General features: G+C 42.6%; 79 protein-coding genes, 2 pseudogenes and 1 riboswitch (1 of these 82 running past the window's edge). Of the genes and pseudogenes, 25 read left to right on the top strand and 56 right to left on the bottom strand.

Translation table 11 applies throughout. The annotated features are described in order from the left end of the window. Positions 1–124: 124 nt before the first annotated feature. From BN3456_RS13530 to pcrA, 4 genes are all read right to left on the bottom strand, one after another. Positions 125–667 carry a hypothetical protein gene (locus BN3456_RS13530; RefSeq protein WP_089984890.1) on the bottom strand — a complete coding sequence of 181 codons (543 nt, stop codon included), beginning with the start codon at positions 665–667 and terminating at the stop codon, positions 125–127. Positions 668–894: 227 nt separating this feature from the next. After that, positions 895–2,265 carry a 23S rRNA (uracil(1939)-C(5))-methyltransferase RlmD gene (gene rlmD, locus BN3456_RS13525; protein WP_089984919.1) on the bottom strand — a complete coding sequence of 457 codons (1,371 nt, stop codon included), beginning with the start codon at positions 2,263–2,265 and terminating at the stop codon, positions 895–897. 128 nt (positions 2,266–2,393) lie between these two features. Continuing rightward, positions 2,394–2,633 (bottom strand): hypothetical protein, encoded by a 240-nt coding sequence (locus BN3456_RS13520; RefSeq protein ID WP_089984889.1) that lies wholly within the window; start codon positions 2,631–2,633, stop codon positions 2,394–2,396. An 83-nt stretch (positions 2,634–2,716) separates the two neighbouring features. After that, on the bottom strand, positions 2,717–4,942 hold the full coding sequence (gene pcrA, locus BN3456_RS13515) for a DNA helicase PcrA (RefSeq protein WP_089984887.1): 2,226 nt from the start codon (positions 4,940–4,942) through the stop codon (positions 2,717–2,719). A 190-nt stretch (positions 4,943–5,132) separates the two neighbouring features. Between pcrA and BN3456_RS13510 the strand changes: the two genes are divergently transcribed. After that, positions 5,133–5,774, top strand: coding sequence for a DUF1836 domain-containing protein (locus BN3456_RS13510; protein ID WP_089984885.1), 642 nt, complete (start codon positions 5,133–5,135; stop codon positions 5,772–5,774). Here BN3456_RS13510 and BN3456_RS13505 read toward each other — a convergent pair. Next, complete coding sequence (locus BN3456_RS13505; RefSeq protein ID WP_089984883.1) at positions 5,771–6,076, bottom strand: YerC/YecD family TrpR-related protein; 306 nt, start codon at positions 6,074–6,076, stop codon at positions 5,771–5,773. The two genes, BN3456_RS13510 and BN3456_RS13505, sit on opposite strands and share 4 nt — an antisense overlap. 56 nt (positions 6,077–6,132) lie before the next feature. Further along, positions 6,133–6,864, bottom strand: a complete 732-nt coding sequence (locus BN3456_RS13500; RefSeq protein WP_089984881.1) for a phosphatase — start codon at positions 6,862–6,864, stop codon at positions 6,133–6,135. A gap of 93 nt (positions 6,865–6,957) precedes the next feature. Between BN3456_RS13500 and BN3456_RS13495 the strand changes: the two genes are divergently transcribed. The 5 genes from BN3456_RS13495 to BN3456_RS13475 all read left to right on the top strand — a co-directional run bounded on the left by BN3456_RS13495 (position 6,958) and on the right by BN3456_RS13475 (position 11,793). After that, positions 6,958–7,158 (top strand): hypothetical protein, encoded by a 201-nt coding sequence (locus BN3456_RS13495; RefSeq protein ID WP_089984880.1) that lies wholly within the window; start codon positions 6,958–6,960, stop codon positions 7,156–7,158. A 182-nt stretch (positions 7,159–7,340) separates the two neighbouring features. Then, complete coding sequence (locus tag BN3456_RS13490; protein ID WP_089984878.1) at positions 7,341–8,306, top strand: hypothetical protein; 966 nt, start codon at positions 7,341–7,343, stop codon at positions 8,304–8,306. Between the two features lie 160 nt (positions 8,307–8,466). Then, positions 8,467–9,819: an APC family permease gene (locus tag BN3456_RS13485; RefSeq protein WP_089984877.1), complete on the top strand. Its 1,353-nt coding sequence runs from the start codon at positions 8,467–8,469 to the stop codon at positions 9,817–9,819. A gap of 126 nt (positions 9,820–9,945) precedes the next feature. Continuing rightward, the gene (locus BN3456_RS13480; RefSeq protein ID WP_089984875.1) at positions 9,946–10,944 is read left to right on the top strand and encodes an ABC transporter substrate-binding protein; all 999 of its coding nucleotides are present in this window, start codon (positions 9,946–9,948) and stop codon (positions 10,942–10,944) included. A gap of 258 nt (positions 10,945–11,202) precedes the next feature. Next, a complete protein-coding gene (locus BN3456_RS13475; RefSeq protein WP_141654525.1) occupies positions 11,203–11,793 on the top strand; it encodes a hypothetical protein in 591 nt (196 codons plus the stop codon). Positions 11,794–11,846: 53 nt separating this feature from the next. Here BN3456_RS13475 and BN3456_RS13470 read toward each other — a convergent pair whose 3' ends face one another. The 5 genes from BN3456_RS13470 to BN3456_RS13450 form a co-directional block, all read right to left on the bottom strand. Continuing rightward, complete coding sequence (locus BN3456_RS13470; protein ID WP_089984871.1) at positions 11,847–12,173, bottom strand: DUF2325 domain-containing protein; 327 nt, start codon at positions 12,171–12,173, stop codon at positions 11,847–11,849. Between the two features lie 10 nt (positions 12,174–12,183). Next, entirely contained in the window at positions 12,184–12,324 is a 141-nt protein-coding gene (locus BN3456_RS13465) for a FeoB-associated Cys-rich membrane protein (RefSeq protein ID WP_089984869.1), read from the bottom strand. A 58-nt stretch (positions 12,325–12,382) separates the two neighbouring features. Beyond that, on the bottom strand, positions 12,383–14,569 hold the full coding sequence (gene feoB / locus BN3456_RS13460) for a ferrous iron transport protein B (protein ID WP_089984867.1): 2,187 nt from the start codon (positions 14,567–14,569) through the stop codon (positions 12,383–12,385). A 142-nt stretch (positions 14,570–14,711) separates the two neighbouring features. Next, on the bottom strand, positions 14,712–14,933 hold the full coding sequence (locus BN3456_RS13455) for a FeoA family protein (protein ID WP_089984865.1): 222 nt from the start codon (positions 14,931–14,933) through the stop codon (positions 14,712–14,714). A 13-nt stretch (positions 14,934–14,946) separates the two neighbouring features. After that, the gene (locus BN3456_RS13450) at positions 14,947–15,162 is read right to left on the bottom strand and encodes a FeoA family protein (protein ID WP_089984863.1); all 216 of its coding nucleotides are present in this window, start codon (positions 15,160–15,162) and stop codon (positions 14,947–14,949) included. A 214-nt stretch (positions 15,163–15,376) separates the two neighbouring features. Here BN3456_RS13450 and BN3456_RS13445 point away from each other — a divergent pair, with 214 nt between their 5' ends. Both BN3456_RS13445 and BN3456_RS13440 read left to right on the top strand, forming a co-directional pair. After that, positions 15,377–15,757, top strand: a complete 381-nt coding sequence (locus BN3456_RS13445) for a metal-dependent transcriptional regulator (RefSeq protein WP_089984861.1) — start codon at positions 15,377–15,379, stop codon at positions 15,755–15,757. Next, on the top strand, positions 15,754–16,059 hold the full coding sequence (locus tag BN3456_RS13440) for a hypothetical protein (protein ID WP_089984859.1): 306 nt from the start codon (positions 15,754–15,756) through the stop codon (positions 16,057–16,059). Before BN3456_RS13445 ends, BN3456_RS13440 begins: the two co-directional genes overlap by 4 nt. Positions 16,060–16,363: 304 nt before the next feature. Here BN3456_RS13440 and BN3456_RS13435 read toward each other — a convergent pair whose 3' ends face one another. The 9 genes from BN3456_RS13435 to ssnA form a co-directional block, all read right to left on the bottom strand. Then, entirely contained in the window at positions 16,364–16,711 is a 348-nt protein-coding gene (locus BN3456_RS13435; protein WP_089984857.1) for a winged helix-turn-helix domain-containing protein, read from the bottom strand. 52 nt (positions 16,712–16,763) lie between these two features. Beyond that, positions 16,764–17,834, bottom strand: coding sequence for a sulfate/molybdate ABC transporter ATP-binding protein (locus BN3456_RS13430; RefSeq protein WP_242862884.1), 1,071 nt, complete (start codon positions 17,832–17,834; stop codon positions 16,764–16,766). Between the two features lie 4 nt (positions 17,835–17,838). Then, a complete protein-coding gene (gene modB, locus BN3456_RS13425) occupies positions 17,839–18,513 on the bottom strand; it encodes a molybdate ABC transporter permease subunit (protein WP_089984855.1) in 675 nt (224 codons plus the stop codon). A 37-nt stretch (positions 18,514–18,550) separates the two neighbouring features. Next, positions 18,551–19,360, bottom strand: coding sequence for a molybdate ABC transporter substrate-binding protein (gene modA, locus BN3456_RS13420; RefSeq protein WP_347458063.1), 810 nt, complete (start codon positions 19,358–19,360; stop codon positions 18,551–18,553). Positions 19,361–19,485: 125 nt separating this feature from the next. Continuing rightward, complete coding sequence (gene xdh, locus BN3456_RS13415; RefSeq protein WP_089984851.1) at positions 19,486–22,041, bottom strand: selenium-dependent xanthine dehydrogenase; 2,556 nt, start codon at positions 22,039–22,041, stop codon at positions 19,486–19,488. Positions 22,042–22,068: 27 nt separating this feature from the next. Beyond that, a complete protein-coding gene (gene yqeB / locus BN3456_RS13410; RefSeq protein WP_089984849.1) occupies positions 22,069–23,445 on the bottom strand; it encodes a selenium-dependent molybdenum cofactor biosynthesis protein YqeB in 1,377 nt (458 codons plus the stop codon). After that, positions 23,442–24,197 (bottom strand): selenium cofactor biosynthesis protein YqeC, encoded by a 756-nt coding sequence (yqeC, locus tag BN3456_RS13405; protein ID WP_089984847.1) that lies wholly within the window; start codon positions 24,195–24,197, stop codon positions 23,442–23,444. Before yqeC ends, yqeB begins: the two co-directional genes overlap by 4 nt. Positions 24,198–24,203: 6 nt before the next feature. Then, positions 24,204–27,197: a putative selenate reductase subunit YgfK gene (gene ygfK, locus BN3456_RS13400; RefSeq protein ID WP_089984846.1), complete on the bottom strand. Its 2,994-nt coding sequence runs from the start codon at positions 27,195–27,197 to the stop codon at positions 24,204–24,206. A 75-nt stretch (positions 27,198–27,272) separates the two neighbouring features. Next, positions 27,273–28,604 carry a putative aminohydrolase SsnA gene (ssnA, locus tag BN3456_RS13395; RefSeq protein WP_089984844.1) on the bottom strand — a complete coding sequence of 444 codons (1,332 nt, stop codon included), beginning with the start codon at positions 28,602–28,604 and terminating at the stop codon, positions 27,273–27,275. A 274-nt stretch (positions 28,605–28,878) separates the two neighbouring features. Between ssnA and BN3456_RS13390 the strand changes: the two genes are divergently transcribed. The 7 genes from BN3456_RS13390 (at position 28,879) to BN3456_RS13360 (ending at position 36,188) form a co-directional block, all read left to right on the top strand. Continuing rightward, a complete protein-coding gene (locus BN3456_RS13390) occupies positions 28,879–29,526 on the top strand; it encodes a helix-turn-helix transcriptional regulator (protein WP_089984842.1) in 648 nt (215 codons plus the stop codon). A 25-nt stretch (positions 29,527–29,551) separates the two neighbouring features. Further along, a complete protein-coding gene (dpaL, locus tag BN3456_RS13385; protein ID WP_089984840.1) occupies positions 29,552–30,757 on the top strand; it encodes a diaminopropionate ammonia-lyase in 1,206 nt (401 codons plus the stop codon). 87 nt (positions 30,758–30,844) lie between these two features. After that, positions 30,845–32,155: a YgeY family selenium metabolism-linked hydrolase gene (locus tag BN3456_RS13380; RefSeq protein ID WP_089984838.1), complete on the top strand. Its 1,311-nt coding sequence runs from the start codon at positions 30,845–30,847 to the stop codon at positions 32,153–32,155. 83 nt (positions 32,156–32,238) lie between these two features. Next, complete coding sequence (gene ygeW / locus BN3456_RS13375) at positions 32,239–33,432, top strand: knotted carbamoyltransferase YgeW (protein ID WP_089984836.1); 1,194 nt, start codon at positions 32,239–32,241, stop codon at positions 33,430–33,432. A 55-nt stretch (positions 33,433–33,487) separates the two neighbouring features. Next, on the top strand, positions 33,488–33,871 hold the full coding sequence (locus BN3456_RS13370; protein WP_089984834.1) for a RidA family protein: 384 nt from the start codon (positions 33,488–33,490) through the stop codon (positions 33,869–33,871). 1 nt (position 33,872) lies between these two features. Further along, positions 33,873–34,820: a carbamate kinase gene (gene arcC, locus BN3456_RS13365; protein ID WP_089984832.1), complete on the top strand. Its 948-nt coding sequence runs from the start codon at positions 33,873–33,875 to the stop codon at positions 34,818–34,820. A 12-nt stretch (positions 34,821–34,832) separates the two neighbouring features. Continuing rightward, a complete protein-coding gene (locus BN3456_RS13360) occupies positions 34,833–36,188 on the top strand; it encodes a uracil-xanthine permease family protein (RefSeq protein WP_089984830.1) in 1,356 nt (451 codons plus the stop codon). A 92-nt stretch (positions 36,189–36,280) separates the two neighbouring features. Here BN3456_RS13360 and xdhC read toward each other — a convergent pair whose 3' ends face one another. The 6 genes from xdhC to BN3456_RS13330 all read right to left on the bottom strand — a co-directional run bounded on the left by xdhC (position 36,281) and on the right by BN3456_RS13330 (position 43,531). After that, positions 36,281–36,784 carry a xanthine dehydrogenase subunit XdhC gene (gene xdhC, locus BN3456_RS13355; RefSeq protein ID WP_089984828.1) on the bottom strand — a complete coding sequence of 168 codons (504 nt, stop codon included), beginning with the start codon at positions 36,782–36,784 and terminating at the stop codon, positions 36,281–36,283. Continuing rightward, complete coding sequence (gene xdhB, locus BN3456_RS13350) at positions 36,777–37,664, bottom strand: xanthine dehydrogenase subunit XdhB (protein ID WP_089984827.1); 888 nt, start codon at positions 37,662–37,664, stop codon at positions 36,777–36,779. The genes xdhC and xdhB overlap by 8 nt, the downstream gene beginning before the upstream one ends. 32 nt (positions 37,665–37,696) lie before the next feature. Further along, positions 37,697–39,994: a xanthine dehydrogenase subunit XdhA gene (gene xdhA / locus BN3456_RS13345; RefSeq protein ID WP_089984825.1), complete on the bottom strand. Its 2,298-nt coding sequence runs from the start codon at positions 39,992–39,994 to the stop codon at positions 37,697–37,699. Positions 39,995–40,016: 22 nt separating this feature from the next. After that, positions 40,017–41,297, bottom strand: a complete 1,281-nt coding sequence (locus tag BN3456_RS13340) for an amidohydrolase family protein (protein ID WP_089984823.1) — start codon at positions 41,295–41,297, stop codon at positions 40,017–40,019. 50 nt (positions 41,298–41,347) lie between these two features. Next, positions 41,348–41,443, bottom strand: a riboswitch (purine riboswitch). A 56-nt stretch (positions 41,444–41,499) separates the two neighbouring features. Further along, a complete protein-coding gene (locus BN3456_RS13335) occupies positions 41,500–42,093 on the bottom strand; it encodes a DUF2318 domain-containing protein (RefSeq protein ID WP_242862883.1) in 594 nt (197 codons plus the stop codon). A gap of 55 nt (positions 42,094–42,148) precedes the next feature. Next, on the bottom strand, positions 42,149–43,531 hold the full coding sequence (locus BN3456_RS13330; protein ID WP_242862882.1) for an urease accessory protein UreH domain-containing protein: 1,383 nt from the start codon (positions 43,529–43,531) through the stop codon (positions 42,149–42,151). A 212-nt stretch (positions 43,532–43,743) separates the two neighbouring features. Between BN3456_RS13330 and pepT the strand changes: the two genes are divergently transcribed. Beyond that, positions 43,744–44,973 (top strand): peptidase T, encoded by a 1,230-nt coding sequence (gene pepT / locus BN3456_RS13325; RefSeq protein ID WP_089984911.1) that lies wholly within the window; start codon positions 43,744–43,746, stop codon positions 44,971–44,973. 44 nt (positions 44,974–45,017) lie between these two features. Here pepT and BN3456_RS13320 read toward each other — a convergent pair whose 3' ends face one another. The 5 genes from BN3456_RS13320 to BN3456_RS13300 form a co-directional block, all read right to left on the bottom strand. Further along, positions 45,018–45,872: a YitT family protein gene (locus BN3456_RS13320; protein WP_089984822.1), complete on the bottom strand. Its 855-nt coding sequence runs from the start codon at positions 45,870–45,872 to the stop codon at positions 45,018–45,020. A gap of 198 nt (positions 45,873–46,070) precedes the next feature. After that, positions 46,071–46,493 (bottom strand): bacteriohemerythrin, encoded by a 423-nt coding sequence (locus BN3456_RS13315; RefSeq protein WP_089984821.1) that lies wholly within the window; start codon positions 46,491–46,493, stop codon positions 46,071–46,073. Positions 46,494–46,504: 11 nt separating this feature from the next. Continuing rightward, on the bottom strand, positions 46,505–47,341 hold the full coding sequence (nudC, locus tag BN3456_RS13310) for an NAD(+) diphosphatase (RefSeq protein WP_089984819.1): 837 nt from the start codon (positions 47,339–47,341) through the stop codon (positions 46,505–46,507). Positions 47,342–47,364: 23 nt separating this feature from the next. Next, positions 47,365–47,844, bottom strand: coding sequence for a signal peptidase II (gene lspA / locus BN3456_RS13305; RefSeq protein ID WP_089984817.1), 480 nt, complete (start codon positions 47,842–47,844; stop codon positions 47,365–47,367). Between the two features lie 9 nt (positions 47,845–47,853). Then, positions 47,854–48,351 carry a zinc ribbon domain-containing protein gene (locus BN3456_RS13300; protein ID WP_089984815.1) on the bottom strand — a complete coding sequence of 166 codons (498 nt, stop codon included), beginning with the start codon at positions 48,349–48,351 and terminating at the stop codon, positions 47,854–47,856. Positions 48,352–48,517: 166 nt separating this feature from the next. Between BN3456_RS13300 and BN3456_RS13295 the strand changes: the two genes are divergently transcribed. Then, positions 48,518–50,227 (top strand): S8 family peptidase, encoded by a 1,710-nt coding sequence (locus tag BN3456_RS13295; RefSeq protein WP_089984813.1) that lies wholly within the window; start codon positions 48,518–48,520, stop codon positions 50,225–50,227. A 90-nt stretch (positions 50,228–50,317) separates the two neighbouring features. On the opposite strand, the gene BN3456_RS13290 is transcribed toward BN3456_RS13295, so the two are convergent. The 3 genes from BN3456_RS13290 to BN3456_RS13275 are packed head-to-tail and all read right to left on the bottom strand — an operon-like array spanning position 50,318 to position 54,161. Then, positions 50,318–51,739, bottom strand: a complete 1,422-nt coding sequence (locus BN3456_RS13290; RefSeq protein WP_089984811.1) for a xylulokinase — start codon at positions 51,737–51,739, stop codon at positions 50,318–50,320. Between the two features lie 13 nt (positions 51,740–51,752). Next, the gene (locus BN3456_RS13285) at positions 51,753–52,613 is read right to left on the bottom strand and encodes a MurR/RpiR family transcriptional regulator (protein ID WP_089984810.1); all 861 of its coding nucleotides are present in this window, start codon (positions 52,611–52,613) and stop codon (positions 51,753–51,755) included. Between the two features lie 18 nt (positions 52,614–52,631). Further along, entirely contained in the window at positions 52,632–54,161 is a 1,530-nt protein-coding gene (locus tag BN3456_RS13275) for a glycine/betaine/sarcosine/D-proline family reductase selenoprotein B (protein ID WP_242862888.1), read from the bottom strand. Positions 54,162–54,601: 440 nt separating this feature from the next. Between BN3456_RS13275 and BN3456_RS13270 the strand changes: the two genes are divergently transcribed. After that, positions 54,602–55,864 carry an MFS transporter gene (locus BN3456_RS13270; RefSeq protein WP_089984803.1) on the top strand — a complete coding sequence of 421 codons (1,263 nt, stop codon included), beginning with the start codon at positions 54,602–54,604 and terminating at the stop codon, positions 55,862–55,864. 152 nt (positions 55,865–56,016) lie between these two features. On the opposite strand, the gene hypB (BN3456_RS13265) is transcribed toward BN3456_RS13270, so the two are convergent. Together hypB (BN3456_RS13265) and hypB (BN3456_RS13260) are read right to left on the bottom strand one after the other, a co-directional pair. Beyond that, entirely contained in the window at positions 56,017–56,694 is a 678-nt protein-coding gene (hypB, locus tag BN3456_RS13265) for a hydrogenase nickel incorporation protein HypB (RefSeq protein WP_089984802.1), read from the bottom strand. Then, positions 56,691–57,353, bottom strand: a complete 663-nt coding sequence (gene hypB, locus BN3456_RS13260) for a hydrogenase nickel incorporation protein HypB (RefSeq protein WP_089984909.1) — start codon at positions 57,351–57,353, stop codon at positions 56,691–56,693. The genes hypB (BN3456_RS13265) and hypB (BN3456_RS13260) overlap by 4 nt, the downstream gene beginning before the upstream one ends. 865 nt (positions 57,354–58,218) lie before the next feature. Between hypB (BN3456_RS13260) and BN3456_RS13255 the strand changes: the two genes are divergently transcribed. After that, entirely contained in the window at positions 58,219–59,598 is a 1,380-nt protein-coding gene (locus BN3456_RS13255) for an amidohydrolase (RefSeq protein ID WP_347458062.1), read from the top strand. A 91-nt stretch (positions 59,599–59,689) separates the two neighbouring features. On the opposite strand, the gene BN3456_RS13250 is transcribed toward BN3456_RS13255, so the two are convergent. The 5 genes from BN3456_RS13250 to BN3456_RS13235 form a co-directional block, all read right to left on the bottom strand. After that, the gene (locus BN3456_RS13250; protein WP_141654524.1) at positions 59,690–60,010 is read right to left on the bottom strand and encodes a hypothetical protein; all 321 of its coding nucleotides are present in this window, start codon (positions 60,008–60,010) and stop codon (positions 59,690–59,692) included. Positions 60,011–60,173: 163 nt separating this feature from the next. Continuing rightward, positions 60,174–60,347, bottom strand: coding sequence for a hypothetical protein (locus BN3456_RS15975; RefSeq protein ID WP_155511675.1), 174 nt, complete (start codon positions 60,345–60,347; stop codon positions 60,174–60,176). A 123-nt stretch (positions 60,348–60,470) separates the two neighbouring features. Further along, positions 60,471–60,818, bottom strand: coding sequence for a helix-turn-helix domain-containing protein (locus BN3456_RS13245; protein WP_176699202.1), 348 nt, complete (start codon positions 60,816–60,818; stop codon positions 60,471–60,473). Positions 60,819–61,760: 942 nt separating this feature from the next. After that, a complete protein-coding gene (locus BN3456_RS13240) occupies positions 61,761–61,964 on the bottom strand; it encodes a hypothetical protein (RefSeq protein ID WP_055052881.1) in 204 nt (67 codons plus the stop codon). A 5-nt stretch (positions 61,965–61,969) separates the two neighbouring features. After that, positions 61,970–62,869 (bottom strand): helix-turn-helix domain-containing protein, encoded by a 900-nt coding sequence (locus BN3456_RS13235; protein ID WP_089984794.1) that lies wholly within the window; start codon positions 62,867–62,869, stop codon positions 61,970–61,972. Positions 62,870–63,226: 357 nt separating this feature from the next. Between BN3456_RS13235 and BN3456_RS13230 the strand changes: the two genes are divergently transcribed. The 6 genes from BN3456_RS13230 (at position 63,227) to BN3456_RS13200 (ending at position 67,039) form a co-directional block, all read left to right on the top strand. Next, a complete protein-coding gene (locus BN3456_RS13230) occupies positions 63,227–63,721 on the top strand; it encodes a helix-turn-helix domain-containing protein (protein WP_089984792.1) in 495 nt (164 codons plus the stop codon). A gap of 27 nt (positions 63,722–63,748) precedes the next feature. Next, a complete protein-coding gene (locus BN3456_RS13225; RefSeq protein ID WP_176699201.1) occupies positions 63,749–64,414 on the top strand; it encodes an ImmA/IrrE family metallo-endopeptidase in 666 nt (221 codons plus the stop codon). A gap of 18 nt (positions 64,415–64,432) precedes the next feature. Beyond that, positions 64,433–64,705: a hypothetical protein gene (locus BN3456_RS13220; RefSeq protein ID WP_089984788.1), complete on the top strand. Its 273-nt coding sequence runs from the start codon at positions 64,433–64,435 to the stop codon at positions 64,703–64,705. Between the two features lie 31 nt (positions 64,706–64,736). Next, positions 64,737–66,209 (top strand): Y-family DNA polymerase, encoded by a 1,473-nt coding sequence (locus BN3456_RS13215; protein ID WP_089984786.1) that lies wholly within the window; start codon positions 64,737–64,739, stop codon positions 66,207–66,209. Positions 66,210–66,220: 11 nt separating this feature from the next. Beyond that, positions 66,221–66,673: a YolD-like family protein gene (locus BN3456_RS13210; RefSeq protein ID WP_089984784.1), complete on the top strand. Its 453-nt coding sequence runs from the start codon at positions 66,221–66,223 to the stop codon at positions 66,671–66,673. Positions 66,674–66,847: 174 nt separating this feature from the next. Then, the gene (locus BN3456_RS13200; protein ID WP_089984781.1) at positions 66,848–67,039 is read left to right on the top strand and encodes a DUF6219 family protein; all 192 of its coding nucleotides are present in this window, start codon (positions 66,848–66,850) and stop codon (positions 67,037–67,039) included. A gap of 65 nt (positions 67,040–67,104) precedes the next feature. Here the strand turns inward: BN3456_RS13200 and BN3456_RS13195 are convergent, their stop codons facing one another. From BN3456_RS13195 to BN3456_RS13125, 15 genes and pseudogenes are all read right to left on the bottom strand, one after another. Next, positions 67,105–67,428 (bottom strand): hypothetical protein, encoded by a 324-nt coding sequence (locus tag BN3456_RS13195; protein ID WP_141654523.1) that lies wholly within the window; start codon positions 67,426–67,428, stop codon positions 67,105–67,107. Positions 67,429–67,539: 111 nt separating this feature from the next. After that, positions 67,540–68,310: a hypothetical protein gene (locus BN3456_RS16370; RefSeq protein WP_242862881.1), complete on the bottom strand. Its 771-nt coding sequence runs from the start codon at positions 68,308–68,310 to the stop codon at positions 67,540–67,542. Between the two features lies 1 nt (position 68,311). Continuing rightward, the gene (locus tag BN3456_RS13185) at positions 68,312–68,695 is read right to left on the bottom strand and encodes an SMU1112c/YaeR family gloxylase I-like metalloprotein (RefSeq protein ID WP_089984777.1); all 384 of its coding nucleotides are present in this window, start codon (positions 68,693–68,695) and stop codon (positions 68,312–68,314) included. An 88-nt stretch (positions 68,696–68,783) separates the two neighbouring features. Beyond that, positions 68,784–68,939, bottom strand: a complete 156-nt coding sequence (locus BN3456_RS13180) for a hypothetical protein (protein ID WP_242862889.1) — start codon at positions 68,937–68,939, stop codon at positions 68,784–68,786. A 306-nt stretch (positions 68,940–69,245) separates the two neighbouring features. After that, positions 69,246–70,700: a lipopolysaccharide biosynthesis protein gene (locus tag BN3456_RS13175; RefSeq protein ID WP_089984775.1), complete on the bottom strand. Its 1,455-nt coding sequence runs from the start codon at positions 70,698–70,700 to the stop codon at positions 69,246–69,248. A gap of 65 nt (positions 70,701–70,765) precedes the next feature. Then, positions 70,766–71,299, bottom strand: coding sequence for an acyltransferase (locus tag BN3456_RS13170; RefSeq protein WP_089984773.1), 534 nt, complete (start codon positions 71,297–71,299; stop codon positions 70,766–70,768). 105 nt (positions 71,300–71,404) lie between these two features. Beyond that, positions 71,405–72,595: a hypothetical protein gene (locus BN3456_RS15970; protein WP_089984771.1), complete on the bottom strand. Its 1,191-nt coding sequence runs from the start codon at positions 72,593–72,595 to the stop codon at positions 71,405–71,407. A gap of 13 nt (positions 72,596–72,608) precedes the next feature. Further along, positions 72,609–73,760: a glycosyltransferase gene (locus tag BN3456_RS13160; RefSeq protein WP_176699200.1), complete on the bottom strand. Its 1,152-nt coding sequence runs from the start codon at positions 73,758–73,760 to the stop codon at positions 72,609–72,611. Between the two features lie 54 nt (positions 73,761–73,814). Next, the gene (locus BN3456_RS13155) at positions 73,815–74,717 is read right to left on the bottom strand and encodes a glycosyltransferase (protein ID WP_089984768.1); all 903 of its coding nucleotides are present in this window, start codon (positions 74,715–74,717) and stop codon (positions 73,815–73,817) included. Between the two features lie 58 nt (positions 74,718–74,775). Continuing rightward, positions 74,776–75,072, bottom strand: a pseudogene (locus BN3456_RS13150) (DapH/DapD/GlmU-related protein); the annotation flags it as partial. 235 nt (positions 75,073–75,307) lie between these two features. Beyond that, positions 75,308–76,861, bottom strand: a complete 1,554-nt coding sequence (pssE, locus tag BN3456_RS13145; RefSeq protein WP_089984763.1) for a PssE/Cps14G family polysaccharide biosynthesis glycosyltransferase — start codon at positions 76,859–76,861, stop codon at positions 75,308–75,310. Next, entirely contained in the window at positions 76,861–77,331 is a 471-nt protein-coding gene (gene pssD, locus BN3456_RS13140) for a PssD/Cps14F family polysaccharide biosynthesis glycosyltransferase (RefSeq protein WP_176699198.1), read from the bottom strand. The genes pssE and pssD overlap by 1 nt, the downstream gene beginning before the upstream one ends. 3 nt (positions 77,332–77,334) lie before the next feature. Next, positions 77,335–78,657, bottom strand: a complete 1,323-nt coding sequence (locus BN3456_RS13135; RefSeq protein ID WP_089984761.1) for a nucleotide sugar dehydrogenase — start codon at positions 78,655–78,657, stop codon at positions 77,335–77,337. A gap of 64 nt (positions 78,658–78,721) precedes the next feature. Further along, entirely contained in the window at positions 78,722–80,590 is a 1,869-nt protein-coding gene (gene glmS / locus BN3456_RS13130) for a glutamine--fructose-6-phosphate transaminase (isomerizing) (protein ID WP_089984759.1), read from the bottom strand. Positions 80,591–80,642: 52 nt separating this feature from the next. Further along, a pseudogene (locus tag BN3456_RS13125) lies at positions 80,643–81,318 on the bottom strand (hypothetical protein); it runs 355 nt beyond the window's last position.

The raw sequence follows: 81,318 nt of genomic DNA, 5'->3' as shown, positions 1-81,318 counted from the left end.
TCCCTCCCAATGAACCATTAGCTTCTTGATCTGATTCACTAATTCTATAACTTTCAAAAAGTTGCCTTTTTAGACAGCTTAAAAAAGTGCGTCCATTTGTGGCTGCCCTCTACTTTCTTTCACACTATTCCTTTCGCTCAATACTTGGCGCATCTCCAAATTCAAACCTTGCTTGCCTTGCAACTGTTGCCGCCATAACAAGTTTTTCTTCAGTCATGTTTGGTATAATCCAAAGGCCTTTTACAAAGCGAGAATAGTACTCTTTTTCAGACAACTCATTAGGTGCACATATTCTATAGTTTACTGGATATTTATCTGATGGCCACTCCCACACATACTCTATAATCCCAATAAATTTATCTATTTTTACAGCTTCAGGTGACCCAACTAAGACAGAAAACTTTATATTTGCATTGTCTTTATTAAAGCAAAATTCTTCACATTTTTTCATTTCGTATTTATTCAATGGTTTAGCTTTTATTTCAAACCACCTATCAAGACTTGGAATATAAAAATCTGGTAAATATCGAATTCCATTCATCTCAAATCCTTCAACTTCATACTCATACTTGAGTCCAATTGCATCAAAGAAAACAGCCCATCTTGCTTCAAGACGACTTCTAAATCTGAATCCATTGTATTTTGTTTCAATAGGCTTTATATCCACTTTTACTTACTCCCTCCCTTTGACACCCAATCCACTGCCTAAACTCCCTCTGACATCTAAATCACTGCTTCAATGCCCGACATCTAAATCAGCACCTAAACTATACACACTTTTCCGGTTATGCTCATATCGCTCTGTTTCCGCAAAGCGATATGTTTAGACTTCGGATTGAATGTTTTCGTACTCCTGATAGCAAAAAAGACCTGAAATCAGGCCTTTTTCACACATTACTTCTGAACCCTTGACATCAACACAACCGTCTCAACATGCACAGTCGAGCAAAATTGATCTACGGCCACGCATTTTACCACTTCATACCCCCGCGCCTGCATCATCTCCAGGTCTCTTGCCAAGCTTGTCACTTTACAGGATATATACACAATCTTATCCACCTGATAATCCAATATCTTGGGCAGCGCCTTGGGATGTATCCCGTCCCTTGGCGGATCCAGCACTATCACATCGGGCTTTTCTTCTATTTCATCCAGCACCTTGAACACGTCCCCAGGGATAAATCTGCAGTTTACCAGCCCATTGAGCTTTGCGTTTTCCCGGGCAGCTTCCACAGCTTCCCCAACAATCTCTACTCCGATCACCTGTTTTGCCACCGGCGCCAGCACCTGTGCTATGGTTCCTGTTCCGCTGAAAAGGTCGAATACCGTCATATTCTTAATGTCCCCTATATATTCTCGAACTGTGTTATATAGCACCTTCGCTGCTCCGGAGTTCGGCTGAAAAAAGGAAAATGGAGTAATTTTAAATTCCATACCTAGCAGTTCTTCATAAAAGTAGTTCTGACCATACAATATCCTTGTCTCATCGCTCTGAACCACATCGGAAAGAGAATCATTTAGGATATGCAGCACCCCTACAATCCGCCCCTCAAGTTTCAGTTGAAGCAGTTTTTCCACCAATGGCTGCAAATCCATCTCCTCCTGGGTCGTGGTGACCAGATTTACCAATATCTCACCGGTCACATCCCCCCTGCGAAGCAGTAGGTGTCTCAGGTAGCCCGTATGCTGCATTTTCTTATAGTAACTTACATTTCGTTCCCTGAAATATTCGAGTATACAAAGCAGTATCTGATCCATGTCCTTATGTACAAGTTTGCAGTCTCCTGCTGTCAGTACATCATAGGTGCTTCCCTTTTTATGAAGACCCAGAGAAAGGGGGCCGTCCTTATATTCATCTCCAAAAGAAAATTCCATCTTATTGCGATAGCCGAATTCTTTTGGACTGCCTTTTATCCCCTCAAAAATGTATTCCTTATCTACAACTTCATCTATGATATTTTTCACCTGTTCTGCTTTCATCTTCAACTGCGCATCATAGAGCATGGTCTGATACATACAGCCGCCGCAGGCGGGAAAAATACTGCAGACAGGGTCACGTGTCTCCAGTGGTGATTTTTCTAATACCTCCAGGAGTCTGCCTTCCCCTTTGCCATGTTTAAACTTATTTATTACAAAGCGGATTTTCTGTCCCGGTATTCCGTTTTTCACCGTTACATATGTCTTCTCCTCGGGCACCCATACCAGGCCCTTATTCGGAAAATCAACTCTTTCTATTTTCCCTTCTAACACTTGTCCTTTTTTCATCCCTGCCTCCAATATATTAATAAATATAGGAAATGAAATTTCCTTTGACATAAAAACAGACAGGATGCATTAAGCCTCCGCATCCTGTCCTTTATTCTTTTCTGTCTTATTGCACCTCAATGTGTTATTTATACTTGATCATCCTCACTGAAATAATCATCAAAATCATCATCAAAGTCATCTTCAAAATCTTCCAGGTAGTCCGGTTTAAAGAAACGGTACACTCCATAGGCAATGGCTGCTACTGCTGCTACTGCCCCCACGATCGCCAGAACCCAGAGTACTGTATTTTTCTGCTTCTCATTTTCTTTACCACGCAGTAATTCATTCAATTTTGTTTCAGCAATTAATTCCTCGACTCTGTTCATACTGTCACGTCCTTTCCCTTTTATGTTCAGGTGTATTTTTAATTATTATATCACTATCATTTTCATATTACTACTTATTTATGCTAAATTTTCCTCAGTTTTGCAAAGGAGGCGAACATCTTTTTTACACCAGCCTTATCAAACTCTACCGTCACCTCGTAGTCCCGGCCTCCTTCGGTAATAGCTTCTACCGTTCCTTGGCCAAACTTTATATGCAGTACTCTGTCTCCGACTGTATAATTCAGTTTTTTTCCTTTGGTTACTGCGAACTGCTGTGCAGCTTTTCCCGTTGAAAACGCTTTGGTTTTAAATGCCTGTTTTGCCTGGAAATAAGGATTTTGAGTTGGAATTTCAAAATCTTCTTTAAAGGTCTTCCCCGTTTCTATCAGTTCTTCGGGAATTTCCTTTAAAAAACGTGAGGTTTTGTTATAATGAGTTTCCCCCCGCACCATTCTTTTTCTGGCACAGCTCACCGTCAATTCATTTTCGGCACGTGTGATACCCACATAGCAGAGCCGCCTCTCCTCTTCTATCTCTTCCGGATCATCAGATGTAACTGTCATATAACTTGGAAACAGACCATCCTCCATTCCTGCCAGATATACATGGGGAAATTCAAGTCCTTTTGCGCTGTGCAATGTCATCAGAACCACATAATCCTGATTTTCATCCAGGCTGTCAATATCGGCAACAAGGGCAACTTCCTCCAGGAATCCACTCAGAGTCGGTTTTTCATCTCTGTCCTGACTATTTTCCTCATAAACTGCAATTTTACTTATGAGTTCATCAATATTTTCAATTCTGGCCTGTGCATCCTCTTTGTCATCCGCTTCCAGCTCTTCCACATAGCCTGTTTTTTCAATAATCTCTTTCATCAGGTCGGAGAGACTTTCCGTTTGAGCCATTCCCTTAAAATATTCAATCAGTGCCACAAAGGAATCTAGCTTTGCAGCACTCCGGGCAATGTTTGGGATCAGATCCAGCCCCCCCAGTGCATCATAAAAGCCGATTTCTCGTTCTGCCGCAGACTCCTGCACCCGATTAATAGTCGTCAGTCCAATTCCTCTCTTGGGTACGTTGATGATACGCCTCACTGCCAGGTCATCCCGTCCGTTGTCGATAGTTTTCAGATATGCCAGCAGATCCTTGATTTCTCTGCGGGCGTAGAAATTAACTCCACCCACAATTTTGTAGGGAATATTGGAGGACACAAAACGTTCTTCAAACAAACGAGACTGAGCATTGGTACGGTACAAAATGGCATTGTCATTGTAGGCCGCTCCTTCCCTCACGTTCTTCTTGATATCCTCTGCAATAAATTCTGCTTCATCATATGCCGTGTCAAACTGTTTGAGCTGAATCTTCTCACCTTCTCCATTTTCTGTCCACAGAGCTTTCTCCTTTCTACCCACATTATTGCTGATAACTGCATTAGCTGCATTCAGAATATTGCCTGTAGAGCGGTAATTCTGCTCTAGTTTAATCACTTTAGCATCCTGAAACTCTTTCTCAAAATTCAAAATATTCTTAATATTAGCTCCCCGGAATTTATAAATAGACTGATCGTCATCCCCCACCACACAGAGGTTCTTATATTTGCCTGCCAAAAGACTTACAAGTTTAAACTGTACGGTATTTGTATCCTGATACTCGTCCACCATTATGTAACGAAACCTTTGCTGATAATATTCCAGCACATCCGGCTGGGTCTGGAGCAGCTGCACTGTTTTCACAAGCAGATCATCAAAATCGAGTGCATTGTTTGCCCGGAGCTGTTTTTCATATTCCTTATAAACCTTGGCAATCTTCTGTTTTCCAAAGTCACCGCCTGCATTAAGCTCAAATTCCTCGGGGGAGATTATTTCATCCTTCGCCGAAGAAATGGATGCCAGAAGGCTGCGCTCCTTATATACCTTTGTATCAATGCCGGTTAGTTTACACACGTCCCGCATCAGCGTTTTCTGGTCATCCCCGTCGTAAATAGTGAAATTATTTTCATATCCAAGCCTGTCAATATATCTTCTCAGTATTCTGACACAGCAAGAGTGAAATGTGCTCACCCAGATGCTCTCGGAACCGAAGCCAACCAGCTGATCCACTCTCTCCCGCATCTCTCCCGCCGCCTTGTTGGTGAAGGTAATTGCCAGAATATTCCAGGGATTTACGCCCCTTTCTTCTATCAGGTAAGCAACTCTGTGAGTCAGCACTCTGGTCTTTCCTGAACCGGCCCCCGCCAAAATTAAGAGAGGTCCTTCCGTGTAGAATACGGCCTCCCGCTGTTCTTTGTTTAATGTATCATAAATGCTCATTCGTATCTCCTGTCTGCTGTAAAACTTGTTGACCCTTGATGCCTGGGATTGCTGTGCACTTTGTGCTCCTGGTATCTGTATATATGAGTATAATATAAAATGCTGTTTATGTCTACCAAGTACAGGCAGGTGAAAAAGGACTTGCCATATAGTTTTAGATACTATATAATGTTGTCATCGAGGTGATACTATGACAATTGACGCACAAGATATGCTCAACAGCATTCTGGAAAGTATCTCACGCATTGATTATGTCCATCCGGGAGATATTCCAAATATAGATTTGTATATGGATCAGATTACAACATTTATGGATTCTCAGCTTGCCTCCACGAAGCGGTACAGGGAGGATAAGATTCTGACAAAGACCATGATTAATAATTATGCCAAGAATAATCTTCTTCCTCCTCCGGTGAAGAAAAAGTATACAAAAGAACATGTTCTTGTTTTGATATTTATCTATTACTTTAAAAATATTCTGTCAATCCGGGATATTGAAGCCTTACTGGAACCTATAACGAACAATGCTTTTTCTGTCGATGGAGATTTAGATCTGACTGCACTTTACGAAGAAATATGTGCCATGGAAAAGGAACAGATTGAACCTCTTCAGGAAGAAATCAAGGAGGCTTACCAACAGGCTGAGACTACTTTTAAAAATGCAGATACCAGGGATCGTGATTATTTACAATTGTTTTCTTTTATATGCAGTCTGAGTTTTGATGTATATGTGAAGAAACTGCTAATTGAAAAGATTATCGATGAGCTGCCCTCTTCCAATAAAGAAAAGCCATCTAAAAAACAAAATGCTGTCAAAAAAAGAGATGCTTAAGCATCTCTTTTTTTGTTTTTACCGACTCTTTCAAATACCATGTCATAACCATCATTTCCATAGTTCAGTGAGCGGTTCACACGGCTGATGGTCGCGGTAGATGCGCCAGTCTTGTCTGCAATCTCCAGATAAGTCTTCTGCTCACGAAGCATCCTTGCAACTTCAAAGCGCTGTGATAGTGATAACAATTCATTGATCGTGCATATGTCTTCAAAAAAAACATAGCACTCCTCTTTGTTCCTCAGACTCAGCACAGCGTTAAAAAGATTGTCCACCTCTTCTGTCCTTATCTTCTTACTCATATTGCCGATCTCCTTTATTAGTCAAATGACCACTATTGAATTTTAGCACACTAAACTTATAAAGTCCACCTTTTATAGAGATTTAAATATGGTTTCAGCTTTTCAAATTCTGTTGTTACAACCAGCCCTTCCGGGAAATTGCAATGTTTCAGAATCTTCTCAATATTAGAGAAATTTCCCGCGTCTACATCCACATGAGCATCACTTCCCGTCGTAACCGGCACTTCATACTGCTTACACAGGTCAAGCAATATCAGCATATTTTCCCGGGTGTTCTGCCGGGAACTTTGAGGACGCAGTGAAGAATTATTCAGCTCCAGCAGTGTATTTGTCTCCTTTGCAGCTTTGACCAACACTTCATAATCTATGGGGAAACGTCCGTCATCCGGATGTCCTATAATATTCACATATGGTTTCTTCATAGTTTCCACATAAGCCTTTGTTACTGCTTCGACTGTGGGTTCTTCCTGAAAACACGGAGTGTGCATACTGGCGACAACGATATCCAGTTCTTTGCATAATTTTTCAGACAAATCAACATTTCCTTCGGAGTCTATAATATTCAATTCAGTGCCAAAAAGCATCTGCAGTCCGTTTATTTCCCTAGGAACCACATCAAGATTCTGAAAATAATATAAATGACATGTGCCGGGCATTTCCGGAGCATGTTCCGTCAATGCAAGTGCCTGCAGCCCTTTTTTAGCTCCCGCAGCTGCCATCTCACGGATTGTACTGTAGGCATGCCCACTGGCCAGTGTATGTGCATGGGTGTCTGCGATAAAGTTCATTCTATCCCTCTTTTCCATTTTCTACTAAGTATACCATATTTTTCGCAGAATACAATTTTTACATAGGTAAATACTATTTCTGAGGTGAGATTCATGATGGATAATAAAAAAAATCAAAAAATAATTGATGATTATGACTATTTATCAAATGCAGCATCGTCCATGGACTGTACAGGTCTGATTCCTTCCGCACCTTTAAGTGATGCAGAACTGGAATCCTATAACGATCTGTACCAATACCAGACTCCTGCAGCCAAAGGGAAAAAATCCAGACAAGACGGTTCTGTAGAATGATTCCCCTCAAGATAATACTTTAATAGTATTATAGTGTTTCCCAGGAAAAGCATCGCCATTCTGAATATGGCGGTGCTTTTCGACATAGTATGTCAAAATATTGCATTTTTTCATTGTCCTTAGACAGACAAGATGCTATAATAAAGCCATTAAAAGCATCAGAGAAAGAGAGGAATGCATAAATGAGATGTCCGAAATGCGGAAAAGATGTAGAATTGCAGAAAAGACAAGTAGGCGTTGATGCGAATGGAAAGCCTGTCTTTAATGAATATGCCGTCTGCAGAGATTGTAAAAAGCAGTGGAATTTAGACAAACAAAGAGCAAAAAAAGCAGCAGAGGCAGCTGCTTCTAATCATAAAGGAACCCTGGTAAATTCAGTGAAGAATGAACCAAAAGCAGAGCCAAAAAAGAAAGTCATTGCTCCCAAAGAAGAAAAGCCCGCTTCCGCGTCAGCTCCCGCTCCGGAACATTCCGGCCGGACCCAGAGTTATGGGAATATCCCACCGGAAAAGGTGAGAAAAAAAAGAGAAAAAGCTATGAAGCAAAATTATGAAGATATGCTTGCATCCGACCCACGGAAGAGAACTGCCAAGAGCAAAAGGCCGGCAGATACCCCAAGCATCACTCCCAAGAAAAAAGCAGCGTCCTCCCAGCCCGCAGCTTCCCGGAAGAAGGCAGTTTCACAGCCCTCTGCCAAGAGTGCTGAAAAAAGGGGAAAGCCGAAGCCCAGATTCAAGATTTTACGTATTATTTTTGGTATTGTTTCCATTATTGCCTTTGGACTTTTTACATATAAAGGGTTACTCGCAGGATTGAATAATATTTCATCCGGAAACAACTCCTCCTCCGGACTTACTTATATCATACTTGCACTGTGTATGCTTGTGTCCGGACTGCTTCTTTTTATTATGAGAACAAAGCGTACAATTTTTGCTTTTATACTGCCCATGCTTTTCTATATCGGAGGTGCTGTGTGTGCATTTCTTAGACGTGGAAATGAACGGTGGCTATTATTCGGTGCACTTGCCGGTCTATTTCTTGCAGTGGTATTCCTCATTTTAACCATTGCTTCAAGATCAGGAAATAACAATTACGAATATGATGATGATTACGATGATCCCTTTGAAGAGGATCATGATAATTATTAACTATATTTTTAAATTGGGAGTCCGAAGAAGTATGTTATTTCGGGCTCCCGTTTTTGCTTTTTTATAGAAACAAAAACTTGATGAAATTTATCTAAATCTATGAAAAAATTAACATTGATTCTGTCAATCTAAATCATGGAGGAATTGGAGGGCTTGATTTATGGAACCGAAATTAGAAAAGAGATACGGTTTTTTCACAGTTGTTGCAATGGTTATCGGGATCGTTGTCGGCAGCGGTGTATTTTTTAAAGCAGAAAAGATTTTGACCGCCACAGGGGGGAATTTAAAACAGGGGATTGCTGCCTGGCTGATTGGCGGTGTCATTATGATTTCCTGTGCATATACTTTTGCCGTTATGGCAACCAAATATCAATATGTAAATGGTCTGGTGGACTATGCCGAGGCCACAGTTGGAAAGAAATATGCATACTATATTGGCTGGTTTATGTCGATTATTTATTATCCTGCAATTACCTCCGTGCTGGCGTGGGCATCTGCACGTTATACCTGTGTACTCCTGGACTTTCCTATTGCCGGAGGAGAATGTATGACGATTGCATGCCTTTACCTGGTGGCAAGTTTTGCATTAAATGCCTTGTCCCCTGTTCTTGCCGGAAAATTTCAGGTGAGTACGACAATCATTAAACTGATCCCACTTTTTTTAATGGCAGTCGTGGGTACAGCTATTGGAATTCACAGTGGAATGACAAATTATAATTTCACCCACTATGTCTCACAAAGTTCCTCCAATGGCCTGTTTACCGCAGTCATTGCAGCAAGTTTTGCATATGAGGGCTGGATCATTGCAACCAGTATCAACGCAGAATTGAAGAATGCAAAAAAGAATCTTCCGCTTGCTTTAATAACGGGTACTTTTATCATTATGGCTGTTTATATACTGTACTATATAGGTATAGCCGGGACAGTTGAAAATGAAGTCATGATGGCAAACGGTGAGACAGGGGCGAAGATGGCATTTCAGACTGTTTTTTCCTCCTTGGGCGGCACAGTGCTGTTTGTGTTTGTTGTTATTTCATGCCTGGGTACTTTGAACGGACTGATGATGGGCTGTACCCGCGGAATTTATTCCATTGCGGCAAGAGGCCTTGGACCAAATCCCAGGGTGCTCAGCCATATAGATTCCACCACCAACATGCCGGTAAACTCCGCGATTGCAGGAGTACTTCTCTGTGCAATCTGGCTGTTCTACTTTTTCGGTGCTAATCTGACTGATACATGGTTCGGATTCTTTACCTTTGATTCTTCCGAATTGCCCATTGTTACAGTTTACGCTTTGTACATTCCTATTTTTCTTATGTTTATGAAAAAAGGAAAAGATGTTAACTTTTTCAATCGTATAATTATGCCATGCATATCTCTGGCAAGCTGCGTATTTATGGTAATTGCAGCCTGCTTTGCACACGGAACCGCTGTAATTGCTTTTCTAATCGTATTTGCGGTTGTTATGGCGGCAGGAGCCATAATAAATCACAAGCCGAACAAGACCTATTAAGTTCTCTTCCACAAGAACCTCGGATGACAAAATCTGAGGTTCTTTTTTATATAGCAGGAAATGCCGAACCAATTTATAAGTTTTTCATATATTATTAGGAGATAAACAGCTTATGGGAGGAATCTTATGAAGAAGCGGCTATTTGCAGCGCTGCTTTCAGTAGTGATGGTTATCGTACTGTCTGCCTGCGCTTCACAGGAAGATAAAAAGGAAATGGTGGATATTACCTTAAACGAGGTAGCTCATTCCATTTTCTATGCGCCTATGTATGTAGCCATTGAAGAGGGTTATTTCGAAGAACAAGATATTAACCTTACTCTAATCTGCGGTTTCGGTGCCGATAAGACTATGACTGCCGTGATCTCAGGCGAAGCAGACATTGGATTTATGGGCTCTGAAGCATCCATTTATACTTATAATGAAGGCGCAAAGGACTATGTCGTTAACTTTGCACAGCTCACACAGCGAGCAGGAAACTTTTTTGTTGCCAGAGAAAAAATGCCGGACTTTTCCTGGGATGACATCAAAGGCAGCACTGTTCTGGGTGGAAGAAAAGGCGGAATGCCTGAGATGGTATTCGAATATATACTAAAACAGAACGATATTGATCCTGCTGCAGATTTGGAAATCAATCAGAGCATTGACTTTGGTTCAACTGCTGCTGCATTTTCAGAAGGAAAAGGCGATTATACAGTCGAATTTGAGCCAGGAGCCACTTCTCTGGAATCTGAAGGCAAGGGTTATGTTGTTGCCTCTCTCGGGGAGGACAGTGGTTACGTACCATACACGGCCTACAGTGCAAAACAAAGTTTTATAGACAAAAACCCTGCTATCATTCAGAATTTTGTCAATGCTCTCCAAAAGGGGATGGATTATGTACAGTCCCATACTCCGGAAGAGATTGCAAAGGCCATTGAACCACAGTTCCCTGAGACGGACCTTGACACTATTACGAAAATTGTAACCAGATACTATGATCAGAAAACCTGGAAAGACAATTTAGTGTTTGAGGAAAGCAGCTTTGACCTTCTTCAGGATATTCTGGAAAGTGCAGGAGAACTGGATTCACGTGCACCCTATAAAGATTTAGTAGTCACAAAATTTGCACAGAAGGCAATAAAATAGAACCACAGCCTGCATCATATAAAGGGCACTGTTCCGTAGATATTCTTCTGCGGAACAGTGCCCTTTTATATAATTGGTTTATTCCCAAAAATAACATAAGCAAACCAGCCAATCACCGAGGCTCTGATTAACTACAGCCAGGGTTTTACAACAATCTAATAATTAATATTATTATTTTAGGTTTTCAGATATAAAGTCAAAGTTCGGTATTTTTTCATATAATAATATAGAAAAGATAAAAGCATGGTATGGTAAGAAATGAATAATGATAATAGAGGCACAACCACTCAGCATGGCAGCATTATGGTTGTAGAGAATGCTCTGGTGGAATCTACCTACAGTGCTGTAGATGAAAACAGTTATGTTCTGATTTCCTATATTAGTCCTGGAATAAGCTTGATGCAGTTTATTGAACTTTTGAGGTTGAATATAAATAGAAACACCGTGATTCTAGATTCCGACGGTTCTCCCACAGATATGAATGCTATTCATAAAGGCATGTACGTGGATGCAATATACTCTCCTGTTAAGACTCGAAGCGATCCACCCCAGTCAAACGCCTTTTTAATATTAATAAAGAAAGACCATCTGTCTTCACTGACATATACTATGGATCAGATTGCCCAGGTGGATATTGAGAATAATTATCTTTGTGTCGGGAATCCTCAGGATATCAAAAAATGCATAAAATTTACAGTAAATGAAACGACTTTTATAAGAGATCAAGCCGGAAACCCCACCGATATCCACTATTCCAAGGCCGGACAGAATGCCAGAGTTATCCATGCTGTCCTGGATAAAGATAGCGATCCCCTGGAAACTGTGGCACTTTATATACAGCTAATATAAAAAGAAGGCCGTCTGCAGATATAAGCTGCAGACGGTCTTCTTATGTTCCTGATCTATGCTCTTAACCTGGCCTTTTCACAGCTTGCACAGCCCTCGCACCCTGAACAAACGCTGCACAATATTTCTTCAAGTGCACTCCGACTGCTTGTGTGGGATCTTAGGACCTCCGCGTTACAACGCCCTGCTTCTTCCACTGCACATCTTACCATTTTATGTGAAACTGTATTGGTAAAAAGTATGATTACATCCGGACTTCCTATCTGTTTGCCTAGACTTGCAGACATCTGGGTAAACACTTTAGCTTTGCATCTATATTGCTTGCAGAGCTTTTTATATTGACATACCATGCGGTCATGTCCTCCGATTATTACTACACTCATATGGGCCTCCTTATCGCTCGCAGTGTCCTCCGCAATTTCCACAATCTCCGCCGCATTGAAGAGATTTTCCGTTCTTCTTGTCATGCACCATTTTGCGGATGATTAATGCGACTATTCCTGCAAGAACTGCTCCCACTATAACTGTTCCCATAAAATCCGCCTCCTTTCACTGCAAACTATTTTCACCTCAGGTATACTCTCAATGCCGATCACTGTTTTAACTGCGCTGCACCTTTCAGTTTGACTTTGAAAGTATTGCCCTCTTTATATGGTCTGATCAGCAGATAAATAAACCCGATAATTAGTATAATTGCTGCAGCCATTCCTATACCAAATTTTCCTGTTGTTATAAATGTGCCAGCCTGATATACACACAATGAGACTACATATGCCAGTATAGTCTGATAGCCTATAGCTGTCCAGAACCATTTTGTACTATTCATTTCTCTCTTGATAGCTCCCATGGCTGCGAAGCAAGGTGCACACAAAAGATTAAATACTAGGAACGAATATGCGGAAATCTGAGTCATGCTGCCTGCAAGAGAACCCCAAATCTCGTTTCCTTCTTCTCCCACTTCTGCAAAACCATACAGGATTCCAAATGTACCGACCACATTTTCCTTTGCTACCAGACCGGTGATAGCCGCAACTGCCGCTTTCCAGTTTCCCCAGCCAAGCGGAGCAAATATCCATGCAAACGTTCTTCCTATCCTTGCCAGTATGCTGTGATCTAGTTCCACCACATCCAACATTCTGAACTTTCCGTCAATCCAGCCAAAGTAGGATGTAAACCAAACAACGATTGTAGAAAGGAGGATGATTGTTCCTGCCTTTTTAATAAAGGACCAGCCCCGCTCCCACATGCTGCGGAGTACATTTCCTACTGTGGGCAGATGATATGCCGGGAGCTCCATAACGAAAGGTGCCGGATCTCCTGCAAAAAGCCTTGTTTTCTTCAAAATAATTCCTGAGCAGATGATTGCTGCGATTCCTACAAAATAAGCACTTGGCGCAACCCAGGGTGCTCCATTAAACAATGCACCTGCAATGAGACCAATGATTGGAAGTTTAGCGCCACAGGGAATAAATGTGGTAGTCATAATTGTCATTTTTCTGTCTCTTTCATTCTCAATGGTACGGGACGCCATAATACCGGGAACGCCGCATCCGGTTCCAATCAGCATGGGAATAAAGGACTTTCCTGAAAGTCCAAATTTTCGGAAGATCCTGTCCATAATAAATGCGACTCTGGCCATGTATCCACAACCCTCAAGGAATCCGAGGAAAATAAACAATACCAGCATCTGCGGCACAAATCCCAACACAGCTCCCACACCGGCTATGATACCATCCAGAATCAGGCCCTCCAGCCACGGTGCAACACCGATTGCTTCCAGCAGATTGCCTGCAAGTACAGGGATTCCGGGGACTGTGCGTCCGAAAAAGCTCCAGCTGTCTCCGAACAGACCGTCATTTGTCCAGTCTGTCACCCAGGTTCCTACGGTTGTTACTGAAATATAATATACAATAAACATAACAAGTGCAAAAATCGGAAGCGCCAGAAAACGGTTCGTAACTATTCGATCAATCTTATCGGAAATCGTCATCTGTTCTTTTCTGTTCCTGGTATAACACTTATCTATAATAGATGTAATGTAAACATATCTTTCATTTGTGATAATACTTTCTGTATCATCATCCATTTTTGTTTCTATTTCATCAATTTCCTTCGTTACATCCGGAACAACTTTCATCTGTTCAGATATCTTGTCATCCTTCTCCAGAAGTTTAATTGCAAAGAACCGTTTCTGGTAATCTGGAACATCACTCCCCAGCTTTCCCTCCACAGCATACAGTACACTCTCTACTTCCGGTGCAAATGTATGTACCGGTAGAGATGTCTTCTTTTCGTTTGCTACAGCAACCGCCTTTTCAGCAGCATTCCGAATTCCAGTACCCTTTAAAGCTGAAATTTCTACAACTTCACAGCCCAGTTTCTTGGAAAGCTTATCAATATATATCTTGTCACCGTTCTTTTCCACTATGTCCATCATGTTAACTGCCATGATAACCGGGATTCCCAGTTCCATCAACTGCGTTGACAGATAAAGATTCCTCTCAAGATTTGTTCCATCTACGATATTCAGTATTGCATCGGGCCTTTCATTGATCAGATAATTTCTTGCGACCACTTCCTCCAGAGTATAAGGTGAAAGCGAATAAATTCCGGGGAGATCTGTTATGACAACACCCTTGTTTCCCTTAAGTTTTCCTTCTTTCTTTTCCACCGTAACACCGGGCCAGTTGCCAACAAACTGATTGGATCCGGTCAGTGCATTGAACAAAGTGGTCTTTCCACTGTTCGGATTTCCTGCAAGCGCAATTTTAATAGCCATCTTTCTTTTCTCCTCCTAAAACAGCTCTCATATATTCGAGCTGCTAATATTCAAACCCAATATTCTGATTAGATCTTTCTAATTCTAATTAGATTCCTCTAACTCCCTTGTAAAAAGTTGATGCAGAAATATTCTCTTTGGTCTATTCGACCTGAATCATTTCTGCATCTGCTTTTCTTACAGATAATTCATATCCTCTCACTGTTATTTCCATGGGATCTCCCAGGGGTGCTACCTTTCTTACAAAAACATCTACTCCCTTTGTAATTCCCATATCCATGATACGTCTCTTTATGGGCCCTGCTCCGGTCAGCCTGGTTACCTTGACCGTCTGCCCGCACGAAATGTCTTTTAATGTCTTCATTATTTCATCCTCCCTAGACAACCATGATTTTATTTGCCATGTCTTTACCAATGGCCACCCTGGATTCTTTTACATTGACTATCATATTTCCACCCGTTATAGAAACGACTGTGACAATCGCCCCTTCAACAAAGCCTAAATTTTTCAGGAATCTTTTGATTTTATCTTTTCCTCCGACCCTGCGGATTTTGTTTGGTTCTCCTTCTTTTACCATTGTCAATGGCATCATGTCTCATCTTCTTTCGATTAGTTGATAATTGTTTTCACTATTTTCTGTCTATAGTTAGTATATGCTAACATGTTGCAATTGTCAAGTAACCCTTTAGAAAAATTTTATAGTTTTTACCGATCATACTGCCACAATATATTTGCCCAAACTCTGCAAATATGGTACCATAGCGTTAGCAAATATTTGTATTTTTTTGAAATTGAGGTGAGTACTTATGAAAACAACTGAATCCGCTGAAAATTATCTGGAGACTATTTTAATACTAAGCAAGCTGCATCCCACTGTGCGCTCTATAGATATAGCCGAAGAGATGGGTTTCAAAAAGTCTAGTGTCAGCGTAGCGATGAAAAATCTCCGTGAGAAGGATCATATCGTCGTATCTAAGGAAGGATTTATTACCCTCTCAGATACAGGAAGAGAAATTGCGGAAATGATTTATGAGCGCCACGAATTAATCAGTAAGTGGCTGGTGGCACTCGGAGTGGATAAAGACACTGCAGTTGCTGATGCCTGCCGGATGGAACACATCCTCAGTAAGGAAAGTTTTGAAGCCATTAAGAAGCATATAGCAGAGTCAGGAGTCGCCATATCATGATAGATAAGAAACTGATTCCCATAGGGGGTCTGAAAAAGGAACCATTCTCCGGCTGCCATGGCGGTATGCGATACTATTTTAAAGTGGATGACAACAAAGAGACATTCACATTGACAGTATATCCTGAACCCTGGTCTTTTGAAAACACCCCCGACTCTGAGAAAGAATCCTCTGCATTCCCAATGTCCGATGAGGGGATGGATTCCGCAGTAGAATGGCTTCGTAAGATGTATGAAGAAAAGAAGGGAAAATGGCAGGACAGTGCAAAAAACAGTATGCATATTGTTAACAAAAAGCAGTAAGACTGCGCTTCATATTCCTTTAAGAATTTTAATAAAGAATTCCAGATATTGACACAATACCTTCACAATTGTCTGGTATGATTTGTTTATAGACAACAGAAGACAATGGCCGCAGATGCGGCGGCGCATCAGTGGTCATTGGACTTCGCCTAACGTATATAACCATTCTGATAAGCCATCGCTTTGTTTACCGAAGTCCACATAATATCGATCTCCTTTGTATTATGATTTTCAGCAGCATTTTCTAATTATACATGAATCGACGTTTAAAATCCACTAAATCCTGAGTATGGAACTCTTCCATTTAGTCGTAAGGCAAATACTCGGGAAAATATTCTTCAAACGCAGTCTCTGCATAAGCATTGACCTGCTTCTCCATCTGCCGGAATCTGGTTACCAGTGACTCTCCTTTTTCTGTCAGTTCACATTTGCCGCCTCTGCTGCCCCCGTGCTGCCTGACAAGCAAGTCATATCCCAGCTCTCTCTCTGCTCTGTTTACAATTTTCCAGCCTTTACTGTATGACATTCCCATCTCAGCACAGGCCCCTTTCATCGAATCCGCCCCTCTAAGGAACTCCAGCAGAGTGATCAAACCGGGACCGCATACCAGTTCTTCATTATATATTTTCAGCTGTATAAACGGATGAAACATAACCCCACCTTCTTTACATGTGTTCTGCAGATCCCGCTTATATTCTTATCTGTCACTTCAAAAGCAGAATCTTGTTTTGATCCACCCACACTTTCTCCGGTATATGTTCTTTTCCCCTCTCCTGCTTCATCCACAGATTCCCTTTTGGATTTTCTTTGTTCTGAAACAGCAGGGTCCATTCAAAGGGTGCCTTTGTCATGCCACAGGGATACACCGGAATAACATTCTCACGGCGATCATCATTCACATCTACGGGGACGAAATCGTGGGCTCTTATTCCTATATAGGATAACTGTTCGGGCAGCTCTCTGTCAATGTAAAATTCGGTCCCCCAGTCGATTGCCCGAATCTTTTGAGGCCCTACACGCTCTGCTTTGGAAATGTTTTTGCACCCTGTCAGTCTTGCCGCCTGCATATAGCGAGGCTGATCAAAGAGCTTTTTTGTCTCCTCAAAAATGATATTTGAACCGTCCCCCATAATCATGGTGTGTGAGCATAATTTATAAATTTCATCTCTGTCGTGACTGACAATGATGCTGCATCCAGAAAAGGCCTTCAGTCTATTGCCCATCTCTATCTGAAGCTCCTCTCTCAGATAGCTGTCCATCGCCGAAAATGGCTCATCCAAAAGCAGAATATCCGGCCGTGATGCCAGTATCCGTGCCAATGCCGTTCTCTGCTGCTGGCCGCCGGAAAGCTTTACCGGATATTGATTCTCCAGACCTTCTAAGTGAAATTGTTCTATAAGGACTTTCACCTGTTCCCGGACACTGTGTCTGAGTGTTCTGTGTTTCTTATTCTTCTCTTGAGTATGACGGATTCCCGCAGAAATATTTTCTGCCACTGTCATGTTGGGGAACAGTGCATAATTCTGAAACAGATAACCCACTTTTCTTTTCTGGGGTGTCAGATTAACCTTTTCACCGCTGTCATAAAATACAGTTCTTTCCGTCTCAATCTTTCCTGAATCCGGAGTGACAATTCCCGCTATTGTTTTCAGCGTCATACTTTTTCCGCATCCGGAGGCTCCCAGTATGCCAAGGCATCCTTCCTCCATATCAAAATTCATCTGTAAATCAAAATTCTTTAGTTTTTTTCTGAAATCTGCCCGTAACTTTTTCACCTGGTTACCTCCGGTTATATCTCTGATATACATAAGTAACATAATTCATGCCTGTCACCACCAAAAAAGAGAATACAACTAAAATCAATACATACTGGTATGCTCCCTGCATGTCCCCGGCTGCTACTTTAGAGTAAACAGCAAGAGGAAGGGTCTGAGTCTTTCCTGCTATATTTCCTGCAATCATGGCTGTAGCGCCAAATTCTCCAAGTCCCCTGGCAAAGGAGAGAATTCCTCCGGAGAGAATTCCAGAGAGAGCATTGGGAAACAATATCTTCCAGAATATACTCCATTCAGACATTCCTAATGTTCTCCCCGCATAAAGCAGATTTGGATCTACCTGCTCAAAAGCTCCTCTTGCAGAACGATACATCATGGGCAAGGACATTACAACAGCTGCCAGTACCGTGGCAGACCATGAAAATGCAATCTTCGCTCCAAAGAAATTTAAAAAAAACTTTCCCAGCGGCCGCTTCACCCCAAATACATAAAGCAGGAAAAATCCCGCAACCGTAGGCGGCAGGACAAGAGGAAGGGTAAGCAATCCATCGCAAATCATTTTCATTTTTTCATGTTTCATGTTTACCACCCAGTACGCAAACGCTATTCCCGCAAAAAAAGTAAAAACAATAGCTGCAGAGGCGGTCTTCATTGATATAAGTATTGGTGAAAAATCCATCTTACCCTCCGTATTTATTGGAAGCCAAACTGTCGCCTTATTTATTTCGGATAAATCCGTAATCTTCAAAAACAGCAATTGCTTCATCGGTTCCCAGAAAATCCACAAATTTCTGTGCAGCTCCTTTATTCTTAGACGCTGTCACTACACCTACCGGATAAACTGCAGGTTCGGCAAGACTGTCCTTAGGTGCCTCTGCTATTACTTTTACCTTTTCTGTAGTTGCCGCGTCTGTGGCATATACGATCCCTGCCTCTGCACTTCCTTCAGCCACCTGGTTCAACACTTCGGTTACGTTTGTTCCCAGACTCGCCTTTGCAGATATTTCATCCCAAAGACCTAAGTTTGTCAAAGCTTCCTGGGAATACTGGCCTACAGGCACGCTGGCGGGATCACCTATTGCAACAGTCTGTACTTTCGTGATATCCGTAAATTCTTTCAAATCTAATGTGGAATCTGCTGCGGTGATCAGTACAATTTTGTTTTCCAGAAGATCTACAACCGTATCCTTGTCCATCAAACTTTCGTCAATCAGTGCATCCATCTGTTTTACTGCCGCTGACATAAATACATCTGCTTCAATACCTTCTTCAATCTGGGTCTGCAGCTTTCCCGAGCTGTCATAGGTTCCTGTCACTGTAATATTTGGATTTTCCTTTTCGAACATCGGGATCAGCTCGTCCTCATAAGAATACTGCAGACTGGCTGCAGCCGCAACCATCAAAGCTGCTGCCTTTGTATCATCTGCTTTACTTGCTCTCTTTTCTGAGCCGCAACCTAAGACTAATGCTCCTGTCAAAGCTGCTGTTAACAATACACTTCCCACTTTTTGAGTTTTTCTCATCATTTTTCTCCTTAAGTTTTATAAATCTATTATACTCCAAGTTGTTTTTAAGCACAACTCGAAAACAATAAATAAAATCTGCCGGGTGAAAATTTATAAGTAATCATATTTTCATCTGGCAGATTTTATTATTTTTTCTTACTATAAGGAGTTCCTTTCAAAGGAAGTATTGTCTGAAATTCTCCGTTCAATTTATAGTATGCCCCTGCAACAGCCGGTGCTGTGGGAATAGATGTAATTTCTCCAATCCCTATTGCCCCATAGCCTACATCAATGCCTGGTTTTTCTATGATAATAGGTTCTAACTCCGGCACCTTATCTGCCCTAAAGAGGCCTAAAGTACCAAATCTGGATACAGGGTACCCGTCCTTTATCTCATATTTTTCTGTAAGAGCAAATCCAAGGCTCATAACAACTCCACCCTCAATCTGACCCTCTACACTGATTGGATTAACCGCCTTTCCCACATCATGTGCCGCAATTATTTTCTTGATGGTACCGTCCTCATTTAGAACACAGAGCTGCGTTGCGTATCCATATGCCACATGTGATACCGGGTTTGGTACATCGGCTCCCATTTTATCTGTCTTCGCAAGGTATTCGCCATAGAATTCTTTTTCTTCCAGCTCTTCCAGTGTATGATTCTTAAGCTCCGCTTTCAGCAATTCTGATGCGCGTTTTGCCGCCTCTCCGGTTATCAGCGTCTGACGTGAACCGGAAGTAGTCCCCGCATCCGGTGCCTGGGCAGTATTCGGAAGGCAGTATTTAATCTTATCGATTGAAACACCCACTGTCTCGGAAACCACCTGGATAAGAACTGTTCCAAGTCCCTGTCCGATACAGGATGCACCTGCATGAATCTCGATTTTTCCGTCACGAATCAGCAGGCGGCAGCGTCCCCAGTCAGGGATTCCAACACCCACACCGGCATTTTTCATGGCGCAGCCAATACCCACATAAGGCTCACTTTCACAGATATCTTTTACAGCTTCCAGAGTCTCCACAAATCCTGTGGAAGCATCGGCAATCTGTCCGTTGGGAAGCACCTGTCCGGGACGAATTGCATTGCGGTAACGAATTTCCCAGGGTGAAATTCCTACCATCTCTGCCAGCAGATCCAGATTGCGCTCGGATCCGAAGCAGGTCTGGGTCACTCCGAAACCTCTAAAAGCTCCTGCCGGCGGATTATTTGTATACACTGCTTTTCCGTCGATATCAATTACCTGGAAATTATAGGGTCCTGCGGCATGTGTGCAGGCTCTCTGCAATACAGGGCCGCCAAGAGACGCATAGGCACCTGTATCTGAAACAACAACAGCTTTCATAGCCGTCAGATACCCGTTTTCATCACAAGCCGATGTAATATCCATCCACATAGGATGACGTTTCGGATGGACTACAATACTCTCCTGCCTAGAGAATTTTACTTTTACAATTCTTTTTGTCAGATATGCGACCAGAGCTGCAAGGTGCTGCACACTGGCATCCTCTTTTCCTCCAAATCCGCCGCCTATCAGTTTATTTTCTACAATGACTTTTTCCGCCGGAAGCCCCAGCATAAGTGAACATTCATGCTGTATGTCGTACGTACTCTGGTCCGTGGAATATAGGAACACACCGTCATCAAAAGGCATTGCCACCGAACACTCGGGCTCCAGAAAAGCATGTTCCGTCCAGGGCGTTTCATAGTGTTTCGTTACTTTATATTTTGATTTTGCTATTACCTCGTCTGCATTGCCCCTGACCAGATGCTCGTGGGCCAGGACATTTCCTGTAGAATGTACTAAAGGCGCATCCTCTTTCATTGCCTCAAATGGATCTAACACTGGTTCAAGCACTTCATAATCCACTTTTATGAGATTCTTTGCCTTCTCCAGAATCTCCGGTGTCTCGGCGGCAACCAGACAGATGGCATCGCCCAGATAGCGGGTTGTCTTTCCCACTGCAATCATGGTATCCCAGTCATGCTTCAGATGACCTACCTTTACACTGCCTGGAATATCCTCCGCTGTAAAAATACCGATTACACCGTCCAGAGCCTTTGCTTCCTCCGAATGGATTGCCAGTACTTTTGCCCTTGGATATTCTGAACGTACCGCACTTGCATATATCATGCCGTCCAGATAAATGTCATCTGGATATTCACCTGTACCCAGCACTTTCTCTTTGGCATCAATCCTCAAAATCGCATCGCCTACCGCAACAACACCTTCAGCTTCTTCTACAGGAAGGTCATCCCGCAAAATTTTTGCACTTAAAAGAATGCCGTCAATAATCTTCTTGTACCCTGTGCAGCGGCAGATGTTATTGCGGATTGCTGCAATTACCTCCAGCCGTGTGGGATCAGGATTCACATCGACCAGACCCTTAGCACACATTACCATACCCGGGATACAAAATCCACACTGTACAGCTCCCGCTTTGCCGAAAGCATAGGCGTATACTTCCTTTTCTCTGTCACTTAAGCCTTCCACTGTTACAATTGATTTTCCCTCCAGCTTGGAAATCATGGGAATGCAGGCCCGGGTTGTCTTTCCATCTATAAGGACTGTACAGGTACCGCAGGCTCCCTGACTGCAGCCGTCTTTTACTGATGTAAGGTGGAGATCATCCCGCAGGAAACGCATGAGCTTTTTATCCTGTTCGACCTGATAGTCCTTTCCATTTACATGAACCTTAAACATTTGTTACCTCTCTTTCTTGAATAAATTCTACTCTCTGTAATCTAAATCAGAAATATCACTTATATAATCAATATCCTGAAGTTCTTTTGCATGGGCTTCTACATATCGGATTTTATCAGGAATTTCGGCCATAATCTGTTTTCCGCCGTTATCACCGGAAAGGGCCATTAATTTGGGGAAAAACGTTTTATCCCAGAGAACGGGATTTCCCGGTCTTCCCTGATGCGCTGTACATATAATCCGCCCTTTGTGCAGACCGGCTGAATTCAACAGCCTTTGTATTGTAGCCGGATGCAGATTGGGCTGATCACTTACAGAAAACAAAACTCCCTGTATATTCGGGTTTTCATCGAGACAGGCTTTCAAGCCCAGCTGAATGGAATGGGAAATTCCAAGTTCCGGCTCCCGGTTTATCACTGGGCACATCCCCATCTCTTCTGCTCTTGTTTGGATTTCATGGTACCCTGTTACAACAAACCTTTTACAACCCCCAAATCCCTTCAGGCATTCTAATGTATGTGTATACAGCTGTTTGCCTGAAACTGCGGCGAGCAGCTTATTCTCTTCGCCAAAACGCATACTTCTTCCCGCTGCCAAAACTACAATTGCATATTTATTTCGGATATTTGCAAAGCCTGTGACTGCCTCCAGAACTCCGCCTCCAATGGACCTTGCCTTATCGGAAATTGTAAAACAGTGAAACTTTTCACAGCGGGCATCAATGTCCCCAATCTTCAGATCCTTCCACACCTGTACACCGGATTGCAGCATCCCCCGGACAATACCACTCATTTGGGCATACACTTCCTGCCCCCCGGTTACAGCCACAACCTGTCCTTTTTCTACCATATCACCAATAGAGGCTTTAGGTTCCATGCGTCCGTTCCCACTGGCGCGGATCAGGCGCTCTGTTGTAAAGCCTCCTATATTTCCCGGAACACCGGTATTTGGAATGGCACTGCCGTCATACGACACCGTGCCTAAAGTATGCCCTCTTTTCGTCTCCACCACGCAATGGCAATCCACGCCGGCGGTAAATCCGGGCCCTACTCCAATAACAAAAGGAGCATCTGTCATTCTTGTCCCAAGATTTTTCTTGGCAAGGATGGCATCTACAACAACATCCGGTTTGTATTCCTGTGCAATCTCTGCCCTTTCATCCACAATAATCGGTATGTCCCCGTCCTGTATAACTGCATTGACTTCCTCCATAGAATGCACAAGGATCCCCGTCATATCCTCCACCTCTGCCTGTCCTTCATAGACAGCTCTGGAAAACGCAACCATTCTGCGCACCGTCAGGGGAACTGCTATCTCTGTCATTATAATCTGGTGTCCGCCGTGATAGAGGCGTGAGGCAATGCCGGTTGCCAGATCCCCGGCACCTCTGATTAATATTCTCATTTTTTTGCCTGTCCTTCTCTCGCTGTCACCGTCAGCTTCATTTTACCTATTTCTTCAGAAAGCCTGCAGATGGTAAGAGCAGCTTCTTCTCTTTTAGGCGTATCTGCCTTATTTAAAACAACCTGGTATGACATAGAAGAGGTGATCCCCTTTTGTCCCGCCAGGTTGTTAAATGCCAATCTAACAATATCCTTTTCTGTAACCAGGTCGGTTTCTTTTTTTTCGAGCAGCTTTAAAGCAATATCTGCCCGAAAACATATTTTTTCAAAAGTTTTCCCTAAAGCATCCAGTCCATATACATTTACTACATGTGTCGTTTCCGAAAGTATTACCGGTTCATGGTCTGCCGGAACTTTCAGTGGAAGTCGTCTGGCGCCGTCCGCCTCTATCAGAACCGGACAGCCCAGACTTATGATTTGATGCAGTAACTCTGGAGAAGGTGCACGCATCTTACCTGCCTCATTCGGACGGCCAAGCCATGCCATACCTTCCCGTTTAAGCGTTTCCTTTACTTCCTCCAGGGAGGAGGTCAGCAGAAAGCAGGGGCGATCCTCCGCCATCATATGTGTCGTTGTTGTAACGATGACAGGGATTCCTTTTTGCCTGTACTCTTCTGCCGCTTTTTTGATCGTTGTTGTTTTTCCTCCTGCCCCCACCACGGAAACAACCGGTCTTTTTAAATTCTCCAGCCCCAGTGCATCAAGCAGAGAGGGCCGGTCTTTCAAAATGCCTTTCTGATATGTTTTTATCATTGTCTCTTACATTAAATAGAATGAATACTCTCGAACTACAGTTTCCATCAGCTGCTGAAGTCCGACGGGAAGTTTTGTCTCCTCGCCTTTTGTCCATGTAAAGATATCTCCCAGGTATCTGACCTGACATGTAAGTTTATCCGCATTCAGCACTGCAAAGCCTTCGTTTGTACTGTCTTGCATGTCTTCTGCTTTTGCAAACAATGTAAACTTATCTTTATACGGAGCATTCAGATATGGACAGAAACTTTCACAATTACCGCATTCGTTGCACATGTAATCTATGTGAATAATCTGATGCTGGAGCATTCCCGGAACTTTAATGGAAACATTTGCACGGTTTGGACATACCTCCACACAGTTTTCACAGATACTGGAGCAGGAAATACAGCGCTCTCCTTCTTCTTTTCCTGTCTGCGTAACTTTCAGGATGCCCTCCTTTGCGTAAACCTGTTCCTCCGGCGCCTGAATGTGCTGGTTTTTGGAGAGAACTTTTCCGATAATTGCCTCTGCCGCTCTTTTTCCGTCACGGATGCCTTCTACAATGGTGGCAGGACCGCCGAGGCCGTCACCTGCAACATAGACATCGTCTACATTAGTCTCATTTGTTTCTTCATTTACAAGAGCTTTTCCCCGCTCATTTACGTTGATTCCATTTGCCTGATAGAATTCTGTTTCCACTTTCTCGCCCACTGCAACAACAACTGTATCTGCCGGTACTTCCCGGGTTTCATCCGTCTCGATTACACCTCTTCTGCCGGAAGCATCGTAGTCCCCAAGCCTCATGACTTTGCATGTGAGAACTCCGTTTGCCAGTTTGACCGGTGAAAGCAGTTCTTTAAACTCTACACCGTCCTCAAGTGCCATGATTAACTCTTCCTCGTCAGCCGGCATAAAGCGTTTTGTTCTTCTGTACACAAGAGAAGAAGTTTCTACGCCCCTGGTCATCTTTGCTGCTCTTGCAGCATCCATTGCCGTGTTTCCGCCGCCGATGACAACCACATGTTTTCCCGCTTCAAAGTTTCCGTCTGTCTCTTTGAATTTTGTAAGGAACTCAATTGCATTTACAGTCTCGCCTTCCTCCAGATTTAATGTGCCGGGTTTGGATGCACCGATTGCAAGGATTATGGAGGTATAGCCTTTATCCTGCAGTTCCTTTACACTTTCTATCCTTGTATGATACTGCACATCCACGCCCACAGCATCTATAATTGCCGCATCTTTGTCGATGGCTTCTTTTGTCATTCTAAATCCGGAGATGACATGGCGAGGTACACCGCCCAGAGAGTCATGCTGCTCAAACAGCGTAACTTCCATTCCTGCTCTTCTCAGGAAATATGCTGCTGCCATGCCGGCCGGGCCGCCGCCCACAACTGCCGCTTTTCCTTTTTTTGTTATAGGAGCCGGGGTAACTTTCTTAATCCACGCATCATAGCCGTTCTCTGCCGCTACTAGTTTCACGTTCCGGATATGTACCGGATCTTCATAAAAATTGCGGGTACATTTTGTCATACAATTGTGTGCACAGATTGTTCCTGTAATAAACGGCAATGGGTTTTTATCCGTGATGACTTCCATGGCCTCTTCGTACTTGCCTTCGCTTGTAAGCCTCAGATATTCCGGAACATCCTGGTTGATCGGACATCCGTCTTTACATGGGGCGATAAAACAGTCTAAAAGAGGCAGTTTTCTTTCTACCTTACGGGTCGGAAGAGGCTTGATTGCTTTTACATGATGAGGATTAACCTTTGCATCATCGGCCAGCTTCTGAGACGCTTTTGCGCTGACACCTTCAAATGCAGCATGCTCTGTCTGTGTTTCTTTTGCAATCTGAAGAAATCTTTCATACCCGCCGGGCTTGAGCACTGTCGTTGCCAGTGTAACAGGCCAGATTCCCGCGTCCACAATTCCTTTGACATTGAAATAATCCGCGCCGCCTGAGTAGGAAATACGAAGCTTTCCGTCAAATTCTTTTGCAAGCTTTGCAGCCAGAGTAATAGACAACGGATACAGTGATTTTCCAGACATATACATCTCTTCACTGGGCAGCTCATTCTGCTTTACGTCTACCGGGAATGTGTTTGTGATTTTAACACCAAATTCCAGGTTCCTCTCTTCACAGACTTTCATGAGGCGTGTAAGCATCGGCACTGCATCTTCATACTGTAAGTCGTCTTTGAAATGGAAATCACCGAACGCGATATAGTCGTATCCCATCTCATCCATTGTCTTTCTGGCAAATTCATAGCCTAATAATGTGGGATTACATTTAATGAAGGTATGAAAACCTTTTTCTGTAATCAGATACATGGCTATTTTCTCGATCTCTTCAGGGGGACATCCGTGCAGAGTCGAAATTGTCACAGAATTACAGATATCAGACTGGATATTCTCAATATCCTCCTTCGTGATCTTCTGAAATTTCTCCACATTATCCAGCAGATACTGCTTGCAGGAGCGGAAAATTTCGGAATCCTTTGCTTCCTTCATTGTATTTAAGAAATTGTCAATCTTCTCAGACTTAATTCCTTCCAGGTCATATCCCACACTGATGTTGAACTGGAATCCATCCATACTACCAAGACCAAATTCCTTTGAAATAACTTTCAGCAAGAACCATGCTTTGATGTACTCTTCCATAGCCTGGGGAACATAAAGTTCCGTAGACCACTCGCAGTTATAGCACTCGTCTACTGCTGCGATACAGGGTTTGTTTACACAGGCTGCCAGTTCGGCACCATCCATAACCTGAACTGTCTTCAGTTCAAAGAAGCGGCTTCCTGTATAGTAGGCTGCCACCACGTTCTGAGCAAGCTGCGTGTGAGGACCTGCTGCAGGTCCCACCGGTGTTTCAAGAGGACGTCCGAAGATGGTCCTGTTATATTTTTCATCTACATGGTATGCATGATGTTCTCCAAATACCGTGCCGTGGTTCTTGTGTTCCTCTAAAATCCAATCTACTAATTGCCCGAAAGAAATCGGGGTCATAATATCACTCATTGTGTATCCTCCTATATTATCTGAATATTCTGAAAGTGGACCGCAAAAGGGTCTGACCCCTTTTATCGCCCCCTTTTATCCATTGATTCTTTTCGCCAGGGCGCCCGCTGCCTGTCTGCAGTCTGCCATTACTTTTGCTTCATCAATGTGCTGCAATTCACGGTCTTTCATGAGAACCTTTCCATTGGCCACTGTTGTTACTACATCTCTTCCGTTCATGCCAAACAGGATGTGCCCGTTGCAGTTGTCTGCTCCAAAGGGAGTCAGGGGATCGTAGTTCATTACGATAACATCTGCTGCGGCGCCTTCTTCCAAAACTCCAAGTTTTTGCTTAAAATAGCGGTTTGCGATCTGCGGATTTCCTTCAAAAAGCATCTGGGGAACTTCTGACCATGCGGCCCCTGCATCACATAAATGATGTTTGTGAAGGAGATTTGCAACTTTCCAGGACTCCAGCATGTCGTGAGTATATCCGTCCGTGCCCAGGCCGGTAACGATTCCTTTGTGTACGATCTCCATTGTCGGAGGGCATCCGCAGGCATTGCCCATGTTGGATTCAGGGTTGTGCACGACCATACTGTTTGTGTCTTTTATCAAGTCCATCTCATGTTGATTGACATAGATACAATGTCCCAGCAAAGTCTTCTCACCTAATATATTCCAGTCATACAGTCTGTCAATGATTCTCTTTCCGTAATGCTTCAGGCAATGATGTAAGTCTTCAATTCCTTCCGCAACATGGATATGGTATCCAACTCCATCTGGTTTATTTGCAGCTGCCAGTTCCATCGTCTCGTCAGAGATTGTGAACTGGGCATGCATTCCCATCATGCCGGCGATCATTCCTGTGTCGTCTTTTAACGCATGCTTAATGAACTGTGCATTCTCCATAACGGAATCTCTTGCTTTTTCCCTGCCGTCCCGGTCAGAAACTTCATAGCACAGGCAGGAACGGACTCCCGCTTCTTTTGCTGCTTTTTCAATGTGGAACAGAGAATCGCGGATGGAACCGAAGCTTGCATGGTGATCAAAAACAGTTGTCACACCGTTTTTAATGCAGTCGATGTAGGTTGCCATGGCACTTAAATATGTGTCCTCCAATGTAAGGTTCCTGTCGATTGTCCACCACTGCCCATCCAGGATTTCTAAAAAGCCATCTGGGGAGTATCCTTTAATGGAAAGTCCCCTGGCAAAAGCGCTGTAAATATGCTCATGGGTGTTAATAAATGCCGGCATAATCAGCTTTCCCTTTACATCCATAAATTCTGCATCAGGAAAAGCTGCCCGGATATCATTCAGGTCCCCCACCTTCTTAATCGTTGCCCCATCAATAGCTACTGCGCCGTTTTCCAGATACGGATTTTTGACATCTCTTGTAATTACTCTGCCATTACCTAAAATCAGCATACTTTCTTCCTCCTTTTCTTTAGGTTGTCCAACTAGATACCCGCGTATGTGCTGCGCATTTTTAGACTCTTTGAACGACTCTTTTATTGTATTCTACATATACAATAACATTAATATAGCGGGATTGCAATATATTTTCTTAAAAAAAATTAGGCTACCTAAAAATTTTTTAGAAAAAGTATTGATTTAATTTTTTTTTAATGCTATCATGCCTTTAGAAGCAAAAAGTTTTCAGGAAATATCCTGGAGTCCACATATGAAGGAGGCGAACATTTTGGGCCGCAGACTAGACTTATTAAAACAACTTGCCCACGGACTTGCCGTACAATTCGGAAGCTCATGTGAGATTGTCATTCATGATTTAACAAGAAAAGAACTGGAGCATTCTGTTGTCTATATTGAGAACGGATACATCTCCAACAGAAAGCTGGGCGATGGGCCTTCCAGTGTAGTTCTGGAGACATTAAACCGGAAGCCCTCGAAGATTCAGGATCGCCTTTCCTATCTCACCAAGACAGAGGATGGACGTATTCTAAAGTCCAGTACAATGTACATCCGGGAGGATGACGATCATATCGCCTACATTTTTTCCCTAAACTACGACATTACGGCACTGCTCGCTGCCCAGACAGCCATGGGGGCATTAACCGACACAGAATCGGACAAAGATTCCGAATCCGGAAACCGGCAGCCCCAGAAAATCACCCACAACGTGAACGAACTACTAGACATGTTGATTGAACAGGCTCTGGCCCTGGTCGGCAAGCCTGTTGCCCTGATGAATAAGAATGACAAAGTAGCCGTCGTGCATTATTTAAATGACGCTGGGGCTTTCCTGATTACCAAGTCCGGAGACAAAGTTGCTTCACTTTTAGGTATTTCTAAATTTACACTTTACAGTTACATGGACGCAGGCAGGTAATACATAAAAAGGAGGTTTTTAACACATGGAAACAATCAAATGGGCAGTAAATCATATGCCCAAAACAGAGGATGCACAGCTTAAGGTTATGGCTCTTGATGAGGTAAAAAAAGCAAGAGCTTTCCACGAGAGTTTTCCTCAGTACAGCATTACTCCTCTTGTTAAGCTTGAGAAAATGGCCGGCAGACTTGGATTAAAAGAAGTATATGTAAAAGATGAGTCTTACAGATTCGGTCTGAACGCTTTTAAGGTACTGGGAGGTTCTTTCGCAATGGCCCGTTACATCGCACAGCAGGTAGGAAAGGATGTCTCTGAGCTTCCTTACAACGTGCTGACTTCTGATGAATTAAGAAAGACTTTCGGACAGGCAACTTTCTTCACAGCTACAGACGGAAACCACGGACGTGGTGTTGCATGGGCTGCCAACAAATTAGGACAGAAATGTGTAGTGCTGATGCCAAAGGGAACAACCCCCACCCGTCTGAACAATATTCTTGCAGAAGGTGCCCAGGCAACAATCGAAGAATACAACTATGACGAATGCGTACGTATGGCCAATGAACTGGCTAATAAGACAGAACATGGAATCATGGTACAGGATACTGCATGGGACGGATATGAAGAGATCCCGGCATGGATTATGCAAGGTTACGGAACAATGGCCAGCGAAGCCAACGAACAGTTGGAAGGCCTTGGCAGTGAGAGACCGACTCACGTATTTATCCAGGCAGGTGTAGGTTCTCTTGCCGGTGCAGTACAGGGTTACTTTGCAAACCGCTACCCTGATAATCCGCCGAAAGTGATTGTTGTGGAAGCAGAAGCTGCTGCATGTCTTTACAAAGGCGCCTCTTTAGGCACCGGAGAACTTCAGATTGTAGACGGGGACATGGTTACCATTATGGCAGGCCTTGCATGCGGCGAACCAAATACTATTTCATGGGATATCTTAAAGAACCATGTAGATACATTTGTTGCTGCACCAGACTGGGTAGCTGCAAGAGGAATGCGTATGCTGGCCGCTCCTGTAAAAGGAGACTCACCTGTTACTTCAGGAGAATCAGGTGCAGCACCATTTGGCGCACTCTCCTGCATTATGTGCATGGACGAGTACAAAGATTTAAGAGAGCATCTGGGACTGGACGAAAATTCCAGAGTATTGCTTTTCTCTACTGAGGGTGACACAGACCCGGAAAGATACGAATCTATTGTCTGGGGCGGAAACACCCTTTAGGCAATCGAGATAAAGGCCACTTTTACCTGTCTATATATAAGGTAGAAGAATACTTGTAAATCTAGTTTCTAAAAGGAGAAATTTATTATGGATTTTAACAAAATCAAAGAAGCTGCCCAGGGTTACCAGGCAGATATGACAAAATTCCTCAGGGATATTGTGAAGAACCCAGGCGAGAGCTGTGATGAAAAGGCTCACATCGACCGCATCGCAGAAGAGATGAGAAAAGTTGGATTTGATAAGGTAGAAATAGATCCTCAGGGAAATGTTCTCGGATATATGGGAACAGGTGAGAAACTTATCGGTTTTGACGCTCATATCGATACGGTAGGTATCGGCAACATCGAGAACTGGTCATTTGATCCGTACGAAGGCTACGAAAACGACGAAGAAATCGGCGGACGTGGTGTTTCTGATCAGTGCGGCGGCATTGTTTCCGCAGTATACGGTGCCAAAATCATGAAAGATCTTGGACTTTTAAGCGACAAATACACAGTTCTCGTAACAGGAACTGTTCAGGAAGAAGACTGTGACGGTCTCTGCTGGCAGTATATTATCAATGAAGATAAGGTACGTCCAGAATTTGTAGTATCCACAGAGCCTACAGACGGCGGAATCTACCGCGGACAGCGCGGACGTATGGAAATCCGTATCGATGTAAAGGGTGTCTCCTGTCACGGATCTGCACCGGAACGCGGTGACAACGCAATCTATAAGATGGCCGACATTCTTCAGGATGTCCGCGCGTTGAATGAAAATGATGCAGCAGATGACAAAGAAGTAAAAGGTCTTGTAAAAATGCTGGATGAGAAATACAATCCGGAATACAAAGAAGCAAACTTCCTTGGAAGAGGAACTATTACTGCTTCCCAAATCTTCTTTACATCACCAAGCCGCTGTGCAGTTGCAGACTCCTGTGCTGTTTCTCTTGACCGCCGTATGACAGCAGGCGAGACATGGGAAAGCTGCCTGGATGAAATCCGTGCGCTTCCAAGTGTAAAGAAGTATGGAGATGATGTAAAAGTTTCCATGTACAACTACGACCGTCCGTCTTACACAGGACTCACATATCCGATTGAGTGCTACTTCCCTACATGGGTCATTCCGGAAGATCACAAAGTAACAAAATCACTGGAAGAGGCCTACAAGAACCTTTACGGTGAGACAAGAATCGGGAATGCAGAAACTGAAGGCATGAGAAAAGCCCGCCCTCTGACTGACAAATGGACATTCTCAACAAACGGTGTGTCCATCATGGGAAGAAATGGAATCCCATGTATCGGATTCGGACCCGGTGCAGAGGCTCAGGCACATGCGCCAAATGAAAAGACATGGAAAGCAGACCTTGTAGTATGCGCTGCTGTATATGCTGCACTGCCCACAATGTATTGTAAATAATGCAAAATGCCCGCAAAGGGGCCTGCCCCCTTTGCAGTTCATTTTCAGAATATTCAAACAACACAATTAGGAGGATTTTTAGTATGAAAACATTACAGGACTATATCGACAAATTGAATGCCCTGAACTTCAAAGAAATGTACAATGGTGACTTTTTCCTGACATGGGAAAAAACAGATGACGAACTGGAAGCTGTCTTCACGGTTGCCGACGCACTTCGTTTTATGAGAGAGAACAATATTTCTACAAAGGTATTTGAGAGTGGTCTGGGAATTTCTCTGTTCCGTGACAATTCTACACGTACACGTTTCTCTTTCGCTTCCGCATGTAACCTGTTAGGACTTGAGGTACAGGATTTGGATGAAGGAAAATCCCAGGTGGCTCACGGTGAGACTGTCCGCGAGACTGCTAACATGATTTCTTTCATGGCCGATGTTATCGGTATCCGTGATGATATGTACATCGGAAAAGGGAATGCTTACATGCACGAAGTTGTTGACTCTGTAACACAGGGAAACAAAGACGGTATTCTGGAACAAAAACCAACCCTTGTAAATCTACAGTGCGATATTGACCATCCAACCCAGGCTATGGCTGATATGCTTCACATCATCCATGAGTTTGGCGGTGTGGAGAACCTGAAAGGCAAGAAGCTGGCTATGACATGGGCTTACTCTCCTTCTTACGGAAAACCTCTTTCAGTTCCACAGGGTGTTATCGGCCTGATGACTCGTTTCGGAATGGACGTAGTACTGGCTCATCCGGAAGGGTACGAAGTGTTCGAGGATGTAGAAAAAGTTGCTGCGGAAAATGCTAAGAAATCCGGCGGTTCATTTACAAAGACAAACGACATGGCAGAAGCTTTCAAAGATGCTGATATCGTATATCCAAAGAGCTGGGCTCCCTTTGCTGCTATGGAAAAACGTACAGAACTCTACGGAAACGGTGACACTGAAGGAATCCATGCCCTGGAAAAAGAACTGCTTGCTCAGAACGCAGAACACAAAGACTGGGCTTGTACGGAAGAACTTATGTCCACAACAAAGGACGGAAAGGCACTTTACCTGCACTGCCTGCCTGCTGACATCACAGGCGTAAGCTGTGAGACAGGCGAGGTTGATGCAAGCGTATTCGACCGTTACAGAGATCCACTGTATAAAGAAGCAAGCTTCAAGCCATACATCATTGCAGCTATGATCTTCCTTGCAAAATTCGCAGATCCTGCTGAAATATTAAAGAAACTGGAAGAAAAGAAGACTCCAAGAATTTTCGAGTAATCTCAAAATTTAAAACCAAAACAGTTAACCATATAAAATTCAGGAGGTAAATACTATGTTGAAATATGTTGATACAAAAAATGCACCCGCAGCTATCGGACCATATTCTCAGGGAATCGTTGTAAATGACATTGCTTTCTTTTCAGGTCAGATTCCACTTTCACCGGAAACTGGTGATGTTGTCGGCACAACGATTGAGGAACAGGCAGAGCAGGTTATGAAAAATGTTGCCGCTCTTTTAGAGAGCCAGGGAGCTGACTTTAAAGATGTTGTAAAGACAACCTGTTTCCTTGCAGATATGGGAGATTTTGCTGCTTTTAATGAAATCTATGCAAAATATTTTATCGGAAAACCGGGCCGTTCCTGCGTTGCTGTAAAAGGACTGCCAAAGGGAGTTCTCTGCGAAGTAGAAGCAATTGCCTATATCGGAGGAAAATAAGATGGCAAAGAAAAAAAGAATCGTCATTGCTCTGGGCGGAAACGCCCTGGGCAATACCCTTCCGGAGCAGATGACCGCAGTAAAAATTACTGCCCGCGCTATTGTAGATTTGATGGAAGAAGGCTGTCAGGTTGTAGTGGCCCACGGCAACGGTCCTCAGGTCGGAATGGTAAATAATGCAATGATTGCGTTGACTCACGAAGAACCGGAGCAGCCAAACACACCGCTCTCCGTCTGTGTTGCAATGAGTCAGGCATACATCGGGTATGACCTGCAGAACGCTCTGCGCGAAGAGCTTCTGAACAGAAATATCACAGATGTTCCTGTTGCTACTATGATTACACAGGTGCGTGTGGATGAAAATGACCCTGCATTTAAGAATCCTTCCAAGCCCATTGGCAAGTTCCTTACGAAAGAACAGGCCGATGAGATGGCTGCAAAATATAACTATATTATGAAAGAAGATGCGGGACGCGGTTACCGCCGTGTAGTATCTTCCCCAAAACCCCAGGAAATCGTAGAGATCGGTACTATCCACAATATGGTAGACTCCGGTGATCTTGTAATCGCCTGCGGCGGCGGCGGAATTCCGGTTGTACGCCAGGGAAATCACTTAAAGGGTGCCAGTGCTGTTATCGACAAAGACTTTGCAAGCAGTCTGCTGGCCAAAGAATTGGATGCAGATTTTCTGATTATCTTGACAGCAGTCGAAAAGGTTGCACTCAATTACGGAAAACCAAATGAAAAGTGGCTGGGAGATATCTCCATTGAAGAGGCAAAACAGTATATGTCCGAAGGACATTTTGCTCCGGGTTCTATGCTGCCTAAAGTGCAGGCTGCAGTAGAATTTGCAGAATCCGCTCCGGGACGTCAGGCCCTGATTACTTTACTGGAAAAAGCAAAAGACGGGATTTTGGGAAAAACAGGAACTAGGATTAGTCAGGCTTAAACGGAGGCACATATGAAAAAAGATGTAAAACACGCGAGTGTATTTCAAATGAGCGGAGTCCCTTCCCTGGGGGAGGCCCTTCCTCTTGCTTTTCAGCACGTTGTTGCTGCGATTATTGGTATTGTAACCCCTGCTATTATTGTAGCAGCAACTGCAGGAATCTCTGAAGCCGACAGTGTCAAATTGATTCAGGCGGCACTGGTAGTATCCGCACTTTCTACACTGCTTCAGCTTTTTCCATTTATCAGAATCAAAGGAGTTGGCATCGGTGCCGGTCTTCCCGTTATCATGGGTATCAGTTTTGCTTACCTGCCAAGTATGCAGGCTATCGCCGAGGGCTTCGATATCCCCACAATATTAGGAGCCCAGATTGTAGGCGGCTGCATGGCAATCATTGTTGGCTTATTTATTAAAAAGATCCGTAAGTTTTTCCCTCCGTTGATTGCGGGGACTGTAGTATTCACCATTGGTCTTTCTCTGTATCCGACCGCTATTAATTATATGGCAGGAGGTGTAGGAAGTCCGGACTATGGTGCATGGAAAAACTGGCTGGTTGCAATTATCACACTTGTCATTGTGACAGCACTTAATCATTTTGGAAAGGGACTCTGGAAACTGGCATCTATTCTGATAGGTATTATCGGCGGATATGTTGTTGCGTTGTTCTTCGGTATGGTGGACTTCACCCCTGTTGCCCAGGCATCTGTTTTCCAGATTACAGCACCTTTACATTTCGGAGTAAAGTTTGAGATTTCCTCCAGTATCGCAATCGGTCTGCTGTTTGTCGTTAACTCTGTACAAGCTATCGGAGATTTCTCCGCTACAACAAGCGGCGGTCTTGACCGCATGCCTACGGACAACGAACTGCAGGGAGGTATCATTGGATGCGGAATTACCAATATTCTGGGAGCTCTCCTGGGAGGACTTCCCACAGCAACTTACAGCCAGAACGTAGGTATTGTTGCCACAACAAAGGTTGTAAACCGCTGTGTCCTTGGCCTGGCAGCTGTTATACTGCTGGTTGCCGGATTGATTCCGAAGTTTTCATCACTGCTGACTACGATTCCATACTGTGTTCTCGGCGGAGCAACCGTATCTGTCTTTGCATCCATTGCCATGACAGGAATGAAGCTGATTAACACAGAAAAGATGACCTATAGAAACACTTCTGTCGTAGGATTAGCCGTTGCATTAGGTATGGGCGTTACACAGGCAAGCGGTTCCATTGCATCTTTTCCGGATTGGTTTACTACAATATTCGGAAAATCACCTGTTGTAATTGCTGCACTGGTTGCTATATTATTGAATCTTATCCTTCCGAAGGATAAAGAACCGGTGCCGGAAACTGCATCTGAGAAACAAGAATAAGCATTATACAAATAAAAAGGATGAATCCATAAATCGGGATTCATCCTTTTTATTTGTGCGGGTTACGGGAGAAACCCGCAGGCGTGTTTCGTTTACTGCTTCTGTAATTTCTTTCCCAGACGGCGGTACATTGTCTTTTCCACAGCATTTAATATATTCTGGTACCCGGTGCACCTGCACAGATGACCTGCCAGAAGCTTTCTCAGCTCTTCTCTGGTATACTCCTTCCCAGATTCCAATATTTCCACTGCGCTCATAATTACACCAGGCGTACAAAAACCACACTGTACCGCTGCTTCATCGATAAATGCCTGCTGAATATCCGCCAGCTCTCCATTCGGCCCCATCAGCCCTTCAAGGGTGCGTATTTCCTTTCCGTCAGCCCACACAGCCAGGTAAATACAGGAATTATAACATTCTCCATCGATCATCACATTACAGGCACCGCACTCTCCCACTTCACAGCCCTTTTTTACGCTGTTCAGCCGATAGTCATTCCTCAGCATATCTGTCAGGGATGCGCGGACATCCACCATAGTTTCTCTTTTTTCACCGTTGATAACACACTTTACCAGCTTATACTGCTTTTCACTCATGGATCACACCTCCTGCCAGTAAAATAGCTTCCTTCAATGCCCGTTTACACAGCACTTTTGCAATATGTTCTCTGAAGGCCTTGCTTGCTCTCCAGCTATCCCGGGGGGTGATGTCCTCCAGGACCTTCTTTCCCACTTCTTCAATGGCAGCCTCGCTTATCTCCACTCCTCTTCCCTCTGCTTCTGCATGTTCTGCGCGCAGGGGAATCGGTCCCGCTACTCCATATGCAATTCTGACATCTTCAAGATACCGTTTATCTTTGGAAAGCTTTACATTTGCAGAACATCCAAGGGTTGCAATATCCATCGCCTCCCGCATGGCGTACTTAATATAATGTCCGAAATAGCCCTCATAGGACTTCTTTGGAAGCAAAATACCGGTCTGCATCTCTGCAGGCTTTAAATCTACTTTTCCGGCCTTAATATAGAACTCCTGAATAGGAGCCCTGCGAATCCCCTCAGGTCCTGTAATCTCAACCACAGCATCCCATGCAAATAATGTGGAGGCTGAATCTGCGGAAGTCACACCATTGCAGGTGTTCCCGCCGATTGTGCCAATATTTCGTATCTGGGGGCCTCCCACCATATCCACAGCTTCGCCCAGCACATTGATATATTTCTGAATAATTGGGTCCTTTGTGATATGTGAAAAGCTGGTCAGAGAACCGATTCGTATAGTCCCGTCCTCCTCCATTGTTACACCGCGCAGTTCATCAAGCCCATAAATACTGACTAGTTCAACCCCTGCACGCTTTCCTTCACGCATCTGAATCAGAACATCACTTCCACCGGCAATAATCTGGGCCTGGGGATGTTCCTGCAGCAGCTGTACCGCATGTGGCACGCTGGCAGCTTCATACAATGCTTTCATGTCATACATGTTTTAAATCCTCCCTTTCATAAAACCCTGGATTATATTAATCCTTCTTCTTTGAACCGACGGAATAATACATGTGGTGTCAGCGGAATTTCATCAATTGCCACCCCTGTAGCCTGCAGCACCGCGTTGCGGATAGCCGGAGCTACAGAACATACCGGCGGCTCTCCTAATGATTTCGTTCCGTATGCACTAGTAGGCTCATAATTTTCTACGAAATCCCCCTGCAATTCCGGGTGGTCCATAAAAGTAGATAATTTATAATCCAAAAGATTATCATTTAAAGGCCTTCCTGTTCTCTCATCGAAGAGCAGCTTTTCAGACATCCCATACCCGATGCCCATGCTCATGCCTCCGTGTACCTGCGCCTCTGCCAGCTGTGGATTGATCAGTTTTCCACAGTCATGTACATTCACAATATTCTTCAGCACAGCCCGGCACGCCGGGATATCCACCTCCACCTCGGCAAAGGTACAACCGAAAGAATATGCATTTGTTTTTGCCTGATATGTACTCTCTGCAGTGAGATGTCCATTGTTTGTCAGGCTGTAAAGCTTTTCCTCGGCCAGATCCGCCAGACTCATCAGAATCCCATTGTCTCCCTCACGTACAATATTTCCATCTATGATATCCAGACTCTCTTTCGTATGTCTTGTCAAATCCTGAGCTGTATCCAATATATGACTCTTTAAAAGGGATGCTGTCTGCCTTATGGAAAACCCTGCCATGTAAGTCTGCCGTGAGGCATAAGCACCTGTGCCAAATGGCGTAACGTCCGTATCCTGTGTACTCACCACATGAACCTTATCAAATGGAATACCAAGGGTTTCTGCCGCCATCTGTGAAAACACGGTGTCCGCTCCCTGGCCGATTTCCGTCTCTGCCACCTGCACCTGGATGGATCCATCCTGATTCAACACCATCCGGCAGGAAGAAGTCTCCAGAGAAATTGGCCATACACCGGTATTGTACCAAAAGGTAGCGACCCCGATTCCTTTTCTCACATCTCCTGTCTGATCTGCATATTCCTTTACCTTCCGGTCATAATCAATATGTGCTTTTCCCTTGTCCAGACACTGATGGAATGTATCAAAATAATTTACATTCTTCGAGAATCCATCCGTAAAGCCTTTTGGCATCAGATATTTCCACCGGAATTCATAAGGTGACATTCCCAATGTCTTTGCTACATCGTCTATGTGTGATTCTCCGGCAAACATAGCCTGGGGAATACCGTAGCCCCGCATAGCCCCTGAAACGCTTTTATTTGTAAATACTGTATAGGCATCTCCTTCCACATTTGGACATGGATACAACTGAGGAAAGGCCCCCATTCCCTTTGCTGCAATGCTATGTCCGTGGGAGGCATATGCCCCCTGGTCGGAGAAGCATTCTATTTTTCGTGCCGCAAAGCTTCCATCTGGCCGTACATAAGATATAATATGGGACCGTATTGCATGGCGCACTCTTGTGGACGCAAAAGTCTCCTCCCGGGAATTATCCAGCTTCACCAGCCTGCCTCCCACTACCGTACTTAAGTACGCACAGAGAGGTTCATAGAGAATATCCTGTTTGTTTCCAAAGCCGCCTCCTATGTAAGGCTTTATCACTCTCACATCGCCCCAGGGGATTCCCAGTGCCTGCCCCACAATTCTCCGGCAGATATGAGGAAGCTGGGTGGAAGAAACGATCACAATTCTCCCCTGTTCCATATAAGCATAACAGATAAAGTTCTCAATGTGACAGTGTTGAACCGTGGGCGTATCATACCAACCCTCGACCTTGATCAGCCCCGGTTCCTTCTTTGCCTCCTCATAATCTCCGTTACGTATGGTGGTATGATTCAGTATATTTCCAGGATAGTTCTCATGAATCAGCGGGGCGTCCTCTTTCATTGCCTCCTGGACGTCCAGTACAAAAGGAAGCTCCTTATACTCCACTTTGATTGCCCGCAATGCCTGAGCCGCCGCCACATCGTTCTCGGCAACTACTGCCGCCACATCATCGCCGTAGAATTTTACCTGATCTGTCAAAAGCAGCCGGTCTGCCACATCCTGATGAGAGGTTTCCGTTGACCAGGGATGCCCTGCCGTGGGAAAATAATATTTGGGAACATCAAAACATGTCACCACTTTTATCACCCCCGGAATATTCTCCGCCTCTTTTGTATCAATGGACTTTACAATCCCATGGGCAATCGTAGAATGCAAAATCTTCGCCACATAAGCACTTTTATCACATAAATCATCTGTATATTTTGCCCGTCCCGTCACCTTTTCAAAAGCATCCACACGCTTTACACTTTTGCCTACCACATGCTCTTTTTCGTTCATGTCTCCGCCTCCATATCTAATTTTAAAACAATCTGTTCCCACTTACATATTTTGCAAAGATTTCCCTGTCATCTGATACGTAAATCATCCGTTCAAGACGTTCCTTCGCCCCAAGAGGCTGAGGATGCTTTAACCTAGAGTCATCAAGAACTACCGCATCCATCTCATAGCCCGGCTCAAAGCTTCCCACTTTTCCGAAGAATGCACCGCCGCCCTTTGTAGCCATATAAAACACCTCTTCCATTGTCAGTGGTTTTAGAGAATTGTCCAGAAGCCGCCACCTAAGCTTGGAAGATTGAATGGCATGAGCCATAGCCGTAAAAATATTCTCCGTAGTGCCTCCCGCCACATCACTTCCTATGCCGACATGAAGTCCCTTTTCAAGAAATGTCCTGACCGGAGCCACACCGGAGGAAAGATTCATATTGGATTCAGGACAATGAGCGATAAATACTCCATTTTCCTTCATCCTGGCAATCTCCTCTTCATTGGAATGAACACAATGTGCCATAATCGTAGGTGTATCCATCCCGAACAATCCAAACTTATCATAGGCATCTCCGTAAAATGCAGACCAGGGACACAAGTCTTTTACCCATGCAACCTCACCGGGATTCTCAGACAAATGAGACTGCAGCGGCAGCTCATAGCGCATCTGAATCATCTTCAGTTTTTCCATCAGCTCATCTGTACAGCTCGGTGTAAACCGGGGCGTCAAAATCGGCCTCGTATGCTCATACTTCTTGTGCAGCACATCCTTAATCCATTCCACCGTCTCCGCCGCTGAATTCTCCGATGAAGCTTCCTTTATGTAATCCGGGCAGTTTCTGTCCATGTTGACCTTGCCCACCATGGTATCAAGTCCGGCCTTCTCCAGCATATCCATCAGCAGGAGGGTCGCCTTTCGGTGCACTGTGGCAAAAATACAGGCCCTCGTTGTGGCACCATTTCGCATATTCTCTACAAAAATCTCATAGGCGCGCTTTGCATATTCCAGATCCTTGAATTTGGCCTCCTCCGGAAATGTATTTGACTCCAGCCAGTCCAGAAGCTCCATGTCCATGCCAAGTCCCCTGTAGGAATACTGAGGTGCATGTACGTGCAAGTCCACAAGTCCTGGTATAATAAGACGATTCTCGAAATCCTCAACGGCCAGCCCTCCATATTCAAAAGGCAGTGTCTGGTACACTCCTTTCACCCTTCCCGCCTCACAGACCAGATACCCGTGTTCACATATCTCCAGCTCATGCAAACTTTTGCTAAATACAATATTGCCCCTTAAAATAGAAATAGATTCATACATCAGATAATCCTCCCTTACCATCCTTGAGAAATATAAGCGCTGCAAAAAAATTACCCTTTGCAGATACTTATAGTCAACTATTCCGGTAGTTGGTAGAGACGTCCATCCGATTATGAACCTATATAAGCACTACTTGATTCTTTTTAATATTTTTATTTATAACATCCTAACACTTTCAAAATTTAATGTCAACTTATCTTTGTTAATAACTTGCTTTCCAGTTTGCAAAAACCTGTGTTACTTCCTTTAGGAAATCATAATTAATCGTAACAGAGTCCGCTGTTTCGGTTTTATCCTCTGAGAAGATAGGAAGCGGGTTGCAGCCGCCGGAAAGTACTTCTATCTGATCTACCGTAAATTGATTTCCACAGTTCTGGCAAACCAATCTATCTCCCACCTGCTTGTAGTAACCTCTTCCAGAACTGTAGCAGACCTGACAGGTGTTAAAGGCTGTGCGGATGTTTCCTTCCGCGTCTTTTACCGCAAGTACTTCCATGTCAACTTCATCCACCGTTACAGGATAAAACCTTACCGTCCCTGACAACTCACTTACAGGGATTGCAAGGCTGCCTCCCGCTGCAATTTCCTGCGTTTCTGCTGTGTTATCTTCCTTCTGTTCCGCATTATCTGCTTTTTCCTCCTCTTCCAGTTTATCCACTGTGTCATCCTTTTCTTCAGCGGTTTCCTGTACAGTTGTCTCTGTTTGCTCTGAATCATCTCCTTTGGCACATCCTGCCAATACAAAAACCAAAGCAAGGCAAAGCATAAAAACTGTTCTTTTGATTTTGTTGTTCATCGTTCATTCTCCTTTTATTAAAAAGTTAGTGTGTAACAAAATAAGCTATACTGTTTTATGTTTCACTGTTGTCTGTGACGACAATGTTTCCGCGAATCATACCCATCCAGCAGCTGTACGGGTATGTCCCCGGTTCTGTAGGAGTAAATTCTATGACATTCTTTCCCTCCTGAAAATCATATTCGATAGAATATTCCGTAATCAGCATTTTATAATTGCAGCCGTTGATACTTCCGTTAGGTGCGTCTATGGTCCACTCAACCGGTGTATTTGCCTGTACCGTAATATTGGGGTAGCTGCCGGGTAAAAGGGTACTATTTACAACCTGTTTTCCATCGACTATCTGGACATCGGTATCATCCGCACCCTGCTCTTTACCTGCAGTGCCCGTTCCTGCATTGCCTGCAGCTGCAGTAAGCCCGGATAAGGTTCCACCCTGGGAAAGCATTGCCAGGCCAAGAACGACGACCAGAACTGCACCTACATTCATTACTTTTCCGGTAAATTTCTTTCCAAGAGCTGATACACCAAAGCCCAGCCCCAACATCAGAGGCACCGTACCTAAACTGAATATTAGCATAGACAATGCTCCGGTAAACGGGTTTCCCGCTGCCAGTGCTACAATCTGCATGGACTGCAGGGGGCCGCAGGGCATGAGTCCATTGAGAAGGCCCACAATCAGGGGACGTTTACTTTTGCCTTTCTGTGTACCTGTCCTTATAGCAAGAAATCTTGGCATCTTGGGATTCAGTCTGCGAAGCCACGGGAAGATACCGAGCATGTTAATTCCCATGATTACCATAAATACTCCTGCAATCAGTTTTAAAACACCCTGCAGAAAAACCGGCAGGCCTCCAGAGGAACCGCCCCCCAGGAGCATACCTATTGTACCCAGAAGAAATCCAATAACTGTGTAAGAGATCACTCTTCCCAAATTATACAAAAGTGCCGGAACAAATGTAGATAATTTACTGTTATTGGTTCCTTCAAGTGCATCCTGTGGGAGGCACTGGGAAAGATTGATGCCCCCGCACATGGCAATACAATGAACTGAGGTAATAAGTCCGATTACAAACAGCATCCCATACCCCATTTTTGTATCCGCCAGCTGACCAGGAACCAGCAGATTGAGGATATTGAATTTTTGAAGCAGCATATACAGGCTGACAATAATTACCAGAACAAGAATTGTCTTTGAAATATCGGCATTTGTCCGCCTGTTGTTCTTTTGAACTGTGTAGCCCAGCTTTTCTATAATTCCACAAATATCTTTCCATGATAGTACCTCGGAATCATAAGTAATATCTGCCGTTTCCTTGCTGTAACTGACAATAACTTTTTTAATGCCCGCTGTGTGTTTCAATTTTCTCTGGATTGTATTCTGACAGTGGACACAGCTCATCCCGCGGATGTGCAGCTCTTTGTTTACTATCGACACAATATACACTTCCTTTTCCTATTTCGTGTGTGCTGCTCGTTGATTCTCAGCAAAATCATGACTAAGCAATCCGTTTATTTATCGCTTCAATAGGAGTAGTTTAACAGGCAATTATGTGGTTTTTATGTAGATTCATCAAAATCTCCGGATTGTATTTCCACACAGGTTCTGCTAAGATAAAGGTAAATATTGTAAAGAAGGGATATGTCATTATGAGAGCTTATGAAAGACTTTTAAAGTATGTTGTTGTACGCACACCCAGCGATGAGAACATTGAAAGTGTCCCATCCTCCTCATGCCAGTTTGATCTGGCACATCTACTGGTGCAGGAGCTGAAAGACCTTGGGGTGTCTGATGCAAGAGTGGATGAGCAATGCTATGTATATGCCCATATTCCCGCCACACCGGGTTATGAAGACAGGACAAAGATAGGATTTATCGCCCATATGGACACGGTATCAGATTTCTGTGACCATGACATTGTTCCTGTTGTGACAGAAAACTATGACGGGAAAGATTTCGTATTGGGGTCAAGCGGGCGCACCATCTGCACAGATACTTTTAAACATCTGCCGGATCTAAAGGGACGCACATTGATCACCAGCGACGGAACCACTATTTTAGGTGCAGATGACAAGGCGGGAATCGCGGAGATTATGACAATGATTCAATATCTGCGTGAGGAGAACATTTCTCACGGACCGCTGTCTGTCGCATTTACCCCTGACGAAGAGATCGGCACCGGTGCCTCTCATTTTAATGTAGAGGAATTTGGGGCAGAGTATGCTTACACATTGGACGGAGACACAGAAGGGGAAATCCAGTTTGAAAACTTCAATGCATGCAAAGCCGACTTTCTAATTGAAGGAGTGAACGTACACCCTGGCTCTAGTAAGGACACCATGGTAAATGCCAGCCTGGTCGCCATGGAGATCAACGCCATGCTGCCCTCCGGCGACACACCGAGAGATACCGAAGGCTATGAAGGTTTCTATCACCTGGTAAGCATGTCCGGAGAAGTAGGCCATGCTGAACTGCACTATATTGTCCGGGATCACGATGCAGCTGCATTTGAAGTCCGCCAGCAGACACTGCGGCATATAGAAAAGCTGTTAAATGAAAAATGGGGCAAAGATACGGTCAAGTTAACCATCACGCAGCAGTACCGCAATATGTCCGAGATTATAGATGGATGTATGCATCTGATTGATAATGCCAGGAAAGCCTGCGAAAATGCCGGCGTAACCCCGCTGGTAGAGGCAATCCGGGGCGGCACAGACGGATCTCAGCTCAGTTTCAAAGGGCTCCCCTGTCCAAACCTTGGTACAGGAGGTCACGGATATCACGGTCCTTACGAGCACATCACTGCCGAAGGAATGGACGCCAGTGTGAAAGTCGCACTTGAACTGGTAAAAATATATGCTGATAAAGTGAACCCATAGAGATGTATTTTGTTGAAGCCGCGGGGGTTTTTCATGTGAGGGATTCAGGCATCCTTAAATCCCTCCCCCACCACTTCATTGGATTCCATAATAACTGTAAAGGCTAAAGGATCCACCTCTTTCACCATTTTTCGGATCACATACATCTGCTTGTTGCTGCAGGCACACATTACGACTTCTTTTTCTATGCCGGAATAGCTTCCCTTTCCTTTCAGCAGTGTAGATCCTCGTCCTGAATATTCATCTATCTTCCGGGCAACCTCCTGACCTTTCGTGGTGACTATCAAGGTCATCTTGCCGGAATCAATACCATACATTATTTTATCCATCACATAGGACATCAGATAAGTAATTACAAAACCATAAATTGTTCCGTCCACATCCTTGAAAATCAGTCCGCCGATTGCTACAACAACTGCATCTGTAATAAAAACGATTTTTCCAAGTGTCAGATGAGGACGTTTTACTTTAATTGCAACAGTAACGAAATCCATCCCTCCCGTGGAAGAGTTATTCATAAAAATCAAGGCATAACCCAGACCCGAAAAAATTCCGGTGCACAGAGCTGCCAGCATTTTACTGCCCGTATACACAGGGAACAGGGGAACTAAATAATCAATAATCATGGAAGTAATAATCACAGTTCTTACGGACCGTATAAAAAACTCTTTTCCCAGTGTCTTGTAGCATCCGATTGCTATGGGTATGTTCAAAAGTATACTCACCCAGCCGATGGGTGCACCAAATAAACGGTAAAATATCAGCGCAATACCGGAAATCCCCGCCAGCGCAAATTCTGCATTTGCTGCAAAATTGTAAATACCCATACCTATCAGTATGCCGCCTACAATATCAATAAAGATGTCGTATGCCAGTTTTTTCAAATTCACCTTTTTCATTCTGCTTCTCCTCTTTCGAAAACTTATATAATCCGACTATGGCTTAATTATAGCTTTCCCCAATTAAGCACAAAAAAAGCACCAACAAATTATAGGTCTTACCTGCCCGAACTTTTCCAAGTTCAATAAGATATAATTCGCGTGTGCTCTTCTCCTTTTTTTAGTTTAATTCAACTTTTTTCTTTTGTCAACATATATTTACAGCCGTTCACTGTTAACCGCCATAAACTTATATTCTGCCACAGAACGATCAAAGCTTTTAATATGACCGTAAAGCCACTCAATCACATTCTTATTCACCTGCTCCACAAAAGCATTGGAAGGGCCTTCATCCTCTTCCAGCATCTCATAAAGTTCCTTTACAACCTTTCTCAGCTTTTCATGTTCCTTTTTATGTTCCTTAATACCTGGATATTCCATGTCTTCCTGAAGCTTTTCTTCTGCCGAAAAATGAAAGTATGTATAATCTGCAAGATAATCCAGTGTCTTGACTGCTGTTAGTTTATCGTTCCCATTCTCGCAGCTGTCCAGCAGTTTATTAATCTTATCAAACAGCTCTTTATGCTGGGAATCGATTGTTTCATTTCCTGTCACCAGTGTTTCATCAAATATAGCTCTCATGTTATACCCTCCTATACTTCGCCATTTTTAAATTTTATAATCATTTCGTTTGTCAGACTGTCTCTCGATGGTACTACAGGTATATCCTCTCTGTCAAACCATTCTGCCAGGGCCAGTTCCTCTTCTTCTAATGTTATAGTGTCTTCTCCGTCCAGGTCGCAATAGAACCCCATTAGTACTGTTTCGCTGAAGGACCAGGGCTGACTCCTGTAATACCTGATATTTTTCACCTTCAGACCCACTTCTTCCATTACCTCCCGTTTCACAGTCTCTTCCAGCATCTCACCTATCTCTACGAAACCTGCTATCAAGGCATAATTTCGGAATACTCTGCCGGCATACTTTGACATCAAAATCCGGCTGCCGTCCAGTACACCGATTATCACTGCAGGGCTGATTTTGGGATACACCATATTCCCGCATTTCCTACAGTGCATCATACGTTCTTTCTCATCTTTATGCATGGAACAACCACAGCGTCCGCAGTATTTATTAACCTTATACCAGCTGTAAAGCTGATATCCGGTAATCCCGGCAAACGCCCGGTACTGAGGATCTGCCCTTCTGAAAATCTCTGTATTTTCCAGTGTATAAGGGGACATATGCTTTACATCCATTTCATCCATGAGATAATAACGCTCCCCATCAATGGAAAATAAATACGTATAGTCTTTGTAAATCCCTTTATTTGAATCCCCCAGATCTTTAAATCTGGGGAACTCTATTCCCTCTGCCGTATTCTTCAGCAGTACAGCATGCTCTTCAAAATACAGCGCGATACTGTTTTTGTCCGGCGGGGTGGGAATATATTCATTTTTGTATAAATGTGGTTCTATTTCCTGAATCATAATTTATTTTTTATTTTCCTTCCTTATCCTCTCTTTTTCTTAGAAGGGAGCAGAGAAGACAACATCATAAGAATGCTTCCTGCCCCAATGAAAAAATCTCCGAGATTATAGGTGATCTCTGTGACTTTCTTCCATTTTGTTTGAAATCCCACATAATCAATAACGTGCCCCCGAATCCATCTGTCGAAGGTATTGCTCCAGGCTCCGGCCACCATAAGGGACAGTCCAGTCTTCTTTAGATATTTTCCCTTCCTCAGCAAGATGATGAGTTGATAAATGGTAAGCAAAACAGTGACAAATACCGATGCTATCTTCACAAACTCAGGATCGTCCTCAAACAGATTCAGACACATGCCTTTATTATATACCTTACGTATCTTCACTTTACCATTGTATGCAGAGCGCTCTTCCCCCTTTTTCACAGTGCTTTCCACATAGGATTTCACTACAATATCTGTTAGCAGCAGAGAAAGAGTAAGGCTCATTAAAACTAAAATTGCCATGGACTCCCCCTAATCTTTCAGATTTTCTTTTATCTTTTCCCCTGTCTCCGAAACCTTTTCGCTGACAGCGTCTGCAGCATCAGATGCCTTTTTCTCTGCCGTATCGGCTGCATCAAATACCTTTTTCTCCGCCGTATCAGCTGCATCAGGAACTTTTTCACCACAATATGGGCAGAAGCTGACCTCTTTTGCCACAGACTTGCCGCAATGGCTGCATTTAACATCGCCTTTGACTTTTGATATCTGCTGTTCATATTTTTCAATGCTCTCTTCTCTATTCTGCATTGCCTCACAAATCCCAATTGCTTCTGAATCTACAACTTCGCCTTCTTTGTAATGCCTATATATGATTTCCCCCAAAGCTATATAAGCACTTTCATTACCTCTTTCCAGAACCCTTATCTGGTTCCTGATTTTCTGTACCTCAACTGCTTCACCGGCTTTGTTCGTTACTGTTTCGGCTGTCTCGCTTATTTTCTTACTTAAATCTTCAAAAAAAGTACCCATATCTGACTCCCTTCGTATTCTTATTTTGAATCTTTAGTTTTTCGATTCATTACTTATATATTATACCCGAATAAATGTTAACTTCAACCATTTATTCTTCCAAAGCATATAATAACTTTCCTCATTCATTCATATACATAGGGTAAAAATAGTATGGACGTTTTATATGGACCCAAATGTATGCAAAGAACGTATTCTGTCTGAGGATTACCGCGACTTTATTATTCCCGGAACTCGACCATTTCCAGTGCCTGATATCATTCCCAATGAGGAGGATCTATGTCAGCAGCTTGCAGATTTTAACTACCACTGTCTCTACCTGGAAGGTTTTCTGATAAGAGACATCAGTATAAGCACGTTTACCTACAATGCAATACCAAAATGCTATGCCCCCATAAGTATGGACGCTATGAATGAGGCCGGTATCCTGCAGATTCAGGCTTATCCCACCCTGCAGCTAAGAGGGGAGAATATCATGATAGGTTTCCTGGACACCGGTATTGATTACACAAATCCGATTTTCTTAAACCTGGATAATACAACCCGTATTGCCGGAATATGGGATCAGACAATTCAGACCGGAACACCACCCCCTAACTTTTTATATGGGTCGGAATACACAAGTGACATGATAAATGAAGCTTTAGCCTCGGAGGATCCCTTGAGCATTGTTCCCAGCACCGATGAAGTGGGACACGGCACCTTTGTAGCCAGCATGGCCGCAGGATCCGGAAACCCCGACCAGGAATTTATCGGTGCTGCTCCTGAAAGTACCATCGCCGTTGTCAAACTCAAGCAGGCAAAACAATACCTTCGAGATTTTTACTTTATCCCCGAATACGTTGACTGCTTTCAGGAAAATGACATTCTGTTAGGACTGAGATATCTAAATGAACTGGCAACTAAAATGAACATGCCCCTTGTCATATGTATTGCAGTGGGAACTAATTGGGGAGGGCATATCAGTCTCCTTCCTCTTACAAGGGTTCTTGAAAATTATGGTTTACAGATCAATCGGGTTCCTGTCATAGGCGTAGGAAATGAAGCTGACAAAAGACATCATTATTCGTATACAATCCCTCAAAACGCCGAATCCAACATCGTTGAAATCCGGGTAGGGGAGAATGTAGAAGGTTTCGTTATGGAATTATGGGCAAAGATCCCCAATGTTTTTTCTATTTCCCTTGTTTCTCCTTCCGGAGAATCCACTGCCTCTGTTCCCATACAAACAGCAACTACCGCTTCCTTCAATTTTATTTTTGAAAGGACAGTGGTATCAGTTGATTATGGTCTGATTGTGGAGCGAAGTGCTTCGGAATTGATTTTTTTCCGGTTCAGAGATCCTGCTCCAGGTATATGGAATCTGGTTGTGCAGTCGGTTCGGACCATCAGCGGACAATTTCATATATGGCTGCCTATAACAGAATTTTTAACCGGAGATGTATATTTTCTGAATTCGAACCCCTACTACACTTTGACAAGTCCTGCCACTGCGAGAAGTGCTCTTGTCGTATCGTACTATGACGGCAGCAACGGCAGTATCGCTCTAAGCTCAGGAAGAGGATTTACCCGGGATGAGTTGATTAATCCCCAGGTGGCAGCACCGGGCATCAATGTAAGAGGCGCACTTCCAGGAGGGGAATATGCAGTCCGTTCCGGCTCAAGTATCTCAACAGGCATTGCGTCAGGAGCAGTTGCACTGCTTATACAATGGTTTATTACTCAGTTGGGATTTACCGGGCTTGATGCTTATCAGGTGAAAAGCATGCTGATACTGGGAGCCGTGCGTCCGCGCTCCATGTTGTTTCCGAGCAGAGAGTGGGGGTATGGGCTGCTTAATTTATATAACACACTGGAGGAAGCAAGAAAACTCTAGAGAATATCTTTGAAGGGATTAGAAACGACCCGGAAAGTCCATAGGAGCCTTCCGGGTCGTTTCTTTCAAAGTACTAAATATACTGCTCTTCTATACAATCTCTGCCAGTTCATTCCAGATTGGTTCTGAAGAAGCTATGATTTTTCTGTATATTTCGAATATCTTCATATATTTTCGATGATTTTCCTCATTGGGGTAATATGTCTTTTTTATTCGGGCACACTTTGCAGCTGCTTCTTGTTCATTGATAAAAGCACCCACGCCAACACCGGCCAGCAGTGCACCGCCAATAATCACAATATCTTCCATGTTATCTGTAAATTTCCTTAGAACTTCCAGACAGTCATAAAGGCTAAACGCCACACCTTCCAGTAAGGCCCTGGCAAAATGTGCTTTTGTGTGCAGCATAGTAATGCCGAAAAAATCTCCCCTTGCATTTGGATTAAAATACGGACAACGCTCCCCCAGTAAAAACGGATGAAAAATAAGCCCTTGCGCCCCCAGCTCCACTGCTGCTGCCTGCTCTCCCATATATTCATAAATGTCTTTTCCTTTAGATTCACAAATCTGTTTTTCTACAGGATAAAGGGCGTCTCGAAGCCAGCGATTTGCTGAAGCACAGCTGTTTGTAGCAGTTACAGTATACCATTTTCCTGACACAGAATACGGATAAGTAAATGATTTAGGATGCGGATTAGCCTGATTCGTCACTAGATTGACGTTTCCGGCTGTTGCAAGTTTAACGATAATCTGTCCTTCTCTTACCGCGCCGGCACCAAGATCTTCAGCGGCGGTATCTGAACACCCGGCAATCACAGGTAATCCTTCCGGTAATCCGGTCAGCTTTGCGACTTTGGCTCTTACATGTCCGACAATTTCTTTTGACTGACGAATCTCCGTCAGTACAGAAAGCGGCAGATCAATCATTGCACAAATTTCAGAAGACCACTCTTTTCTTTGCGCATCATATAGGAGACTGCCCTGAGCATCCACTTCATCTGTACAGAAATCTCCGGTTACCCAGGAACGAACATAATCCTTTGTAAACAGCAGGCGGTCTATTTTTTTATAATTCTCCGGCTCCTGTTCTTTCAGCCACATTAATTGGGGTAAAGTCCAGGTAGGTGTCGGCATCTGCATCGCAATCTTATAAATACGTTCACCATATTGTTTCTTTAACCGATTTGATTGATCACTGCTTCGCTGATCATTCCACATAATACATCTGCGTATGATATTCTGCTTTTTATCCAGCAGCACTGCATTATGAGTGGAAGCTGTTATAGCAAGCCCCAACACGCCGCCAAAGCCATCTTCCATTTGTATTTTACACTGGGTTACTGTTTCTATAAATGCCTCTATCCAAAGGCTTGGATCTTGTTCAGACCATCCAGGCTTTTGATGTTCAGAAGGGTATTCTTTAAAAGAAGTTGCACAAACTCTCCCCTCTAAATCAATCACCGTAGCTTTACATCCGCCGGTGCCAAAGTCGACACCAAATAGCTTGTTCATTGAAACACCTCCGTTAATATTTTTTTACAACAAGTGCTTTTTCCAGCGCTTCAAAATTGGTAATTGCCTGCTCTTCCATCTGCAGCGCCACGCCGGTATACAATGTATCTATAATCGTAAGTTCAGCCATCCGTGATGAAATTGCATACGTGCGGTACTTTGTCTCCTGTGAGCGGGTAAATAAACGAATATCCGATAGCTTTGATGCAGGAGAGTGTCCACTGCTCGTAATCGTAATAACTGCTGCTCCCTTCTCTTTTGCCAGTTTTATAGCATCACTCACATTCCGGGAACTGCCGGAATGGGAGATAGCAAGCAACACATCATTCTCCGTCATTGATACCATAGCAATCATCTGCATATGATCATCTGTATAAACCTGCACATTCAACCCAATACGTAGAAATTTGTGTTGAGCGTCCATAGCAATTGCACTGGAGTTACCGTTACCAATAATGACAAGGCGGCGGCAATTTTTTATCACTTCAATACTATTTCCAATTGCAAAACTATCTAATGATTTCCGGGTCATCATAAGAGTCTGCACTGCACTGGAGAATACCTTGTCTATAATAACATCCGGAGAAGAAGTCGGTGTAAGCTCTTCATGTATCTTTTCCTGCGGTGTTACCAGTTCCATTGCCACACTTACTTTCAATGCCTGGAAACTTGGATACCCTAGTTTTGTACACATGCGGGTCACGGTCGCTTCACTGGTTCCAACTGCCTCAGCCAGTTCGGTAATCGAAGAGTAGATTAATTTTTCTTGATTTGCCTTCATGTATTCAGCCGTCTGCCTTTCTTTCTTAGACAGTGATTCTAACTTTTCGTCAACTCGATTCAAAAAAGTGCCTGTTGCTATTTGTTTTTTCATAAACACTTTCCCCTTTTCCTATAGGATGTCCTCCACCTTTCCACGCTCACCGGGCAAAGTCAGCATTTCAAGTGCCTTTTCCACATAACGTTTGCGGTATATTTTCTCATCTTCTTCACTCAAAGTCGGATTGCCCACCGGACAGGTGATTGCAAATCCCCTGAGAATCCGTGAGGATCCAACTGATTTAGCAATATCCACAACCGCGCAAATTTGCGTTACCGGGATACCAGCCCTCTCTATTTCCTTAGCTATCGTTGCACCGCAACGAGTACTGGTACCTCACGTGGAAGTCAAAATAGCCGCTTCAATTTCCTGGGTAAGAAGTGCCTGTGCAATCTGCTCTCCCTTTGTTTTTGACGCTGCAACCGAAGCGCAATTACCACAGGCCACATAAACATCCGGATGAAGGGTGCCGATTTTGTTATCAGCTTGAAATTCCCGCAGTACATCGACCGGAAACAGGCGATTGGGATTTTCTAAAACCCATGTGCCGTCGTATCCACTGTGAATAACAAAATGTTTATCCGCCAATAGTTCATCCCAATTGTAGCATCCCCATGTGGTGCTTCCGTTAGGTTTCAGTTTATCCGGATTAGCTTCCGGAATAAGCCCCCCATCACTAATCAAAGCCAACTTAACTGTATTCAGACTGGCTACCGGCAAAGCCGGCTCAACTACATCAAAATGTGGTGGCAGAAGTTCACTAGTGAATTGTTCACCTTTGATCTTCTTAAGAACCATTTCAATAGCTCTATCAGCTGTATTTTGAGGTTGTTCTTCATTTAGGATTATATCTCGTTTTATATACCCTTCTTTTTCGGCACTATTAATATGTTCGTTCTTCAACAGACGCAGTCCGATGTTAAGGATAACCGCAACAGCAGATGCCTTACCTGTATTAAAGGACTCAAAAGCCTCCTGATAGAAGTAATATAATATGGTTCTTGTAGCACCTGCAGGCCCCCCCTGTGTTAGTACCTGTATTTGATCATATGCCTGTATTGAATTGATAGTTGTCATTATTATTAAAAAGAATGTTGTGGGTGATATAGAGGGTAAAATAACTTTAAAAAATTTCACCAAATTTCCTGCTCCATCTATAGATGCAGCCTCCAACAAATTCCGCGGCACCTTTTTTATCGCTCCCAAATAGAAAATCATTGCCCATCCTATTTGTTTCCACACCGATACTATAATAACAGACAGCATAGCTGTATCAGAACTTTGCGTCCATTTCAGCCCTGGTAAATTGAATAAGGAAAGAAGAAAATTAAGAATTCCAGCCCTTGGTTCAAAAATCCATGACCATACTATACTCACCGCCACCATGGGCGTAATGTACGGGACGAATAAAAATACCTTATAGAAAACACCTCTTTTTACCCCGCTTAATGCAAAGGCTATCAATAATCCCAGAATTATAGAAGGTATAACATTTCCTATTGCAAAAACCAAAGTATTTTTTAATACTCTATAAAATTCCGGACTGTGAAGCAAGCTATAATAGTTTTCAATTCCTATAAAATGTACCTCTTCCGATATCATATCCCAATTTGTAAAACTTAATCCAACAGAATAGAGAACGGGTCCAACCCAGAACAATAAAAGCGGAATCAAGGCAGGTAAGAGAAATATACATGCGGCTACACATTCTTTTTTCAAATACTTCTTGCTTTTACTCACTTTTTTTTTCACCTTCTCTCATCAAATACTTGGAAGCTTTTTAAGTATACCATTCAAATTTTTCTGATAACATATCTTTGTTTATGGTTTCATATCATTTTTTATTTCCTTTTATTACTGTTTCTATATTCCCAAAAATTGATATGTTTTCATTAATGAAGATATGTTTTTTAATTATTGACAATGCTATACTGATAACGCTTTCACAAGTTATAAAGAAAAGGGGGTGTCATTGTACTAATGCAATGCAGGTAACATAGTATCCAAACATACTTATAAAAACAAAAAGGAGAGAGTATTTTATGATTCATTTTAAATCAAAAAAATTAGAACGTTGGATAGTTCTTATTGTTGTTTCCCTTGTGGGTGGTATGATTACAAAACTCCCCTATTTAAAGGACATTTATTTCTCAACACTACAGGCAGCCACCAGTACGACAAAAACTCAATTGGGATTACTATTAACAATGTACGGTGTAATGAACTTTATTTGCTATTTCCCGGGTGGCATGTTAGCTGACAAAATATCACCCAAAAGGCTTATTATCTTTTCATGCTTTGGAACTGGCGTGGTAGGATTATGGTATGCTACATTACCTGGTTATACATCATTGTTAATCATACATGTTTTATTTGGAATTACGACGGTATTTACCTTCTGGGCATCCATGGTTAAAATAACAAATAATCTTGGAAATGAAGATGAACAGGGAAAACTCTTTGGGTTCCTTGAAGGTGGCCGAGGTTTGGTTGGTACCCTCATTGCACTCACTTCTGTCTTTGTTTTCTCACGATTTACAAATGAGATAACCGGATTGTCTTCTGCGATTATTTTCTATAGTGTTATGATGATGGTTGGAGGAGTTTTTGTTATTTTATTTGTTAAAGATCCTGAAATTAATGAAAAAGATTTTGAGACTTCAAGCGCTGTTTCCTGGAGGGATTTTAAAGAGGTTGCAAAAATCCCCCGCGTATGGATCTGCGGATTTATTGTCGCATGTAATTATCTTGCTGTAATGTTTTTTGGGTACTTAACACCTTATTTCACTGAAGTATACTCCATGAGCAGTTCTGATGCTGCACTTTTAGGTGTATTTCGTGCTTATGTTTTAATGATGGTCGGCTCATTATTTGGTGGGTTAATGGCGGATAAAATGAAAAGCGTCATTCGATTTATGCAATATGGGTTTATAGGTATGTCCATCTTTTCCTTTACATATCTCTTGATACCTGTAAACCGTGGTATGCTAAAAATCGTAGTTGCTAACTTTATATTACAGGGATTATTTCTTCTTGCAATAAAAGCACTTTACTTTGCTTCTATTGATGAAATGCATATCCCTAAAAAATTAGCAGGAACTGCGTCCGGTATTATCTCCGTTGTAGGATATTCACCAGAGATTTTCGGATATACAGCAGCTGGTTCTATTTTGGATAGCAACCCCGGCATCAATGGGTATAATCTACTATTTACTATAACAGGCTGCCTATCAATCCTGGGTTTTATACTTGTTATCATTTTAAAGTTAAACAATCGGAAAAGTACCTCTTTTAATAAACAATAACCTTGGTGGCAGATGGATGACATCACTATGAAAGAAGTTCTTTTTGAAGATTGCTTAAGAACAGGGCTGTTGCAAAATGACTATAAATCATCATTTTGCAACAGCCTCTTATCTCAATAAATATCATAAGTAATTTGTTAATTAACATCTTTTTAATTGTCTTTTTGTTTCCAGTTGTCAATTTCTTGTTCCAGCCATTCAATCCATTCTTCAAACCCTTCTCCTGTTTTTGCAGAAATGAAGAATATCCTGGCCTCAGGGTTTCTTGTCAATATCCTTTCCTTAACCTTTTCATCGTTAAAGCTAAAGTAATCTCTAGTGTCTATTTTATTGATGAGTACACATTGGCAGACTTCAAACATAAGGGGGTACTTCAGCGGTTTGTCATCGCCTTCCGGGATAGACAGGATCTCCACATTGACCGAGGCACCTACATCCTGTTCTGCGGGGCAGACAAGATTTCCCACATTCTCCAAAAAGAGCAGATCATAATTATCTCCGGAAAAGGCATCTATTGCCTGCCTGGTCATAAATGCATCCATGGCACATTCTCCGTTTGTATGAACCTGGATAGTTCCTATGCCTGCGTTCTCCATCTTTTCTGCATCAACCGCAGCATCAATATCTGCTTCCATAACACCTATTCTATGTTTGTCCTTCAGCATATGAATGGTGCGCAGAAGTGTGCTTGTTTTTCCTGCGCCGGGACTTGCCATAACGTTCACCATATAGGTTTCGTGGAGTTTGTTCCGAGTACGCACGGATTCTGCAACTCTATTATTTTCGTCAAAGACTCCCACATTTACATCAATTGTTTTAAATTCGCTCATATCTGCAGCTCCTTCATGTAATTTTCAACCTCCTGTTTTAGCCAGGTACACCACTCATCCATTCCCTCCCCCGTTTTTGCAGAAACCGGAAATGTCCTGACGTCCGAATTGCGCAGCCGTACATTTTCTTCCAGCTTTCTCATATCAAAATCAAATACCGGCATAGCGTCAATCTTATTGACAAGTACAATATCTGCTTTTTGAAACATCAAAGGGTACTTGAGTGGTTTATCGTCTCCCTCTGGAACCGAGAGTATAGCCACATTTTTCACGGACCCTGTATCAAATTCCGCCGGACAGACAAGATTTCCCACATTCTCCAATATAACCAGATCCAGATTTTCTGAACCGATTGCACGCAGACCCTGCCTGCTCATTTCCGCGTCCAGATGACACATCCCTCCTGTGTGGATTTGAATTGCAGGTATCCCCGTATCCGCTATCGTTCTGGCATCTACATCGCTGTCGATATCTGCCTCCATAACTCCAATTTTAAATGCTGTCTTCAAACATTCAATCGTGCCCAGCAGGACACTCGTTTTTCCAGCCCCGGGTGAAGACATGATATTCAAATAATATGTATGCTCATGCCTGTTCTCTTCTCTGAGTTTGTCAGCATCTGCATCATTATTTGTCAACACTGATTTTTTAACATCCATTATTTTTATTTCTTTGTCGTCCAACTATCCCATCTCCTATCCTTCATATCCAAGTTCCTTAATTGTTAGTTTCCGCCCTTCTGTCTAGGCCGCGTCTACTGCCGCAATACCGTTTATAGTACAGCCCTGGTTTGCGCCATCACAAATCATGCCAGTTATACTGCCGACCATGTTATTAATTGTATGAGCTTTTCCGTTTGCTGTTTACTCCTTGTACAAGCATATTTACATACACTTCTACATAAACTATAATAACTTGTCCATTCTACTTGTCAATAGTAAGGAGGCCGCCTGTGATTTTATTCTGCTTTATTTTATTTTGTATTAATAAAGTCTCTACACCCTATGATCAGAAAATCGATGACCTGCAGCAACTGAAATTTCTACAGGATTACAATCGCAGCCGGAATTAAAGCTCCCTAACAACTTATCAGAATAAATCCCTGCCTTCGACCCCTGCATATGATAATCATCTGTCACTTTATCCATATAAGTGTTTTTACCATTTTTGTATGTTAATCATCTCCATATTTCTCGATTTCCAGAAATTTATTGCGTAAATCAGATACGGGTTTAATTTGTATCATAGGATCACCCCTTTTCACGCAAAAAAATACGAATACATTGTCCAGGAAGCATGGGCGCGGGCAAGTTTGCTTATGTCTGCACCGATTGTGAAACTTGCACAAGAATATTCTTTATTTTTATCCAATGTTTCTATTGACCCTATAGTTACTATAGCTTTTATACTTCGCTTAAAGGTGGCAGCAGACCTTCTCATTCAAATGCGCATGAGAGAAACCGCGGCATAGCTGGCTGCAGCTTGCTAAATAAAAATATTAAGAGAAACGAAAGGACAATGAACATGAAAAAGTTAATAAAAAACGCCCAGGCAATTGTAAGTTGTGATGAGAAAGATACAATCTTTAAAGATTCTGATTTGTTAATCGAAGATCAGAAAATCATTGAAATCGGTCAGAACCTATCTTCTGAAGGGGTGGATGAGATCATAGACGGTAAAAATAAGTTTATCTATCCAGGACTTGTTAATACACATCATCATTTTTTTCAGACCTTTATCCGCAACACCATTAAAGTAGATTACCCTAACATGACTGTACCAGAATGGCTGGATAAAATCTATCCTATCTTTAAGATGGTTAATAATGATGTTATTTACTATTCGTCCCTGACCGCTATGGCAGATCTTTTAAAGCATGGCTGCACCACTGCTTTTGATCATCAATACTGTTATACAAAAAGAACAGGGGCTGCACCTGTTGACAGACAGATGGAAGCAGCCCAATTACTTGGAATCCGCTATACTGCCGGCCGTGGAACTAACACACTGCCCAGAAGTGAGGGCAGTACCATGCCAGAAGAAATGCTGGAAACTACCGATGGCTTTATTAATGACTGTCAACGCTTAATTGAAAAATACCATGATCCAAAGCCATTTTCAAAAAGTCAGATTGTAGTCGCTCCCTGTCAGCCGCTAAACTGCTACAAGGATACTTTTGTAGAATCTGTAAAACTAGCAAGAAACTATAAAGTGCATTTACATACCCATCTTGGAGAAGGAGAAAATGAAGTGATCCTGCAGCGCTGGGGTATGAGAAGTCTAAATTGGTGCGAGGAAATAGATTTTGTAGGTGAAGATGTCTGGTTCGCCCACGGATGGGAACTGACTGATGAAGAGCTGAATCGACTGGCAAAATACAAAACAGGTGTTTCTCATTGTCCTGCCCCGGCTGTACTCGGCGGATTTCCAATTCTGGATTTCAATAAATTCAAGGAAAAGGATGTTCTTTTAAGCCTTGGATGTGATGGCTCTGCAACCAATGACAGCTCCAATCTTTTGGATTCTCTGAGAATGGCTTATTTGATGCAGGCATTTCACAGCAAACAGCGTGGAGGATGTATCACACCATATGAATTATTAAAAATTGCAACTATCGGCGGTGCAAAAACCCTTGGGAGAGACGATATTGGATCGGTGGAAGTCGGAAAAGCTGCCGACCTATTCATGATTGATACAACAAACTTAGAACTGACCGGGACCTGGCATGATCCTGCAAATCTACTTGCCAGGGGCGGAGTGACAGGTCCGGTCTGGCTCACCATGGTAGGCGGAAATATAGTCTCTCGAGAAGGCAGGCTTGTAGGAATTGACGAAGAAAAGCTTTCATATGAAGGCGAACAGGTTTGCACCGAGGTGATTCGCAGCCATTGCAATGCGTTTTAAATCAGGAGAATAAATAATGGAAAACACAACAAATATAAAAAACACTGGTATAAAGTCACTATTGGTGAAGACACTGAAAATATGTATTGGTTTATTTATTACAGGAATTGGTACAGCCATGATGTACATAGCCGTTTTCATAGGCCGTCAGCTTTGCACCGTTCACGCTCGTGCGGGCTACTGCCACCGGGTTCATCTCCATAAGCGTCTTGAAAGTCGGGAGCTTCTTCTCCACCACAGTGTCGATCATTCCTTTGAGTTCACGCAGGGTGATGTGTGCGTTCAGTGCCACCTGCTCTGCAGCCTGTACCGCGCTTGCTGCCATCTGGCTGACTGCCACCTGCGGCTGATGGATCTCCATCACACCTACTCCACCGTTGATTGCTACTGCTCCAGTCATCATGTTCATCATTTTTCTGTCCTTTCCCCCGGACGTCTGGGAGGGAAGGATACTGAAAGCTCTGGCTTTGAAGAACATACATGGCAGATTCGCGGCATCCTCATGGAACAGACAGACTCTGCGGTCAAAAGACGCAAAAAGCCCGATTCTAAAGAAGGTTAGAGTGATCCCATGTTCAGTCCTCCAGCTCCAGCAAATAACTCTGCTGTGCTGTCAGATCGCTTATGGTATCCTTCGCCTGCTCTAGAATCGGGCTTCGATATTTTTTTAATTTGTCCGAGGTACTGCCAACAGGTGCTTTCGTTTTGGCTCTGTGGGCTTGTCCCTTGAACTGACTATATGATAACAAAATGACGGTCTCTTGCAGATTTCAGACTTGACACACTTTGGGGTCAAATTTGATACATTTTTGAATTCACGACATTGTAGGCATAAAAAAAGACCGCACAGCCTGATTTGTACTGTACGATCTTCAAATTGCTACTTTCTGCTCTTTAAGCAGATAGCAGTCGATGCTTTCTCTCACCATCTCCTGGTGCATGGGGTTCAGCATATCATATTTTTCCTGGATTGAAGTGTCTGCACAGGGAGGCTCATCTTCTTCATCCATCAGTGTATCCATCGACACACCGAGGGCTCTGGCAAACCGCTTCAGCATCACGCAATTTATCACACCACGCTCACCGTTTTCAATTCCAGAAATATTGGCGCGGTCAATGTCCACAGCATCGCTGAGGTCTTTTTGTGACCAGCCTTTCTGTTTACGATATTTTCTGATATTCTGACCGATAATATACTCATCACTGTGAATATCGACCACGCCTGACACCCCCTTTCCCAAAGCATAAGCAGCAAAAAAGGCCGGGGCATCCCTGTGACTATGTACTCAGATGCTACTCAAAGTACACAGTCTCTGGAATGCTCCGACCCAATCCTTCTGAAAAAAGGTGTCGACAACAAGTCAGGTTAAAATCTACGATTCCTTCCTGCGCAACCCCGTACTTCGGCCTCTTATGAAATTGTCTGCGCTGATTACGCTTCTAATTAAAATCAAACTCTTCATACTATGTATTTTCCTATCTATGTATTTGCTTTCGTTATTGGTAAAGTTTCCTGCCACTTATGGGGGAAATCTTAGTTATGTATACTAAGTGGCTTTCAGGTCAAACAACGGGTATTTTTACCGATTACTGCCATCTCGTTGACCGCTCTTATAGTATACACCCGGCACCAATAATCGACAACCAAAAGTGTCTAAAAATCGACAGGTGGATATGTCGAATTTTAATAACTTTTTTGGTGCAAATGCACTAAAAATCAGACTTCTTTTTTATCACTCCTTAACAAATTTATCGCCTTTACGTTTATATCCAACGCCTTTTTCAAACCGTGCGTTCACAACAGAAGAACCAACACCAATAGTCATTCTTTCTGAAATTCCTGACACGGAAATCCACCATGTAAGCAATCAGTACCACTCCCACTAAGCTGGATTTCCACTACTAAGTAATAACCCAGTATTTCATATTTTTTAGACGTCTGCGTGATGTAAAGATGCTCTCGGCATCGCTTTTGTAAACTCAGATAACAAAAAAGCCGAGGCAGACCCAAGACAACCTAAACTAAGGTCATCTAAAGTCTACCTCGGCTTACCACGCACACTACGCTTTCCAGCATATCCGGGCAGCACCTGCAGGCAGGTGTAAATTCAATCAGGCTGGCTCACACGTCCTGCGGTGAGTCAAGCGGTTACAGGGAGCAGTCACATCCTGAGCTGTTCCTTTTTATCTTCAAAGGTCATGTATGGACCAGAATAACATTGCTCATTAAAATCATCCAGGTACTCATACCCCTGCAATTGCCCGTTCTTCACATAGGCAACAGCCTTGCGGCCATTTACAACTGCACGGGTTGCAAGGAGCACCCGCTTTCCTTGCGACGTATAAATTCCACATTTTGAAATCAATATCCTCATCTCCCATCTTGTACCTTAAACACTGACTTTTCTGTTCCATCAATTCGCGGAATACAAAATTCATCTTTCACACATCGGTTCACTGGATCAATCAGAATAAAAGAGAAATAATCTCTAATCTTGCACCCAGCATAATACTCCCGCGCCTGTTCAATCATAGCTACATGGTTTACTACTACCGAAACCTTAATGCCATGATCACGAGGGCTTTCCATATATGCCATCGCAAACAGCTGATTCATCTTGCCGATCGTACCTCTGCCGATTCCTGCCGTATAAGACTTGCACTCAAACAGCCATGTATCAATGCCTTCTTCCAAAAGAGCATTTGTCCGAATTGCGAAATCAGCTATATAATGTTTGGTCCTTGGCCAGATCATATTTTCGTAGGAAACCAGTTCTACAAAATAGCCGTTCATAAGGAATGCGTTCTGCAGCGTTTCCCTGTAATTTTGCTCTAACATATATCCGGTAAGCGTCTTCGCTGCATTCCGTAAGAACGTATTTGATGAATTGGGATCTGGCTCAATATTCTGCTCTTCGGCGATATCTGCCAAGCCAAAAACAATCTGAGATGGAGAGACAACCGCCCCCTCTGTGCCAGCAGGAACAAGTTTCACCATTCCGTTGGCTGCCAACAGCTTGTCCAGTGTGACCCCACTGTTCGGATCTGCAGCCTTCGATATCGCCACCAGCACCTCGTCAGAACAGGCAGTTGTGTTCTTCATATTGATAATACGGGAGATCGTCGATGTGTTTACCCCACACTCATTCGCAAAGTCATTCATCGACCGTTCTCCCTTTGCACTCAGAACCAACTGACTCAGTACTTCCAGGTCAGCTTTTCCCGTCCGAATGTAATCAGGAAAAAGATTCGTTATCTTCTTTCTTCCCATCGGTGTCACACCTCCTCTGGTTATATAGTAGCACCGTATTGCATACTTGTCAATATTACGCAATGATTTTATTTTATTGCTTTTGTTGCGTTACCCAACTCGTAGTTACGTTTTAGTAAGTTCATGTTACCGCCACAATCGCGCCTACCATAATAAACAGGAACAGAAGTTCATTTCCCTATTGACTTCTACAACTTCTTATTGTATTATAGGAACAGAAGTTCACGAACTGTTGTTCTTAGTATATAGGAACAGTTGTTCCTTGTCAAGTAGGCTTTACAAAAAAAATTGCTGCTTCTCACCGGCAACTTTCCCTTCCGGCAAAAAACAGCAAAATATCCCACATGGAGGCATGACATGAAGAAAGATACGAACTTACTAGACACTCAGGATGTCCGGGCTGAAGCAGCCACTGCACTTACACCGAATGCGACCAACGGCGAAAAGATCAAAGCTCTGCGAACCGCACAAGGTATGAGCATGGCCGAACTCTCCAGACGAGCATCCATGTCTGATCGTGCCATCCGCTATATTGAAGCCGGTGAGCGCGAACCAAGCGTGGACGCAATCCAGAAGATTGCCGCTGCTCTTGGTGTCACGACCGACTACTTTATGGATGATGCCACCTTCCAGAAGGAACTCAGCGATGACCAATTCTACGCTGACGTCCGTAAGAAGTATGGCTCCCGCGGTGTAGCGCAGGCAAAGAAAATAAAAGAACAGACCTCTGCCCTTTTTGCAGGCGGCGAGCTGTCCGAAGAAGATCAGGCTAATTTCATTAAGGAAATGGAAGCCCTCTTCCTTGACGCAAAAGAAGAGGCAAAAAAGTTTACTCCTAAAAAATATCTGTAATCGACTTACAGAGGAAAGGAGTCGCTGTTGGACAACTTTGCTATTACTGCCGCCGACGCTGTAAGCCGCCGATACAAGAGCAATGACCCGGAAGCTATCATTGCCCAGCGCGCCATTAAAATTAAAGACATCCGGTTCTGCGAAGAGCTCCTTGGATTTTATACTGTGCTTCTAAATTGTGAATACATCGGCATCAATCCAAACTGCTCAAAGCAACAACGCAGATCCGCACTGGCTCACGAACTTGGGCACGCCATCTTCGACCGGAAACATGCGGCATCCGGTCAAGCTTTCCAGGATACATATTTTTATAGTCTCAGCAATGCAAAAGCAGAACGCAGGGCGAATACATTTGCTGCTGAACTGCTATTATCAGACGATGATGTGCTGAAACCAATCGGCTTCTATGAATTTAACGCCGACAGACTTCAGATGGAGGCTTCTCTGCCAACCCACTGCTCCAGCACATACCGCGCCTTGAAATACCACGAGCTTCTTCAGGACTTTCAATACACGCATACGGGATTCGCCACCCTTGAGGAAATCGCACAGGTGACTGGAATCGAAAAACACTTTGTAGATTTTAAACTGAACATTCTTATTGCAAAAGGATACCAGCTCCCGGCTGTGCCGGAGCTTCAGAGCGACTTTCTGAAGGATTCCATGAAAAATTGCTCCAAGTACTATGATTAAACATGGAGGTGACTGCTTATGACAAAAGAACGAGTCTATGTAAAGGTATCCTCCGACTTTGATTCTACAGGCTATATGCAGCCGACATCGATCACCTGGTCGGATGGACGTACCTTCCCAATCGAAACCGTGCGGGACTTCCGCCCCGCCGGGACTGCCGATAACAGTTACTCCGGTGACTGTTTTACTGTCCTCATCCAGGGGCAGGAAAAGCACCTGTTCTTTGAGCATCTCGATCCACGCTTCAATGGACGGTTAGGCCGGTGGTTTGTGGAAAGGACTGGAAAATAACACGAGCACATAGAGAGGAGGAAATTACACGATGCAACGCACTTATCTTGCGATAGATCTTAAAAGCTATTACGCGAGTGCGGAATGCGCCGCCCGCCACCTCGACCCACTTACCACAAATCTGGTCGTGGCAGATTCCTCCCGCACCGAGAAAACTATCTGTCTCGCTGTGTCTCCTTCCCTGAAAGCCTATGGCATTCCGGGTCGCGCCAGACTGTTTGAAGTCGTGCAGAAGGTCAAGGAGGTCAATGCAAACCGGTTAAGGGAAGCGGTACGACTAAGAAAGGCTGTGTATAAGGACGGTAAACCATCCTTCTCCTCTGCCTCCTATGATTCCTTATCCCTTGCCGCCGACCCGTCACTCGAACTCTCTTACCTTGTTGCACCGCCCCGGATGGCATACTATGAAAAGGTATCGCGGCAGATTTACGGCATCTATCTGAAATACATTGCACCAGAGGACATCGTGGTATATTCCATCGACGAGGTTTTTATCGATGCCACCTCGTACCTATCCCACTATAATATGACCGCACACGACCTTGCCATGACAATGATCCGGGAAGTGCTTTATACGACCGGCATCACTGCCACCGCCGGGATCGGAACTAATCTCTACTTGGCGAAGCTGGCAATGGACATCACTGCCAAACACGCTGCGCCTGACAAGGACGGAGTCCGCATCGCTGAGCTGGATGAAGAGAGTTTCCGTTATCTCCTCTGGGATCACAAGCCTCTCACAGACTTCTGGATGACCGGTCCCGGCACAGTCAAGCGGCTAGAAAAGCACGGCATCCATACGATGGGTGAGCTGGCCTATTTCAGCACCGTCAATCAGGATATATTATATAAGGAATTCGGTGTTGATGCTGAACTGCTGATCGACCATGCTTGGGGTCTGGAGCCCTGTGGCATGAAAGAAATCAAAGCCTACAAACCCAGCACCAACAGCATCTCCGAAGGTCAGGTACTCTCCTGCCCGTACCCATATGACAAAGCCAGAATCATTGTCATGGAGATGGCTGACAGCCTGGTACTCCAGCTGGCAGATAAAGGTCTGGTAACGGATAGTCTGACACTGGATGTGGGCTATGACCGGGAAAACTGTGACAGCGGCAAGTACAGAGGTCCGGTACACATCGACCACTACGGCCGCACCGTTCCGAAGGGTGCTCACGGCAGCACGAAGCTGGATAATCCGACCAACCTCGGCAGTATCCTGATCTCTGCCACAACTGAGTTGTTCGAGAGAATAGCCAATAAAACACTGACGGTAAGACGGATCACAATAGTCGCCAACCGTGTGGTCAAAGATGAGGGATTCTTCCAAGTTGACCTATTCACGGACACAACCAAGTTGGAAAAAGAGAAAAAGCTGCAGAATGCGATGCTGGGTCTCAAGAAGAAGTTCGGCAAGAACGCCGTACTAAAAGGAACCAACTATCTGAATGGTGCAACGATGAGGGAGAGAAATCAACAGATAGGCGGCCATAAGGCTAAGTAAGGAGGGAGAACATGGACTATAAGAACACACCGGAAGGCAGGACCGTCCAAAGTAAGTATGGCAAAATACTCCATGCTTCCCGCCCGGAACCGCCACATAATCATCCCCGGATGCCGATGTCCAATCGTGCTAAAATCTTCTCTCCGTTTGCCGCCTTGCGAGGCTATGAGGATGAGATTGCTTCTGAAGGCAGAGATCATCTCAAAGGAAATAGAATCGAGCTGTCTGAAGAAGGCAAGCAAGCTCTGAACCAAAAGATCAGCCAGCTTCGGAAAGGACAAGAGCTCACAATAAAATATTTCATGGACGGCTACTATGAAGATATAGTCGGAGTATTGGATGCTGTGGATGCTATAAGCAAAGAACTGCGAATTTACACAGGATTTATAAACGATACCGGCAAAGAGCTGCCGACCATTATTGCATTTGAGGATATATTAGAGATTGGGGTGAATATGACTTGAATTACTACTTTTGCGATGCCTGCCGCTACTGCTTCTCTGCTGAGAAGCTACCTGACCGTTGTCCTGACTGTGGAGCGGTAGCACACGATAATAAAAAGGCAGTACGGCCGGCGAGTAAAACGGAAATCGAGGAATTGCTCAAAATACAGAAAGAAGATAAGGAGGACACACAAAATGAAAGCACATAAATATTGGTCACTCGGCGCACTTGCCTGCATGGCAGGATGCTTCTACACGGGCTGCAAGAAACTGATGCAGGCTCACAAGTATTTCGCTTGTGGCTCTCTGGTCTGCATGGGCATGGCAATCTACTCAGGCCACAAAATTGCACCGAAGAAGAAAAAAGCTGAAAAACCTAAAAAATAAGAACACACGCCCTCGCCGCAACAAGCGAGGGCTTTTTTGAACTCCAGGAGTTCACTTTATTTCCGTCACAAACTATACACTTCCATCATGAGCCGAATTCCGACTTTCAGACCTTCCTCAAAAGCGGTCTTCTCCCATGCACAGCACACCGTTCCCTGCCGGTCCATGATCTTTTCCCAGAGCGGAATCTTATCTCCAACATAGTCATCTACGAGCCTATTCATACCATCTAGCCCACGCAGCCACTCTTCCAGTTCCTTTTCCTTGGCCTTTGCTGCTTTCCCAGCAACTGTGTTTTTCTCTACTGGATTATTCTCTGTGTAATGCTCATAGATCAGATCAAGTAGGTTCTCCACTGGCGGGTAATACTCCGGCTCTGTTTTCTTCAAATACTCCTCCAGCATTTCCTTCAGTTTTTCTATAATGCTACCATCCTTCCCAACTGAGATTCACATCCTCAGTTACGGCACATCTTACCGCACACTTTTGCACATAGCAACCTATTTTTTGCGGTCTTTCGGATGACCCATCTTCTCCTTTACCTCATCCGGCACATCGATCAGCCCGAACCGATAGAACATCCCGTATATATAGGTCACTCCCCGGATATCGCCCAGAGCCTTCGGGCGGTCTACTACTTTTTCTTTAATATTCTTCAGCGCCAGCACCACTGAACTCCATGCCAGGCTTTTACTGTTCTCCCGGCGGTCGATCCACAGCTCTTTTGTGTACTCGCCGCTTCTTCCTTTCCTCACCTCATAAGTAAATGGCAAGCCAGAGTAAGTTTTGAATTTTACTCCAGCATAGGCCAAAACCACGCCCCATAAGTTTTCTTCTGTCGGATTAGCCCTCCATCGCTTCATTGCTCTGTATCTCCGCTGCCGCTCTGCCCCAACACTGATCTTCTCCTTTTCTGTACTTGGGAAGTACACGCCTTTCTGATATGGCAGATACGAGGTAACAGAGGCTTTGGAAAGTTTCAGGGTGTTTGCAGTTGAGAGTATGGAGGTTTTGTAGTCTTGTGTTTCACGGTATTCTTCAAAGGTAGCTTGCACCTTCTCCGCCACTTCCGATTCATACACAACTGCCGTGATGAGCAGCTTCCGTACCTTGATGGGATTTAATCCCAGCTCATCTCCGATGGCCTGCAAGGACATCTCAGAATCATAAAGTGCCACAGCAGCATCCATCTGCTCTTTCAGATTCTTCCCGGCATCGTACTCTGGCTTCAGCTTCTTCCGGCCGCCGCCTGGTTTTCTTGTTTTCTTCATTTTACTCATGCAGCTCCAGCGGCAGTCCATCCGGGTCATGGAAGAATGTCATCTTCTTGCCGGTGTAATCATCCACACGAATTGGCTCACATTCAATTCCTACCTCCGCCAGCTCATTCACCGTCTGCTCCACGCTCTCCACACAAAATGCAAGGTGACGCAAGCCACAGGCTTCCGGGCGGTTCACACGCTTCGGAGGATTTTCCTCTGCAAAAATTTCCAGCTCTGTGTGTTTGTTAACACGAAGATCCAGCTTCCAATCTTTACGCTCTGGACGGTAGTTTTCTCTGATAACAGAGAAGCCCAGTTTGTTCACATAGAAATCCTTTGCAGCTTCGTAATCAGATACAATGATTGCAATGTGGTGTATTTTTGATAAATTCATTTTTCTTACGCTCCATTTTTATTCTCATTTTATTTTCGTTACAAACTATACGGCAACCTTCAAAAAATACGGTGTGAACTCCTGGAGTTCAGTTTGTCCACACCGATTTCAGCTTTTCCAGAATCTCGTCCGCACTCATACCGCTTGCCAGCAGCTTCTTCAGCACAGCCTCCGCTTCGGTCTTATTAGCTTCTTCAGCGGCCTTAGCATCTGCCTTTACCTTCTTCGCTTCCAGAGATGCCACTTCTTTTTCGGCCTTCTTCAGAGCAGTCACTCTGTGTTAAACATTATACCGTGCTTTATTGGAGTCACTATTAAGTTGCTTCAGTATATTGCGGAATCGTTCTTTATAATCCATTCTGACTCTTCCTGACTATTTTCTTTTCTCACATCTTCGCCGATCATAAAATCGTTGTCTGCTGCTTACCACGAAGAGGTGTGTAATTTTTTGATTTGTCCGAGTAGCGTGGGGAGTTCTCGCTCCCATATCCCTTTCGCATCAGAAATATTCAACAGTTTTCGTTCATTTTCAAATGGCGCATACGTTCTGTTAGCGTTGTCTAGTATCACTGTTTTTCTGGCTTATAAAATTAATAATATATTTTATTCCCCAACAAATAGTATCTTTATAAAGAATACCAAGCAAAAGCAAGCAGACCATATAGCCTAGAACTGATCCAATGTTAAATATAACAAAGGTATTATACAATGCATACAAACTAACAACAAATGTTAATAAGTAAAACTTTTTCAATTTGAAATCAACCGGAAAATATTTATTAGATAAATATGTCCTTAATGAAAAGAAAACAATATATGAAATTCCCGTTGATATCGCTGCACCTTGGCATTTTAATACAGGAACCAATATATTATTTCCTATTATGTTTGTTAAACACGCTCCCAATGCAACTATTACCTGTACCTTGCTTTTCTTTTTAAATACTAATCCCGTCACAGTAGTTTCAGAAATTGTATACATAATTGGATTAAAAATCAAAAAGGGTAAAATGTACGCAGCCTCTCGATACTTTTCTCCTAACAATACGGCAAATACATCTTTAACCAAAATAAGGGAAATTCCAAGGAAGAACATAACAACCGTTATAATCTGATTTCCTTTTTGATAAAACTTCTTATCCTCTGGATTTTTTGTATAATGTTCAACTGCCATTGGAGACCAAAGTGTATTGAATGTAGTTTGAATAATCGCAAAAATATGGACCAAGGTCATTGTTGACGAATATATTCCTACTTCGGTATATGTACAATACATATTTAATGCTATTTTGTCTATTGCTTGAAATAAGGTTGTTACTCCCATAGTAATAACATATGGATATGCATATGTCAAAATGGTTTTATACTCTATAGAGCAATCCGACTCTCTATTTTGAAAGATATTCCACATCTTTGCTTGCATAATCATGCTAATGATTACACATAGTGACGTTGCAACTAGTATACTTACCGACAGTATCAGCAAGTCATCACCTTTTACTATAACAAGAAAAAAAAGGGCCACACACACATATGCCACTTTCTTTATTACATTTAAAACAGAATACAGTTTACTTTTATATTCTAAGCGTACAATCAAGAGGCTAAACCTATACACTAATTCAGCAAATGAATATACACAAAGCAGCACCATAATTAGAGCTGGAAATTCAAAATTAATTAAATTACTATATGCACATATGGTTATAATTATAGTAGCAATCACACTTAAAATAAGTGGAATTCTAACACATTTAAACAGCAATGCTCTTTTATAACTCAAATCATCTTTTTCATAATAGAATCTCACCAATGCCTGATCCAATCCCATACATAAAACCATGACTGCAATGCTGGAATACATTGTAAAAATAGAATATTGACCATATTCTACAGGATCGACTAGACGTGTAATTAAAGGTGTTGTAAATAGTCCAACTAGTAAATTAATTGCTGTTCCTGCACCTATGATAGTAAAATGCTTTAAAAATTTATTATTATTCATTATAAGTAACCCATACCGATAACATGGTATAAAAAAAGATATTTATAATTAGAATAACTCCGCATTCAAACATCAAATCCAATACCATCCTTAAGTTCTTTCTTCATTAATTTTTTTTCATCTTCGCTTTTATATTTCCAATATGTATTATAAACCGCCCCCCCATCAAGTAGCTGCTTGTTTCTATTTATAAATTCATCATATGAAGCAATAATTCTTCCAGGGTTTCCAACAATCACTGAATTGTCTGGCACATCCTTAGTAACAACCGTACCTGCTCCAACAACTACATTATTGCCTATTGTTATTGAAGGTAGAATAATTGAATCAGCTCCTATAAAAACATTGTCCCCAATGGTCACTCTGCCGACACGACTATATTTTAACGCCATCTTAGTACTCGCATCATGCAATAGTATTCTGGCATCTGAAATTGTTACGTTATTTCCAATTGTAAGTAAAAAAGCATGACCCAAATCAATTTTATTCGTCCATATAACAACATTATTTCCAATTGATGCTCCATATTCCCTTAGAATATCTGGAGTCATTCCTTTTCTAATCTTCCTTCTCTTAATCCACTCTAATAATCGTTTCATAAAAATCTCCAAATCTCCATTTCTCCATCAAATAACAGTATAAATAATAATATAATATCAACCCAAATATTAATAGGTTCATCATCAATATCTGATGCCACTGTATTATACTTCATCACTAGCATTTGAATTGCTAAAACACAGCTTCAGCATAATAAGAAACACCGGGAATATCAAATCATTCAATGCTTGGTCAAAATACATTGGTAAACAAAATGAAATCAACAGCAAAACACTGTATAATTTAGACGAATTTGATACAATGTATTTTATTGGATAGTACAAAACCAGTACTATAAACATAATCCCAACTGGTACTGAGTAATGAATCATCTCATTAAAAAAAACATTGTGAAAGTTGTTAATATAGCGTCCACCAGCGGCCAGCCAAAAAGAATCTGAAAAAAAACTTTTTCCCATACCATGAGGATATTTTGCTAATGAATCCGCATAAATAGCCCAAATATATGCTCTATCACCCAAACTCGATACATTTCTTTTCGATTCAACAATATAAAAAACGGCTCCTGCAATTATTAAACCAACAAAAAATGCAAAAAAAAGTTTAATCATTGTTTTTTTATCTAATTCTTTTGTTTTTATATAATAGGCGAATAAAACCATTCCCATACATACAATAGATACCATAGAATTAATTCTTATCGCCGCAATAAAATAAATGCAAATCCACAGTCTTCTGAAAAGAAAATTTCTTCTTTTCATCAAAAGTGCTAAAGCCAAAACCAGTAATAGACCATAAGAGCTTTTATGCATAAAAACCCACGTCAATCGTTCATCTAGGAACACACCACTTTTCGCACTTCTTAAATGAAACTGATTCACATCAAGAAAAATAGCATCGACACCAATCATATTAGATATCAAACTAAGAATAACTGTAAATGAAAATATACTTAATATTGTATCGGTCAACTCTGAATATAACGAATCTTTTCTTATACCTTCATACGATTCACACGAATCAAAATCCCATAGCAACAAAAAAGAGCCCACTTTATAGCAAAGTGCCCAATAACATTTTAGGTAAAAAATATCGTAATATAAAAAAGTCAAAAAATAGAGTATTACTAACACTATATATCCTATATTCCTACGTACTCTCATCTTTTTTAAATTCATAAGTAATAGGATAAGCAATGGTATTTCTGCCATAGTAAACAGAAGATTATGCCTATTGGTATCACATATATAAAAAGGTATAATGAAAGAAGTTATTGCCAACACAATAAGTTGAAAATAATTTTTATTTTTTAGATGTCTAATGTCAATTACCACTATATCTACCTTCCTAATTATTTTTTTCTATTAGTGCGTTCCACTCTGCCGCTATATTCTCTATTGAAATTGAATCAGCCATTCTTAACGCATTAGTAGCCATTTCTCTCCGCAGTTCGGTATTATTTGATAGTTCTAACATTGCATCCGCAAACTTCTTAGTATCAAACTTTTCCACAACAATACCTTCTTTATTTCTCGTTAACGGTATAACAGCTGGAATATCATAGCATATAACGGGCAATCCTATTTCAAAAGCCTCTGTTACACACATAGGAAATCCTTCCCACCTAGAAGATAGCAAATATACTGAAGATTCCAATAAAAGTGGCTTTACATCCTTTAAATATCCCGGCAATTCAACTCTACCTTGCAAGCCATATTTAATAACCTTTTCTTTGATTTTTCCATAATCGCATCCATCCCCCGCAATTACTAAATTCCACTCTTTATTACTTTTTGAAAATATATTAAAAGATTCAATGAGCAGATCAAATCCCTTGGCTTGCACAAAGTTACCACATGCAATAAACTGCTTATTGTTCAATTTAGACTTTTCTACACTCACAAAACTTCTCGGATTATATATATATTCACATTGAATTTTTAGATTATTCTTGTATTTTTCCGCAATATCCTCATTCAACACTATGCAGTGCGTCAGTTTTTGCACTGCTTTTACAAATATTTTTTCCCTCTTCCACAAGTATCTATGCGGTGTTTCAAAATATGCTTCATACGAATTATGTTCCCATCCTATGGTTATTTTTTCCGTCAAATTGCATTTTCCAAGTAAAACAGACATATCTCCTGATACTGCAATAATAATGTCAAATTTGTCCGATATATTACGTCTCATTTTTTTTACAGCATCTTTTGAATAATACGCATAGTCTAGTAACCATATATTATTTTCAAAAAAAGATAGTTTTGTTTTTCTGTAGATATAGCGGATTGCAGAAGCTACAGGCTTCCGAGAATATGGATAATAAGATACCACTTCTATATTATCTTTAAGTCCGTATATGCTGTCTAATAATTTTTTTTCCCGTGTAAAAATTGTAACATCATGATCTTTGCACAATTCATTTGCAATTACTGTTACAACCCGTGATTCACCGCCGATTGCATATATAGTCGGCGTAAAAATAGCTATTTTTTTCATTCTACATTGCCTAGCATTACTTCTACATACGGACACCATATACAAAATAGTATCTCAGTGGAATGCTTTTCTCCTCATCAATCTTTTTATATATCCTTTTATCGGTTGTATGATATTTGATGCAGAAAAAGGTTTTATTTTTATAGCCTTTTTCCATAATCTTAGAGCATATTTATACTGTCCAGCATTATTCATATTATTGACCATTCTAATAATCTGGTAATACAAAGCGTCTGGATAGCTATTATACAATTCCTTGTGTTTAGCTTGAAACATTTCAAAAGCTTTTATTTTCTTAGGAATATTCATTGAAATAGATTCTTCTGAAACATCATATACAGCAGTTGGTTTATCTACAAAATTAAAGTCACAAATTTCAGATAATCTTAGCAACAAGTCATGTTCCTGACTAGCCGTAAGTTCAACATCAAATCCACCTAACTTACGAACCAAACTAGTTCTCATAAGTGGGAAAATACACATTGTATTTCTATATAAAAGAGATTCCGTTAACTTACCGCTAATTGCATCTGTTCTAACAATTTCTTGTTTGTCCTTATACTTTAAATAATACGGTGTATAAACAACTCCAATATCATCTGCACAGAATCCTGAGAGCTGAATTTCAATTTTTTCATTTAACCAATAATCATCATCGTCTAAAAACGCAATGTATGCACCATTGGCTATAGATAAGCCCATATTTCTCGCTGCGCAAGCTCCTGAATTATGCTCCGGTTCAATATATTGAATTGTTTTATTCGGAAAGGCTAACAGCATTTCTCTAATTTTCGTCGCATTGAATTTATCTTCCGGATAATCATTTACTACAATTATTTCAGTATTATTGTAGGTTTGATTTACCACACTTTCAACTGCTCTTTTTAGTACTTCAATTGGCCTTTTATATGTTGTTATTACAACAGATACAAGACTATCCTCTCTCATTGTTCTCATCACTCAAATCCTTATATTAACAAAATTTCGATTGTCTTAAATCAAGAAAACTAACTAATCATCGATCATATCCTAGCCGATTGCTCAACTCCTTTTGCATTTTTTTCTTTTCTTCTATACTTTTTTTCGTCCAATAAGTATCATACTTAGGGGATTGTTTCAATAGCATTTCATTTCTTTTTATGAAAGCATCACAACTTCCTATAACTTTAGCAGGAACTCCTATAACAACACTATTATCGGGAATATCTTTTGTTACAACCGTCCCAGCACCAATCACAACATTATTTCCGATTGTGACTCCTGGAAGAATAATAGCATCTGCTCCGATAAAAACATCACTTCCTATTACTACACGACCAACTCTGCTATAGCCTATAAATCTCTTTGTACTTGCGTCATGTAAGAGAATTCTTGCATCGCTAATCGTGACTCTATTTCCTATTTGCAATAAAAAAGCATGTCCTTTATCGATTTTATCTGTCCAGATTTCTACGTCCTCACCTATTGTGGCCCCAAGTTTCCGGAGTTCTTCAACTGTAACCCCCCCCGGAGTATTTTTTTGATTTTAAGTTTAATTTTTCTAATCATTATTTACATAAACCCCGATATATTTTCTCAACAGCTTCAAAAAATACATTTTCAGAGAATTTTGTCTCGCATATATTCCTTGACGCCCTCGATTCCTTTTTCCATAAAATCGAATTATTAGTTAACTGTATCATCGCATGTGCTAAAGAATCAACATCTCCTGGTTCAATTAAAAAACCATTTTCTTTCTCCTTTACAGCTTCCGCAATGCTCCCTACATTTGTACTTATAATTGGCAAGCCATAGGACATAGCTTCTAATATAGCAATTGGCAAACCTTCATTATAAGAAGGCAATACAAGCACATCAGATTTTTTCAGTAGTTCTGGCTTTTGTTCCTTTGTAACCCAGCCCAAAAATTCAACATATTTTTGTAATCCATTAGTTCGAGTATATTCTTTTAAACGCTGCTCCTCAACTCCAGAACCTGCAATTGACAGACGAAAATCCGAAACACCTTGATCTTTCATCTGTTTCACAGCATCTAATAAATCAATAACTCCTTTTCTCTGGATAAGTGCTCCCAGAAATAAAAATGTTCTTACTTTATTAGTTTCCTTATCTTCAAAATTTGGAAGCGAAACCGCATTGTTGATAACAACAACATTGGCCTTCGGTGCGATTTTCAGAATAAATTTTTTCCAATCTTCGCCAAGAACAATACTTGAATCTGCAATAGAAAAAAGTTCTTGAATCTGTGCCTTTCGTTTTGAATTTCCGTTATTGTAAAAATCCTTAAATTCAGACCCATGTAGGTGAATTATCACCATTTTATTATATTTCTTGCATAGTTTTGTTACATAATACTTTCTATAGAAGCTCCCCTTATAAGACATATGAATATGTATAATGTCAAACGCATCTCGTTTTATGAGTTTCTTTAGTTTTCTATATGCATTAGCAAAGAAGAATATTTTCTTTAATGGGTTTCCCGTCACATGCGTAGCCAAATACGAAAACTGAAAATCATCTCCCCAGTCATGATCCATTAACTGATCAATAACACTATTCATGCCACCCTTTTCTTTTCTATCTGAGCTGCACATTAAGATTCTTATCTTTTTCTTGTCTTCAGTCTTCCCACAGATTAGCGCATCAATAGAATCAATAATGGTCTGTATGTTTGATACATAGGGTTTAACTTCTTTGCCTTTTGCCTCTTCAATCGCTATGCCAATCTTATTACTATCATAACATGCCGTGACCATTCCAAGTTTTTCAAATGCCTGCACTAGCTGAATCTGATGATCATCAACAACCTCTTGGTATTTTGCCAGTCGAGGAACTGCTACAACACGTTTTCCCATTTTCACCGCGTTAACGATTACCCCTGTGCCGCCGTGGGTCAACACAATATCACAGTTTCTCATCTTTTCATTGAATTCATCATGATTCAAAAATTCTTTATATTTATAATTTTTTATTGGATAGTTGCTGGAACCAATTTGTGCAAAAACCTCATCAGTAATTGCTCCGTTCTCTATGGCTTTATCTACAGCCTCCAACAATCTGTTAAACTGGAAACTTCTTGATCCCGTTGTGATAAATATCATCAGTAAATTCCCCCCTTACAGATTGCATTTGGATAGAATTTCTTCATACTTTCCCACTGTACATAAAACCTGTCTGCAAACTTATATGCAATTTTCCCAGAAAGGTTAGGCGAGTTAATTTTTGCAAATGATTCAATATATATCACTTTACCGCCAAAAATCTTCGTCCATACCATTAGTGGCACTGCTGCCAAGGATCCTGTAGAAATGATGTAATCTGGTCTATCCGATAAAACAATAAAAAGTGATTTTATAATGTTTACAAAAAATTTCAGAAAAAATGTTTTATCCGTTCGATTAATTGGTAAAACGTACCTCACCGGTATATCTCCGGCTTTGACATCGTAACCAATTTTTTCTGTAACAATATATCCACTATATTTTTCAATTAAGGGCTTAAGCATCATTAACTGCTCAAAATGTCCTCCAGATGATGATGCCAAGCATATCCTTATTTCCTTCTCGCTCATTAATTACAATCTCCAGAAACGCATACCAGATGCCTTAAGGTCAGATACTTTATAAAGACCCTTTACATCAATCAACACCTTTTCATTATCACTACTCGCTTTAAACATTGCCTTGATATCATCCAAGCTCAATGCCTTAAATTCATTATGAGCGACAGCGACAATCACACAATCTGCGTTTTTTGCGTCTTCTAATTTTGTCAGAGTGACACCATATTCGCGCATTGCGTCACGTTCACTAGCCCAAGGATCTACAACAACAGGTTCAATACCATAGGTGTTCAACTCTTTGATAATGTCATCCACCTTGCTATTTCTAGTATCAGGACAGTTCTCCTTAAAGGTCAAACCAAGAATTACAACTTTAGACTTTTTCGGAGCTTGACCGGCAGCAATCATCTGTTTAACAGCTGCATCTGCAACAAAAGCACCCATATGGTCGTTTACAATTCGTCCGTTCAGAATAATCTGGCTATGATACCCCAACTTTTCCGCTTCATATGTAAAGTAGTACGGATCAACACCGATGCAATGACCGCCAACAAGACCCGGACGGAATCCAAGCGCATTCCATTTAGTATTCATGCCATCAACCACTTCGTTGGTATCAATATCCATACGATCAAACACCATTGCCAGTTCATTCATAAATGCAATGTTAATATCTCTCTGACTGTTCTCGACAACTTTAACAGCTTCAGCTGTTCTCATATTAGAGACCGGATGAGTTCCAACCTCAATTACAATGTCATATACATTTTTGATTTCTTTCAAAGACTCATCATCGCAACCAGAAACGATCTTGTGGATATTTTCCAGACGATGAACCTTATCGCCAGGATTGATACGCTCCGGGCTGTAGCCAATCTTAAAGTCCTCACCGCATTTAAGACCAGACTCCTTTTCCAAAATAGGAATACATACATCCTCTGTACAACCCGGATAAACCGTAGATTCGTAAACGACAACCGCACCCTTTGTCAAATTACGGCCAACAATTTCAGAAGCTCCAATTACCGGAGTCAGGTCAGGCGTATGATCAGTATTTACAGGAGTAGGAACCGCAACGATCAGGAATTTCGCTTCCTGAAGTTTATTTTCATCTGCAGTAAATTCAACGGACGTCGTTTTAATAGCTTCATCTCCTACTTCCTTAGTCGGATCAATACCGGACTTGTACAGCTCAATTTTTTCTTTATTTAAATCAAATCCAATTACATCCAGCCCTTTTTTAGCAAAAGCAACTGCAATAGGCATACCTACATAGCCCAAACCAACCAGTGCAAGCTTTTCTTCACGATTAATCAATTTTTCATACAGAGACATTTTTGTATTCCTCCAAAAATAATATAAAATATAGACTTTTCAGCCCTGAAACAACATTATGAAATCATTCTACCGTAACACTCTTTGCAAGATTTCTCGGCTTATCCACATCCAGACCCTTGGCAACGGAGACATAGTAGCCAAGCAGCTGCAGCGGAATCACAGCCAGACTTCCGATGAAGTGCTCATCCACCTTCGGAACATAGACTGTGAAGTTCACCTGATCTTCAATCTCGTACTTACCATAAGTAGTCAGACCCATCAGATAGGCCCCACGGCTCTTGCACTCCAGCATATTGCTTACCGTTTTCTCATACAGCTCACTCTGAGTCAGCACGCCGATGACCAGTGTTCCCTGCTCGATCAGGCTGATGGTTCCGTGCTTCAGTTCACCAGCTGCGTATGCTTCGGAGTGGATGTAGCTAATCTCCTTCAGCTTTAGACTACCCTCCAGGCAAACTGCATAGTCGATGCCACGGCCCACAAAGAACACATCATGTGCGTTGGCATACTTTGCTGCGAACCACTGGATGCGCTCCTTATCTTCCAGAGTCTTCTGCATCTTCTCTGGGAGAGTCAACAGTTCAGAGATATAGTAGCTGTATTGCTCCTCCGTAATTTTTCCTCTGAACTTTGCAAACTGAACCGCCAGACAGTACATAGCTGCCAACTGTGCACTATATGCCTTAGTCGTTGCGACAGAGATTTCTGGACCGGCAAGGGTGTAGAACACTTTGTCCGCTTCACGGGCAATGCTGCTGCCGACAACATTAACGATTGCCATCGTGGTAATGCCCTTCTCTTTTGCAAGTCGCAGTGCAGCCAGTGTATCTGCCGTCTCACCGGACTGGCTGACAACGATCACCAGTGCCTTCTGGTTGAGTGGCATCTTACGATAACGGAACTCAGATGCAAGCTCCACACGCACCGGGATATCCGCTATATCTTCCAGCACATACTGAGCAGCCATGCCCACATGCCATGCAGAGCCACAGGCTACGATATAGATCTGCTCGAAATTCTTGATCTCATCCTCAGTGATCTCCACGCCGGACAGGTCGATAGCTCCGTCTTTGATTGCAGAGTTCAGGGTATCCTGAACAGCTTTCGGCTGCTCATGGATCTCTTTCATCATGAAATGCTCAAAGCCACCCTTTTCGGCAGCCTCGGCATCCCACTTGATTTCAGTGGTCTGCTTCTCGATCTCATCACCATTCAGATCATAGAAGTGAGCCTCGCCCGGAACAAGTTTTGCAAACTCAAGGTTGCCAATGTAATATACATTGCGAGTGTATTTCAGAATTGCTGGGACATCTGAAGCCACATAGGTTTCGCCATCCGCAATACCAATGATCATTGGACTGTCCTTACGAGCCACCCAGATTTCGCCCGGATAGTCACGGAACATTAGTTCAAGGGCATAGGAACCGCGAACACGCACCATTGTCTTGGCAATGGCATCGATAGGACCGAGGTTATACTTTTTATAATAATAGTCCACCAGCTTAATGACTACTTCAGTGTCCGTCTGGCTGTAGAACGTATAGCCATGCTTCAGCAGCTTTTCTTTCAGTTCGGTATAGTTCTCGATGATGCCGTTATGTACGCCAACGACCTCTGACTCCACTGTGCCAGAACCAGAACGGGTGCAGTTACCTGAAACATGCGGATGTGCATTGGTTTGGCTCGGCTCACCGTGGGTGGCCCAACGAGTATGACCAATACCACATGTTCCTTTCAGTGCCTTTCCGCCATCTGTTTTCTCGATCAGATTAGACAGCCGACCTTTTGCTTTCACGACCTGAGCCAGATTTTCTCCATCACGGACAGCCAGTCCGGCCGAGTCATATCCTCTATATTCCAGTTTTGACAGACCATCCAGCAGGATCGGTGCTGCCTGTCGATTTCCTGTAAAACCAACGATTCCACACATAGGTTTATCCTCCAAATTTTGTACTAAAACACACCCCAAATTTGTATTATGATTAGATTTTGTATCCTTTTTCGCAGATAACATTGACTACTTCATTCACATACTTCTGACAAGTATCATGGTCAGGTGCTTCTACCATAACGCGCACAACCGGCTCAGTGCCAGACTCACGAACAAGGATACGGCCAGTATCACCCAGTGCTTCAGCTACTTTATTTACTGCTTCCTGCACAGCAGGGTCATTCTGTGCAGTCTTCTTATCGGTTACACGAACATTCTCAAGCACCTGCGGGTAAATTTTCAGCGGTGCTACCAGTTCGCTCATCGGCTTCTTCTTTGCCAACATAACTTCCATCATCTTCAAACTGGTCAAGATACCATCGCCAGTGCTTGCGTACTTGGAGAAGATGATATGACCGCTCTGCTCACCACCGATACGGCAGCCGTTCTTTGCCATGTACTCGTAGACGTACTTGTCGCCCACAGCGGTTTTGGCGTAGCCAATGCCCTGCTCATCAAAAGCCTTGTACAGGCCAAAGTTGGACATAACGGTTGTAACAACGGTATTTGTCAGTAACTTACCACGTTCCTTCATGTAGCAACCGTAGATGTACAGTATATGGTCGCCAGTGATAACATTACCTTTTTCATCCACACACAGGCAGCGATCGGCATCGCCATCATAGGCAAAACCAACATCCAGATGATTTTCTACAACAAACTTTTGC

This window comes from Clostridium sp. C105KSO13, from assembly GCF_001517425.1.
GTDB lineage: Bacteria > Bacillota > Clostridia > Lachnospirales > Lachnospiraceae > Muricomes.
This window is presented reverse-complemented; position numbering and strand designations above follow the sequence as displayed.

Coding starts and splice junctions, on each gene's coding strand:
- BN3456_RS13210 (WP_089984784.1), top strand. CDS start 66,221: ATGGACTATAAGAACACACCGGAAGGCAGGACCGTCCAAAGTAAGTAT.
- BN3456_RS13455 (WP_089984865.1), bottom strand. CDS start 14,933: ATGAAGACATTAAAAGACATTTCGTGCGGGCAGACGGTCAAGGTAACC.
- xdh (WP_089984851.1), bottom strand. CDS start 22,041: ATGTTTAAGGTTCATGTAAATGGAAAGGACTATCAGGTCGAACAGGAT.
- BN3456_RS13215 (WP_089984786.1), top strand. CDS start 64,737: ATGCAACGCACTTATCTTGCGATAGATCTTAAAAGCTATTACGCGAGT.
- BN3456_RS13450 (WP_089984863.1), bottom strand. CDS start 15,162: ATGATGCCATTGACAATGGTAAAAGAAGGAGAACCAAACAAAATCCGC.
- BN3456_RS16370 (WP_242862881.1), bottom strand. CDS start 68,310: ATGAAGAAAACAAGAAAACCAGGCGGCGGCCGGAAGAAGCTGAAGCCA.
- BN3456_RS13285 (WP_089984810.1), bottom strand. CDS start 52,613: ATGAAAAAACAAATAGCAACAGGCACTTTTTTGAATCGAGTTGACGAA.
- rlmD (WP_089984919.1), bottom strand. CDS start 2,265: ATGAAAAAAGGACAAGTGTTAGAAGGGAAAATAGAAAGAGTTGATTTT.
- BN3456_RS13500 (WP_089984881.1), bottom strand. CDS start 6,864: ATGAACTTTATCGCAGACACCCATGCACATACACTGGCCAGTGGGCAT.
- BN3456_RS13230 (WP_089984792.1), top strand. CDS start 63,227: ATGAAGAAAGATACGAACTTACTAGACACTCAGGATGTCCGGGCTGAA.
- BN3456_RS13200 (WP_089984781.1), top strand. CDS start 66,848: ATGAAAGCACATAAATATTGGTCACTCGGCGCACTTGCCTGCATGGCA.
- hypB (WP_089984802.1), bottom strand. CDS start 56,694: ATGAGCGAATTTAAAACAATTGATGTAAATGTGGGAGTCTTTGACGAA.
- hypB (WP_089984909.1), bottom strand. CDS start 57,353: ATGGATGTTAAAAAATCAGTGTTGACAAATAATGATGCAGATGCTGAC.
- modB (WP_089984855.1), bottom strand. CDS start 18,513: ATGGATTTTTCACCAATACTTATATCAATGAAGACCGCCTCTGCAGCT.
- xdhA (WP_089984825.1), bottom strand. CDS start 39,994: ATGAACGAAAAAGAGCATGTGGTAGGCAAAAGTGTAAAGCGTGTGGAT.
- ygeW (WP_089984836.1), top strand. CDS start 32,239: ATGAAAACATTACAGGACTATATCGACAAATTGAATGCCCTGAACTTC.
- BN3456_RS13360 (WP_089984830.1), top strand. CDS start 34,833: ATGAAAAAAGATGTAAAACACGCGAGTGTATTTCAAATGAGCGGAGTC.
- BN3456_RS13170 (WP_089984773.1), bottom strand. CDS start 71,299: ATGAAACGATTATTAGAGTGGATTAAGAGAAGGAAGATTAGAAAAGGA.
- xdhB (WP_089984827.1), bottom strand. CDS start 37,664: ATGTATGACATGAAAGCATTGTATGAAGCTGCCAGCGTGCCACATGCG.
- BN3456_RS13440 (WP_089984859.1), top strand. CDS start 15,754: ATGATAGATAAGAAACTGATTCCCATAGGGGGTCTGAAAAAGGAACCA.
- BN3456_RS13300 (WP_089984815.1), bottom strand. CDS start 48,351: ATGGGTACTTTTTTTGAAGATTTAAGTAAGAAAATAAGCGAGACAGCC.
- dpaL (WP_089984840.1), top strand. CDS start 29,552: ATGGAAACAATCAAATGGGCAGTAAATCATATGCCCAAAACAGAGGAT.
- BN3456_RS13290 (WP_089984811.1), bottom strand. CDS start 51,739: ATGAACAAGCTATTTGGTGTCGACTTTGGCACCGGCGGATGTAAAGCT.
- BN3456_RS13435 (WP_089984857.1), bottom strand. CDS start 16,711: ATGTTTCATCCGTTTATACAGCTGAAAATATATAATGAAGAACTGGTA.
- BN3456_RS13160 (WP_176699200.1), bottom strand. CDS start 73,760: ATGAAAAAAATAGCTATTTTTACGCCGACTATATATGCAATCGGCGGT.
- BN3456_RS13465 (WP_089984869.1), bottom strand. CDS start 12,324: ATGGGAACAGTTATAGTGGGAGCAGTTCTTGCAGGAATAGTCGCATTA.
- pssE (WP_089984763.1), bottom strand. CDS start 76,861: ATGATATTTATCACAACGGGATCAAGAAGTTTCCAGTTTAACAGATTG.
- BN3456_RS13495 (WP_089984880.1), top strand. CDS start 6,958: ATGATGGATAATAAAAAAAATCAAAAAATAATTGATGATTATGACTAT.
- BN3456_RS13490 (WP_089984878.1), top strand. CDS start 7,341: ATGAGATGTCCGAAATGCGGAAAAGATGTAGAATTGCAGAAAAGACAA.
- pcrA (WP_089984887.1), bottom strand. CDS start 4,942: ATGAGCATTTATGATACATTAAACAAAGAACAGCGGGAGGCCGTATTC.
- glmS (WP_089984759.1), bottom strand. CDS start 80,590: ATGTGTGGAATCGTTGGTTTTACAGGAAATCGACAGGCAGCACCGATC.
- lspA (WP_089984817.1), bottom strand. CDS start 47,844: ATGGCAATTTTAGTTTTAATGAGCCTTACTCTTTCTCTGCTGCTAACA.
- BN3456_RS13335 (WP_242862883.1), bottom strand. CDS start 42,093: ATGAACAACAAAATCAAAAGAACAGTTTTTATGCTTTGCCTTGCTTTG.
- modA (WP_347458063.1), bottom strand. CDS start 19,360: ATGATGAGAAAAACTCAAAAAGTGGGAAGTGTATTGTTAACAGCAGCT.
- BN3456_RS13445 (WP_089984861.1), top strand. CDS start 15,377: ATGAAAACAACTGAATCCGCTGAAAATTATCTGGAGACTATTTTAATA.
- BN3456_RS13220 (WP_089984788.1), top strand. CDS start 64,433: ATGACAAAAGAACGAGTCTATGTAAAGGTATCCTCCGACTTTGATTCT.
- ssnA (WP_089984844.1), bottom strand. CDS start 28,604: ATGCTGATTTTAGGTAATGGCAGAGTAATTACAAGAGATGTCAAAAAT.
- BN3456_RS13475 (WP_141654525.1), top strand. CDS start 11,203: ATGAATAATGATAATAGAGGCACAACCACTCAGCATGGCAGCATTATG.
- BN3456_RS13175 (WP_089984775.1), bottom strand. CDS start 70,700: ATGAATAATAATAAATTTTTAAAGCATTTTACTATCATAGGTGCAGGA.
- BN3456_RS13295 (WP_089984813.1), top strand. CDS start 48,518: ATGGACCCAAATGTATGCAAAGAACGTATTCTGTCTGAGGATTACCGC.
- pepT (WP_089984911.1), top strand. CDS start 43,744: ATGAGAGCTTATGAAAGACTTTTAAAGTATGTTGTTGTACGCACACCC.
- BN3456_RS13340 (WP_089984823.1), bottom strand. CDS start 41,297: ATGTATGAATCTATTTCTATTTTAAGGGGCAATATTGTATTTAGCAAA.
- BN3456_RS13255 (WP_347458062.1), top strand. CDS start 58,219: ATGAAAAAGTTAATAAAAAACGCCCAGGCAATTGTAAGTTGTGATGAG.
- arcC (WP_089984832.1), top strand. CDS start 33,873: ATGGCAAAGAAAAAAAGAATCGTCATTGCTCTGGGCGGAAACGCCCTG.
- yqeC (WP_089984847.1), bottom strand. CDS start 24,197: ATGATAAAAACATATCAGAAAGGCATTTTGAAAGACCGGCCCTCTCTG.
- BN3456_RS13270 (WP_089984803.1), top strand. CDS start 54,602: ATGATTCATTTTAAATCAAAAAAATTAGAACGTTGGATAGTTCTTATT.
- BN3456_RS13315 (WP_089984821.1), bottom strand. CDS start 46,493: ATGAGAGCTATATTTGATGAAACACTGGTGACAGGAAATGAAACAATC.
- BN3456_RS13480 (WP_089984875.1), top strand. CDS start 9,946: ATGAAGAAGCGGCTATTTGCAGCGCTGCTTTCAGTAGTGATGGTTATC.
- BN3456_RS13235 (WP_089984794.1), bottom strand. CDS start 62,869: ATGGGAAGAAAGAAGATAACGAATCTTTTTCCTGATTACATTCGGACG.
- BN3456_RS13380 (WP_089984838.1), top strand. CDS start 30,845: ATGGATTTTAACAAAATCAAAGAAGCTGCCCAGGGTTACCAGGCAGAT.
- nudC (WP_089984819.1), bottom strand. CDS start 47,341: ATGATTCAGGAAATAGAACCACATTTATACAAAAATGAATATATTCCC.
- pssD (WP_176699198.1), bottom strand. CDS start 77,331: ATGAGCGAGAAGGAAATAAGGATATGCTTGGCATCATCATCTGGAGGA.
- BN3456_RS13485 (WP_089984877.1), top strand. CDS start 8,467: ATGGAACCGAAATTAGAAAAGAGATACGGTTTTTTCACAGTTGTTGCA.
- BN3456_RS13520 (WP_089984889.1), bottom strand. CDS start 2,633: ATGAACAGAGTCGAGGAATTAATTGCTGAAACAAAATTGAATGAATTA.
- ygfK (WP_089984846.1), bottom strand. CDS start 27,197: ATGAGTGATATTATGACCCCGATTTCTTTCGGGCAATTAGTAGATTGG.
- BN3456_RS13155 (WP_089984768.1), bottom strand. CDS start 74,717: ATGAGAACAATGAGAGAGGATAGTCTTGTATCTGTTGTAATAACAACA.
- yqeB (WP_089984849.1), bottom strand. CDS start 23,445: ATGAGAATATTAATCAGAGGTGCCGGGGATCTGGCAACCGGCATTGCC.
- BN3456_RS13505 (WP_089984883.1), bottom strand. CDS start 6,076: ATGAGTAAGAAGATAAGGACAGAAGAGGTGGACAATCTTTTTAACGCT.
- BN3456_RS13135 (WP_089984761.1), bottom strand. CDS start 78,657: ATGTCTCTGTATGAAAAATTGATTAATCGTGAAGAAAAGCTTGCACTG.
- BN3456_RS13510 (WP_089984885.1), top strand. CDS start 5,133: ATGACAATTGACGCACAAGATATGCTCAACAGCATTCTGGAAAGTATC.
- BN3456_RS13250 (WP_141654524.1), bottom strand. CDS start 60,010: ATGATGAACATGATGACTGGAGCAGTAGCAATCAACGGTGGAGTAGGT.
- BN3456_RS13370 (WP_089984834.1), top strand. CDS start 33,488: ATGTTGAAATATGTTGATACAAAAAATGCACCCGCAGCTATCGGACCA.
- BN3456_RS13320 (WP_089984822.1), bottom strand. CDS start 45,872: ATGAAAAAGGTGAATTTGAAAAAACTGGCATACGACATCTTTATTGAT.
- xdhC (WP_089984828.1), bottom strand. CDS start 36,784: ATGAGTGAAAAGCAGTATAAGCTGGTAAAGTGTGTTATCAACGGTGAA.
- BN3456_RS13470 (WP_089984871.1), bottom strand. CDS start 12,173: ATGAGTGTAGTAATAATCGGAGGACATGACCGCATGGTATGTCAATAT.
- BN3456_RS13185 (WP_089984777.1), bottom strand. CDS start 68,695: ATGAATTTATCAAAAATACACCACATTGCAATCATTGTATCTGATTAC.
- feoB (WP_089984867.1), bottom strand. CDS start 14,569: ATGGCTATTAAAATTGCGCTTGCAGGAAATCCGAACAGTGGAAAGACC.